At 60.7% G+C, this 113,598-nt stretch carries 107 protein-coding genes (1 of these 107 cut by a window edge); 72 read left to right on the forward strand and 35 right to left on the reverse strand.

Annotation, left to right across the window (positions count from 1 at the left end):
* Window positions 1-64 carry the end of an MBL fold metallo-hydrolase gene (locus FHT77_RS11285; RefSeq protein ID WP_183755136.1) on the forward strand. 941 nt of this gene lie to the left of the window's left edge, so only the last 64 of its 1,005 coding nucleotides appear in the window; its start codon lies off the left edge, out of view; it ends in the stop codon at window positions 62-64.
* On the opposite strand, the gene FHT77_RS11290 is transcribed toward FHT77_RS11285, so the two are convergent.
* Entirely contained in the window at window positions 65-2,023 is a 1,959-nt protein-coding gene (locus FHT77_RS11290) for an elongation factor G (protein WP_183755137.1), read from the reverse strand.
* A 205-nt stretch (window positions 2,024-2,228) separates the two neighbouring features.
* Here FHT77_RS11290 and dapF point away from each other — a divergent pair, with 205 nt between their 5' ends.
* The 5 genes from dapF (at window position 2,229) to FHT77_RS11315 (ending at window position 7,305) form a co-directional block, all read left to right on the forward strand.
* Complete coding sequence (gene dapF, locus FHT77_RS11295; RefSeq protein ID WP_183755138.1) at window positions 2,229-3,134, forward strand: diaminopimelate epimerase; 906 nt, start codon at window positions 2,229-2,231, stop codon at window positions 3,132-3,134.
* On the forward strand, window positions 3,131-4,405 hold the full coding sequence (gene mtaB / locus FHT77_RS11300) for a tRNA (N(6)-L-threonylcarbamoyladenosine(37)-C(2))-methylthiotransferase MtaB (RefSeq protein ID WP_183755139.1): 1,275 nt from the start codon (window positions 3,131-3,133) through the stop codon (window positions 4,403-4,405). The genes dapF and mtaB overlap by 4 nt, the downstream gene beginning before the upstream one ends.
* 15 nt (window positions 4,406-4,420) lie before the next feature.
* Window positions 4,421-6,013 carry a signal recognition particle-docking protein FtsY gene (gene ftsY, locus FHT77_RS11305; RefSeq protein WP_183755140.1) on the forward strand — a complete coding sequence of 531 codons (1,593 nt, stop codon included), beginning with the start codon at window positions 4,421-4,423 and terminating at the stop codon, window positions 6,011-6,013.
* Between the two features lie 63 nt (window positions 6,014-6,076).
* Entirely contained in the window at window positions 6,077-6,721 is a 645-nt protein-coding gene (locus FHT77_RS11310; protein ID WP_183755141.1) for a septation protein A, read from the forward strand.
* On the forward strand, window positions 6,718-7,305 hold the full coding sequence (locus FHT77_RS11315) for a DUF2585 domain-containing protein (protein ID WP_183755142.1): 588 nt from the start codon (window positions 6,718-6,720) through the stop codon (window positions 7,303-7,305). Before FHT77_RS11310 ends, FHT77_RS11315 begins: the two co-directional genes overlap by 4 nt.
* Here the strand turns inward: FHT77_RS11315 and FHT77_RS11320 are convergent, their stop codons facing one another.
* From FHT77_RS11320 to ccmA, 5 genes are read right to left on the reverse strand one after another with little or no spacing between them, the layout of a single operon-like run.
* Entirely contained in the window at window positions 7,306-7,911 is a 606-nt protein-coding gene (locus FHT77_RS11320; RefSeq protein ID WP_183755143.1) for a DsbE family thiol:disulfide interchange protein, read from the reverse strand.
* On the reverse strand, window positions 7,908-8,075 hold the full coding sequence (gene ccmD, locus FHT77_RS11325; protein WP_183755144.1) for a heme exporter protein CcmD: 168 nt from the start codon (window positions 8,073-8,075) through the stop codon (window positions 7,908-7,910). Before ccmD ends, FHT77_RS11320 begins: the two co-directional genes overlap by 4 nt.
* Before the next feature lie 2 nt (window positions 8,076-8,077).
* Window positions 8,078-8,839 carry a heme ABC transporter permease gene (locus FHT77_RS11330; RefSeq protein ID WP_183755145.1) on the reverse strand — a complete coding sequence of 254 codons (762 nt, stop codon included), beginning with the start codon at window positions 8,837-8,839 and terminating at the stop codon, window positions 8,078-8,080.
* 47 nt (window positions 8,840-8,886) lie between these two features.
* Window positions 8,887-9,546, reverse strand: coding sequence for a heme exporter protein CcmB (ccmB, locus tag FHT77_RS11335; RefSeq protein ID WP_183755146.1), 660 nt, complete (start codon window positions 9,544-9,546; stop codon window positions 8,887-8,889).
* Window positions 9,543-10,187: a heme ABC exporter ATP-binding protein CcmA gene (ccmA, locus tag FHT77_RS11340; RefSeq protein WP_183755147.1), complete on the reverse strand. Its 645-nt coding sequence runs from the start codon at window positions 10,185-10,187 to the stop codon at window positions 9,543-9,545. Before ccmA ends, ccmB begins: the two co-directional genes overlap by 4 nt.
* 258 nt (window positions 10,188-10,445) lie before the next feature.
* On the opposite strand from ccmA, the gene acnA reads away from it, so the two are divergent.
* The 3 genes from acnA (at window position 10,446) to FHT77_RS11355 (ending at window position 14,872) form a co-directional block, all read left to right on the forward strand.
* On the forward strand, window positions 10,446-13,136 hold the full coding sequence (gene acnA / locus FHT77_RS11345) for an aconitate hydratase AcnA (protein WP_183755148.1): 2,691 nt from the start codon (window positions 10,446-10,448) through the stop codon (window positions 13,134-13,136).
* A gap of 232 nt (window positions 13,137-13,368) precedes the next feature.
* Window positions 13,369-14,106 (forward strand): thioredoxin family protein, encoded by a 738-nt coding sequence (locus FHT77_RS11350; RefSeq protein ID WP_183755149.1) that lies wholly within the window; start codon window positions 13,369-13,371, stop codon window positions 14,104-14,106.
* Between the two features lie 364 nt (window positions 14,107-14,470).
* Window positions 14,471-14,872 (forward strand): DUF2794 domain-containing protein, encoded by a 402-nt coding sequence (locus FHT77_RS11355; RefSeq protein ID WP_183755150.1) that lies wholly within the window; start codon window positions 14,471-14,473, stop codon window positions 14,870-14,872.
* A 5-nt stretch (window positions 14,873-14,877) separates the two neighbouring features.
* Here FHT77_RS11355 and FHT77_RS11360 read toward each other — a convergent pair whose 3' ends face one another.
* From FHT77_RS11360 to FHT77_RS11375, 4 genes are all read right to left on the reverse strand, one after another.
* Window positions 14,878-15,432, reverse strand: a complete 555-nt coding sequence (locus tag FHT77_RS11360; protein ID WP_183755151.1) for a GNAT family N-acetyltransferase — start codon at window positions 15,430-15,432, stop codon at window positions 14,878-14,880.
* Between the two features lie 108 nt (window positions 15,433-15,540).
* Window positions 15,541-16,269 (reverse strand): Bax inhibitor-1/YccA family protein, encoded by a 729-nt coding sequence (locus FHT77_RS11365; RefSeq protein ID WP_016556638.1) that lies wholly within the window; start codon window positions 16,267-16,269, stop codon window positions 15,541-15,543.
* A 179-nt stretch (window positions 16,270-16,448) separates the two neighbouring features.
* Complete coding sequence (locus FHT77_RS11370; RefSeq protein WP_183755152.1) at window positions 16,449-18,992, reverse strand: ABC transporter permease; 2,544 nt, start codon at window positions 18,990-18,992, stop codon at window positions 16,449-16,451.
* Window positions 18,989-19,696, reverse strand: a complete 708-nt coding sequence (locus FHT77_RS11375; protein ID WP_028827974.1) for an ABC transporter ATP-binding protein — start codon at window positions 19,694-19,696, stop codon at window positions 18,989-18,991. Before FHT77_RS11375 ends, FHT77_RS11370 begins: the two co-directional genes overlap by 4 nt.
* A gap of 53 nt (window positions 19,697-19,749) precedes the next feature.
* On the opposite strand from FHT77_RS11375, the gene FHT77_RS11380 reads away from it, so the two are divergent.
* Both FHT77_RS11380 and thpR read left to right on the forward strand, forming a co-directional pair.
* A complete protein-coding gene (locus tag FHT77_RS11380) occupies window positions 19,750-20,394 on the forward strand; it encodes an arylesterase (RefSeq protein WP_183755153.1) in 645 nt (214 codons plus the stop codon).
* 68 nt (window positions 20,395-20,462) lie between these two features.
* Entirely contained in the window at window positions 20,463-21,056 is a 594-nt protein-coding gene (gene thpR / locus FHT77_RS11385; RefSeq protein ID WP_016556634.1) for an RNA 2',3'-cyclic phosphodiesterase, read from the forward strand.
* Here the strand turns inward: thpR and FHT77_RS11390 are convergent.
* On the reverse strand, window positions 20,963-21,463 hold the full coding sequence (locus FHT77_RS11390) for a low molecular weight protein-tyrosine-phosphatase (protein WP_183755154.1): 501 nt from the start codon (window positions 21,461-21,463) through the stop codon (window positions 20,963-20,965). The two genes, thpR and FHT77_RS11390, sit on opposite strands and share 94 nt — an antisense overlap.
* Before the next feature lie 36 nt (window positions 21,464-21,499).
* Between FHT77_RS11390 and FHT77_RS11395 the strand changes: the two genes are divergently transcribed.
* On the forward strand, window positions 21,500-21,805 hold the full coding sequence (locus FHT77_RS11395; RefSeq protein WP_114714047.1) for a 4a-hydroxytetrahydrobiopterin dehydratase: 306 nt from the start codon (window positions 21,500-21,502) through the stop codon (window positions 21,803-21,805).
* Between the two features lie 52 nt (window positions 21,806-21,857).
* Complete coding sequence (locus tag FHT77_RS11400) at window positions 21,858-22,247, forward strand: YkvA family protein (protein WP_016556630.1); 390 nt, start codon at window positions 21,858-21,860, stop codon at window positions 22,245-22,247.
* Between the two features lie 13 nt (window positions 22,248-22,260).
* Here FHT77_RS11400 and FHT77_RS11405 read toward each other — a convergent pair whose 3' ends face one another.
* Window positions 22,261-22,821 (reverse strand): sigma-70 family RNA polymerase sigma factor, encoded by a 561-nt coding sequence (locus FHT77_RS11405; RefSeq protein ID WP_183755155.1) that lies wholly within the window; start codon window positions 22,819-22,821, stop codon window positions 22,261-22,263.
* 333 nt (window positions 22,822-23,154) lie between these two features.
* On the opposite strand from FHT77_RS11405, the gene FHT77_RS11410 reads away from it, so the two are divergent.
* The 5 genes from FHT77_RS11410 to FHT77_RS11430 all read left to right on the forward strand — a co-directional run bounded on the left by FHT77_RS11410 (window position 23,155) and on the right by FHT77_RS11430 (window position 28,021).
* Window positions 23,155-23,718 (forward strand): invasion associated locus B family protein, encoded by a 564-nt coding sequence (locus FHT77_RS11410; RefSeq protein ID WP_028827970.1) that lies wholly within the window; start codon window positions 23,155-23,157, stop codon window positions 23,716-23,718.
* A gap of 227 nt (window positions 23,719-23,945) precedes the next feature.
* The gene (gene rlmN, locus FHT77_RS11415; protein WP_183755156.1) at window positions 23,946-25,178 is read left to right on the forward strand and encodes a 23S rRNA (adenine(2503)-C(2))-methyltransferase RlmN; all 1,233 of its coding nucleotides are present in this window, start codon (window positions 23,946-23,948) and stop codon (window positions 25,176-25,178) included.
* Between the two features lie 94 nt (window positions 25,179-25,272).
* The gene (locus tag FHT77_RS11420; protein WP_028827968.1) at window positions 25,273-26,226 is read left to right on the forward strand and encodes an ABC transporter substrate-binding protein; all 954 of its coding nucleotides are present in this window, start codon (window positions 25,273-25,275) and stop codon (window positions 26,224-26,226) included.
* Window positions 26,227-26,348: 122 nt separating this feature from the next.
* On the forward strand, window positions 26,349-27,230 hold the full coding sequence (locus FHT77_RS11425; RefSeq protein WP_028827967.1) for an ABC transporter permease: 882 nt from the start codon (window positions 26,349-26,351) through the stop codon (window positions 27,228-27,230).
* The gene (locus tag FHT77_RS11430) at window positions 27,227-28,021 is read left to right on the forward strand and encodes an ABC transporter ATP-binding protein (protein ID WP_016556624.1); all 795 of its coding nucleotides are present in this window, start codon (window positions 27,227-27,229) and stop codon (window positions 28,019-28,021) included. Before FHT77_RS11425 ends, FHT77_RS11430 begins: the two co-directional genes overlap by 4 nt.
* Window positions 28,022-28,063: 42 nt before the next feature.
* Here the strand turns inward: FHT77_RS11430 and FHT77_RS11435 are convergent, their stop codons facing one another.
* Window positions 28,064-28,705, reverse strand: a complete 642-nt coding sequence (locus FHT77_RS11435; RefSeq protein ID WP_183755157.1) for a LysE family translocator — start codon at window positions 28,703-28,705, stop codon at window positions 28,064-28,066.
* Window positions 28,706-28,787: 82 nt separating this feature from the next.
* Complete coding sequence (locus FHT77_RS11440; RefSeq protein WP_183755158.1) at window positions 28,788-29,642, reverse strand: SDR family NAD(P)-dependent oxidoreductase; 855 nt, start codon at window positions 29,640-29,642, stop codon at window positions 28,788-28,790.
* A 187-nt stretch (window positions 29,643-29,829) separates the two neighbouring features.
* Between FHT77_RS11440 and FHT77_RS11445 the strand changes: the two genes are divergently transcribed.
* Entirely contained in the window at window positions 29,830-31,053 is a 1,224-nt protein-coding gene (locus FHT77_RS11445; RefSeq protein WP_183755159.1) for an argininosuccinate synthase, read from the forward strand.
* A gap of 49 nt (window positions 31,054-31,102) precedes the next feature.
* Here the strand turns inward: FHT77_RS11445 and FHT77_RS11450 are convergent, their stop codons facing one another.
* Window positions 31,103-32,287, reverse strand: coding sequence for a multidrug effflux MFS transporter (locus FHT77_RS11450; protein ID WP_246719782.1), 1,185 nt, complete (start codon window positions 32,285-32,287; stop codon window positions 31,103-31,105).
* Window positions 32,288-32,489: 202 nt separating this feature from the next.
* Between FHT77_RS11450 and FHT77_RS11455 the strand changes: the two genes are divergently transcribed.
* Complete coding sequence (locus tag FHT77_RS11455; RefSeq protein ID WP_183755160.1) at window positions 32,490-33,131, forward strand: LysE family translocator; 642 nt, start codon at window positions 32,490-32,492, stop codon at window positions 33,129-33,131.
* Between the two features lie 2 nt (window positions 33,132-33,133).
* Here FHT77_RS11455 and FHT77_RS11460 read toward each other — a convergent pair whose 3' ends face one another.
* Window positions 33,134-33,565 (reverse strand): hypothetical protein, encoded by a 432-nt coding sequence (locus tag FHT77_RS11460; RefSeq protein WP_183755161.1) that lies wholly within the window; start codon window positions 33,563-33,565, stop codon window positions 33,134-33,136.
* Window positions 33,566-33,777: 212 nt separating this feature from the next.
* Here FHT77_RS11460 and FHT77_RS11465 point away from each other — a divergent pair, with 212 nt between their 5' ends.
* The 9 genes from FHT77_RS11465 to ppa all read left to right on the forward strand — a co-directional run bounded on the left by FHT77_RS11465 (window position 33,778) and on the right by ppa (window position 47,526).
* Window positions 33,778-35,865, forward strand: coding sequence for a M3 family metallopeptidase (locus tag FHT77_RS11465; RefSeq protein WP_183755162.1), 2,088 nt, complete (start codon window positions 33,778-33,780; stop codon window positions 35,863-35,865).
* A gap of 136 nt (window positions 35,866-36,001) precedes the next feature.
* The gene (locus FHT77_RS11470) at window positions 36,002-37,117 is read left to right on the forward strand and encodes an ABC transporter ATP-binding protein (RefSeq protein ID WP_183755163.1); all 1,116 of its coding nucleotides are present in this window, start codon (window positions 36,002-36,004) and stop codon (window positions 37,115-37,117) included.
* A complete protein-coding gene (locus FHT77_RS11475) occupies window positions 37,110-38,069 on the forward strand; it encodes an ABC transporter substrate-binding protein (RefSeq protein WP_183755164.1) in 960 nt (319 codons plus the stop codon). Before FHT77_RS11470 ends, FHT77_RS11475 begins: the two co-directional genes overlap by 8 nt.
* A 10-nt stretch (window positions 38,070-38,079) precedes the next feature.
* Entirely contained in the window at window positions 38,080-39,759 is a 1,680-nt protein-coding gene (locus FHT77_RS11480) for an iron ABC transporter permease (protein WP_183755165.1), read from the forward strand.
* Between the two features lie 130 nt (window positions 39,760-39,889).
* Entirely contained in the window at window positions 39,890-41,467 is a 1,578-nt protein-coding gene (locus tag FHT77_RS11485) for an alkaline phosphatase (RefSeq protein WP_183755166.1), read from the forward strand.
* Window positions 41,468-41,592: 125 nt separating this feature from the next.
* Window positions 41,593-43,410: a translational GTPase TypA gene (typA, locus tag FHT77_RS11490; protein ID WP_037132079.1), complete on the forward strand. Its 1,818-nt coding sequence runs from the start codon at window positions 41,593-41,595 to the stop codon at window positions 43,408-43,410.
* 202 nt (window positions 43,411-43,612) lie between these two features.
* Window positions 43,613-44,119: a GNAT family N-acetyltransferase gene (locus FHT77_RS11495; RefSeq protein ID WP_114714034.1), complete on the forward strand. Its 507-nt coding sequence runs from the start codon at window positions 43,613-43,615 to the stop codon at window positions 44,117-44,119.
* A 125-nt stretch (window positions 44,120-44,244) separates the two neighbouring features.
* Window positions 44,245-46,890 carry an AMP-binding protein gene (locus FHT77_RS11500; protein WP_183755167.1) on the forward strand — a complete coding sequence of 882 codons (2,646 nt, stop codon included), beginning with the start codon at window positions 44,245-44,247 and terminating at the stop codon, window positions 46,888-46,890.
* Between the two features lie 99 nt (window positions 46,891-46,989).
* Window positions 46,990-47,526, forward strand: a complete 537-nt coding sequence (ppa, locus tag FHT77_RS11505) for an inorganic diphosphatase (RefSeq protein WP_016556608.1) — start codon at window positions 46,990-46,992, stop codon at window positions 47,524-47,526.
* Here ppa and FHT77_RS11510 read toward each other — a convergent pair whose 3' ends face one another.
* Window positions 47,527-47,841, reverse strand: coding sequence for a DUF167 domain-containing protein (locus FHT77_RS11510; RefSeq protein WP_183755168.1), 315 nt, complete (start codon window positions 47,839-47,841; stop codon window positions 47,527-47,529).
* A complete protein-coding gene (locus tag FHT77_RS11515) occupies window positions 47,838-48,128 on the reverse strand; it encodes a YggT family protein (RefSeq protein ID WP_016556606.1) in 291 nt (96 codons plus the stop codon). The genes FHT77_RS11510 and FHT77_RS11515 overlap by 4 nt, the downstream gene beginning before the upstream one ends.
* A 139-nt stretch (window positions 48,129-48,267) precedes the next feature.
* Between FHT77_RS11515 and FHT77_RS11520 the strand changes: the two genes are divergently transcribed.
* Window positions 48,268-49,515: an MFS transporter gene (locus FHT77_RS11520; protein WP_183755169.1), complete on the forward strand. Its 1,248-nt coding sequence runs from the start codon at window positions 48,268-48,270 to the stop codon at window positions 49,513-49,515.
* A gap of 6 nt (window positions 49,516-49,521) precedes the next feature.
* On the opposite strand, the gene FHT77_RS11525 is transcribed toward FHT77_RS11520, so the two are convergent.
* The 7 genes from FHT77_RS11525 to hemC form a co-directional block, all read right to left on the reverse strand.
* Window positions 49,522-50,007, reverse strand: a complete 486-nt coding sequence (locus FHT77_RS11525) for a RidA family protein (RefSeq protein WP_016556604.1) — start codon at window positions 50,005-50,007, stop codon at window positions 49,522-49,524.
* Between the two features lie 144 nt (window positions 50,008-50,151).
* Window positions 50,152-50,904 (reverse strand): glutamine amidotransferase, encoded by a 753-nt coding sequence (locus FHT77_RS11530; RefSeq protein WP_183755170.1) that lies wholly within the window; start codon window positions 50,902-50,904, stop codon window positions 50,152-50,154.
* The gene (locus tag FHT77_RS11535) at window positions 50,894-51,379 is read right to left on the reverse strand and encodes a TerB family tellurite resistance protein (RefSeq protein ID WP_183755171.1); all 486 of its coding nucleotides are present in this window, start codon (window positions 51,377-51,379) and stop codon (window positions 50,894-50,896) included. Before FHT77_RS11535 ends, FHT77_RS11530 begins: the two co-directional genes overlap by 11 nt.
* A 15-nt stretch (window positions 51,380-51,394) precedes the next feature.
* On the reverse strand, window positions 51,395-52,987 hold the full coding sequence (locus tag FHT77_RS11540) for a heme biosynthesis protein HemY (protein ID WP_183755172.1): 1,593 nt from the start codon (window positions 52,985-52,987) through the stop codon (window positions 51,395-51,397).
* 3 nt (window positions 52,988-52,990) lie between these two features.
* A complete protein-coding gene (locus tag FHT77_RS11545) occupies window positions 52,991-54,229 on the reverse strand; it encodes a COG4223 family protein (protein WP_183755173.1) in 1,239 nt (412 codons plus the stop codon).
* A gap of 88 nt (window positions 54,230-54,317) precedes the next feature.
* Complete coding sequence (locus FHT77_RS11550; RefSeq protein ID WP_183755174.1) at window positions 54,318-55,025, reverse strand: uroporphyrinogen-III synthase; 708 nt, start codon at window positions 55,023-55,025, stop codon at window positions 54,318-54,320.
* A 7-nt stretch (window positions 55,026-55,032) separates the two neighbouring features.
* On the reverse strand, window positions 55,033-55,962 hold the full coding sequence (gene hemC, locus FHT77_RS11555; RefSeq protein WP_183755175.1) for a hydroxymethylbilane synthase: 930 nt from the start codon (window positions 55,960-55,962) through the stop codon (window positions 55,033-55,035).
* Between the two features lie 73 nt (window positions 55,963-56,035).
* On the opposite strand from hemC, the gene tsaD reads away from it, so the two are divergent.
* From tsaD to FHT77_RS11580, 5 genes are read left to right on the forward strand one after another with little or no spacing between them, the layout of a single operon-like run.
* Window positions 56,036-57,133 (forward strand): tRNA (adenosine(37)-N6)-threonylcarbamoyltransferase complex transferase subunit TsaD, encoded by a 1,098-nt coding sequence (tsaD, locus tag FHT77_RS11560; RefSeq protein WP_183755176.1) that lies wholly within the window; start codon window positions 56,036-56,038, stop codon window positions 57,131-57,133.
* Entirely contained in the window at window positions 57,130-58,113 is a 984-nt protein-coding gene (locus FHT77_RS11565) for an NAD(P)H-dependent glycerol-3-phosphate dehydrogenase (protein ID WP_183755177.1), read from the forward strand. The genes tsaD and FHT77_RS11565 overlap by 4 nt, the downstream gene beginning before the upstream one ends.
* A gap of 10 nt (window positions 58,114-58,123) precedes the next feature.
* A complete protein-coding gene (locus tag FHT77_RS11570; RefSeq protein ID WP_114714021.1) occupies window positions 58,124-58,417 on the forward strand; it encodes a YciI-like protein in 294 nt (97 codons plus the stop codon).
* Between the two features lie 2 nt (window positions 58,418-58,419).
* A complete protein-coding gene (locus tag FHT77_RS11575; protein WP_183755178.1) occupies window positions 58,420-58,851 on the forward strand; it encodes an EVE domain-containing protein in 432 nt (143 codons plus the stop codon).
* Window positions 58,852-58,858: 7 nt separating this feature from the next.
* A complete protein-coding gene (locus FHT77_RS11580) occupies window positions 58,859-59,506 on the forward strand; it encodes a methyltransferase (RefSeq protein ID WP_183755179.1) in 648 nt (215 codons plus the stop codon).
* Here the strand turns inward: FHT77_RS11580 and FHT77_RS11585 are convergent.
* The gene (locus FHT77_RS11585) at window positions 59,496-60,023 is read right to left on the reverse strand and encodes a hypothetical protein (protein WP_183755180.1); all 528 of its coding nucleotides are present in this window, start codon (window positions 60,021-60,023) and stop codon (window positions 59,496-59,498) included. The two genes, FHT77_RS11580 and FHT77_RS11585, sit on opposite strands and share 11 nt — an antisense overlap.
* Before the next feature lie 312 nt (window positions 60,024-60,335).
* Here FHT77_RS11585 and sdhC point away from each other — a divergent pair, with 312 nt between their 5' ends.
* From sdhC to FHT77_RS11670, 17 genes are all read left to right on the forward strand, one after another.
* Window positions 60,336-60,731: a succinate dehydrogenase, cytochrome b556 subunit gene (sdhC, locus tag FHT77_RS11590; RefSeq protein ID WP_183755181.1), complete on the forward strand. Its 396-nt coding sequence runs from the start codon at window positions 60,336-60,338 to the stop codon at window positions 60,729-60,731.
* Between the two features lie 11 nt (window positions 60,732-60,742).
* On the forward strand, window positions 60,743-61,123 hold the full coding sequence (gene sdhD, locus FHT77_RS11595; RefSeq protein WP_183755182.1) for a succinate dehydrogenase, hydrophobic membrane anchor protein: 381 nt from the start codon (window positions 60,743-60,745) through the stop codon (window positions 61,121-61,123).
* Window positions 61,124-61,130: 7 nt separating this feature from the next.
* The gene (sdhA, locus tag FHT77_RS11600) at window positions 61,131-62,972 is read left to right on the forward strand and encodes a succinate dehydrogenase flavoprotein subunit (protein ID WP_183755183.1); all 1,842 of its coding nucleotides are present in this window, start codon (window positions 61,131-61,133) and stop codon (window positions 62,970-62,972) included.
* Window positions 62,973-62,984: 12 nt separating this feature from the next.
* Window positions 62,985-63,764, forward strand: coding sequence for a succinate dehydrogenase iron-sulfur subunit (locus FHT77_RS11605; RefSeq protein WP_016556589.1), 780 nt, complete (start codon window positions 62,985-62,987; stop codon window positions 63,762-63,764).
* Between the two features lie 220 nt (window positions 63,765-63,984).
* Complete coding sequence (locus FHT77_RS11610) at window positions 63,985-64,494, forward strand: protease inhibitor Inh/omp19 family protein (RefSeq protein WP_183755184.1); 510 nt, start codon at window positions 63,985-63,987, stop codon at window positions 64,492-64,494.
* 45 nt (window positions 64,495-64,539) lie between these two features.
* On the forward strand, window positions 64,540-65,703 hold the full coding sequence (zapE, locus tag FHT77_RS11615; RefSeq protein WP_183755185.1) for a cell division protein ZapE: 1,164 nt from the start codon (window positions 64,540-64,542) through the stop codon (window positions 65,701-65,703).
* Between the two features lie 180 nt (window positions 65,704-65,883).
* Window positions 65,884-66,846, forward strand: coding sequence for a malate dehydrogenase (gene mdh / locus FHT77_RS11620; protein WP_037116323.1), 963 nt, complete (start codon window positions 65,884-65,886; stop codon window positions 66,844-66,846).
* A 39-nt stretch (window positions 66,847-66,885) separates the two neighbouring features.
* On the forward strand, window positions 66,886-68,079 hold the full coding sequence (sucC, locus tag FHT77_RS11625) for an ADP-forming succinate--CoA ligase subunit beta (RefSeq protein WP_183755186.1): 1,194 nt from the start codon (window positions 66,886-66,888) through the stop codon (window positions 68,077-68,079).
* 18 nt (window positions 68,080-68,097) lie between these two features.
* On the forward strand, window positions 68,098-69,003 hold the full coding sequence (gene sucD, locus FHT77_RS11630) for a succinate--CoA ligase subunit alpha (RefSeq protein ID WP_183755187.1): 906 nt from the start codon (window positions 68,098-68,100) through the stop codon (window positions 69,001-69,003).
* Between the two features lie 155 nt (window positions 69,004-69,158).
* A complete protein-coding gene (locus FHT77_RS11635) occupies window positions 69,159-72,143 on the forward strand; it encodes a 2-oxoglutarate dehydrogenase E1 component (protein WP_183755188.1) in 2,985 nt (994 codons plus the stop codon).
* A 12-nt stretch (window positions 72,144-72,155) separates the two neighbouring features.
* Window positions 72,156-72,473, forward strand: a complete 318-nt coding sequence (locus FHT77_RS11640; protein WP_183755189.1) for a YciI family protein — start codon at window positions 72,156-72,158, stop codon at window positions 72,471-72,473.
* A 29-nt stretch (window positions 72,474-72,502) separates the two neighbouring features.
* On the forward strand, window positions 72,503-73,744 hold the full coding sequence (gene odhB / locus FHT77_RS11645) for a 2-oxoglutarate dehydrogenase complex dihydrolipoyllysine-residue succinyltransferase (RefSeq protein ID WP_183755190.1): 1,242 nt from the start codon (window positions 72,503-72,505) through the stop codon (window positions 73,742-73,744).
* A gap of 78 nt (window positions 73,745-73,822) precedes the next feature.
* Window positions 73,823-74,347: a hypothetical protein gene (locus FHT77_RS11650; protein WP_409527448.1), complete on the forward strand. Its 525-nt coding sequence runs from the start codon at window positions 73,823-73,825 to the stop codon at window positions 74,345-74,347.
* A complete protein-coding gene (locus FHT77_RS11655) occupies window positions 74,344-75,096 on the forward strand; it encodes an SDR family oxidoreductase (RefSeq protein ID WP_183755192.1) in 753 nt (250 codons plus the stop codon). The genes FHT77_RS11650 and FHT77_RS11655 overlap by 4 nt, the downstream gene beginning before the upstream one ends.
* A gap of 20 nt (window positions 75,097-75,116) precedes the next feature.
* Complete coding sequence (locus FHT77_RS11660) at window positions 75,117-75,755, forward strand: LysE family translocator (RefSeq protein ID WP_183755193.1); 639 nt, start codon at window positions 75,117-75,119, stop codon at window positions 75,753-75,755.
* A 26-nt stretch (window positions 75,756-75,781) separates the two neighbouring features.
* Entirely contained in the window at window positions 75,782-77,188 is a 1,407-nt protein-coding gene (gene lpdA, locus FHT77_RS11665) for a dihydrolipoyl dehydrogenase (RefSeq protein ID WP_183755194.1), read from the forward strand.
* Between the two features lie 95 nt (window positions 77,189-77,283).
* A complete protein-coding gene (locus FHT77_RS11670; protein ID WP_183755195.1) occupies window positions 77,284-77,787 on the forward strand; it encodes a cytochrome b in 504 nt (167 codons plus the stop codon).
* Here FHT77_RS11670 and FHT77_RS11675 read toward each other — a convergent pair.
* Entirely contained in the window at window positions 77,784-78,863 is a 1,080-nt protein-coding gene (locus tag FHT77_RS11675; protein ID WP_183755196.1) for a TraB/GumN family protein, read from the reverse strand. The two genes, FHT77_RS11670 and FHT77_RS11675, sit on opposite strands and share 4 nt — an antisense overlap.
* Window positions 78,864-78,943: 80 nt before the next feature.
* Window positions 78,944-79,879, reverse strand: coding sequence for a tyrosine recombinase XerC (locus FHT77_RS11680; RefSeq protein ID WP_183755197.1), 936 nt, complete (start codon window positions 79,877-79,879; stop codon window positions 78,944-78,946).
* 141 nt (window positions 79,880-80,020) lie between these two features.
* Between FHT77_RS11680 and FHT77_RS11685 the strand changes: the two genes are divergently transcribed.
* From FHT77_RS11685 to FHT77_RS11775, 19 genes are all read left to right on the forward strand, one after another.
* On the forward strand, window positions 80,021-80,968 hold the full coding sequence (locus FHT77_RS11685) for a GNAT family N-acetyltransferase (RefSeq protein WP_183755198.1): 948 nt from the start codon (window positions 80,021-80,023) through the stop codon (window positions 80,966-80,968).
* A gap of 21 nt (window positions 80,969-80,989) precedes the next feature.
* Complete coding sequence (locus tag FHT77_RS11690; protein ID WP_183755199.1) at window positions 80,990-82,126, forward strand: AAA family ATPase; 1,137 nt, start codon at window positions 80,990-80,992, stop codon at window positions 82,124-82,126.
* Between the two features lie 60 nt (window positions 82,127-82,186).
* Complete coding sequence (locus FHT77_RS11695) at window positions 82,187-84,403, forward strand: primosomal protein N' (RefSeq protein WP_183755200.1); 2,217 nt, start codon at window positions 82,187-82,189, stop codon at window positions 84,401-84,403.
* A 77-nt stretch (window positions 84,404-84,480) separates the two neighbouring features.
* Window positions 84,481-84,870, forward strand: a complete 390-nt coding sequence (locus FHT77_RS11700) for a DUF4345 domain-containing protein (protein ID WP_183755201.1) — start codon at window positions 84,481-84,483, stop codon at window positions 84,868-84,870.
* A gap of 260 nt (window positions 84,871-85,130) precedes the next feature.
* Window positions 85,131-85,691, forward strand: a complete 561-nt coding sequence (locus tag FHT77_RS11705) for a F0F1 ATP synthase subunit delta (protein ID WP_183755202.1) — start codon at window positions 85,131-85,133, stop codon at window positions 85,689-85,691.
* Window positions 85,691-87,220 carry a F0F1 ATP synthase subunit alpha gene (gene atpA / locus FHT77_RS11710; protein WP_016556568.1) on the forward strand — a complete coding sequence of 510 codons (1,530 nt, stop codon included), beginning with the start codon at window positions 85,691-85,693 and terminating at the stop codon, window positions 87,218-87,220. Before FHT77_RS11705 ends, atpA begins: the two co-directional genes overlap by 1 nt.
* A 24-nt stretch (window positions 87,221-87,244) precedes the next feature.
* The gene (locus FHT77_RS11715) at window positions 87,245-88,129 is read left to right on the forward strand and encodes a F0F1 ATP synthase subunit gamma (RefSeq protein WP_016556567.1); all 885 of its coding nucleotides are present in this window, start codon (window positions 87,245-87,247) and stop codon (window positions 88,127-88,129) included.
* Window positions 88,130-88,152: 23 nt separating this feature from the next.
* The gene (gene atpD / locus FHT77_RS11720) at window positions 88,153-89,601 is read left to right on the forward strand and encodes a F0F1 ATP synthase subunit beta (RefSeq protein WP_016556566.1); all 1,449 of its coding nucleotides are present in this window, start codon (window positions 88,153-88,155) and stop codon (window positions 89,599-89,601) included.
* Window positions 89,601-89,837, forward strand: coding sequence for a hypothetical protein (locus FHT77_RS11725; RefSeq protein ID WP_183755203.1), 237 nt, complete (start codon window positions 89,601-89,603; stop codon window positions 89,835-89,837). Before atpD ends, FHT77_RS11725 begins: the two co-directional genes overlap by 1 nt.
* Window positions 89,837-90,244, forward strand: coding sequence for a F0F1 ATP synthase subunit epsilon (locus tag FHT77_RS11730; RefSeq protein ID WP_016556564.1), 408 nt, complete (start codon window positions 89,837-89,839; stop codon window positions 90,242-90,244). The genes FHT77_RS11725 and FHT77_RS11730 overlap by 1 nt, the downstream gene beginning before the upstream one ends.
* Before the next feature lie 144 nt (window positions 90,245-90,388).
* Entirely contained in the window at window positions 90,389-90,856 is a 468-nt protein-coding gene (soxR, locus tag FHT77_RS11735; RefSeq protein ID WP_183755204.1) for a redox-sensitive transcriptional activator SoxR, read from the forward strand.
* Between the two features lie 64 nt (window positions 90,857-90,920).
* Entirely contained in the window at window positions 90,921-91,691 is a 771-nt protein-coding gene (locus FHT77_RS11740) for an SDR family NAD(P)-dependent oxidoreductase (protein ID WP_183755205.1), read from the forward strand.
* 106 nt (window positions 91,692-91,797) lie between these two features.
* Entirely contained in the window at window positions 91,798-92,139 is a 342-nt protein-coding gene (locus FHT77_RS11745) for an ArsR/SmtB family transcription factor (protein ID WP_183755206.1), read from the forward strand.
* A 70-nt stretch (window positions 92,140-92,209) separates the two neighbouring features.
* Window positions 92,210-93,103: a LysR family transcriptional regulator gene (locus FHT77_RS11750; protein WP_183755207.1), complete on the forward strand. Its 894-nt coding sequence runs from the start codon at window positions 92,210-92,212 to the stop codon at window positions 93,101-93,103.
* A 169-nt stretch (window positions 93,104-93,272) separates the two neighbouring features.
* On the forward strand, window positions 93,273-93,752 hold the full coding sequence (locus FHT77_RS11755) for a formate dehydrogenase subunit gamma (protein WP_183755208.1): 480 nt from the start codon (window positions 93,273-93,275) through the stop codon (window positions 93,750-93,752).
* The gene (locus FHT77_RS11760) at window positions 93,749-95,305 is read left to right on the forward strand and encodes an NADH-quinone oxidoreductase subunit NuoF (protein ID WP_183755209.1); all 1,557 of its coding nucleotides are present in this window, start codon (window positions 93,749-93,751) and stop codon (window positions 95,303-95,305) included. Before FHT77_RS11755 ends, FHT77_RS11760 begins: the two co-directional genes overlap by 4 nt.
* Window positions 95,306-95,309: 4 nt before the next feature.
* Window positions 95,310-98,189 (forward strand): formate dehydrogenase subunit alpha, encoded by a 2,880-nt coding sequence (gene fdhF / locus FHT77_RS11765; RefSeq protein WP_183755210.1) that lies wholly within the window; start codon window positions 95,310-95,312, stop codon window positions 98,187-98,189.
* Between the two features lie 26 nt (window positions 98,190-98,215).
* Window positions 98,216-99,016: a formate dehydrogenase accessory sulfurtransferase FdhD gene (gene fdhD / locus FHT77_RS11770; RefSeq protein ID WP_409527449.1), complete on the forward strand. Its 801-nt coding sequence runs from the start codon at window positions 98,216-98,218 to the stop codon at window positions 99,014-99,016.
* Window positions 99,006-99,251 (forward strand): formate dehydrogenase subunit delta, encoded by a 246-nt coding sequence (locus FHT77_RS11775; protein ID WP_016556555.1) that lies wholly within the window; start codon window positions 99,006-99,008, stop codon window positions 99,249-99,251. Before fdhD ends, FHT77_RS11775 begins: the two co-directional genes overlap by 11 nt.
* A gap of 75 nt (window positions 99,252-99,326) precedes the next feature.
* Here the strand turns inward: FHT77_RS11775 and FHT77_RS11780 are convergent, their stop codons facing one another.
* The 4 genes from FHT77_RS11780 to rocF all read right to left on the reverse strand — a co-directional run bounded on the left by FHT77_RS11780 (window position 99,327) and on the right by rocF (window position 104,275).
* Window positions 99,327-101,078, reverse strand: a complete 1,752-nt coding sequence (locus FHT77_RS11780; protein ID WP_183755211.1) for a methyl-accepting chemotaxis protein — start codon at window positions 101,076-101,078, stop codon at window positions 99,327-99,329.
* A 307-nt stretch (window positions 101,079-101,385) separates the two neighbouring features.
* On the reverse strand, window positions 101,386-101,862 hold the full coding sequence (locus FHT77_RS11785) for a chemotaxis protein CheW (protein ID WP_183755212.1): 477 nt from the start codon (window positions 101,860-101,862) through the stop codon (window positions 101,386-101,388).
* Window positions 101,863-102,127: 265 nt separating this feature from the next.
* Window positions 102,128-103,327 carry an ornithine--oxo-acid transaminase gene (gene rocD, locus FHT77_RS11790; protein ID WP_183755213.1) on the reverse strand — a complete coding sequence of 400 codons (1,200 nt, stop codon included), beginning with the start codon at window positions 103,325-103,327 and terminating at the stop codon, window positions 102,128-102,130.
* Between the two features lie 12 nt (window positions 103,328-103,339).
* A complete protein-coding gene (rocF, locus tag FHT77_RS11795; RefSeq protein WP_183755214.1) occupies window positions 103,340-104,275 on the reverse strand; it encodes an arginase in 936 nt (311 codons plus the stop codon).
* A gap of 128 nt (window positions 104,276-104,403) precedes the next feature.
* On the opposite strand from rocF, the gene FHT77_RS11800 reads away from it, so the two are divergent.
* Window positions 104,404-104,832, forward strand: coding sequence for an Lrp/AsnC family transcriptional regulator (locus FHT77_RS11800; RefSeq protein WP_183755215.1), 429 nt, complete (start codon window positions 104,404-104,406; stop codon window positions 104,830-104,832).
* Here FHT77_RS11800 and FHT77_RS11805 read toward each other — a convergent pair.
* The 3 genes from FHT77_RS11805 to FHT77_RS11815 all read right to left on the reverse strand — a co-directional run bounded on the left by FHT77_RS11805 (window position 104,829) and on the right by FHT77_RS11815 (window position 113,372).
* Window positions 104,829-110,951 carry a translocation/assembly module TamB domain-containing protein gene (locus FHT77_RS11805; RefSeq protein ID WP_246719785.1) on the reverse strand — a complete coding sequence of 2,041 codons (6,123 nt, stop codon included), beginning with the start codon at window positions 110,949-110,951 and terminating at the stop codon, window positions 104,829-104,831. The genes FHT77_RS11800 and FHT77_RS11805 overlap by 4 nt on opposite strands.
* Window positions 110,952-111,007: 56 nt before the next feature.
* Complete coding sequence (locus tag FHT77_RS11810) at window positions 111,008-112,939, reverse strand: autotransporter assembly complex family protein (protein ID WP_183755216.1); 1,932 nt, start codon at window positions 112,937-112,939, stop codon at window positions 111,008-111,010.
* Window positions 112,940-113,108: 169 nt separating this feature from the next.
* Window positions 113,109-113,372, reverse strand: coding sequence for a YMGG-like glycine zipper-containing protein (locus tag FHT77_RS11815; RefSeq protein ID WP_183755331.1), 264 nt, complete (start codon window positions 113,370-113,372; stop codon window positions 113,109-113,111).
* Window positions 113,373-113,598: the final 226 nt, after the last annotated feature.

Here is a 113,598-nt window from a genome sequence, read left to right on the forward strand (position 1 = left end):
CATATCCCCGGATCGGTTCCGGCCGCTCCGGGCAGGCGAGGTCTTCGACGTGCCGCCGGCATGATCAGTGCGCCTGGGCGCCTGAACCATGCGCATTGATGATGCTGTCGGCTTCCTTGCCGTAGAGCTCTTCGAAATGATCGAAGGTCTTGGAGAAATGGCCGATGCCCTGCGTTGCGGACTTGAGCGACCGGGCGAGATCGTCAAGCACGCCACCCGGTACCAGCGCTCGAAAGATGTCCCAGCCCTTGGCGTTCTCGTCGCGGTCGAAGCCGAGCACCTGTCCCTTGAGCGAGGAAACGAGTGTCACCATGCCGCCTGAGTAGACCGAGGGGATGTGGATTTCCACCCTGACTACGGGCTGCATGAGGACGGCTGACGCCTGCGACAGCGCCTGCTTGACCCCCATCTTTCCGGCGGTCCGAAAAGCGAAGTCGGAGCTGTCGACCGAGTGATACTGGCCATCCGTCAAGGTGACATCGACGTCAATGACCTGGAAGCCGAGCGGCCCCTTTTCCATCGCTTCGCGGGCGCCGGCCTCGACGGCCGGGATGTAGTTTCGCGGCACGGTGCCGCCCTTGACGTTTTCCGCAAACGTAAACCCGTGGCCGCGCTCGTTCGGCCTGACGCTGAGTTGCACATCCGCGAACTGCCCGGCGCCGCCTGTCTGCTTGCGGTGTCGATAATGGACGTCCGAGGGCTTGGAGATCGTCTCCCGGTAAACCGGGTTGGGTGCGCGTTCCGAAACCTCGACCCGGAAAACCTCGGAAAGCGTCTTGCGGAGATCGCGCAGGTGAACGGGCCCTTGGGCGCAGATTAATGCCGCGCCGGTTCCTTCTTCCTGCATGACCTTCAGGCCGCGATCGGTTTCCGCCAACTTTGCAAGCGTCGCCGAGAGCTTGGTCTCGTCGCGCTCACTGCCGGGAATGAGGATCCTCTCCAGCATCGGTGTCGGCGGTGTTGTCCAGTCGGGGGGCTCGAGGCTTCCGGCTTGCGTCAGCAATGCGGGCACGGGCAGATGGTCCGATTTCAGAGCGGCAAAGATACTGCCGGCCTGCACAGGGCCGCTGATCGGTTTTCCGTTGCCGGCTTCCTGCAGGGGACCCAGCGTAGGACCGCCAAGGGAGGCGCCCTGTTTCAGGCCATCGACGAGTGCCCGCACAAGGACCGTCTTGCCAACATTGGCCTTGTGGTAAGCGTGGAAACTCACGGCTGAAAGTGTCGCTTCGTCCGCAGCGGAAGAGGCGGCAAGCCGAGTTCGAAGCGCTGTTGCCGGCGGCGCCTCGTGGCGGAGCGCCTTCATCAGACGCATGATGCCGTTGCTATGTGAGGCGGAGCCGAACAATACGGGGATGATCCGATTTTCCTTGAGGATGCGCGACGAAATCGCAAACAGCGTGTCGCTTGCCGGCTCTCTATCCTCGATGAGTTCCTCGAGAAGCCAATCGTCGAATTCCGAGAGCTGCTCCAGCATCTCCGTTCGCGCCTCGTGCTCGCGCTCGGCAACGTCCTTGGGCAGTTCGATCAGCGCGGAAGGCTGACCTTCGCGATAGCGCCAGGCGCGTTCGGAAATCAGGTCGCAACTGCCGACGACCGTGTCGCCTTCGCGGATCGGCACCTGCCGCAGAACGAGGGGGTGGTTTGAGTAGGCCTGGAGTGCGCCGATGACGTCACGCAATCGACCGCGCGGCTCGTCCATGCGATTGATGAAAACCAAACAGGGCGTGCCGGACGCCTCGATGGCCCGGAGATAGGGTGCCACCAGAACCGCTTCGTCGGGTGTTGGTGATATGCAGAGAATACAGGCGTCGCTAGCGAGCAGGGCATCCTGCGCCAAGGCCAGCGCCTCGTTTGCTCCGGGTGTGTCGATCGCACACCACGCTTCGTCCTTGAAATCGAACTCCGTCAGGCTTGATCCATATGGAGAGGCTGACTTTCTGGGCGTTCCCTCGAGCGAGGCCAGCTTTGCGACGAGTGTCGTCTTTCCCGTCTGCGAGGGCCCAAGTACCGTGAAGCAGCGCATCGGCGATCCTCCCTGCCAAAAGCACCATCCGAGAGCAAGAATGCCTCGAAGCGGCGAAAAGCGCTAGATATTTGCAGTCATTCTTAAATATGAAGTCTGGCTATCTCCTTCTGCCAATGTGTAGCTGAAGCCACGCCAGTCAACCCACTGGTAATTCCCATGCATTTCCGCCATATACAGCCCAAACAGAGACGGACATGACACTATGAGCGCAACGGTCGAATTCGCGAAGATGAACGGGCTTGGCAACAAGATCCTCGTCGTTGACATGCGCGGTCGTGCCGACAAGGTGACGCCGGCCGCGGCGATCGCGCTGAATGCCGCACCCGACACGCAGTTCGACCAGATCATGGCGATCCACGATCCGAAAGCAGCGGGCACGGATGCCTGGATTGATATCCTGAACTCGGACGGCTCGAAGGCACAGGCCTGCGGCAACGGCACGCGCTGCGTCGTACAGGCGCTTGCTTCGGAAACAGGCAAGAAGGTTTTCACGTTCCAGACGGTTGCCGGCATTCTCAATGCTGTCGAGCATGATGATGGGACGATCTCCGTCGATATGGGCAAGCCGGTCTTCGAGTGGGATAAGATTCCGCTTGCCGAAGAATTTCATGATACCAGCCGCATCGAGCTGCAGATCGGGCCGATCGACAACCCGGTCCTGCATTCGCCTTCCGTCGCGTCGATGGGCAATCCACATGCGATCTTCTGGATCGACCGCGATCCGATGTCGTTCGATCTCGGCCGCTTTGGACCGCTGCTTGAAAACCATCCGATGTTCCCGGAGCGCGCCAATATCACGCTGGCGCAGGTGACCTCTCCCAGTTCGATTACGACGCGCACCTGGGAGCGGGGAGCGGGACTGACGCTTGCCTGTGGTTCTGCGGCCTGTGCGACGGCTGTTTCCGCCGCTCGCACCGGACGGACCGGACGCGAAGTGGCGGTGAAGGTCGCAAGCAGCCCAAATCAGGGCATACTCAACATTGAATGGCGCGAACGCGATGGCCACGTGATCATGACGGGCCCCGCCGAATGGGAATGGTCCGGCACGCTCGATCCGGCGACGGGTTCGTGGTCGCGCGATGCGGCGCCGGGAGCGGAAGCGCGGTGAGCGGCGTCGAAGTCATCACCTTCGGCTGTCGTCTGAATACCTACGAATCCGAAGTGATGCGGGCGGAGGCCGAGAAGGTCGGGCTCAACAATGCCATCCTCGTCAATACCTGTGCCGTCACCGGAGAGGCGGTTCGTCAGGCTCGCCAGGCAATCCGACGTGCCCGGCGCGACAATCCGCATGCTCGCATCATCGTGACCGGTTGTGCGGCCCAGACGGAGAAGGAAACCTTCGCCGACATGGCAGAGGTCGATGCCGTCCTTGGCAACGAGGAAAAACTGAAGAGCGCGTCCTATCGCGCTCTGCCGGATTTTGGTGTTTCGGCGGAAGAGAAGCTACGCGTCAACGACATCATGAGCGTGCGCCAGACAGCGCCGCAGATGGTCAAGCACATCGATGGTCACGTGCGGGCTTTCATCCAGGTCCAGAACGGCTGCGACCACCGCTGCACCTTCTGCATCATTCCCTATGGTCGGGGCAATTCGCGTTCGGTGCCGATGGGAGCGGTCGTCGACCAGGCGCGCAAGCTCGTCGAAAGCGGCTACCGCGAGATCGTTCTGACCGGGGTCGATGCGACCAGTTACGGCGCTGACCTACCCGGCGAACCGACGCTCGGGTTGCTTGCTAAGACGCTTCTGAAGCAGGTGCCCGATATTCGCCGCCTGCGGCTTTCGTCGATCGACAGCATCGAGGCGGACAAGCATCTGCTGGACCTGATCGCCGAGGAAGCGCGGTTCATGCCACATCTTCACCTTTCCCTGCAGCATGGTGACGACATGATCCTGAAGCGGATGAAGCGCCGCCATTCCAGCGCGGATGCCTTGGCCTTCGTCAACGACGTGCGCCGCCTGCGGCCTGAGATGAGCTTCGGCGCAGATATGATCGCCGGGTTCCCGACCGAAAGCGAAGAGATGTTCGCGAATGCCGAGCGGCTCGCGGAAAGGGCCGGTATCGCCCACCTTCACGTATTCCCGTACAGCCCACGGCCAGGGACGCCCGCCGCGCGGATGCCGCAGCTCGATCGCGCGCTGGTCAAGGAGCGGGCAGCGCGGCTTCGCGCCACTGGACATCGCCTGCATCAGTCCCATCTCGACGGAATGGTCGGAACGCGGCAATGGCTGCTGGTGGAAAACAACGGTTTGGCGCATACCGAGAACTTCACGCTTGTCGCAGCGGCGGGACTGGCGCCCCGAAGTTTCGTGCAGGCTGTGATCACCGGGCACAACGGCAAACACCTCGACATGCAATTGACGGCCGCCGACGCGGCCTGAGTTTACGGAATCCTCATGGCGTTCAATTTCATCAAAAAGGTCTTCACCTTCGGCCCGAAGCCTGAGGAAGAGAAGTCGCCGGAGGTGGTCGAGACGAAGGTGCTCGACGCCGAGCTGGAGCCGCATTCGCGTGAGGAGAACCTTCCTGTTGCGGCCGATCCGGTCCTGGCCGAGGAGATGGATACGGCCGGTGGGCCGGCCGATGACATAGGCGAGGACGCTCCGATCGAGGACGTTGCCGAACAAGCCGAAACACTTGCGCCCGTCGAGGAGGACGTTTCCGAGGTCTTGCCGCCGGAGATACAGGCGAGCGAGATCGGCATTGTGCCACTTTCGTTGATCGAGGCCGAAGCGGAAGTTGAGACACCCGCTGAAAGCACGCCGGAAGAGACCGTTCCTGTCGCTGCTTCCCTGGAGCCGGAGACCGGCGAGCAGGCGGAAGAGGAAGATCTTACGCAGGCGGTATCTGCTCCCGAGGTGGAAGAGGCATCGGTCACCGAACTTGAAGCGGAAGCCGGTGCGGAACAGCAGCCGAGCGTGGGCAAGGCCATTTCCGCCGAGCAGGAGATATTCGTTCCGGTGGAAGATGAGGACGTGTCTGTTGAATCGTCCGCGGCTCCCGTTCTGCCGAAGGGATTTGCTACCGGCCCCGCATTTTCGGAGCCAGCGCCTCTCATTCCTGCGCCCAAACTTTCCTGGTTCCAGCGCCTGCGTGCCGGCCTTGCCCGCACCTCGTCGCAGCTCACCGGCCAGATCGCCGCCCTCTTTACCAAGCGCAAGCTCGATGATGAGACGCTGCAGGATCTCGAGGATCTGCTGATCCAGGCCGATCTTGGCGTTGAGACGGCAATGCGCGTCACCGATACGCTCGCCTCCGAGCGTTACGGCAAGGACGTGACCGGCGAGGACGTCAGCCGCATCATGGCAAGCGAAATTGCCAAGGTGCTGAAGCCTGTCGCAAAGCCGCTGCAGCTCGATCTCAGCCACAAGCCGCACGTCATCCTCGTCGTCGGTGTCAACGGAACAGGCAAGACGACGACGATCGGCAAGCTGGCGTCGAAGCTCTCGGGCGCCGGCCTCAAGGTCATGGTGGCTGCCGGTGATACGTTCCGCGCCGCTGCGATCGAACAGCTGAAGATCTGGGCTGATCGTACGAAATCAGAATTCATCGGGACCAAGCTCGGCGCGGATGCTGCCGGTCTTGCCTATGATGCCTTCGAGCAGGCCAAGGCGAAGAAGTGCGACGTGCTGATCATCGATACGGCCGGCCGGTTGCAGAACAAGGCGGAACTGATGGCAGAGCTCGAGAAGATCGTTCGCGTTCTCGGCAAGCTCGATCCGGACGCGCCGCATACGGTGCTGCAGACGCTCGACGCGACAACGGGCCAGAATGCCCTGTCGCAGGTCGAAATCTTCCGCAACGTCGCCGGCGTCAACGGTCTGATCATGACGAAGCTCGACGGCACGGCGCGGGGCGGCATTCTCGTGGCGATCTCCGCCAAGCACAAGCTGCCGGTCTATTTCATCGGCGTCGGCGAAGGCGTCGATGATCTCGAACCGTTCGAGGCTGAGGATTTCGCGCACGCCATTGCCGGGCTCGGCCAATAATGCCACAGATATGCCGACAAACACGGACAAGCGTCTCGTATGAACAACCGGATTTGAGATAGAATGACGACAGAAAGCGATATCACCCCAAGCGCGGCCGACCGGCATCACCCGATGCTGAAGCTGGCGCTGGAGCTTGGCCCGCTGCTGATCTTCTTCTTCGCCAACCTGCGCGGTGCGTGGCTTGTCGAGCGGTTTCCTGTTCTCTCGGAGCTTGGCGGACCACTTTTCGTGGCAACGGGCCTCTTCATGGGCGCGACCGTGGTATCGCTGATCGTTTCGAAGGTCGTGCTCGGGCACCTGCCGATCATGCCGTTCGTGTCGGGAATCGTGGTTATTATCTTCGGATCGCTGTCGATCTACCTGCAGAACGAAACCTTCATCAAGATGAAGCCGACCATCGTCAACGCGCTCTTCGGCGTGTCGCTGCTTGGGGGGCTCGCTTTCGGCAAGTCGTTGCTCGGCTATGTCTTCAATGCGGCCTTCCAGCTCGATGCCGAGGGATGGCGCAAGCTGACGGTTCGCTGGGGCATCTTCTTCCTCTTCCTCGCAGTGCTGAACGAAGTCATCTGGCGGAATTTCTCCGATGATTTCTGGATCGCCTTCAAGGTTTGGGGAACGATGCCGATCACCATCATCTTCACGATGGCGCAGATGCCACTGATCATGAAGCACACGGTAACTCCGGTTGGAGAGGCCGAAAAGTGACGGTTGCAGAGGCGCAGACAAGGGTTCGCCATCAGACGTTCTGGTTCGCAGCCTGCCTGCTGGTTCTGCTGGCGCAGGTGGTTGCCGAGTATCTGATGGGCCGCACGCCGATCTGCACCTGCGGCTATGTCAAGCTGTGGGAAGGTGTGGTCAATTCCAGTGGCAATTCCCAGCACCTGTCTGACTGGTACACGCCGTCGCATATCATCCACGGGTTCATCTTCTACGGCGTGGCGCATCTCGTCCTGCGCGGAAAGCCGTTTGCGGCACGCCTGCTGTTGGCGTTGGTCATCGAGTCCGGCTGGGAGCTGCTGGAGAACTCGCCCATCATCATCGATCGCTACCGCTCGGCGACGATCTCGCTCGACTATTACGGCGACAGCATCATCAATTCAGCGATGGACACCGTGTTCATGGTTGTCGGCTTCATCTTCGCATCGCGCGCGCCGGTGGCGCTGACGGTGGGGATAGCGATCTTCTTCGAGCTTTTGACCGGCTACCTGATCCGCGACAACCTGACGCTCAACGTCTTGATGCTGGTCTGGCCCGTCGAGGCGGTCAAGACCTGGCAAAGCGCGATCTGATCAGGAAGCGGGCGTGCCAAGGGCCTTTGCCATAGCGGGCAACAGGCCTTCCTTCAGGCTGATGTCGTCGAACGGGCCGACGCGCTTGTATAGGATTGTGCCGTCAGGGGCGACGAGATAGCTTTCCGGAATGCCGTAGACACCCCAATCGATCGCCGCCTGCCCCTTGGGGTCGATGCCGATAGCGGCAAAGGGATTGCCGAGTTCGCCGAGGAAGCGAAGCGCGTTGTCGTTCTTGTCCTTGTAATTGATAGCAACCACGTTGAGGCGGCTGTCCTTCGCGAGTTCCCTCAGGATCGGATGCTCTTCACGACAGGGGATGCACCAGGAGGCGAAGACGTTGACGAGCGTCAGCTTGCCCTTGATCGCACCGTCGGTGAGGGCGGGCAGGTTGGCGCCTTCGAGCGGCGGCAGGCTCAGCGTCGGCGCCTTCGTGCCGATAAGGGCCGAGGGGATTTCCGAGATATCCTTGCCATGGACATCCTGATCGTAAAGCATCTTGGCCGCAGTGCCGGCAATGACGGCAAAGACCGCCAACGGGATCAAGGCGACGGCATAGCGTCCGAAACCGCGCTTGGCGGGGTTCGTTTCAGGCGTGGGGCTCATTCGCTATCCTTTGCGGGCGCCGAGCGGCGGCGAATACCGGAAGCCTCAAGGGCTGCAAGATCCTTGCGGCGAGCGCGACCGTCGGCCCAGGTCCAAAGGGTTACCGCTACCGTCACAAGCGCAGCAAAGCCGTAGGAGCCGTAGACATAGAAAGCGTGTGTCATGGCTATCCCTCGCGGCTCGCGAGCCGGGCTGCCATACGGCGTTGGGCGGCGACACGGCGACGCCAGATTTCGTTGCGCATGGCCATGATGTGCAGGGTGAAAAAGAGCGCGGTGAAAGCCACGGCCATCACCAGCAGCGGCCGGAGGAATTCCGGATCGATGGCCGGGCCGTCGAGACGCAGGACGCTTGCGGACTGATGCAATGTGTTCCACCAGTCGACGGAGAACTTGATGATCGGGATGTTGACGAAGCCGACGAGGATCAGCACTGCGCTGACGCGGGCGGCCTTGGACGGTTCGTCGATTGCGCGATTGAGCGCGATAAGCCCGAGATACATCAGGAACAGAATGAAGACGGACGTTAGCCTTGCGTCCCACACCCACCACGTACCCCACATCGGCTTGCCCCAGAGAGAGCCGGTGACGAGGGCAATCAGCGTGAAGGCGGCGCCCAGCGGGGCTGCGGCCTTGGCCGATACGTCCGCCAACGGGTGGCGCCAGACGAGCGTGCCGATCGCCGAGAGGCTCATGATCGTATAGCCCATCATGGAAAGCCAGGCGGCCGGGACGTGGATATACATGATGCGAACCGTCTCGCCCTGCTGGTAGTCACCTTCGGTCGTGAAGCTGAGATACAGCCCCACGATGAAACAGAGGGCCGTGAAAGCGGCCATCCAGGGAAGGATGCGTGCAGCCAGCGCCAGAAACCGCGTCGGGTTGGCGAGATCGCTGAATTTCGTGATGGCAAGGCTCGTTTCACTCATGCCGTTTCCTTACCGCGATATGCCTTCTGTCGCAATCGAGCGCTCCATCAATCCGACGTGTTGCGCAGCGCCAATGCCGCCGCGGCCGGGCCGATGACGGCGAAGAACAGCGTTAGTGCGATCAGGATGAGAAAGGGCGGCAGGAAGGGCGACGGTCCCTCGACCGCCGAATAAGTGGCGCTGACGCCGAAGATCAATACCGGAATGGTCAGTGGCAGGACCAGGATCGAGACCAACAGTCCGCCGCGCGGCAAGGCAACGGCGACGGCCGCGCCAACCGCGCCGATGAAGGTAATCGCCGGTGAACCGACCAGCAGCGTCAGCATCGTCGCGCCGATCGCCGTCTCGCTCATGTTCATGAAGAGGCCAAGCAGCGGCGAGGCAATGACGAGCGGCAGACTGGTGGCGATCCAGTGTGCCAGGCACTTGACCAACACCGTCAGGACGAGCGGGGTCTCCTGCATCAGCATGAGGTCGAGCGAGCCGTCGTCGCGTTCGGCCTGGAATAGCCGGTCGAGGCCGAGAAGTGCCGCAAGCAGAGCTCCGATCCAGACGATGGCCGGGCCGATGCGGGACAGCAATGCCAGATCGGGTCCGACACCAAAGGGAATGACCGCAACGACGGTCAGGAAGAAGAGGACGCCGACCAGCGCACCGCCGCCGGCGCGGATGGAGATCTTGAGGTCGCGCAGCAGAAGTGCGGTCATGCCCACACTCCTGATCCGGGATGAGCAAACCCCGTCATCCGCAGTTCCTGCACGCCTTCTAGACCAAGGGGCTGGTGGGTCGCAGCAAGCACGATGCCGCCATTGCGCCGATGCGCTTCGATGAGCTCGGCAAAGAGGCGGTCGCCGCTTGTGTCGAGCGCCGCCGTCGGTTCATCGAGGATCCACACCGGCCGATAGGCGATCAGCAGCTTGGCGAAGGCAAAGCGCCTTTGCTGGCCAGCCGAGAGATAGCCGAAAGGAAGGTGGGTGATCCCTTCGAGCCCGACTGCGGCTGCGGCCTCATCGATGGAAACGGAGGGGCCGTGCATCTGTCCCAGAAAGCGGCGCCAGAACTCGAGGTTTTCAGCAACGGTCAGTTCGCTTTTCATCGCATTGCGGTGGCCGAGATAGTGACTGATTTCTCCAACGCGCTTGTGTGTGTCGCCATGCGAATCGGTAAAGCTCACCGTACCCCTTTCCTGACGGAGGAGACCGGCGACGACGCGCAGCAAAGTTGACTTTCCCGATCCATTTTTGCCAGTCAAAACCAGCGCTTGGCCTGCTTCCAGGCCGAATGAAAGCCCCTCAAAAATCAGCTCTTCGCCCCGGCGCGCAGCCAGATTGGCAGCCTCAAGATGCATGACTTTTCCGTGGTTTAATTTTTCAGTCATCGCAATGCAAAAAAATCCGAAATGGGTCACGCACTCTCTGGCACCTTTCATAGAAATTATCTATAAGACCCGCAACCACGCCAGCGGTCGGCGTGAATTTCATCCTTGCGCCGAACATGGGCTTCGCTCCACGTGCGGACAGCGGAAATGGCCGTACCCGCATCCTGATGTGCATTACGTGCATAGGCGTCCGCACGATTGTGTTCGCTATCAGAAACGGGGTCTCTCGTGTCTAAATCTCTTGACAGCTTTAATTGTCGTTCCACGCTCACCGTGAACGGTAAGGACTACGTCTACTACAGCCTGCCCAAGGCTGAGGCGAATGGCCTTCCGGGCGTTTCGAAGCTTCCCTATTCGATGAAGGTTCTGCTCGAGAACCTGCTTCGCTTCGAAGACGGTCAGTCGGTGACGAAGGAACACATCCTTGCTGTGGCCGAATGGCTGAACAACAAGGGCGCTGTCGAAAACGAAATCGCCTATCGTCCAGCGCGCGTGCTGATGCAGGACTTCACGGGCGTTCCCGCCGTCGTCGACCTCGCCGCGATGCGCGACGCGATGGTGTCGCTCGGTGGCGACCCAGAGAAGATCAACCCGCTGGTTCCCGTCGACCTCGTCATCGACCACTCGGTTATCGTCGACGAATTCGGTACGCCGCAGGCATTTGCCAAGAATGTCGAGCTGGAATACCAGCGCAACGGCGAGCGCTACCGCTTCCTGAAGTGGGGCCAGCAGGCGTTCAAGAACTTCCGCGTCGTTCCTCCGGGCACCGGCATCTGTCACCAGGTCAACCTCGAATATCTCGGCCAGACCGTCTGGACCAAGGAAGAGGACGGCGAGACGATTGCTTATCCGGATACCTGCGTAGGTACTGACTCGCACACGACGATGATCAACGGTCTCGGCGTTCTCGGCTGGGGCGTCGGCGGCATCGAAGCGGAAGCTGCCATGCTCGGCCAGCCGGTCTCGATGCTTCTGCCTGAAGTCATCGGCTTCAAACTCACCGGCAAGCTCAAGGAAGGCGTCACCGCGACCGATCTCGTGCTGATGGTCGTGCAGATGCTGCGCAAGAAGGGCGTTGTCTCGAAGTTTGTTGAATTCTTCGGCCCTGGCATGGACAACATGCCGCTCGCCGACCGCGCGACGATCGGCAACATGGGTCCGGAATACGGCGCGACCTGCGGCTTCTTCCCGGTTGACGGCGAAACCATCAACTACCTCAACATGTCCGGCCGCAGTAAGGACCGTATCGCTCTCGTCGAAGCCTACTCAAAGGCACAGGGCATGTGGCGCGAAGGCGATGGTTCGGACCTCGTCTTCACAGATACGCTGGAACTCGACCTCGGCGACGTTGTGCCTGCCATGGCCGGCCCGAAGCGTCCTGAAGGCCGTATCCCGCTCGAAAACATCGCTTCCGGTTTCGCCGGCTCGATGGACACCGATTACAAGAAGCCCGGTCAGCTCTCCAACCGCTACGCGGTCGAAGGCACCGACTTCGATCTCGGCCATGGCGACGTGGCGATTGCCGCCATCACCTCCTGCACCAACACCTCCAACCCGTCGGTTCTCATCGCTGCCGGCCTTCTCGCCCGCAACGCCGTTGCCAAGGGCCTGAAGACGAAGCCGTGGGTCAAGACCTCGCTGGCGCCTGGATCGCAGGTTGTCGGCGAATATCTGGCGAAGTCCGGCCTGCAGGCTGATCTCGACAAGCTCGGCTTCAACCTCGTCGGCTTCGGCTGCACGACCTGCATCGGTAACTCCGGTCCGTTGCCCGCGCCGATCTCGAAGACGATCAACGACAAGGGCCTGATCGTTTCAGGTGTTCTGTCGGGCAACCGTAACTTCGAAGGCCGTATTTCGCCCGACGTTCAGGCGAACTACCTGGCATCCCCGCCGCTCGTCGTCGCCTACGCGCTCGCAGGCTCAGTCCAGAAGGATCTGACCAAGGAGCCGATCGGCGAAGACCAGAACGGCAACCCTGTCTATCTCAAGGACATCTGGCCGACCTCGCACGAAGTGCAGGAGTTCATCCAGAAGTACGTCACCCGCGAACTTTACGAAACGAAGTACGCCGACGTCTTCAAGGGTGATGAAAACTGGCAGGCCGTCAACGTTCCGGCCGGACAGACCTACGCCTGGGATGACAAGTCGACCTACGTGCAGAACCCGCCCTATTTCGTGGGCATGGGCAAGACCGGCACCGGCATCTCCGATATCAAGGGTGCTCGCGTTCTCGGCCTTTTCGGCGACAAGATCACCACCGACCACATTTCCCCGGCCGGCTCGATCAAGGCTGCGTCGCCGGCCGGTGCTTACCTGCTTGAGAACCATGTCGGCGTCGCTGACTTCAACCAGTACGGCACGCGTCGCGGCAACCATGAAGTCATGATGCGTGGCACGTTCGCCAATATCCGTATCCGCAACCACATGCTCGGCCCGAACGGCAAGGAAGGTGGCTACACCATCCACTATCCGTCGAAGGAAGAGGAATCGATCTATGACGCGGCTATGCAGTATAAGGCCGAGGGCGTTCCGCTCGTCATCTTTGCTGGCGTCGAGTACGGCAACGGCTCGTCCCGCGACTGGGCAGCGAAGGGCACCAACCTGCTTGGCGTGAAGGCGGTCATTGCACAGTCCTTCGAGCGTATTCACCGCTCGAACCTGGTCGGAATGGGCGTCATCCCATTCGTCTTCGAAGAGGGCACGACCTGGGCAAGCCTCGGCCTGAAGGGCGACGAAATCGTCAGCATCGAGGGCCTTGAGAACATCAAGCCGCGCGAAAAGAAGATTGCCAAGATTACCTACGGGGACGGCACCGTGAAGGAAGTTCCGCTGTTGTCGCGCGTCGATACGCTCGACGAAGTGATCTACCTCAACAACGGCGGCATCCTGCAGACGGTTCTGCGCGATCTCGCTGCCTGATTGTTAACAGACTTCTATGACAATGACCGCCGGAAAGAGATTTCCGGCGGTTTTCGTTTGAACGCGAGGCGTAAATTCGCGGTCACGACGATGTGTTTCAGCTTGGCTTCCTCGAAGCCTGTCTCACCCGTTCGTGACTTTCCGTTTCGATCGAGAACCACTATCTCTACGCTCAGATATCGGAACCTGCGGCGAAATTCGGCGGCAGGTACTGAAGAAAAAGGTGCAGTGAATGTCCGCGAGGTTTTTGATTTCTGTGGTTGCAGGTGTGGCGCTTGCCGGCCCGCTTTTTGCCCAGGATGCGCCGAAAGGTGTGGTCGAACTCTTCACCTCGCAGGGATGCTCTTCGTGTCCTCCAGCTGATGCGGTTTTCCGTAAGATTGTTGAGGCTGGCGGGGTTATTGCGCTCGCCTATCACGTCGATTACTGGAATTATATGGGCTGGGCCGACACGCTGAGCTCGAAGGAAAACACGGAGCGGCAGTATGGGTACGCGCAGACGATGGGTCGCGCCAATGTCTATACACCGCAGGTCATCATCAACGGCCGTGACCACGTGGCCGGCGCCGACCTTGGCGCGATCAACAAGAAGATCGATGGCTATGCAGCCGAAGGAATGGGTCTTTCCGTGCCGGTGAAGGCCGAGATGCGCGGCGACCAACTCGAGATCAAGATCGGGGCAGGGCAAGGCAAGGCAAATGTCGTGATGGTCTATTTCAACCGTGAGAAGACCATCGACGTCGAGAAGGGCGAGAACAGCGGCCAGAAGATTGCCTACCTGAATAGCGTTGCCGATGTGGAGACGGTCGGTATGTGGGAAGGCAAGGAAACAAGCTTGACGCTGCCGGCAAGCGTGATGCAGAAGCCGGACCTCGAGGGCTGCGCGATTCTACTTCAATCCTCCACCGCCGATGGCAATCCATCCGCGATTCTCGGAGCGACGGTCGTCATGGCCGGGAAGAACATCTAGCCGTTTCATCTGCTTCTGTGGATGGAAAACGGGGCGGCCCGGCTGATCGTATTCGGGGCTGGGGTTAAGGTCGATACGGTCAGCCGGGCCCTTTGGCGCGCTGGCGCCAAACTCACGCACGACCTTTTATGCCTATAAAATCAGGCAAAGATCATGCACGAATCGGGTGCGACGTAGGTCCGAACGGGCCCGCGGCGCAGTCGTGAGGGAATTTCCCTTGCAAATGAGGCGCTGTTTTGACTGAATTGCGGCGCTTGGGAGATTGCACAGAGTATGATTAATGTGACTGATCGCCTGCTTGCAATTTGTAAACGCTAAGGCAAACTGTCATTTACCTGTCACGAGTGGAGGCACCGGGAGACTGATGACAGATCAGCCGGATTTGCGGCGCGGCGAAAGCCGGTCAGCCGAGAGCAGTTCCTCAGTCGTCGTGGATCTCAAGGAATACAAGCAGAGCAAGGATCCCGCTCCGGTCACATTCCACCGGCGCGAACTCGATGCGATTCTCTGGATCTATGGCCGCATGGTCGGCGAGGGAGAGTGGCGGGACTATGCGATCGATCATCTGAAAGACCGCGCGGTCTTCTCGGTTTTCAAGCGATCGGGCGAAATGCCGCTCTTTCGCATTGAGAAGAATCCGAAGCTTGCAGCCAAGCAGGGCGTCTACTCCGTTACCAACATCCACGGCGTCATCCTGAAGCGCGGGCACGAGTTACAGCAGGTCTTGAAGGTCTTCAATAAGGCTTTGAAGCTGGTCGAGAAGTAAGCGACTCAGGCTTTGAAGAGGGTGCCGGGATAGGTCGAAGCATCCGGGTCCGAGGCTGCGCCCTCGCCCAGGGCACGTTGCATGATCATCGTGTCGAGCCAGCGTCCGTGTTTGTAGCCTGTCGCTTTCAGGCGACCCGTATCCTCAAAACCCAACGCGCGATGCAGGGCAATTGATGCCGGATGTGCGCCACCGATGACGGCGGCCATCTGACGAAAGCCGAGATCGCTGCAGCGTTGAATAAGTTCGGTAAGCAGCAGTCTTCCGATTCCCCGGCCGCGTGCCTCAGGCCCAAGATAGATGGAATCCTCCACCATCCAACGATAGGCCGGTCGTGTACGGAAAGCCGAGGCATAGGCATAACCAAGCAGGCCACCCTCGTCGATCGCGGCGATGTACGGATAGCCCTGGCCCGTGATGGCGGAAAATCGCGCCGCCATCTCGTCCTGTTCGGGCGGGACGAGCTCATAGCTTGCGACACCATTCAGAACGGATTCTCGATAGATCGTCGTAATAGCCGGGAGGTCGGATGGGAAAGCGTCACGGAGTGAGATGGGCATGCGGTCAGCCGGCGGATTTGACTAAGGAAGCTTCCAGAAATCATTCTCAGGATGATCTAGCAACAAAAAAGGCGGCCGAAGCCGCCTTTTCGATAGTGTCCTTGTTCCTTATTTGCGGTTGCCCATGAACTGCAGGAGGAACATGAAGAGGTTGATGAAGTCGAGATACAGGGTCAGTGCGCCCATGATCGCCTTGCGGCCGGCAACATCTGCGCCGTCTGCTTCATAGTACATTTCCTTGATACGCTGCGTGTCGTAGGCGGTGAGGCCCGCAAAAATCAGCACACCGATCACGGAGATCGCGAACTGCATGGCAGACGACGCCAGGAAAAGATTCACGAGCGACGCGATGATCAGGCCGAAGAGACCCATCATCAGGAACGAGCCCATTGCAGAGAGATCACGCTTGGTCGTGTAACCATAGAGCGAAAGTGCACCGAAGGAAGCGGCCGTTACGAAGAACGTCTGCGTGATGCTCGACTGTGTGTAGACCAGGAAGATCGACGAAAGCGACAGGCCCACCAGCGCGGCGTAGACCCAGAAGGTCGTCTGCGCAGCGGCAACACTCATCCGGTTAATCCTGAAGCTCAGGAAGAACACGGCGGCCAGCGGTGCAAGAATGACCACCCAGCGCAACGGCGATTGGAAAAGCAATACGCCAAACTGCGTCAGTTGGCCGTTCTGGACGGCGAAATTGAAGCCCAGATAGGCGGCTACACCCGTGATCGCCAGACCCAGCGCCATCAGGTTGTAGACCTTGAGCATATAGCTGCGTAGGCCCTGGTCGATCATCTCGCCAGTCTGTACGCGGCCTTGGTAATTACGAAGGTCAGCCATAGTTTCCTCTTACAAGCTCCGGTGTGGACACGGTGTCGGGCGCAAAAACCCGGGCGCCGCTGCGGAGCCCAGCATGCCTGCACTCAATATGAGCCTTTCGGCTTTCGCAAACAAGGCCCTTGCAACCCGAGATCGGGTTAAATCGCCGTAAGGTGAAGGGAATTTCTCCGTTCGGTCAATCAGAGTTCGCGCAAAACGGGTGCTGCCTTCTGCCCCAAGATGCGCCATGTGCCGACGAGCCCTATGCCCACGGTGAGCACCAGGGCAGTGACGAGCGTCAGCCCGGCAACGTCAGGCAGGAAGTGGGATGGGATACGCATGATCCGGGCGGTGATGAACCATGCCGCGACGCCGCCGGCGAAGAGAGCGAATACCGCAGTCGCGGCGCCAAGGATGAGGTACTCGTAGCAGAATGCGCGGATCAGCATTCGCCGCGTCGCGCCAAGTGTCTTGAGGACGACCGCGTCATGGGTACGAGCGCGGTTGCCGGCGGCAAGTGCGCCTGCGAGCACGAGGACCGATGCGATGAGGGCAACGGAGGCGGCGGCGCGGATCGCTGTGGCCAGTTGCCCCACCAACGCATTGACGATGTCGATTGCGTCCTTGACCCGGACGCTGGTGATCGTCGGATAGGTGTTCGTTACCGATTTCAGGATCGCAGCCTCCGCGGCGGAGGTTGCCGTCGGGTCGGTTAGCGTCGCCAGCCACGCATGCGGGGCGCCGCGGAAGGTATTCGGCGAGAAGATCATCACGAAGTTGATGGAAAGCGATTCCCATTCGACCTTGCGGAGATTGGCGATCTTGGCGGTGATGTTGCGGCCAAGCACGTTGACGGTGACGGTGTCGCCGATCTTCAAGCCGAGTTCCTTGGCTTCCTCGGCGGAAAAGGAGACCAGCGGCTCGCCGCTGTATTCCTTCGGCCACCATGAACCCTCGGTCAATGATGCATTTTCCGGCAGGGCTTCCGAATATGTGATGCCGCGGTCGCCGCGCAGTACCCACTGGCCGCCAGGCGGGACCTTTCGCTTCGTCACATCCTCACCGTTGAAGGCAAGGATGCGGCCGCGCAGCATCGGCACTTCGACCAATTTGCCGTCCGGCGAGCCGGCTTTGACAACGCTCCGGAATTTCTCGAGTTCGGATCCCTGAATGTCGACGAAGAAGAAGTTCGGCGCGCCGGTGGCCATGCGTCCGGTCAACTGCTGCCGCATGTTGCCGTCGATCAGGGTGAGGGTGACGAGCAGCGCGAGCCCAAGACCGAGCGACAGCACGACGGAGGGCGTCAGCGCGCCGGGGCGATGGATGTTTCCGATCGCGAGGCGGAGGGCCGGCGAGTTGACACGCGGACTGCGGCGCGCGAGCCAGGCAATACCGGCCGCGACCAGCCTCAGAATAACGAAAGCGAAGGCGATTGCCCCGACAAAGACAATGGCAATAAAGCGATCGTAGGCGGTGGCGATGGCGAGACCGGCAAGCGCAAGGAGAAAGGCTGCGGCAAGGAGGATGTAGGGCCAGGAGGGAAGGCCGCGCGCTTCAAAACCTTGCTCGCGGAACAGCGCTGTTGCCGGAACCTCGCGGGAATGTCCGAGCGGCATTATGGCAAACGCCAGCGTTGTCAAAATACCGAACAGGACCGCGAGGGCCAAGGCTCCGGGGTAGAATGTGAGGTCGGTGGAAACGGGCAGGAATTGCGCCAGAAATTGCGATGCGACGATCGGCGCCAGCGCACCGATGACCAAGCCGACGACAATGCCGCCGAGAGCAATGATTGCAATCTGAAAAAGGTAAATCAGAACCACCGTCGCCGCCGGTGCGCCGAGGCATTTGAACGTTGCGATCGTCGTGCGCTTGGAATCCAGGAAGGCGCGAACCGCATTCGCGACGCCGACACCGCCGACGATCAGCGCCGTCAGTCCGACCAATGTCAGGAACTGCGAGAAACGCTCGATGTTCTCCGTCAGCGACGGTGCTGCCCGGTCGCTCGTGCGAATCGACCAGCCGGCCGACGGAAATTCCTTCGCGGCCCGATCGCGGATTGTGGATCTCTCGGTGGGATCGTCCATGCGGATCTTGTAAACGTGTTCGACCAAGCTGCCCGTCTGGATGAGGCCCGATGCCTTGAGAGCGTCCCTGCTCACCAGCAGGCGCGGGGCGAAGCCGAAGCCTTCCGAAACTGCGTCCGGCTCGGTCTTGATCGTCCCGGTAATGTTCAGAATGGCATTGCCGAGCAGGATTTCATCGCCAATGGAAAGACCGAGGCGCTCCAGAAGCAGCGGCGCCGCCACCGCGCCGAACGTGCCGCTCTGTCCGGATAGAAGCGTGTGCAATGGGTAATTCGGGGCGGCTTCGAAAGTGCCGTAGAGCGGATAGGCGCTGTCGACCGCCTTGACCTCGACCAAGGCCTGATCCGAGCCGTCGGGCTTGCGCGCCATCGAACGCAGGCCAGTCGAGACTGACACGTTTCCGAAGCCGCGCAGGAAGCCCATTTCTGCTTCCGTCGCCTCGCGATTATTGAGCTCGAAGCGCACGTCGCCGGCGAGGATCTCCTGGCCCTGCGTGGCGATCGTGTCGGTAATCGACTGCGAAACGGAGTTAACCGCCGCAATGGCGCCGGTGCCGAGAGCAATACAGGCGAGAAAGATGTAGAAGCCACCAAGCCCACCGCGCAGCTCCCGAAGCGCGAGACGAAGGGCCAGGGAGACGCGCGGGCTCACCAGTGTCATGCAATCGCCGCCTCAGGCTGCACTGGCGCGCTATCGCCCTCGATCTGGCCGGACCGAACCCGAATCTGCCTGGAGCAGCGTTTGGCAAGTGCCGCGTCGTGGGTGACGAGCAGCAGGGTCATGCCGCGCTCAGCCTGCTTCGAAAACAGCAGATCGGCAATCTGGCGGCCGGTGTCGGTGTCGAGGTTGCCGGTTGGTTCGTCGGCGATCAGCAGTGCAGGCGAGGGTGCGAGCGCGCGTGCAATGGCTACACGTTGCTGCTCGCCCCCGGAAAGCTGGCCGGGATAGTGGTTCAATCGATCGCCGAGCCCCACGGATTTAAGCTCACGACGGGCGATCTCGAAGGGATTGGGAAGGTTGGCGAGTTCGAGCGGCACGGCGACGTTTTCCAGCGCCGTCATGTTGGCAATCAGATGAAAGGACTGGAAGACGATACCGATGTTGCGCCCACGGAAGTCGGCCACCTGGTCTTCACTTAACGCATGCAATGGCGTGCCACTGACGTTGATCTCGCCACTATCAAGCTTCTCAAGTCCGGCAAGCACCATCAGCAATGTCGATTTGCCGGACCCCGATGGCCCCACGATACCGACCGACTCGCCGGCGGCAATCGTCAAGTCGATGCCTTTCAGGACATGGACGGAGGCGGCGGCACTGCCAAGCGTCAAATCGGCGCGCTTCAACTCGATGATGGTTTTTGCCAACAGTATTCGCCCTATATAAGTGCCGATCGTGCTGCCAATCTAGGGAAAGCGGAATGAGATTTAAAGTTGCCGGCCTTCACATCGCCGTCATTGTTGCTTCGCTGACCTTTGCGGTCGCCGCCAGTGCACGGACAATCAGCCTAGTTGGCCTTGGCGACAGCCTGATGGCGGGCTATCAACTCCCGCCCGGCGACGGCTTTCTAGAGAAGTTGCAGGCAGTCCTGAAGGCCAAGGGAGTGGATATCTCAATCGCCAATGCAGGCGTGTCTGGGGACACGACGACCGGCGGTCTCGCACGCATAGACTGGTCTATCCCCGACGGCACCGATGGCGTTATCCTCGAGCTCGGCGCCAATGATGCGCTGCGCGGCATCCCTCCACAAGAGAGTGAAAAGAATCTCGATCAGATGATTGCCCGGCTAAAGGAACGAGGTATCGCGGTCCTTCTGGTGGGCATGCTGGCGCCGCCGAACATGGGCGGAGACTATGCGGCACAGTTCAACTCCATCTACCAGAAACTTGCGCAAAAACATGGCGTTGCGCTTTATCCTTTCTTCTTGGACGGGGTTGCTCTCGATGCCAGTCTGAAGCTTGATGATGGCATGCATCCGAACAGCAGAGGCATCGATGTGATGGTCGAAAAGATGGAGCCGGCTATCACGCAATTCTTGGGAACGATTTCTACTGTGAAGAATTAGGGACTTGCGCAGGTGTTCAATGCGTGATTCCGTGTGAGCACCTGCAAAAGATTCGGGGAGTGCTCGTTATGCCGAGACTGTTTACCGCCCTCGAAATTCCGCGCAATGCCGCAATGAGCCTCTCATTGCTGCGCGGTGGTCTCCCTGGTGCAAGATGGATCGATGTGGAAAACTACCACATCACTTTGCGGTTTATCGGCGATGTCGATGGGCGTACGGCAGACGAAATTGTCGACCGGCTCGACCGCATCGACCGGCCCGAATTCCAGATCCGCCTTGATGGTATCGGCGCCTTCGGATCCAAGAAGCCGCATTCCGTTTGGGCCGGTGTTTCGCCTTCGCCTGAGATGCATGCTCTGCAGGCGGAAATCGAACGGATTTGCCAGCGCATCGGATTGCCGCCGGATCCCCGTAAGTTCACGCCGCACGTCACGCTCGCGCGGCTGAAATCATCTCGCGTCGACGACGTGGTGCACTATCTGGCGGGCCGCGGCAACTTCCAGACTTCGGCCTTCACTGTTCCGCGTTTCGTGCTGCTATCGTCACGGGAATCGGTTGGTGGCGGTCCCTATCTGACGGAAGAGATTTTCCCTCTCCATGAGGCATTGTCTGTTCCCAGCCCTTCCAGCAGCTTCCTGCAGCCGGTGAAGAGCCTGGCATAGACAAGTTCGAAGTCGTCCGCGCCGCCGTAGTAGGGGTCGGGAATGTCCTCGCCGGTTTCGAGCGCAATGTCGCCGAACAAGTGGACATTCATGGCTTCAGGATGCCTGCGACGAAGTTCGGATAGATTTTCCTGATCCATCGCGAGGATCAGGTCGAAATGGCCGAAATCCTCTATCGTGATCTGGCGAGCGCGTTGCCGAGAAATGTCTATCCCGTGTCCTCTGGCCGTTGTGATCGAGCGCCGATCGGGATGATCACCTTGATGCCAGCTGCCCGTGCCGGCAGAATCGATCTCGAAACGACCAGCAAAGCCCGTCTCCTCGACAAGATGCGAGAAGATACCCTCGGCCAGAGGCGAACGGCAGATATTGCCCATGCAAACAAACAGGATGCTAATGCGTTTCATCTGTGGTCCATATTGCAAAAGAGGAGGGACGATCGCATGAAACGGGAAAAACTGGAACGCCAAGCCATCGCTGCCGAACTTTCCAAGCTTGACGGCTGGTCGCTCGATGAAGGCGGCACAGCGATATCGCGAAGCTTCAAGTTCCGCAATTTCGTCGAGGCTTTCGGCTTCATGACGGAAGCCGCACTCGCGGCGGAACGGCTCAATCATCATCCGGAGTGGTTCAATGTCTATTCGCGCGTCGACATCAAGCTGAATACGCACGATGCAGGCGGCCTGACCGAGCTGGACTTCAGGCTTGCCGCGGAAATGGAGAAAGCGGCGGCACGCCGGCTTGATTGAATCTGCTGCCATCATCACCATATGTGCGCGTGAACAAGAGGACCAATCTGGAATGGACGACGTCAAATTCGGTGAGATCCTGCTGCCGGGGGACGAGGATACGCAAAGCCGGCGAGAGCAGACTGTGCGCAAGAAATTCTGGCCAACCTTCAAGAAGGCCGTGCGGCAGATTCCATTTACACGCGATGTCGTCGCAGCATTCTATTGCGCGATGGATCCACAGACGCCCACGCGGGTGCGCGGCGTGCTTCTTGCCGCCCTTGCCTACTTTGTCATGCCGATCGACATGATCCCGGATGTGTTCGCCGTGATAGGTTTTTCGGACGACGTTGCGGTTCTTTCCGCAGCCTTTGCAATGGTCAGCAGGCATTTGCAGCCAAGGCACTATGAAGCTGCTGATCGCGCGCTCGCCGACAAGCCCGAGGGGATGAAGACGATCTAGTTGTGCCGGCGCGTCAGGTACCCTCGGCCTCAAGTATCTTCCTGAGCTTTCCAAAGGCCAGCCGGATACGGGACTTGACCGTTCCGAGTGGCAGGCCCGTCGCCTCGGCGATCTGTGAATGCGATTGACCGAGAAAGAAGGCGGCGCGCAGCATTTCCCGTTGCTCTTCCGGCAATTGACGAACAGCGGCCCGCACGTTGGCGTCACGGTCGTCGTTCGCGACGATTTCGTCTGCGCCGGCTTCCGCAACCGGCCGCAAAGCCGGATCTGCATGATCGAGGACACGCGCATTGGCCCGGCGCTGCAGATCGATTCGGCGATTGCGGGCAATGCGAAAAAGCCAGGTCGACAGCGACGATCGGCTCGCATCGTAGAGCCCGGCCTTGTGCCAGAGTACGATCATCACTTCCTGGACGAGTTCCTCGGCCTCGCTGCTCGCCATTCTTTGGCGTAACAGCCAGGATTTTAGCCGCGGCGCAAAGTAGTCGAACAGCACGGCGAATGCCTCTTGGTCGCGGCGTTCCGCAACGGCCCTGACGAGGGCGGCGAAGCGCTGTTTCTCCTCGGCATTCATGTCCCGTGCAAAGTCCCCTGCCGCCGCGAATTCTCCAACGGATTTCCAACGCTTATTGACCTACAACGGTTTCTGAAAAGGTCAAACTCTTGCCTGAATCTTTATGTCTTAAATCATTCGTGACGATGATCTGCGTGCGCACACAGTACTACGCCACCACGGGCGAGGCGCCAGCGCCCGACGTTGACGCTTGGGTGAGAATGGCACAGGCAGGGACTTCTCGCAGTCCCTGTTGACGCTTTGGTAACCTGAATTAAGTCAAAATAAAGCAGATCGTGATTATGCGCCGCCCGTTCGCTTCGGGCTCGAATCGCAAGAACCGGCAGGATATCCATGTTTCGTAAAACTACCGCAATCGCCATTTCCCTCGTTCTCGCCGGCGCCGGCATTGCATCCGCTCAGACCAAGAAGACGCAGCCCGCGGCACCGGCGGCGCAGCAGCAGGCTGCTCCGGCTTCGACAGCGCCGACGCGGATACAGCAGTTCCAGGCCTGGGGTGCCTATTCGTACAAGTCCGGCGCGAGCACCGTTTGCTATGTGTTGTCCGTACCGACGGAAAAGAAACCGGCCAACATCGATCACGGTGACAACTTCTTCATCGTCTCGCAGCGCCCCGGCCAGAACATTTCCTACGAGCCGCAGGCAATGATGGGCTACATCGTCAAGGAAAACTCGAAGATCGATGTCGTTATCGACAACAAGACCTTCGTGATGTTCACCAAGGACAAGGCCGGCTGGGTCGAGAATGCGGCTCAGGAGCCGGCGCTCGTCGCGGCCATGAAGAGCGGCCACTCGATGACCGTCAATGCGACATCGCGCAAGGGAACATCGACGTCGTACAGCTACTCGCTGTCAGGTATCTCCGCCGCGCTCAAGCAGGTTGAAGGCTGCAAGTAAGCTTGCTGTCGCGGTAGCGAAATTTCAGGAGGCCGGCCTTGCGCCGGCCTTCGTCGTTTCCATCTATAGTGACGCGCGGTGAAAATGATGCTAAAGGCCCGCGCAACAGCGGATAGATGGCGGCTTTGCCGCCGGTTCCGCATTCAATTTCTGCCATCATGCCTGTCGTGCCCGCAAGTCATCTGGCTTACCGGGGCGATCGCATGTTGAATTCGGGATTAGAGACTATGTCCGTCATGGATGCGATGACTGTTGCCAAGCCTGCCGGAGTGCTGCCGCAGCTCGACGCCGGCCAGAAGCCCTCGCTGATCGGCCTCAGCCGTGAAGAGATGGGCGCTGCGCTGCGCGAAAAGGGCGTGCCGGACAAGCAGATCAAGATGCGCGTTGCCCAACTCTGGAACTGGATCTACGTGCGCGGCGTCTCCGATTTCGATCACATGACGAACGTCGCCAAGGACATGCGCGAGATGCTGAAGCGGCATTTCACCATCGCGCGTCCCGAGATCGTCGAAGAACAGGTTTCCAATGACGGTACGCGGAAGTGGCTGCTGCGTTTCCCTCCGCGCGGAGCCGGGCGTCCGGTCGAGATCGAGGCGGTCTACATCCCGGAAGAGGGCCGCGGCACGCTTTGCATCTCGAGCCAGGTCGGCTGCACGCTGACCTGTTCGTTCTGTCATACCGGCACGCAGCGGCTGGTGCGCAACTTGACGGCCGAGGAGATCCTTTCACAGCTTCTCCTGGCCCGTGATCGGCTCGGCGATTTCCCGGACCGCGAAGCGCCGCAAGGCACGATCATGCCGGCGGAAGGCCGCAAGGTCAGCAATATCGTCATGATGGGCATGGGCGAGCCGCTTTACAATTTCGATGCCGTCAAGCAGGCGCTGCTGATCGCCACGGATGGCGATGGCCTGTCGCTCTCGAAGCGCCGTGTGACGTTGTCGACCTCGGGTGTCGTGCCTGAAATCTTCCGGACCGGCGACGAAATCGGCGTGATGCTGGCGATCTCGCTGCATGCCGTGCGCGACGATCTGCGCGATATCCTCGTGCCGATCAACAAGAAGTACCCGCTGAAGGAACTGATCGAGGCCTGCCGGAAGTATCCGGGCCTGTCGAACGCCCGCCGCATCACCTTCGAATATGTGATGCTGAAGGACGTCAACGACAGTCTTGAGGATGCTAAGGGTCTCGTTCAGCTGCTGAAAGGCGTGCCGGCGAAGATCAACCTCATTCCGTTCAACCCGTGGCCGGGCACCAACTACCAGTGTTCCGACTGGGCGCAGATCGAGAAGTTCGCCGATTTCATCAACTCGGCCGGCTATGCCTCGCCGATCCGGACGCCACGCGGCCGCGACATCCTCGCCGCATGCGGTCAGCTGAAGTCGGAGTCGGAGCGCATGCGCAAGACCGAACGGCTGGCCTTCGAGGCGATGATGATCGCCAACCATGGCGCGGACGACTGATCAGCAAGTTTGATCCTTCAAACACCTCCTGACGATTGATTTCATGGCCTGCTTTTCCTAGAAGCAGGCCAAAATCATATCTGGAGGATACCCAATGCGTTCAATTCTGCTTGCTGTCGCGGCCACGCTGGCCCTGACCCTGCCTGCCAAGGCAGAAGATGTCACCGTCGCTGTTACGGCGATCGTCGAGCATCCTGCTCTCGATGCAGCGCGCAAGGGCGTCCTCGATGTACTGACGGCTGCCGGCTACAAGGAAGGCGAGAACCTGAAGTTCATGTTCGAGTCGGCCCAGGGCAACCCGGCAACGGCTGCGCAGATCGCTCGCCAGTTCGCAGGCGAGGGCCCGAACGTTATCGTGCCGATCTCCACGCCATCCGCTCAGGCGGTCGTTTCCGCAACACGCGACATTCCGGTTGTCTTCACCGCCGTATCCGATCCGCTCGGCGCGCAGCTCGTAAAGGATATGGACAAGCCGGGCGGCAATGTCACCGGTCTTTCCGACATGTCTCCGGTTGCCGAGCATCTTGCGCTTATCAAGGAAATCCTGCCGAACGTCAAAACGATCGGCTATCTCTACAACTCCGGTGAAGCCAACTCCGTATCGTTGCTTGCTGTCCTGAAGGCGGAGGCTGAGAAAGCTGGGCTGAAGGTTGTCGAGTCGGCCGCCACCAAGTCCGCTGAAGTGCAGGGTGCTGCCCGTGCACTCGTCGGCCGCGCAGACGCCATCTATATCCCGACTGACAACACGATCATCTCTGCACTCGAAGGCGCCGTCGCTGTTGCTGAAGAAAGCAAGCTGCCGCTCTTCACCGCTGACACGGACTCCGTTTCGCGCGGTGCCATCGCAGCCCTCGGCTTCAACTACTACGATGTCGGCAAGCAGACCGGCGAAATCGTCGTTCGCATCCTCAAGGGTGAAAACCCGGGCGACATTCCGGTGAAGGTTGCTGCCGGCAGCGATCTCGTCATCAACAAGGGCGCAGCGACCAAGATGGGCGTCACCCTGCCGGAAAGTGTCGTGAAGCGCGCAACGAAGACGATCGACTGATCGCCGCATAGTTTTGAAAAACTGGTCATCCAGCCGCTCCCGTTTTGCGCGGGGGCGGCTGATGGTATTAAAAGCTTGAGCCCGGCAACACACCGGACAAGTCAGAAGAAAGGGCAGGAGCCTTGAGTCAGATCGCATTCTGGGGAGCCGTGGAACTGGGGCTGGTCTATGCCTTCGTTGCGCTCGGGGTTTACCTCGCATTTCGTGTGCTGGATTTTCCGGATCTGACGGTTGACGGCTCTTTCCCACTCGGTGCCGCGGTAACGGCGGTGTTGATCATCGCTGGCGTCAATGCCTGGCTTGCTGCGCTTATTGCGATGGTTGCGGGCGCTGCGGCCGGTCTGGTTACGGCGATGCTCAATGTGCGCTTCAAGATTCTGAACCTGCTTGCATCGATTCTGACGATGATCGCGCTCTTCTCGGTCAACCTGCGCGTCATGGGTAAACCGAACGTCGCTCTGATCAATGCGGATACGATGATCAGTCCGTTTTTTGGCCATGGCCTGCGTGAGTTTTATGTTCGGCCGCTGTTTGTCGGCGTCCTTGTCGTCGTTGCCGTGATCGTCGTTTGGCGTTTTCTTGAAAGCGACTCGGGTCTGGCGATGCGCGCGACGGGTGCGAATGCTCGCATGGCCCGCGCGCAGGGCGTCGACACAAGCCGCCAGATCTATCTCGGCATGGCGATCTCGAATGCGTTGGTTGCCTTCGGTGGCGCGCTCTTCGCGCAAACCAACGGTTTTGCGGACGTTACTTCGGGCGTTGGAACGATCGTCGTCGGTCTGGCGGCCGTCATCATCGGCGAAACGCTGCTCGGTCGTCGTGGCCTGCTGATCGCGCTGGTCGGCTGTGTGCTCGGCTCCATCCTCTACCGTATCGCCATCCAGCTGGCACTCTCGACCGATGTCATCGGGCTGCAGGCATCGGACCTTAATTTCGTGACGGCCGTTCTGGTTACAATAGCGCTCATTCTTCCCCGTCTTCGCCGCGGAGGTGCCGCATCGTGATCACGCTCAAGGATATCAAAGTCGTGTTCGGCAAAGGTACGCCGCTGCAGAAGCAGGCGCTGAACGGCGTCAGCCTGACAATCGAGGAAGGCTCGTTCGTCACGGTTATCGGCTCGAACGGGGCGGGCAAGTCGACGCTGCTCGGCGTCCTTGCCGGCGATGTGCTCGCCAGCGAAGGCCAGGTTCTCATCGGCAAGACCGATGTCACGCGCAAATCAACGGCCGCGCGTGCGGGCCTCGTTGCCCGTGTCTTTCAGGATCCACTGACGGGAAGCTGCGGCTCGCTCTCGATCGAGGAAAACCTTGCCCTTGCCGCGCGTCGCGGTGAAAGGCGGGGACTCGTCTCGGCGCTGGGTCCGAAGCGGCGCGAGCATTTTCGCGAGCGGATCGCCGAACTTAATCTCGGTCTTGAGAATCGGATGCGGGACCGCATGGACCTGCTATCCGGCGGTCAGCGTCAGGCGGTTTCGCTTGTCATGGCGACGCTCGCCGGCTCGGAAGTGCTGTTGCTCGACGAGCATACGGCGGCGCTCGATCCTGGCATGGCCGAGTTCGTCATGGGGCTCACGCAGAAGATCGTCTCGGAGCGCAAGCTGACAACGCTGATGGTCACCCACTCCATGCGACAGGCGCTCGACTATGGCCACCGCACGATCATGCTGCATGGTGGCGAGATTGTTCTCGACGTCAGCGGCGACAGCCGCAAGACGTTGCAGGTCGAAGACCTGATCGCGATGTTCCGCAAGATGCGCGGACAGACGCTTGACGACGATGCGTTGCTGATCGGCTGACGACAGACAGTTTTCCGGGAAGTCAGACTTCCCGGAGATCGCTTAGCGCGCCTGCGTCAGCAGGATTTTTGCCGCGAAGACGGAGAAGACGCCGGCAAAGGTAAAGTCCATGCCGCGCAAAACCTTCTTGTTGTTCTGTAGCCAGCTGGCCAGCCAGTCGGCCGCAAAAACCACAGCAGCGTTGACCGGCATGCCGATCACAATGAAGCAGAAGCCGAGAAACAGCAGCTTCTGCGTCACCGTCGGATCGCCGGCGCTGACGAACTGCGGCAGGAAGGTCATGAAGAAGATGATCACCTTCGGGTTCAAAAGGTTGACCCAGAAGCCCGAGGAAATGTTGGCAAGCGGCGTTCCTGTCGCTGTTTCCACCTTATTGACCGAAAACTTCGAGCCGTAGCGGATCGCCTGGACCGCAAGCCAAAGCAGATAGGCGGCACCGCCGGTCTTCAGCACCAGGAAGGCGGTCGGCGAGGCGGTGATCAGGGCCGAGACACCGAATGCGACCAGCATCGTGTGGACGACGATGCCGAGACTGGTGCCGAGCACGACGAACAGCGCCGCCTTCTTGCCCTGCGCCAGAGCGCGGCTGATCGACAGCGTCATGTCTGGGCCGGGCGTTGCCGCAAGCAGCAAAGTCGCAGCAGCAAAGGCGAGGAGCGTGGCAAAGCTGGGTAGAAATTCCATGATACACTCTGAGAGCCGGAAAAAACGTTGCCTGCTTTTACCCGGCTCCTAGAAAATGTCTAATCAAACCTTCTAATACAACCTATTCCTTCCGCTCGAGATAGGCCTTGAACTTGTCGGAGTAATCCTTGTGCCACCGCGAGAGCGGCGGGCGGTTCTCGATGATGTCCCCCATTGCCCAGGCCATGCGGCGTTCGTCCACGGCGCGGGCGACGTCGTTGTCGGGGCAGAGGATGTAGAAGTCGCCGCGTTCCAGACTTTCAATCATGAAGTCGACGGTCTGTTCCGCGGTCCATGCGGCGGCTGGCTTTTCCGCGCGGTCGCCCTTGGTGAGGCCGGTAAAAACGAAGCCGGGGATTAGTAGGTGAGCGGAGATCTTCGAGCCTTCGGTGTTGCGCAATTCATGCTCGAGCGCTTCGGTGAACACCTTCACGCCGGCCTTCGAGACGTTATAGGCCGGATTGCCGGGCGGCGTAGTGATGCCCTGCTTGGAACCGGTGTTGATGATCAGGCCGGGTTCGCCATGCGAGAGCATGTGCTGGCCGAAGGTCCGCGTTCCGTTGATGACTCCGAGCAGGTTGACGCCAAGGATGCTGTCCCAATCGGCTTGGGCGCCGAAAATCGAGGTCGCCGGGCCGATCCCGGCGTTGTTCATGAGGATATGAACGCGGCCGAAGCGCTGGATCACGGTTCTCTCGAGCGCCTCTAGCGAGTCCTTCTGCGCGACGTCGGTCTCAACGGCGAGCACATGCTCCTCTCCCGATATCGACTTCAGCTCGGCTGCCGCCGCTGCCAACCGGTCGCCGCCGAGATCGGCGATGGCAACGCTCATGCCCGCACGGGCAAAGTGCTTTGCCGCCGCAAGCCCGATGCCCGAAGCACCGCCGGTGATGACGGCGACATTGGATTTCTTGATGATGTCTTGGATTTTCGTCACGGCCAGCCTCTCCTCAGCATTGTGCGGACGCTGGCAGATATGGGTTGCGCTTTCTGCCTGTCAAACATTATCCGAGCCGCGTAGGGCCGCCGTTGCCCTTGCGTCCTGCGCCGATCTCGCTAAAAGTGCCCAGCCATACCGGGCTTGGCGGGCTTGCCGCCGCCCTTTTGCAACGGACCTCATCATCATGGCATCGCACAAAGACGTAAAGAAAGTCGTCCTCGCCTATTCCGGCGGTCTCGACACCTCGATCATCCTGAAGTGGCTGCAGACCGAACTCGGCGCAGAAGTCGTGACGTTCACCGCCGACCTCGGCCAGGGTGAAGAGCTGGAGCCTGCACGCAAGAAGGCCGAAATGCTCGGCATCAAGGAGATCTACATCGAGGATGTCCGCGAAGAGTTCGTGAAGGACTTCGTGTTCCCGATGTTCCGCGCCAATGCCGTCTATGAGGGCGTTTACCTGCTCGGCACCTCGATCGCCCGTCCGCTGATCTCCAAGCACCTGATCGACATTGCTCGCAAGACCGGCGCCGATGCGATCGCGCATGGCGCAACGGGCAAGGGCAACGACCAGGTCCGCTTCGAGCTCTCCGCCTATGCCCTGAACCCCGACATCAAGATCATTGCGCCATGGCGCGACTGGTCGTTCAAGAGCCGTACCGATCTGCTGGCCTTTGCCGAAGCCCACCAGATCCCGGTTGCCAAGGACAAGAAGGGCGAGGCGCCGTTCTCCGTTGACGCCAACCTTCTGCACTCCTCCTCAGAGGGCAAGGTTCTCGAAGATCCGGCGCAGGAAGCCCCTGAATATGTGCACATGCGCACGATCTCTCCGGAAGCCGCCCCCGACAAGGCAACTGTCATCAAGGTCGACTTCGAGAAGGGTGACGCGGTTTCGATCAACGGCGTACGCATGAGCCCGGCAACGCTGTTGGCCGCGCTCAACAATTACGGTCGCGACAACGGCATCGGCCGTCTAGACCTCGTCGAAAACCGCTTCGTCGGCATGAAGTCGCGCGGCGTCTATGAGACGCCCGGCGGGACGATCCTGCTTGCCGCGCACCGTGCGATTGAATCCATCACGCTCGACCGCGGTGCCGCGCACCTCAAGGACGAGATCATGCCGCGCTACGCCGAGCTGATCTACTATGGCTTCTGGTTCTCGCCGGAGCGCGAAATGCTGCAGGCGCTGATCGACAAGAGCCAGGAGCATGTCGAAGGCGAAGTGACGCTGAAGCTCTACAAGGGCAATGTCATGGTTACCGGTCGCGAGAGCCCGAAGTCGCTCTACTCCGACAAGCTGGTTACCTTCGAAGACGACCAGGGCGCCTACGACCAGAAGGACGCCGCCGGCTTCATCAAGCTCAACGCGCTGCGCCTGCGCACGCTCGCCAAGCGCAACCTCTCGAAGTAATCGAGAGCAGTCTGCCGGATATCGAAGGCCCGCCTCGTGCGGGCCTTTCTTATTCGCCTGTCGGGGCGTGGGGGATCTCTGCTGCGTGTCGTGAGGCGCGCACGAACCAGAGATAGCTCGTGACCGAAATCAGCGCCATGATCGGGATCACCGTTCCGAAGGCGAGCAGCGGCATGCCGATCAACGAACCCGCTACGCCACCGGCAAAGCCGCCACCCATCTGAATGAAGCCCATCATCGCGGATGCCGAGCCGGCGATATGCGGGAAAGGGTATAGGCCCGATGTCGTCATATGCGGCGTCAGGAAAGCCAATCCAAACGCCAGGAATGCGATAGGCCCCATGATCGAGAGATAGGAGGGCGTGACGAAGTGGACTGATAGCGCGATCATGATGCCGGCAAAGCCCAGCAGGCCAAGCCCGACGCGCACGGAGCCGTCGCCGCCCAGGCGCGGCGCCGCATAGCGAAGGCAGACGGAGCCGAGGAAATAGGACCCCGATTGCATCAGCATGCCAAGGCCGAAGGCTGTTGGCGAGAGGCCGACGACCTTGATGAGGATGAAGGGGAGAAGCGTCGCCTGCGCGTAGAGTGCGCCGATCGAGCCGCCGAGGACGAGCGAGGCGGAGACGAAGCGGCTTTCGCGGGCAAGCTCCAAATAGGCGCGAAGCAGCGGAAGCGGGAGCGCACGGCGCGGATCCGGAGCGCTCGTTTCGCGCATGAAGACGATCACCCCGAAACAGATCAGCAGTCCGAAGCCGATCAGGAGGAAGAAGACCGACTGCCAGCCAAACGCCGCCAGTGCCAAGCCACCCACGGTTGGTGCGGCGGCCGGTCCGATGGCGATCATGATGCCGATCAGGTTCATGATGCGGGAGGCTTCGGTGCCGGTGAACTGGTCGCGGACGATGGCGCGCGCCACCGTAATCCCGACAGAAGCACCAATGCCCTGAATCAGCCGGCCGGCAAGCAGCCATTCGATGCCGGGCGCAAAGGCGGCAAGCAGGCTGCCGATCACATAGATGCCGATGAAAAGGAGCGTTGCCGCACGGCGGCCGAACGCATCCGAAAGCGGACCAGCAAGCAGTTGCGCAACCGAGAAGCCGGCGAAATAGACGGACAGCGTCATCTTGATCGCCGAGTCTGATGTCTGGAACGCATGGACGAGCTCCGGCATCGCCGGCGTGTAGATCGACATCGAGATCGGGCCGATGGTTGCGAGAAGCGCGCCGAGCATGCTCGTTCGCCGTTCGCTCATCCGGAATGGGGGCATAGGGGTACTCGGTTCTAGTGACATGCGCGGCCAGCGCGAAGGCTGCGGCTTTTCTTCTGTCGCAAGCTGTGTGATCCGGCAATTCAAAAATCTCATGGATCGCCATGACAGCTTGACGCCTTTCGATTGGCGCATAAGCTGCAGCTGACCTTTCCGGAGTTTCTCGATGACGCAGTCCTTGCTCGCGGGCGCCTTTCTGGCAGCCCTTCTCTACGTGCTCATTCCAGGGCCTGCCTTCCTTGCGCTGTTGGGCATCGGCGCCGGGCAGGGCCGCCGAGCAGGCGCAATGTTCGTCAGCGGCCATCTGGTCGGCGATCTGCTGTGGGCATCGCTGGCGCTGATCGCGATCATTGGGGCGAAGACGATCGGGACCTTCGTGTTCGACGCGCTTGGTCTCCTCTGTGGCTTCTACCTTGCCTGGATCGGCTGGAATGCGGTTCGGGCAAAGCCGAAGGGTGAGGGACAGGCGCTGATGGTGGTGGAGCGGCCGTTTCGTCGCGGCCTGATCTTCGGGGTGACCAATCCGAAGGGATATCCGGTGGCACTGGCGACATTCACTGCTCTCGTTGCTGGCTCCGCGAGCGCGCTGCAGTTCCACACGCTGCCCGTCCTGCTGGCGGTTTCGTTCCTGGGTTTCATCGTGGCCGACATGATCCTGATCACGATCATCGGCGCAGGAACGGTTCGGCGGTTCTATCGCGCGCATGAGCGGCTGATCGTGCGCTGCTCCGGTGTGCTCTTCATGGGCTTTGCGGTACAGGCGCTCTGGCATGCGACGCCCGGCCTTCTCGGCTGGCGGAAGGCCTGAGATCAGACGTCGAGAAAGCTGACGACCGAATTCAGCCGTTCTACGGTCTGCGGGTCACCGATCGATGTCGCGATCTGCAGCTGGTCCTTGTAATAGTCCCGAAAATTGAAGCTCGTCGCGTCGGTGACATCCGACAGGTCGAGGATGTTGCCCGACGGGTCGATTGTTCGCATCGGCAGCGGTTCGGAGATCGCGGCATAGGTATCTTGATCGATCGCGCCGGCATCGAAGCTCTGCCTTGCATACAGGCGCAGTTCGCTGGGGCTGATCGCGGAAAAATCCGGCGCGTCCGCGTTCGTTTCATCGATTTGAAACGACGCTGAGGCCTTTGTCTTTGTGCCGAGCTGCTCTTCTAATTCACTGTAATAATTGGAATTATCTTGGTTTCTTTTGAAAAGGAAACTCGGCGAAGACCGCACAGAAAGGATTTCCATGGCGCGTATCCACTTGCAAAAAGATGATGAGTGAAACTACCGCGCGTGGCGAACGTACGTCAATCGATAACGATTAGTTAATTCTTATGCATCATTTCTTGCCATGAAGTTTTCGCAGTCAAGGCTAGTGATGTGCGTCTGATCGCCAATACCAATTGCGGATGCGCATCCCTATATTGCCTGTTCAGTTGCCTGCCACAAAGGATCTCCGCATGCCTTCCACACCAGAATTCAACCCGGCACTTGTCGAATGGAACGGTCTCCACGGCCTGCCGCGTTTCGATGCTCTCAATGATGGCGACTTTGCTCCTGCTTTTGACGCGGCGCTCGCCGTGCACGAGAAAGAGATCGATGCGATCGCCGGTAATCCGGAGGCCCCGACATTCGAGAACACGGTCGTTGCGCTCGAGATCGCGGGTGATGAACTGTCGCGCGTGTCGGCACTGTTCTGGAATCGGGCAGGCGCCCATACCAACGATACGATCCAGGCGCTGGAGCGGGATATCTCGCCGAAGATGTCGCGCCACTATTCCAAGATCGGCATGAATGCTGCGCTGTTTGCGCGTATCGATGCCTTGTGGGAAGCGCGCGAAAGCCTCGGTCTGACGCTGGAGCAGACGCGCGTGCTGGAGCGCCACTGGAAGGGCTTCGTCAAATCGGGCGCGAAGCTGCCGAAGGCGGAGCAGGAAAAGCTCGCGGGGATCAACGAGAAGCTTGCGGGCCTCGGTACCCAGTTCGGCCAGAACGTGCTCGCCGATGAGAAGAGCTGGGCGCTCATCCTTTCCGACGGCGCGGATCTCGATGGTATTCCCGACTTCCTGAAGGATGCGATGGAGGCGGCTGCGCGCGAGCGTGGCGAAGAAGGCAAGTTTGCCGTCACCTTGTCGCGCTCGATCATCGAGCCCTTCCTCACCTTCTCCGAGCGGCGGGACCTGCGGGAGCAGGCTTTCAAGGCCTGGGTAGCGCGTGGCGAGAACGATGGCGCCACTGACAATCGCGGCATTATCAGGGATACGCTTGCGCTCCGTGACGAGGTGGCAAAGCTCCTCGGTTATGGCAACTTCGCGGAACTGAAGCTCGACAACACGATGGCGAAGACGCCCGAAGCCGTGAACCACCTGCTTCGGGAGGTATGGGCCAAGGCGGTCAAGCGTGCCGGCGAGGAAGAAGCCGATATCGCCAAGCTGATCGCTGATGAAGGCAAGAACCACGACGTCATGCCCTGGGACTGGCGGCACTATGCCGAAAAGATCCGGGCGCAGCGGTACAATTTCTCCGAGGCCGAGCTGAAGCCCTACCTGCAGCTCGAAAAAATCATCGACGCCTGCTTCGATGTCGCCGGACGGCTGTTCGGCATTCGCGCCGTCGAGAAAAAGGGCGTTCCGGCCTACCATCCCGATGTCCGTGTCTTCGAGATCCGCGATCGCGAAGACAAGCTGGTCGCGCTGTTCCTCGGTGACTATTTCGCCCGCAGTTCGAAGCGTTCCGGCGCCTGGATGAGCTCATTCCAGTCGCAGCACAAGCTGCCGCTGAAGGATGGTCGCAGCGGTGAACTGCCGATCATCTACAATGTTTGCAACTTCGCCAAGCCCGCCGAAGGCAAGCCGGCGCTGCTGTCACTCGATGACGCGCGCACACTGTTCCACGAGTTCGGCCATGCGCTGCACGGGATGCTGTCAAACGTCACCTACCCCTCTGTTTCGGGCACGGGCGTTTCGCGCGACTTCGTTGAGCTGCCGTCGCAGCTTTACGAGCATTGGCTGACGGTGCCCGCGATCCTGAAGCAATATGCTGTGCATTTCGAAACCGGTGAGCCGATGCCGCAGGCTCTGCTCGACAAGGTTTTGGCAGCGCGTACCTTCAATTCCGGCTTCAATACGGTCGAATTCACCTCGTCCGCGCTTGTCGATATGGCGTTCCATACCCGCGACAAGGTCGAGGATCCGATGGCGGTGCAGAAAGAGGTGCTGTCGGAGCTCGGCATGCCGAAGTCGATCGTCATGCGGCACGCCTCGCCGCACTTCCAGCACATCTTCTCCGGCGGCTATTCAGCCGGCTACTATTCGTACATGTGGTCCGAAGTTCTCGATGCGGATGCCTTTGCTGCCTTCGAGGAAACGGGCGATGCCTTCAATCGCGAGATGGCGGCCAAGCTCAAGGACAACATCTATTCCGTCGGTGGCGCGATCGACCCTGAGGATGCCTACAAGGCGTTCCGTGGCAAGTTGCCGAGCCCGGATGCCATGCTGGTCAAGAAGGGTCTGGCGACCTTCGAAGAACTGTCCGGCAGCGACGCCTGAGGCAGCAGGTCGCGCACAATCGATGCGCGACGGCTAAAGTATTGATGGAAGACGGCTTCTTGCCGCTTCGTCACATGACTGTCATTGAAGGTTAATAAGCAACCGGCATCGATTTTCAACCGATGCCGGTTTTTTCATGACCCCTCAACCTTCAGAGACCAATGCGGCCGTTTCGACGGCCAGCGTGGAATTGCACTATGGGTCGACGCCCGTTCTGAAGGGCATTGATATCTCGCTTTCCAAGGGCAAGACGCTGGCGCTGCTCGGCCCGTCCGGCTGCGGAAAGACCACTCTTCTGCGGCTCGTCGCCGGATTGCTCGCGCCGACGAAGGGCTCGATCGCGATTGCCGGGCGTACCGTTGCCGATGCCGCAAACGGCGCCTTCTCGCCGCCGGAAAAGCGCAATCTCGGCATGGTGTTTCAGGACTATGCGCTCTGGCCGCACATGACCGTCGGCGGCAACGTCTCCTTTCCCCTCGAAATGCGCGGTATCGGCAAATCCGAGCGGGAATCCCGGACAATGCGGGCGTTGGAACGCGTCGGTCTCGGCGCTTATGCCGATCGTCGGCCGAGCGATCTCTCCGGTGGTCAGCAGCAGCGTGTCGCGATCGCGAGGGCGATCGTTGCCGAGCCGCAGCTCATTCTCTTCGACGAACCGCTGTCCAATCTCGATCGTGAGCTGCGCGAGAATATGGTCGGCGAACTGGCCGAGCTGATCGCGACACTCGGCCTGACGGCAATCTATGTCACCCACGATCATAGCGAGGCGCTGACGCTGGCCGACGACGTCGCCGTGATGCGTGGCGGCGTGATCGAGCAGTTGGCATCGCCAGACGAGCTGATCGAGAAGCCGGCAACGCCTGAGGTCGCCGACTTCCTGCGCCTCGGCGGCGTTGCTGAGCTCGAGTATCGTGATGAACACTGGTTCTTCAAAGGCAGCAGCCTCGCGCTGCTACGCGATGCCGATGGCGTCGATTGCGCCGTTCGCGTCCTCATTCCTACCGGATCGATCACCGCGGGAGAGATCCTGCCGGGCACGCTTACCGCAACAGTGCTGCGCTCGCAGTTCCGCGGCGATGGCCATCTGGCGACCGTCTCTCTGGTCGGCGCCGAGACAATCGAATTGCAGGTTTTGAGCCGCGCCAAGCTGCGACCTGGCGAGGGCATCGGTCTGTCGATCGATCCCAGCCAGATCCGCTGGTTCGGCAAACAGGTTTATTCGTCCAAAGAGGAGAATTTGGAGTATGTTTAAGTCGTTGAAGAGCATCACTTTCGGCGTTCTCGCCGCAACGCTGATGGCGGGCGTCGCCCATGCCGACATCACGGTCTACACCGCTGGTCCGCAAGGGCTGATCGACAAGCTGTCGGCCGGCTTCACCAAGCAGACGGGCGTCAAGGTCAACGTCTTCCAGGCAACGACCGGCAAGGTCATGGCCCGTATCGAAGCGGAAGCCTCGAACCCGGTTGTCGACGTCCTCATTTCGGCTTCCTGGGATACGGCGACCGACTTCGCCAAGCGCGGCTGGCTCGTGTCCTACACCAGCCCGAACGCCGCTAAGGTTCCTGATTTCCTGAAGACCGACACGGCCGTTGCCCAGGGGATCTCGGCGCTCGGCATCGCCTGGAACACCAAGAGCGGCACGCCAAAGCCCGCTGAATGGGCCGACTTGACGAAGCCAGAATACAAGGACCTCGTCAACATTCCGGACCCGGCGCAATCCGGCTCGTCCTTCGAGCTGACGGCGGCGCTTGCCGGTCAGGATGACTTCAAGCTCTTCAAGGACCTGAAGGACAATGGCGCGATCATCGCGGGCGCCAATGCCGAGGCTCTGAACCCGGTTCTGCAGGGTGCGAAGGCTGCCGTCTTCGGCGCCGTCGATTACATCACCCTCAATGCCAAGGAAAAGGGCGAGAACATCGATGTGATCTTCCCGGAATCCGGCACTGTCATCGCGCCGCGTCCTGCCATGATCCTCAACTGGTCGAAGAACCAGGATGAGGCGAAGAAGTTCATCGACTACATGCTCTCCGACGAAGGCCAGAAGCTCGTTGCCGACCAGATGCTGATGCCGGCCCGTAGCGACATTCCGGCAAACCGTCCGCTGATCAGCGATCTGAAGCTGCTGAAGTACGACACCGTTGCTGTTTACGGCAAGCGGAAGGAAACGCTGAAGCAGGTCACCGACACGTTCGGCGGCAAGTAAGGGCAGGGCGATGAGGACGAACGATAGTAGCGGCGCTGCGCCGGCCGCCTGGCTGGCGATCGCGGGGTTGACCATTATCGTCGGCGTTCCATTCATCGCCGTGGTGCTTCAGGGCATCTTCCCCAACATCGGACAGGGCTCGTTCGCGGGCCCTTTCTCCTCGCTTGTTGCGACGCTTTTCGATAGCGCGCTTGTTGGCATGGCCGGGAACACCATTCTGCTCGGCAGTTGCGTGGTGCTGGCCTCGGCGCTGGTGGCGGTGCCGCTCGGCGTGTTTCGAGCACTCTACCGCATTCCGCTTGCGCCGCTGTGGGATGTGCTGCTGCTCGTTCCGTTCATGATCCCGCCTTACATCGCTACACTCGGCTGGATCATGACGCTGCAACCGCGCGGCTATCTTCAGCAGATCGCGGGATTCAACCTCGCACCCTTTCTCTTCTCACTGTTCGGCATGACCATGGTCATGGCCTTCAACACTTTTCCGGTGGTCTATTTCGCCGTATCGCGCACGGTCGAGGCTGTTGGTGCGCGTTATGCGGACGTCGGTCGCGTCTTCGGCGCATCGCCGGCGCGGGCCTTCTTTCGGATCACGCTGCCGCTGTCGGCGCCCGGTCTCGTTGCCAGCCTGATGCTGGTCTTTGCCGCAGCGATCGAGGAATACGGCACGCCGGCAGCGTTGGGTCGCCGCGCCGGCTTCCAGGTGCTGGTGACCGGCATCGACCTGCGGATCTCGGATTGGCCGATCGATCTGCCGGGAGCGGCGATCCTGTCGATCCTGCTTGTCGTCATGTCTCTGCTGACATTCCTGCTGCAGCGATGGATCCTCGCCCGGCGCTCCTACCAGACGGTGGGCGGCAAACCAGCTGCCAAGGACAAGCGGCCGCTGGGGGCGATGAAGGTTCCCGTGATGATCGCCTTTGCCGTCGTCGCGTTCCTGGCGACGGGCGTGCCGTTGCTCTCGATCCTGTTGACGGCGCTGTCGCGGACGATCTCCGGTGGTCTGGCGCTCGACAATATCAGTGCCGAGAACTTCCTGTCCGTCTTCAACAATAGCGCCGGTGCGCTGGGGGCGCTTCTCAACAGCTTCTCGCTCGGCATCGGTACGGCGTTGATTACCGGCCTCATCGGCGTGCTGGCCGCCTATACGGTGGTCAAGACGAAGATCCGCGGACGCGTGGCGATCGACACGATGACGATCCTGCCGAATGCGCTGCCTGGCATCGTCGTTGCCGTCGGCCTGATCCTTGCCTGGAACATGCCCTGGCTGCCAGCGACCCCCTACAACACGGCATTTATCCTGCTTCTCGCCTATTGCTGCATCCTGCTGCCGCAGCCCGTGCGTTACACGACGGCGGCATTCCAGCAGATCGGAGACAGCCTGGAAGCCGCGGCTCGGGTCTTTGGTGCAAGCGGAGTGACTGCGTTCCGCCGCATCCTCCTGCCGCTCGTCTTTCCGAGCCTCGCTTCCGCAATGCTGTTGGTCTTTGCGCTTGCGTCGCGCGAACTGGTGGCCTCGGTCGTCGTCGCACCTGTCGGCATGCAGACGATCGCCACCTTCATCTGGCGGCAGTTCGAGCAGGGGTCGATTGGCCTCGGCATGGCGATGGCCTTCATCGCCATCCTCATCACGACGCTGTTGCCACTTCTGCTGCTGACGCTGTTTCGCCGCAGCGGTTTGGTGGCGGAATAGCGCCTTGCCAGCGGCGCTCCCGTAACAAAACTGTCGCTGAAGTTTCGAAAAACCGTCATGTCGCCTTCAAGCGAATGACATGACAGCCGCCATAGGTTCGGCCCTACCGTTTAGCCGGATAGACCTTGGCATGACATTGACTGAAACGACCCGCCGCCGCTTCCTCTCATCCATGGGCGCCGTTGGTGGATTTACACTGGCGGGGCTGGCGATGCCCTATTACGCGCGCGGCTCGTCCAGTCGCCCGGTCTTTACCTCAGGCGTGCAATCCGGCGATGTCGATGCGAATTCGGGTATGGTCTGGGCGCAGGTGAACCGGCCGGCACGGCTGCATGTCGAATATTCGACGAGCGACCGGTTCGCTAATGCGGTGCGCGTCGCGCCGATAGACGTGACGCCAGATACGAATCTTGCCGGAAAGCTGCTGCTCCAGGATCTCCCACCCGATCAAGAGATCTTCTATCGCTTCCGGGCGGCCGACCTGCAGGACATCAACGATCTGTCGGAGCCCATTCATGGGCAGTTTCGCACGGCACCGACAGCTAAGCGCAGCATCCGTTTCGCGTGGTCTGGCGATACAGCCGGTCAGGGTTGGGGCATCGATGACGAGGGGATGCGAACCTATTCGACGATCGCCTACCATCGGCCGGATTTCATGATCCACTCCGGCGACACGATTTATGCCGACAATCCTGTTGCCGATGAGGTCAGGCTGCGAGACGGTAGTGTCTGGAAGAACCGTGTAGTCACCGAGGCAAAGCGCGACATTGCGCAGACGCTCGACCAGTTTCGTGGCCAGTGGGCCTATAATCTGCTCGACGACCACGTGAAGGCGTTTAACGCGGTCTGTCCTGTCTTCTATCAATGGGACGATCACGAGGTGCTGAACAACTGGTCGCCCTCGACCGATCTTCGCGACGACGATCGCTACAAGGAAAAGTCGATCGCCATGCTTGCGGCCCGCGCCAGCCGTGCCTTTCACGAGATGACGCCGATCCGCTACGTGGCCGACGAGCCCGGACGCATCTATCGCAAGGTGTCTTACGGCCCGCTGCTCGAAGTCTTCTTCATCGATTTACGGTCCTATCGTGGCCCGAACAGTCATGGGCTCGATGCCGAACCCGCGTCGGAGTCGCGGCTTCTGGGCGAGCGGCAGGTGGCGTGGCTGAAGCGTGAACTGGTGCGCTCGACGGCGACCTGGAAGGTGATCGCCTGCGATCTGCCGATCGGGCTGGTAATCTGGGACGATTACGGCCATCGAACGGGCAGCGAGTCGATCTCCAACGGTGATAATGGCGCCCCTGTTGGACGCGAGCTGGAGTTCGCCGATCTCCTGCGCTTCATCCGCGACGCAGGCATAACGAACATGATCTGGCTGACGGCCGATGTGCATTACACGGCTGCGCACTACTACGATCCCGGCAAGGCCAAGTTCCGCGAGTTCCTGCCGTTCTGGGAGTTCGTGGCGGGTCCTTTGCATTCCGGAACCTATGGTCCGCAGGAGCTCGACATGACCTTCGGGCCGCAGGTGAAGTTCATGAAGGCCGCACCCGGTGGTGCTGAGCAGAACCTGCCGCCGTCAGCAGGCATGCAGTTCTTCGGGCTTGTCGACATCGACGGACAGACCGAGCAACTGACTGTGCGGCTAATGGATCGGAACGATACCGAGCTGTGGCGGACGACGCTCGATCCGCAGATATCGAGTTGACGTCCGTGCATGGCAGGCAATCCGGCCTCCCCCCTTTCGCAAACGCGAAAAACACTGTATGAGCCGCCCAAATGAAATTGGCGCCTTCTCCCAGCGCGGCGCCCCAGCTTCAGAGATATAGACATATGGCACTTCGCAACATCGCGATTATCGCGCACGTTGACCATGGCAAGACGACACTGGTTGACGAACTCCTGAAACAGTCCGGCTCGTTCCGCGAGAACCAGCGCGTTGCAGAACGTGTCATGGACTCGAACGACCTGGAAAAAGAGCGCGGCATCACGATCCTTGCCAAGGCGACCTCGGTCGAGTGGAAGGGCGTTCGCATCAACATCGTCGACACCCCCGGCCACGCCGACTTCGGTGGTGAAGTCGAACGTATCCTGTCGATGGTGGATGGCGCGATCGTTCTAGTCGACTCGTCGGAAGGCCCGATGCCGCAGACGAAGTTCGTCGTCTCCAAGGCGCTGAAGGTTGGTCTCCGTCCGATCGTTGCGATCAATAAGATCGACCGTCCCGATGGCCGCCACGAGGAAGTCATCAACGAAGTGTTCGACCTCTTCGCCAGCCTCGACGCGACTGATGAGCAGCTCGACTTTCCGATCCTCTACGGTTCCGGTCGCGATGGCTGGATGAACGTCAACCCTGAGGGCCCGAAGGACCAGGGTCTCGCGCCGTTGCTCGACCTCGTGCTCAAGCACGTTCCGGAGCCGAAGGTCGCCGAAGGCCCGTTCACGATGATCGGGACCATCCTGGAAGCCAACAACTTCCTCGGCCGTATCATCACCGGCCGTATCAATTCCGGTTCGATCAAGCCGAACCAGGCCGTCAAGGTTCTCGCCCAGGACGGAAAGACGATCGAAACCGGTCGTATCTCCAAGATCCTCGCTTTCCGCGGTATCGAGCGCACCTCGATCGAAGAAGCGCATGCAGGCGACATCGTCGCAATCGCCGGCCTCTCCAAGGGCACGGTTGCCGATACCTTCTGTGATCCTGCCATCACCGAGGCGCTGACCGCGCAGCCGATCGATCCGCCGACCGTTACCATGTCCTTCATCGTCAACGACAGTCCGCTGGCCGGCACCGAAGGTGACAAGGTCACCTCGCGCGTCATCCGCGACCGCCTGTTCAAGGAAGCCGAAGGCAACGTCGCGCTGAAGATCGAAGAAGCCGAAGGCAAGGATTCGTTCTATGTCTCCGGCCGCGGCGAATTGCAACTGGCCGTTCTGATCGAAACCATGCGCCGCGAAGGCTTCGAGCTCGCCGTGTCGCGTCCGCGCGTCGTCATGCACAAGGATGACAGCGGCAACACGATGGAGCCGATCGAAGAAGTCGTCATCGACGTCGATGAGGAGCATTCAGGCGTCGTCGTGCAGAAGATGTCCGAGCGCAAGGCCGAAATGACCGAGCTGCGTCCTTCGGGCGGCAACCGTGTTCGCCTGGTGTTCAACGCCCCGACCCGCGGCCTGATCGGCTACCAGTCGGAACTCCTGACGGATACGCGCGGGACCGCGGTGATGAACCGCCTGTTCAAGGACTACCAGCCCTACAAGGGTGAAATTGGCGGCCGTACCAACGGCGTTCTCCTGGCCAACGCCCCGGGTGAAGCCGTTGCCTACGCCATGTTCAACCTGGAAGATCGCGGCCCGATGATGATCGAGCCCGGCGAAAAGGTCTACATGGGCATGATCATCGGCATCCACTCGCGCGATAACGACCTCGAGGTCAACGTCCTCAAGGGCAAGCAGCTGACCAACATCCGCGCCGCCGGCAAGGACGAAGCCGTCAAGCTGACGCCGCCGATCCGCATGACGCTCGACCGCGCTCTCTCCTGGATCCAGGACGACGAGCTGATGGAAGTGACGCCGAAGTCGATCCGTCTGCGCAAGATGTATCTGGATGCGAACGATCGCAAGCGCTTCGCCAAGGCGAAGACGGCCTGAGTCATCCAGGCATTCTAAACACCAAAACCCCGGCCACCGTGCCGGGGTTTTTTATTGTGTGCCGCGTCGAATCCGGCTTGTCGCAATAGTTAAAGAAGCGTTAAATTTCAGTTGTCGTCCACATGTTAAGTCTGTGGGCAAGCGACCTGAATGCGCCGTGCGCGTATGGTTAATTGCCGACAATCGGACCAGAGTACGCGTTATGAAGACGTTGTCGATCGATGTTCGGCGGGCCGAGCCGCACGATTCCCGAGCCATCTCGGAAGTGCATCGGCTTGCGTGGCAGCACACCTATGCCGGCATCATTCCGCATCGTGCGTTGCGGCAGATGATCGAGCGTCGTGGTGAGAATTGGTGGCGCAAGGCCACCCGAGGGCCGGCAACGCTTCTCGTTCTCGACGTGGCCGGCACGGTCGCGGGCTATGCGACTCTCGGACTCAATCGCGCGCGTGCGCTGCCGCAAGAGGGCGAGATTTACGAACTCTATCTTCGCCCGGAATATCAGGGCATTGGTCTCGGGCATATGCTCTTCGGCGAAGCGAGACGCCTTCTGAAGTCATTGGGCTGCAAGGGGCTGGTTGTGTGGTGCCTTGAGGAGAACGAGAACGGGGCGCACTTCTATCGCAGCCACGGTGGTATCGACTATTGCGAAGGCATGGAAACCTTCGACCAGAAGCAGCTAAAAAAAATCGGCTTCATCTGGGGTTGAGGATCGTCCTTTCCCTGTCGTTTTTTCCAGCGAAATTGACAGTTGCCGTCGTCACGAAAACTTGCAAATAACATTCAACTTATATAAGTCGCGGCTCACGCTCTTGGCGCGTGAGGGGGACAAGCATGTTGGATGGCTTTTGGACGCGTCTCGACCGCGGGGGTGACCGGCCCGCGTTGCTGCTGCCCTCCCGACCCGCCATTACTTACAGCGAGCTTGCCGATCGCGTCGCAACACTCAGCCGCGCTCTGGGCCCAAGCAAAAAGCTGATGGCCATCGAAGCTGCGCATTCGGAGCATTCAATTATTGCCTATCTCGCAGCTCTTGCCGGCGGGCACACGGTTGCATTGCTGCCGTCTGAGGACCGCGTCGCCTGGTCGTCCTTCCTTGAGCGGTTTGCACCCGAGATCGTCTACCGCCGTGAGGGTCGGCGCTGGCGGCTCACTGAAACAAACCTCAATTCCGGTGATGTGGCGGTGCATCCTGATCTTGCCCTGATGCTTGTGACATCGGGTAGTACGGGCAGTGGAAAGGCCGTGAGGTTGTCGAAGACAGCGGTGGCCGCCAACGCAGAGCAGATTGCCGACTATCTTGAACTGCTGGAAAGCGATGTTGGTGCGCTGGTCCTGCCACTTCACTATTCATACGGTTTGTCCGTTCTCAATTCCCACCTTGCCGTCGGTGCCGCGATCTGGGTGCCAGGTACATCTGTCCTTGAACCGACATTCCTCGATGATTTCAGTGCGGCCCGATGCACCAACTTCGCGGGTGTTCCGCATTCCTACGAGCTCCTCGAGCAACGCGGGTTTCGCAAGCAGCACTATCCCGATCTTCGCTTCATGACGGTTGCCGGCGGACGTATGGAGTCGGAGGCGGTGCGGCGCTACCACGGGTGGCTGCAATACGAGGGGCAGCGCTTCTGCGTGATGTATGGACAGACAGAAGCGACCGCACGAATTGCTTACGTCCCTCCTGAGCATCTGCCTGGGAGTGCAGATCGGATCGGGACCGCGGTGCCGGGCGGTGAGCTGTGGCTGGTCGACGAGAAGGGTGCAATAATCACGGACACCGACGTTGCCGGCGAACTGGTCTATCGTGGGCCCAACGTCATGCTCGGCTACGCCGACACCCGTCAAGATCTGGCGCGCGGTGCTGATATTGAGGAGCTTCGGACCGGTGATCTGGCCGCGCGCGACGCGGATGGACTGTTTCGGATCACGGGCCGTTTGCGGCGGATGTCCAAGATCGGCGGTGTCCGTCTCGGCCACGATGCGCTTGAAGCAGCGCTGGCTGCGAAAGGCATCACAGCCTCGGTCGTGGGCAACGACCAGCAGCTGCTTGCGGCCTTTGCAGGGTCGCAACGCGAGGAGGATGTTCGTGAGGCGCTGGCGGTGATTGCAGGCATCGGCTTGCCACAGGTGCGTGCGATCGGCTTTGAGGAGCTGCCGCGGCTTGCCAACGGTAAGATTGACTACGAACACCTCCGCCTACGCATGGAATCCCCGACGGCGTGCGAGCAAGCCACGGTCTTGAGCCTGTTTCGCGAAGTGTTTTTTCCTCGACGCATCTCGCCCAACGACAGCTTTGCAGAGCTTGGCGGGGATTCGTTGCGTTATCTCGAGCTTACAGTCGGTCTCGAGCGGCTGCTTGGTAGGGTGCCGGATGGTTGGGAAAAGACAACTGTCGGTGTGCTGGCGGGTCTGTCGCATTCGACGAGCCCCCAACGAACGATCGCCAGTGACATTCTCCTGAAATCCATTGCAATCCTGCTGGTGGTGCTCCATCACGCCACGCCGTGGCCCATTCCTGGCGGTGCGGGCACAATGTTGGTGCTGTGCGGATACGGGCTGGCGCGCTTCCAGTCCGGTGCGCTTTTCGCCGGGGACCTGAGGCGTTTTCTGCTGCCACTTAGCCTAGTTCTCTGGCCCTACTACCTTGTCGTCCTGGGTTTCAGTATTGCCTGGGGTGCAATACCGTGGGCCTCGGTCTTCCTGGTCGGCAACCTTGGCTTCGCTGAGCCTGATCGACATGAAATGCTGCCTTATCTCTACTGGTTCGTGGAGGCTTTCGCGCAGCTTCTGGTGCTTTGGGGAGGCTTGTTTGCTGTGCCGAGCATTCGCCGTTCTGCGGCAAGGGATCCTTTCCGTTTCGGCATGCTGTTTTTGGCGTTTGCCGTCCTCGCGCATTTCGCGGTCCCGGCGCTCTCGCCAGTTGGGCAGCGGCAGATATTCACCCTTGCCTGGGTGTTGCACCTTGCGGTTTTCGGATGGTGCGCGGCTTTTGCAAATTCGAGGAGTCGACGACTTGCGGTAATCGCCGCCGGATGCGCGGTCATGCCGCTTATGGCCTATACCGGCGGAAACTGGGCAGGGTCCTGGGTCCTCTATGGTATGCAGTTGCCGGTACTTACCGTCCTTCTCTACGTGCCTCGGGTCAAGCTGCCCGCGACGCTTGCCGCCGTGCTGGTTGCGATCGCTGCCGCGAGCTATCACATTTACCTGCTACACCGGATTCTGCCGGAGGCCCTGTTTGATAGCGCCGATCCCGCGACCTTTAACGCGCCGCTACCGGTCGCAGTATCGGTCGTGTCCGGTCTATTGAGCGGCATACTTGCCCATCAGCTCCAGCGTCGCATCATGCTTGGCCAACGCTTGTGGGCAGGGTTGAGCTGGCTCGGCGATTGCCTGCGCCAGTCAGGCCGACAGGGGATGTCGTTCGGATCCGGTCGGCCCCTTGTAAGGGAACAACAGAGAAGTCGCGTGTCGCCTTGACGACCTCTTAGACGGGCCCAATTCCACATTGGCGTGTTGCGTTGCGGGATGATTCCCAGTATCTCGCAACCATCGACTTAACCTTTAGAGGGAAGCTCTATGCGCATCGACGCCGTTTCCATTGGCAAGAACCCGCCGGAAGATGTCAACGTCATCGTTGAGGTGCCCGTCGGCGGCCACCCGATCAAGTACGAAATGGACAAGGAAGCCGGTACGCTGGTTGTCGATCGCTTCCTCTATACGCCGATGACTTATCCGGGCAACTACGGCTTCGTGCCGCATACGCTCTCCGAAGACGGCGACCCGATCGACGTCCTCATCGCCAGCACCCGTCCGCTCGTTCCGGGCTGTGTTATCAACGTGCGCCCAATCGGCGTTCTGAAGATGGAAGACAATTCCGGCAAGGACGAGAAGATCATCGCCGTACCCTCGCCGAAGCTCACGCTGCGCTACGAGAAGGTGAAGGACTACACCGACCTTCCGGATATCACGTTGAAGCAGATCGAGCACTTCTTCGAGCATTACAAGGATCTTGAGCCCGGCAAGTGGGTGAAGATTTTTGGTTGGGGCGATTCCAAGGAAGCTGGCGCACTGATCCTCGAGGCGATCGAACGCGCCAAGAAGGAAAAAGCGTAATCAGCTTTCGAGACGAGCACTCAATTTCCTGATCAAATCCTCCGGGTCGCCATCGATCCGGAGGATTTTTTTACGCGATGTGTCGCCGGAGGCGATACTGACGGATGATTTCGCGACCGCAAGCGACCTCGCTATGAGCGCGATCAAGGCTTTGTTCGCCTTACCCTTCTCGGGAGCCACAGCCACCCTGGCTTTGAGGTGAGACTTGTCCTCGGCGTCTACTTCAATGCCGTCAATGGCATCGCGCCCGCCGTTGGGCGTCAAGCGAACTGCCAGAGATATGTGGTCGGTGAAAGCAGCCCAGGGCCGGTTCATGCCACCAGCGGGAAGATCGAATTCCACATCAGCGAGCGCACGAAGAAGATGATCAGCAGCAGGATGATTGGCGAAATGTCGATACCGCCAAGGTTCGGCAGCACGCGACGGATCGGCCGTAGCAGCGGTTCGGTGACGTTGTAGAGGAACATGCCGACCGAATTGACGAACTGATTGCTGGAGTTGATTACGTTGAACGCATAAAGCCAGGAGAAGATGGCGCTGGCGATCAGCACCCAAGTATAGAGATTCAAAGCCAAATCAATGGTTTGAAAAAGCGCAAGCATTGCAATCTCCAGTTCGTTGTTGACAGACATGTAGACATTGGCGACTAAACGAGCAAGTGCTGTCTCGAAACGCATTGTAAATCATGTTTAACAGCGGCGTCGTGCGTTGGCGTCTGGCCTGTTGTCCTGGAAAGCCCTCATGTCCTTTTCGCCAACCGGAGACCGTTTTGCCGCGTTCCGGCATCCTTCATATACTCGGTTCTTCTTCGCACGATTTCTCCTGTCCTTTTCGCAACAGATCGTCAGCGTGGCAGTTGGCTGGCAGATGTACGATCAGACCGGCAGCGCCATCTATCTCGGCCTGATTGGCCTTGTGCAATTTCTGCCGTCCTTGGTGCTGATCCTTGTCACGGGGTCGGTCGCCGACCGGCATAACCGGCGTGCGATCGCTGCCCTTTGCTCGCTCGTCAGCGCGCTGTGCACGCTCGCACTGTTGTTGATGACGATTACGGGCACGTTCTCGCCACTACCGGTATTTGCTGTGCTGCTGGTGTTTGGCATCGAACGCGCCTTCATGTCGCCGGCCGTTCAGTCGCTCGCACCAAACCTTGTGCCAGCACAAGACTTGTCGAATGCCATCGCCTGGAATTCGTCCTCATGGCAACTAGCGGCGATTACAGGACCGGTTCTCGGCGGTCTCTTGTATGGCATCAGTCCTCACACGGCCTACACGGTCGCCGTTGTCTTCGCCGCGCTCGGCGCCGCACTGCTCTACATGATCCCCAAACCGCCGCAGAAAACGACCGGCGAAGCCAAGAGCTGGGATATGATCCTCGGTGGCTTCCGCTTCATCCGTGCCGAGAAAGTCGTGCTTGGCGCCATATCGCTCGACCTCTTTGCGGTGCTGCTCGGCGGCGCGACGGCACTGATGCCGATCTTTGCGCGGGATATCCTGACCCTCGGCCCATGGGGGCTTGGTCTTCTGCGATCGGCACCCGGGGTCGGCGCCATTGCAATGGCGATTTTTCTCGCTGCCTATCCACTCAGGCATAGTGCGGGCGTTGCCATGTTCATCGGCGTTGCCCTGTTCGGTATTGGCACCATCGCGTTCGGATTCTCGACCAGCACGGAACTATCGATCGCAGCGCTGGCCATCATGGGGGCGGCCGACATGATTTCCGTCTATGTGCGGGAAAGCCTGATCGCCCTCTGGACGCCGGACGAATTGCGCGGCCGAGTCAATGCCGTCAACATGGTCTTTGTCGGCGCCTCCAATGAACTCGGAGAGTTTCGCGCCGGCACCATGGCGTCCATTTTTGGCGCCGTCCCTGCGGTTGTCATTGGCGGCATTGGGACACTTGCCGTAGCGGCAATTTGGGCAACGAGCTTTCCTAAGCTGCGCAAGATCGACAGCCTTGATGCGCCCGAGCGGCTTGGACAGGCTTGACGGTCTTCAGGTCGAGATAATGACCTCTGCTTCGATTTCGACGGGAAAGTTCAGCGGTAGGCCGGCAACGCCAATCGCTGATCGGGAGTGGCTACCGACTTCCGGTCCGAACACTTCGATGATCAGCTCGGTGAAACCGTTGATGACGGCCGGCGAATTGGCAAAGCGCGGCGCGCAATTCACCATACCGAAAACGCGGCACCAGCCAGTAATGCGATCAAGGCTGCCTAGTTCCCGCTTCAGACTGCCCAACATGGAAAGCGCTACTTTCCGAGCGGATGCCTTGGCCTCCTCAATGGAGATGTTCTCACCAACCGCTCCGAACGGGCCTGCAGGCGTACCATCGGTATTCTGTGGGCCGTGACCCGAGACGAATGCGCGATTACCGCGCACGTTCACCCACGGAAATGGCAGGACCATATTGGAAGGCAGTTTCAATGGCTGCGGTAGAACCAATCCCAACGCGGCAAGTCTCTGCTCGTAATTGGCCATGGAATTCCTCCGGAAAGCTTTGCTCGTCATTGCTCGGGTACGGAAATCCGAAGATCTGATCTTGGATCGGAACATTCTTACTGGCGGGTATCGCCAAAGTGGTCGTAGGCGATCCTAGCACGCCGCGGTGCAGGGCGCACGCCGCTAAGCGGAAAGGACGGCTTTGGACGTTGCGACGGATTTCTTGCCCTCGAAAACAATATCGAGGAACTCACTCAGCCATGTCTTCAGCGGCGCGTCGAAGAGCATGCGTCCTTCCAGGTGTTCACGGCCCTGTTGCGCATTCGGAAGTATGAAGCGATGAGCGCCGTGGACCACCCAGCGGTGCATCATCGCGCGTGTCAGCTCGGCATGGAACTGGAGCCCCCAGGCATGGACATCATAACGAAAGGCCTGATTGGGATAGGTGTCGCCTTCAGCCAGCAATTCCGCTCCGTGTGGCAGGTCAAAGCCTTCGCGGTGAAAGTGATAGACCATCCTCGGCCAATGCATCAGCAGGCGGCCTTTCTCGGTCGGATGTAGCGGATACCAGCCGATTTCGGTGGAGCCGTCGGCATTTGCCTGAACCTTGCCGCCGAGTTGTCGGACAAGCATCTGCGCGCCAAGGCAGATGCCGAGCAGTGGACGCTTTTCTCTGAGCGGCACATCGAGCCAATTGATTTCGGTCTTGACGAAGTCATCTGTATCGTTGGCGCTCATCGGACCACCGAAGACGACGGCACCCGCATGTTCGGCAAGCGTCGAGGGAAGCCTGTCGCCGAGAACCGGGCGTCGGATATCGAGCCGGTATCCCTTCTCGACCAGTAGCTGACCGACCCGTCCGGGGCTCGAACGCTCCTGATGGAGGACGATCAAGACGGGACGTTTGTCGTCCTCCGGTAAACGGTCAGTCGGCATCGTCCTGCACCACCTCGGCATCCGTGACCCGTCGCGCTGCCTCCTGCCGCTTCTGGATACGCTCGCGGGCGGAGACACCGAGAAGTTCGGCAATGCGCCAGATCGCATCATCCTCCATCTCGCTACGCTCTCCATCGGCATAGACGATGTCCCAGAGAACCCCGATCAGCTCGAGCCGCTGTTCGGTGTTTAGGTGACGCTTGAGATCCGAGGTGAAGCGGTAGTAGTCGACGGCATCGCTTTCCGCCTCCTGGCCGGCGGCGATCAGCGCGTCGAGTTGCTTGCGATCGAGCCCGTACTGATCCTTCAGCAGCTTGCGAAGTCGCTTCGTTTCGCTGTCCTTGACCTGCCCATCGGCCTCCATGACCTGCATGCAGAGCGCGGCCACAGCGATGCGCGGATCGTCGGGCGCAAAGCCCTTCTTTGTGTTGTCGGAAGTCAGATTCTGAAAGAATTCCTGGAAGCGTTCGAACATTTAGGTCCTGTTTAATTAGAAAAGGCGGAGCCGTGTCTTGGGTTCTGGTTCCGCTGCTGGATTGCGAACGCCGGGATCGTCCGGCAGGCCGCCAAAGAAGGGGCGCGGTTCGGGTGAAGGTGCTGCGTCAGTCGGCTGTTTGCTTGTTCCCGGCTGCTTCGGAGACGGTCGCGCCGCCTCGGCGATCGTTGCAGCCCGCTCGAGTTCGATGATGCGATGATCGCTTGCCAGGTTTTCAGAACGGGCTTCGCGCACGGGGGGGAGCGTTTTCAGAGCGCTGTCGATCGAGATCGTTGTGCTTTCGTCAACTGCCTTGTCCACGTGGTCGAACGGCGCTTTCCAGACAAAAGCGTCCAATCGACCGCTGACTGGCGAGAGCGGCAACCATTTGTCGGAAACGAAACCGTCCGCCACCCATGCCGGATCGCGCGGAGCCTTCAGGGCTTGGGCAAGCCAGTGGCGAATACGACCTTGATCGCCGGTTTCGGCCTCCTCGATGTCGGCAAGCAGCAGGAAAACGGCTTCGCGTGGCTCGATGCGGGCGGCGGCCTCCGCCTTGGCGCGGGCCTTGGCAAAATCCTGAGTGTCGAGAGCGGCCTGAGCGACCAGGAGCAGCGATTCGACGTTGTTTGGCCGCATTGATTCCAGGCGCTCGGCGCGCTTGAGGCGGTCGGCAGCAGAATCGCCGCTGCGCGCACGCACATAGGTGCCGCCGATGTCCGGATGCGGGTTCGACTTCCATGCCTGTTCGAGGATGGAGGCCGCCTTGCGCAGCTTGTCTTCACGGAACAGGGCTTTCGCGGCGATAATTGCGGCAGGCTCGAAGTCGGCTGAAAGCTTGAGGGCATGGGTAGCGTCGTCGCGCGCGCCCGCCGGATCGTTCTCGAGTTTCTCGGTGGCGCGAGCGGTCAACAGAACGGCGCGAAGCCTGTCAGCCTCGGCCTTTTCGATGACGCGACCTGCCTTTTGCTGCTCCAGCAACCGCATCGCATCATCCCAGCGCCTGGCCTGGCTGCGATACTCGAGCGTTGCCTGGGCGGCCCATGGCAGATAGGGCGCGTTGTCGGCAGCCTTTTCTGCATACTGCCGGGCCGCTTCGTTGGCGCCGAGGCGCTTGGCTTCGAGATACAGCCCACGCAACCCGAGTTCGCGAGTCTCGGGATCGTTTGTCATCTCCTCGAACTTGGCACGCGCTTCGTCGTGGCGGCCCTCGATCAACGCGGCCTGCGCCTCGAGAAGTGCGATCAGCGGCTCCTGATCGGCGCGGATCAAACCGCGGGAGCGGGCGGCCATTTTGCGAGCCATCAGCGCGTTGCCCGCGCCTGCTGCAATCAGGCCAGTCGACAGCGCCTGATAGCCGCGATCGCGCTTGCGGGCGCGAAAATAGCGGGTGACGGAATAGGGCGACGTCCAGATTGTTCGCAGCAGCCACCATACGATCATCACGACCGCAATGAGCGCGATCAGGGCGCTCGCAGCGACGATGAGCCGGGTCTGGTAGAGCTGGCCTTCCCAAATCAGCGAAAGATCGCCCGGGCGATCGGCCAGCCACGAAAATCCATAGCCAAGCGCGAGGACGAGGAGGGCGAATATGACGAGCCTGATCATGCCTCAGCCCTCCTTGCCAGCGTTGGAAACAGCCTTGGACACTGCGCTGCCCACGAGATCCTCGACGCGGATGCGGGCTTCCAGGGATTGCTGGAATGCGGCGGAGGCCTGTTTGGCCTCAGCCGGCAGGGCGGCCCATTCCGATGCGGCGCCCTGCAGGTCGCCGTTTTTCACCTTGTCTTCCATGCGTGCGGCGATCGCTTCGACGCTTTCGCCATCGACGTTGCCGACAGGCCGGACCTTTACAAGCGACTTGGCGCCCGCCATCAACCGGTCGGACCAACTCTGGTTGGCATCGGTCTGATTGACGGAATCAACGATTGCTGTTGCGACATCCGGCACCTGGCGGATCAACTCGGCACGCGAGGGAACGCCCGTCTCCGCAAATTTGCGCAGATCCGCGGTCGCCGGATCATCGGGGGAAACCCCTGCAAAGGTGTCGAGTTCGGCGACGAACGGACCGCCGCGATCAATTGCCGCCTTCAGCGCGGCGGCGGCGATCGCCCGGGCGACGGCGACATCCTGCCGTGGCTCATTGAGCTTCTTTTCCGCCTCGGCAAGGCGTTGCTCAATATCCGCGCTGTCGGAGGATTTCTGCTCCGAGGCTTGAGTGACGGCGCCACGCAGTTGATCGATCTGGCCGGTCAAATCTGCAATCTTCTGATTGAGAGCATCGACCGCAGTCGTGTCGGCCGCAGCGGGCGGGTTCTTGGTCGTCGCCTCCAATGCCGCGATACGTTGTTCCAGCGCACCGGTGTCGGAGGTGGGCGGAGCGGCGGCGAGATTGGCGACCGACTGCTTAAGGCCGTCGATCTCGGCGGAGAAGTTGGCGACGTCAGCCGATGGTGTCGCAGGCGCCGATGAGCTTGGCAGGTAGCCGGCATACTGAATGGCGCCTGCGCCAACAAGCGCAATCAGGCCGCCGACGATCCCGGCTGCGATCAGGCCCGACGTACCGCTGTGCGGTGGGGCGGCGGGCGGTGCTGGCGGAACGGGATTGCTTGGCTCGCGCGGCTCTGGTGCGGGTTCGGCAGATGCCAGCGGCGTTTCGTCGGACAACCGCTCGCTGGTCAGGTCGGGCTGTGCTGGAGGCTCGTCCGCAGCGTTCGTATCGGGCGCTTCGGACGGCTTATCGGCTTTCGTTTCGGCATCCTTGGCAGAAGCAAATTCCTGCGCGTCCAGATCGATGGTGACCGGCTCTTCGGTGTTCTTCGAGTGGCGAGGCGGATTTCCTGGTGCCATGAGATCCTCTTACTGATGCATTGCAACGAAACTAGTCAGTGATGCTATTCAAGGAAAGAGGTTTGATAAAATTTGGGCGCGCTTGCGTTCAAAGGAGCGACAAAAGGCTGCGCTCTTCCGGCATCTCCGCAATGCTGACCGCACTCTGCAGCGGCGCGGGGATCACCTCCGCGACGGACTTGCTGAGGCAAAGAAAGCGCATTCCATCCGTGCTGCCGTCCTGCATCTGCGCCGCCGCCGCATGGAAGAAATTTTCAGCCGTTTGGCGTGAATAAAGGAGCACCGCGTCGGGCCGTTGATCGATGAGGATCGTTTCCAACGTTTGAGGTGAGGGCTCGATCGGTTCCATCCGGTAACATTCCACAACGACGATCTGCAGACCCATTTCCTGCGCACGCTTCTCGAAGGTCGCTGCTCTTGGCGAGCCGGCGAGATAGACGACAGCGCCGCCTGCCTGTTTCGCGATTATCTCGGCAAGCTCGGCGCCGCTGCCGCCTGATGCGGTGATGGAGGTAAAGCCGATCGTCCGCGCTTCTTCGGCAGTTGCATCGCCAACCGCAAAGACGGGGCGCGCGCGATGGATGGTAAGTTCGGTTGCATGCGATGTAAGCGCCCTGATCGCTTCGGCACTGGTGATCGCTATGCTGCCGTTGGTCGTGGCTAAGCCGCGCAGCGCCGCACTGGCGTCGTGAACCGGTCGCGACAGTGGCAGCAGTATGGGCTCGTGCCCCAACTCGCGAAGACGCTTGGCGGTGCGCTCGCCCGAATGCTGAGGACGGGTCACGAGCACGCGCATCGAAGCGTCAACTCCAGTCGTCGAAGAAGCTGCTGCCGGCGCGTGCGCGGATTTCTTGCCCGGCACGGGTGCCCAGGGCTGCGGCATCGCGCCTGTGGCCGTCAACGCTGACGGCATGGTGATTGCGACCGTCAGGTGTGATGATCAGGCCGGAAAAGCGAACCTGGTCGCCTTCGCAAATGGCATAGCCGCCGATTGGTGTGCGGCAGGAGCCATCCAAAGCGGCGAGAAAAGCCCTTTCACAGGAAACCGCGTCGAAGGTCGCGGCATCATTGATGGGTACGAGCAGGTCGTCGACGCGGGCATCGCTAATGCGGCTTTCGATGCAGATCGCCCCCTGTGCCGGCGCGGGCGGAAAGGTCTCCGCCGAAAGAATATCGGTTATCACGTCGACCTTGCCGAGACGCTTCAAGCCGGCGAGCGCAAGTAGCGTGGCGTCGACCTGGCCTTCCTGCAACTTTCTCAGTCGCGTATCGACAAGGCCGCGAAAGGTAATGACGTTGATGTCGGGCCGCATTCTGCGGATCAGCGCCTGGCGGCGGAGCGACGAAGAGCCAACGGTTGCGCCATGCGGCAGATCGATCAGCTTCGGCGCCGTGCGCCCGATCACCGCGTCGCGGACATCCTCGCGTGGCAGGTAGGCGGAAAGACAGAGCCCCTCCGGAAGTCGTGTCGGCATGTCCTTGGCGGAATGCACGGCAATGTCGAGATCGCCGCTTGCAAGCTGCTGTTCCAGTTCTTCGGTGAAAAGTCCCTTGCCGCCGATCTCGGCCAGCGAGCGGTCGGTGATGCGATCGCCTTTGGTGCTGAGCACGACGATCTCGAACATCTCTGCAGGAAGCCCATGCGCTGCCATCAGCCTGTCACGCGCTTCGTGAGCCTGGGCGAGCGCCAATGGGCTGCCTCGGGTGCCGATCCGGAAAGGTTTTGTTTGCATCCGCATTGATCCGTTGTTACCGGAGTTCGTCGTAAACGGGTTTAAGACCCATCGCAATCAACGATCAGGTTTCATGGCACCCTTTCTACGCATCCTCGGCATCGAAACAAGCTGCGACGAAACTGCCGCTGCAGTGGTCGAGCGTGCTGCCGACGGTCAGCCGACGGTGCGCTCGGACGTTGTCTTGAGCCAGCTCGAAGAGCATAGCGCTTACGGCGGCGTGGTGCCCGAGATCGCCGCGCGCGCCCATGTCGAGGCACTCGATACGCTGATCGACGAGGCCTTGAAACGCGCCAATGTGTCACTCTCCGATATCGATGCCATCGCGGCAACCTCGGGGCCTGGGCTGATCGGTGGTCTGCTCGTCGGGCTCATGACCGGCAAAGCGATCGCCAAGGCGTCCGGGAAACCGCTCTATGCGGTCAATCATCTCGAAGGGCATGCATTGACGGCGCGGCTGACGGACGGGCTTGCATTTCCCTATCTGATGCTGCTCGTGTCCGGCGGCCACACGCAGCTTATTCTCGTGCGCGGCGTCGGACAATATGAACGCTGGGGTACGACGATCGACGACGCGCTTGGCGAGGCCTTCGACAAGACGGCGAAGTTGCTGAGTCTGCCCTATCCCGGCGGACCCGCGGTCGAGCGCGCCGCCAAGAGCGGTAACCCCGATCGGTTCAACTTTCCGCGACCGCTGGTCGGAGAGGCAAAGCTCAATTTCTCGTTCTCCGGCCTGAAGACGGCTGTGCGTCAGGCGGCGAGCGAAATCGCGCCGTTGACGGAGCAGGATGTCGCGGATATCTGCGCCTCGTTCCAGAAGGCAATCTCGGGCACGCTGAAGGATCGCATTGGCCGTGGGCTCGAGCGCTTCAAGGCCGAATTCCCAAACGTCGAAGGTCGACCGGCTCTTGTGGTTGCCGGTGGGGTTGCGGCCAATCTGGAGGTTCGCAGTACCTTGCAGTCGCTTTGCGACAAGCATGGCTTTCGTTTCGTCGCGCCGCCGCTGCATTTGTGCACGGATAACGCTGTGATGATTGCCTGGGCAGGTCTGGAGCGCATGGCAACGGGCGTCGAGCCGGATGATCTCGATGTGCAGCCGCGCTCGCGCTGGCCGCTGGATTCCAACGCCGAGACATTGCTTGGCTTCGGCAAGCGTGGAGCGAAAGCATGAGCGAGAAGATTGCCGTCATCGGAGCTGGCGCCTTCGGAACGGCGCTTGCCGCCGTGATTGCCCTGACGGAGCGCAATGCAGTCACGCTGGTCGGCCGCGATCCTGAGTTGATCGCCGACCTGAAGGCCGAGCACCGGCATGACGCGGCCTTGCCGGGCATTGCCTTGCCGGAGTCGCTCGGCTTTTCCGCCGAACCGGATGCAATTTCTGATGCGGAGATCGTGCTCTTCGCGATGCCGTCGCAGGCACAGGCGGATGCGGCGAGGCAGTACCGACCCTATCTTGCAAGCAATGCCATCGTGGTGACCTGCGCGAAGGGCATCGAGAGGGCGACAGGCAACCTCTTGACCGACATGCTGGAGCGCGAAATTCCGGGTCACCCCGTGGCCGTGCTGTCGGGGCCCGGCTTTGCTGCCGACATTGCCAAGGGACTGCCAACGGCGATGGCGATCGCTGCAGCGGATATGGATGTTGCCGAAAGGCTGGCCCACGCCATTTCCGGGCGGACGTTCCGGCTCTATGCCTCGTCTGATCGGATCGGCGTCCAGCTTGGCGGCGCACTGAAGAATGTCCTGGCGATCGCCTGCGGGATCGTGGAGGGCGCGGGGATCGGCGACTCTGCGCGCGCGGCGCTAATTGCTCGCGGGCTTGCCGAGATGTCGCGGTTTGTCGTCGCCAAAGGCGGGCAGGCGGATACTGTGCCTGGCCTCTCCGGCCTTGGTGATCTGGTCTTGACGGCGACCAGCCATCAGTCGCGCAACCTGCGCTTCGGGATCGCGCTCGGTCGCGGCGAGACGGTCGACCCCTCCCATGGCGAACTTGTCGAGGGTGCGTTTGCCGCCGCCGTGGCATCGCGCCTGGCACAGTCTCTTGGTGTCAGCATGCCAATTACCGATGCCGTGTCCGCCATCATCGAAGGCAAGCTGGGCATTGCCGAGGCCATCGATCAGCTGATGACGCGTCCGATAACGACTGAATAGGAGTTCCGATATGCTTTTTGCTCTCCTCTGCAAGGATAAACCCGATCATCTCAACGTTCGCATGGAGGCGAGACCCGCCCACGTGGAGCACCTCAACAAGCTCAATGCCGAGGGTGTGCTGAAGATGGCCGGCCCGTTTCTGGATGCCGAAGGCAAGCCCTGCGGCAGCCTCGTGATCATTCATGCCGATACGATCGAAGCAGCTAAGGCGCTGGCCGACAGCGATCCCTACACCAAGGCCGGTCTCTTTGAGAGCGTCGATATCAAGCCCTTCAACTGGGTCTTCAACAATCCGGAGGCATGAGCGTGGCGCATTGGCTTTACAAATCCGAACCCGCTTCCTGGTCGTGGGAGCAGCAAAAGGCTGCCGGCGAGAAGGGCACCGAATGGACCGGTGTCCGGAACTATCTCGCGCGCAACAACATGCGGGCGATGCAGTTGGGGGACAAGGGCTTCTTCTATCACTCCAACGAGGGCCTCGAGATCGTCGGTATCGTCGAGGTCTGCGCACTGTCTCACCCTGACTCGACTGCCAAAGGCGATGACCGCTGGGACTGCGTTGATATTCGCGCCGTCTGCGACATCCCCAAGCCGCTCTCGCTGAAGGACATCAAGGCCAACGAGAAGTTCGCCAAGATGTCGCTCGTCACCTCCATGCGACTTTCGGTGCAGCCGGTCACGGACGAGGAGTATCTGGAGATCTGCCGCTTGGGCGGACTCGACACTCCGCCGCGTTGAGCGACCATTGAAGACCGATCCCGAAATCTTCATCCGCGCCAATACCGGCGTGATGGCGCCGCCGCATGTGCCGGAGATTCGGCTGCATCTGGCAGACGAAGCACATGACTTGTGGCTGAAGACGGAACAGGAACTCGCGGAGATCGGTCTGCCGCCGCCGTTCTGGGCGTTCGCCTGGGCGGGCGGTCAGGGACTGGCGCGGTACATACTCGACCATCCTGATACTGTTGCCGGCAAGCGCGTTGTCGATTTCGCCACGGGCTCCGGCCTTGTCGCGATCGCGGCAAAAATGGCCGGAGCGGCCAAAGTCGTTGCCGCCGACATCGATCCCTGGACGAAAACCGCTGTGCGGCTCAACACCGGGCTGAACAAGGTCGAGGTCGATTTCAGCGACGCCGATCTGATTGGCAGCCACGTCGAAGCAGATATTCTGCTTGCTGGCGATGTCTTCTACGACAGCGATTTTGCCACGGCGATCGTTCCGTGGTTCGAGACGCTCAGTCGCCAGGGCATCACGGTCTTCGTCGGCGATCCGGGCCGCGCCTACCTTCCCAGGGAGCGCCTGGAATTCTGCGCAGCCTATCAAGTCCCGGTTACGCGGGCACTTGAGGACAGCGAGGTGAAGAAAACAACTGTTTGGCGGTTCACGGCCTGATCACACAAACACCTGCCTCGTAGGAGCAAGCGCTGCTCTTTGCCGTCACGCTGATGACCTTGGCCATTGGCGCCAGACCGGTGGTTTGGACTGGCACCGGAAAGCCATAGTTGCTGCCGACCGCGTAAGTTCCGCCGTCGCTGTCGTAGACGTAGGACGATCCCGCATAGGTGCCGCCTACGCTTCCGCCGCTCTGTGGCGCAACGACGACGATTACATTGCGTCCACCATAACCGCCTCCAAAGCCGTTGTAGCCGCGATAAGGAAACGAGGCGCGCTTGATCAAAGGCGTGCGACCGTGGCCATAGCCGAACCGGCCGTATCCATCGGCGAAATGTGGGCGCCCATGGTTCAAGCCACGAAACGGCCGGCCGAGGATCATGGGAGTACGATGCCCAATGAAAACCTTGCCACCGTGGCGAGAGAACGAATTGTGGCCGAAGTCGCCGGCGGAGGTCGGCATTGCGATCAAAGCGGCAGCGGCAAGGGAAACGAGCACGGAGGCAAGCTTCAGCATCGCGCGGATCTCCAAAATGGAACTGTTAACAAAGCGTTAACCGCAAAATGCGCCAAAAGCAGCTAATTGTCCAGAAGACACCCCGACATGCCGCTTGCGTCGGGAACCAGGCCGGCCGTCAAGCGCAGTTCGCGCCACCCAGAGACGCAAATCGATTAAATTAAATTGGGGTTGCAATTATACTTGTCGTTAGGGGCTTACGTGATTAAACGTCGCCATTGATGCGACGCACACAAACAAATTTGTCCTTCGTGTGATCGCCTTGAATGCTTCCTGATGTCGGGAGCGCAGAGAAGACGCCGCGAGGTTCTGATGGCGAATGTGACAAATAACCGGCCCCTGTCGCCGCATTTGCAAATTTACAAACCAATCCCCACCATGGTCATGTCGATCGTTCACCGCATTACCGGTGGCGCTCTTTACGTCGGGACGCTGCTGGTCGCCTGGTGGCTGATCGCGGCTGCGACCGGTCAAGCCTACTATGACTGGGTCAACTGGATCCTCGGCAGCATCGTCGGCAAGCTCGTGTTGCTCGGCTATACCTGGGCTCTCTTGCACCATATGGTCGGCGGTTTCCGTCACTTCGTCTGGGATCTCGGTTACGGCTTCGACAAGGAAGTCTCGACCAGGATGGCCCAGGCCTCGATCGTCATATCGCTCTGTCTGACCGTACTGGTCTGGGTGATCGGCTTCCTTATTCGCTTCTGAAGGTTGTTCTCATGGATATGCGCACCCCCCTGGGTAAGGTTCGCGGCCTTGGCTCGGCCAAGGAAGGAACCGATCATTTCTGGCGCCAGCGCGTCACTGCGGTTGCCAATGTGCCCCTTTTTCTCTTCTTCATCATTTTCATGATCGTCCACGCGGGCGAGCCTTATTCCGACGTGGTTCACGCCCTGTCGAACCCGCTTGTCGCAGTCATCATGGGTTTGATGGTCGTGTCCGGCATCATTCACATGCGGCTCGGCATGCAGGTCATCATCGAGGACTACGTTCACGGCGAGTTTGCCAAGATCGGCCTACTGATGCTGAATACCTTCTTTTCGATCCTGATGGCGGGGCTCTGTCTCTTCGCCATTCTGAAAATTGCATTCGTAGGATAACCGTATCATGGCACCGACTTCACCCGCTCAGAATGGGAAGGCCTACAAATACGTCGATCACTCGTATGATGTGATCGTCGTCGGCGCCGGCGGCGCCGGTCTTCGCGCCACGCTTGGGATGGCCGAACAGGGTTTCCGCACGGCCTGCATCACCAAGGTATTCCCGACCCGCTCGCACACGGTCGCCGCGCAGGGCGGTATCGCCGCTTCTCTGCGCAACATGACGCCCGACAGCTGGCAATGGCACCTCTACGACACCGTCAAGGGTTCTGACTGGCTCGGCGACGTCGATGCCATGCAGTATCTGACCATGGAAGCGCCGAAGGCGGTCTATGAGCTCGAGCACTACGGCGTTCCCTTCTCCCGCAACGAAGAAGGTAAAATCTATCAGCGGCCGTTCGGCGGCCACATGCAGAACTACGGCGAAGGCCCGCCGGTACAGCGCACCTGCGCCGTGGCCGACCGTACCGGCCACGCCATCCTGCACACGCTCTATGGCCAGTCGCTGCGCAACAACGCCGAATTCTTCATCGAGTATTTCGCGCTCGACCTGATCATGTCGGATGACGGCAGCCGCTGCACCGGCGTCGTCGCCTGGTGCCTCGATGACGGCACAATCCATCGCTTCGCCGCCAAGATGGTGGTGCTGGCGACCGGCGGCTACGGCCGCGCCTACTTCTCGGCAACCTCGGCTCATACCTGCACCGGTGACGGCGGCGGCATGGTGGCACGTGCCGGTCTGCCTTTGCAGGACATGGAGTTCGTGCAGTTCCACCCGACCGGCATCTACGGTTCGGGCTGTCTGATCACCGAAGGAGCGCGCGGCGAAGGCGGTTACCTCGTCAACTCCGAGGGCGAGCGCTTCATGGAGCGCTATGCTCCTTCGGCCAAGGACCTTGCCTCGCGCGACGTCGTTTCGCGCTGCATGACGCTGGAAATCCGCGAAGGCCGTGGCGTCGGCAAGAACAAGGACCATATCTTCCTGCATCTCGACCATCTCGATCCGGCCGTTCTGCACGAGCGCCTGCCGGGCATTTCCGAAAGTGCCAAGATCTTCGCCGGTGTCGACGTGACGCGCGAGCCGATCCCGGTTCTGCCGACCGTTCACTACAACATGGGCGGTATTCCGACGAATTATTGGGGCGAAGTGCTCAACGCCGACAGTTCCAATCCTGAGCGGATCATTCCGGGCCTGATGGCGGTCGGCGAGGCCGGCTGCGCCTCGGTGCACGGCGCCAATCGCCTCGGTTCCAATTCGCTGATCGACCTGGTGGTCTTCGGCCGCGCCGCTGCGATCCGCGCCGGCGAGGTGATCGACCGTGCTGCACCGGTGCCGCATCTGAATGTCGCCGCCTGTAACAAGATCATGGATCGCTTCGACGGCTTGCGTAACGCGAGCGGCGGCACGCCGACGGCCGTGCTGCGCGAGAAAATGCAGCGCGCCATGCAGGAAGACGCTGCCGTGTTCCGTACGCAGGAATCGCTGGAGTCAGGCTGCAAGCGCATCTCCGCCATCTGGCAGGAAATGCGTGACATCAAGGTCACCGATCGCTCGATGATCTGGAACTCCGACCTTGTCGAAACACTCGAGCTGCAGAACCTGATGGCCAATGCCATCACCACGATCTACGGCGCCGAAGCACGCAAGGAGAGCCGCGGTTCTCACGCCCGCGAAGACTACACGGAAGGCGCATTCGCCGGCCGCGACGACGTCAACTGGCGCAAGCATACGCTCGCCTGGGTCAACGAGGCAGGCGACGTCAAGCTCGACTACCGCCCGGTTCACACCGAGCTTATCGCAGAGGGCATCGATCCCCAGAAGATCGCGCCCAAGGCTCGCGTGTACTAAGAGGTACTGGACATGGTTGAACTCGCTCTTCCCAAGAACTCCCAGATGCGCGAAGGCAAGGTGTGGCCGAAGCCGGCTGGCGCCAAGAATACCCGCGAATTCCGCGTCTACCGTTGGAGCCCCGACGATGGCCAGAACCCGTCGATCGACACCTTCTATATCGATGTCGATAATTGCGGCCCGATGGTGCTCGACGGTCTCCTCTACATCAAGAACAACATCGACCCGACGCTGACGTTGCGTCGCTCCTGTCGCGAGGGCATCTGCGGTTCCTGTGCGATGAACATCGACGGCACCAATACCCTTGCTTGTACGAAGGGCCTGGACGAGATCAAAGGCTCGGTGAAGATCTATCCGCTGCCTCACCTACCTGTCGTTAAGGATCTTGTCCCTGATCTCACCAACTTCTATGCCCAACATCGCTCGATCGAGCCGTGGCTGAAGACGGTTTCGCCGACGCCTGCCAAGGAATGGAAGCAAAGCCACGAAGATCGCCAGAAGCTCGATGGCCTCTACGAGTGCATACTCTGCGCCTGTTGCTCGACCTCCTGTCCGAGCTACTGGTGGAACGGCGATCGCTATCTCGGTCCAGCTGTCCTGCTGCAGGCCTATCGCTGGCTGATCGATTCCCGCGACGAGGCGACCGGCGAACGCCTGGACAACCTCGAGGATCCCTTCCGCCTCTATCGCTGCCACACGATCATGAATTGTGCGCAGACCTGCCCGAAGGGTCTTAACCCGGCGAAGGCGATCGCCGAAATCAAGAAGATGATGGTCGAGCGCCGCGTTTGATCAATTCAGCATTAGGGCCGCGATGCGGCCCTTTTCTCTCTGCGATCACGGAGCGTTGCTTTGTTCGATTGCGCCAAATTTGTCTCGGAGTTGCGGCGTTGCTCCCACATCGACACAATTTCTCCTCGCGCTGTCTTGATTCAATACAGCCTTTCAAGATAATTCCGCCGTGATTGCGCGGCAATTTCAGGACAATACTGGAAAAATCGGGAGTATCATGATGCAGTTCAGACATGTGGCGACAGGTCTCGTGGTTATTCTGTCGCTAGCTGGCTGCCAGCGCACCGCTTACAATGATGCGAGCTATTCCGCCCCGGCGCCACTGACGGCGCAGCCGGTTCCGTCGGTTCAGGGTGGGCAGCTTCCTCCGCCTTCCGGCTCTTCGCAGTTCCCTGCTGCTCCGACGACCTCGGCACCTGTCGCTGGCGGTCAGCCGGGCGCGATGGCGGCGAATGCAATGGATGTCACCAAGGAATCGATGGTCGGCAGCTGGCGCGTCAACGGCTCCTGCGACATGTTCCTGACGCTCACTAATCTCGGCAGCGGCTCGCGCGGCGGTACGCGCGGTTGCGTCGGCGAGCTGACGGCGATGGGTTCCTGGGAAGTCTCGGGCAAGCAGGTTCTCCTGAAGGACCGCAGCGGCAACCAGATCGGCAGCGTCTATAAGACCGCCGACAATGCCTTCAGCGGCCAGACCAATACCGGGCAGCCGATCAGCCTCAGCCGTTAAAAGATTGGGCGGCGAAGGCCGCCGATCCTGCATAGGCGGACCTTTATGCAACCCATGCCAGACTACAGCCTGAGCGTCAGCGAACAATTGAAGTCGCTGACGGCTTCGGGCGCGCTTCAAATCGATTCAGCCCAGATGCATGTGGCGAAATGCCTGGATCGAGTGCTGTCGGGATTGAAGCAGCGGCGGCCGGCGGCAAAGGGAAGCGCTCTCGGCTGGCTGTTCGCCAACAAGAAGAAGTCGTCGGAAGCGGTCAAGGGCCTCTACATTCACGGCAGCGTTGGCCGCGGCAAGACGATGCTGATGGATATGTTCTTCGCGATGGCACCCTGCGCGAAGAAGCGGCGCGCGCATTTCCATGAGTTCATGACCGATGTGCACAATCGCATCGCAGCGCACCGGCTGAAGCTCAAGCAAGGCGAGACCAAGCAGGCCGACCCCATCCCGGTCGTCGCGGCAGCTCTTTATGATGAGGCCGAATTGCTTTGCTTCGACGAGTTCACGGTGACGGATATTGCTGACGCGATGATCCTATCGCGGCTTTTTTCCGAACTCTTCCGGCGCGGGTGCCTGCTGGTCGCGACCTCGAATGTCGAGCCCGATAACCTCTACAAGGACGGCCTCAATCGAAGCCTGTTCCTGCCCTTCGTCGATCTTCTCAAGCAGAAGGTCGAAATCGTGACGTTGGACTCTCCGACCGACTACCGGATGGAGAAACTCGATAGCCAACCTGTCTACCTGACGCCAATCGATGACCGGACGGACATGGCGATGGATGCGTCCTGGATGCAGGCGCTTCATGGCCGCAAGGCGCAGCCATTGGAAATTCCCATGAAGGGACGATCGATCCACGTGCCACGTGCCGTCGACCGAATGGCGCGCTTCACCTTCGCCGATCTCTGCGAGAAGCCATTGGGCCCAGCCGATTTCCTGGCCATTGCCGAACGCTTCGACGCCATCTTCTTGGATCATGTGCCGCTGCTAGGTCCCGAGAAGCGCAACCAGACCAAACGCTTCATTATCCTGATCGATACGCTTTACGATCATGCCGTGCGGCTCTATGTGTCCGCAGCAGCGATGCCTGAAAATTTGTTGACACAAGCGCGTGGTACCGAGGGCTTCGAATTCGATCGTACCGTGTCGCGCCTTTTCGAAATGCGCAGCGCCGAGTATCTCGCATTGCACCACGAGCGGCGGGCCGCCGAGTAACGTTTTGGTGACAAATTGTATTACGTTTACGTAAGAATTTTATGATCTAAACGATTGAAATTCCTCGCTCAAAAATAATCGTTTGCCATTTTTTGGCTTTGGGGCTATGCGATTGCGGCATTGGGCGATGCCCCCTCCGCGCGTCGCCTGACGAATTTTGATCGCAAAGGAAACAGCGAAATGGCGCGTAACAAGATCGCACTCATTGGTTCTGGCATGATTGGTGGCACGCTGGCGCATCTCGCCGGCCTGAAGGAACTGGGTGACATCGTTCTCTTCGATATCGCCGATGGTATTCCTCAGGGTAAGGGCCTCGACATTGCTCAGTCCTCGCCGGTCGAAGGCTTTGACGCCAACCTCACCGGCGCCAGCGACTACTCCGCGATCGAAGGCGCCGACGTCTGCATCGTCACCGCCGGCGTCGCCCGCAAGCCGGGCATGAGCCGCGACGATCTGCTCGGCATCAACCTCAAGGTCATGGAACAGGTCGGCGCCGGCATCAAGAAGTATGCCCCGAACGCGTTCGTGATCTGCATCACCAACCCGCTCGACGCCATGGTCTGGGCGCTGCAGAAGTTCTCCGGCCTCCCGGCCAACAAGGTCGTCGGCATGGCCGGCGTTCTCGATAGCTCGCGCTTCCGCCTGTTCCTCTCCAAGGAATTCAACGTTTCAGTACAAGACGTCACCGCATTCGTTCTCGGCGGCCACGGCGACACGATGGTGCCGCTCGCTCGCTACTCCACCGTTGCCGGCATTCCGCTCACCGACCTCGTCACCATGGGTTGGGTCACCAAGGAGCGCCTCGAAGAGATCATCCAGCGCACCCGTGATGGCGGCGCCGAAATCGTCGGCCTGCTGAAGACCGGCTCTGCCTACTACGCGCCGGCCGCTTCGGCGATCGAGATGGCTGAATCCTACCTCAAGGACAAGAAGCGCGTTCTGCCCTGCGCAGCGCAGCTGACCGGCCAGTACGGTGTCAAGGACATGTATGTCGGTGTGCCCACCGTCATCGGTGCCGGTGGCGTCGAGCGCATCATCGAGATCGATCTCAATAAGGCCGAGAAGGAAGCGTTCGACAAGTCCGTCGGTGCTGTCGCCGGCCTGTGCGAAGCCTGCATCAACATCGCGCCTGCGCTGAAGTAGTCAGTTGCGCGCCGACGCAATCCAAACAGGAATAGATCCATGAACATTCATGAATACCAGGCCAAGGCTCTCTTGAAGGGCTATGGCGCGCCGGTCGCCAAGGGTGTGCCGATCCTCAAGGTCGAGGAAGCCGAAGCTGCTGCCAAGTCGCTGCCGGGTCCGCTCTATGTCGTCAAGAGCCAGATCCACGCCGGCGGCCGCGGCAAGGGCAAGTTCAAGGAACTTGGCCCCGACGCCAAGGGCGGCGTTCGTCTCGCCAAGTCGATCGATGAAGTCGTCGCTCACGCCAAGGAGATGCTCGGAAACACGCTGGTCACGGCGCAGACGGGCGAAGCCGGCAAGCAGGTCAATCGCCTCTACATCGAAGACGGTGCCGACATTGCTCGCGAACTGTACTGCTCGCTGCTGGTCGATCGCTCGGTTGGCCGCGTTGCCTTCGTCGTATCGACGGAAGGCGGCATGGACATCGAAGCCGTCGCTCACGATACGCCTGAGAAGATCCACACGATCGCCATCGACCCGGAAGCCGGTGTCACGGCTGCCGACGTTGCCGCGATCTCCAAGGCTCTCGAGTTGAGCGGCGCTGCTGCCGAAGATGCCAAGTCGCTGTTCCCGGCGCTTTACAAGGCCTTCGGCGAGAAGGACATGGCCCTCCTCGAAGTCAATCCGCTGATCGTCATGAAGGACGGCCACCTGCGCGTTCTCGACGCCAAGATGTCGTTTGACGGCAACGCGCTGTTCCGCCACGACGACGTCAAGGCGCTGCGCGACGAAACCGAGGAAGACGCCAAGGAAATCGAGGCCTCGAAGTGGGATCTCGCCTACGTGGCTCTGGACGGCAACATCGGCTGCATGGTCAACGGCGCAGGCCTTGCCATGGCGACGATGGACATCATCAAGCTCTACGGCAAGGAGCCGGCAAACTTCTGCGACGTCGGCGGTGGCGCCGGCAAGGAGAAGGTCGCGGCTGCCTTCAAGATCATCACCGCTGACCCGAAGGTCGAGGGCATCCTCGTCAACATCTTCGGCGGCATCATGCGTTGCGACGTCATCGCCGAAGGCGTTGTCGCAGCTGTGCAGGAAGTTGGTCTGAAGGTTCCGCTCGTCGTTCGCCTCGAAGGCACTAACGTCGAACTCGGCAAGAAAATCCTCAACGAGTCGGGTCTGGCGATTACGGCTGCCGACGATCTCGACGACGCGGCGAAGAAGATCGTCGCGGCGATCAAGGCCTAATCCGGAAGGACCGAAAGAATGTCTATTCTCGTCAACAAAGACACCAAGGTTCTCGTTCAGGGCCTGACCGGCAAGACCGGCACCTTCCACACCGAACAGGCGCTCGCTTATTACGGCACCAAGATGGTCGGCGGTATTCACCCGAAGAAGGGTGGCGAAACCTGGTCGTCGGGCGTCGACGGCACGGTGCTGCCGATCTTCGCAAGCGTTGCCGAAGCCAAGGAGCGGACGGGCGCCGATGCGACTGTGATCTACGTTCCGCCGGCAGGCGCTGCCGATGCGATCATCGAGGCGATCGAGGCCGAAGTTCCGTTCATCACCTGCATCACCGAGGGCATCCCGGTCATGGACATGGTGCGGGTGAAGGCCAAGCTCGACAAGTCGAAGTCGCGCCTGCTCGGGCCGAACTGCCCGGGCATCCTGACGCCGGAAGAGTGCAAGATCGGCATCATGCCGGGCTCGATCTTCCGCAAGGGTTCGGTCGGCATCGTGTCCCGCTCCGGCACGCTGACCTATGAAGCCGTGTTCCAGACCTCCAATGAAGGCCTCGGACAGACGACGGCTGTCGGCATCGGCGGCGACCCGGTCAAGGGCACCGAGTTCATCGACGTGCTGGAAATGTTCCTGGCCGACGAAGCCACGACGTCGATCATCATGATCGGCGAAATCGGCGGCTCGGCTGAAGAAGACGCAGCCCAGTTCCTGATCGACGAGGCCAAGAAGGGCCGCAAGAAGCCGATGGCCGGCTTCATCGCTGGCCGCACCGCGCCGAAGGGCCGCACGATGGGTCACGCCGGTGCCGTCGTGTCCGGTGGCAAGGGTGACGCGGAATCGAAGATCGCGGCCATGGAATCGGCTGGCATCCGCGTTTCGCCGTCGCCGGCTCGCCTCGGCAAGACGCTGGTTGAAGTCCTCAAGGGCTGATCCGATCTATATCCCGGGCAGCCTTAGCGTCTGCCCGGGCCTCGACTTCGAATGAATGAGCCGCGGACAGGCGGCTAACGACAGATGCGGCAAGCCGGTCGAGTATCCGGCGGAATCACAAGTCAGGAGGCGGACGAAAGCGTCCGCGTGTAACCATGGCACGGCAAGAAGCCAACGAGCAGTTTCAGATCACCTCGTTCCTGGATGGCGCCAATGCTGCGTATATCGAGCAGCTCTATGCGCGCTATGAAGAAGACCCGAGCTCGGTCAACGAGGAATGGCAGTCCTTTTTCAAGGCACTGGAAGACAATCCGGAAGATGTGAAGAAGGCGGCCAAGGGTGCGTCCTGGCGCAAGACGAACTGGCCCCTGCTGCCGAAGAGCGATCTTGTTTCTGCGCTCGATGGCGATTGGGGCACAGTCGAAAAGATCATCGAAACCAAGGTTAAGGGCAAGGCGGAAGCCGCCGGCAAGCCGACCGATGGTGCCGACATCCTGCAGGCGACGCGTGACTCCGTCCGCGCCATCATGATGATCCGCGCCTATCGCATGCGCGGCCACCTGCACGCCAAGCTCGATCCGCTGGGGATTGCGGCGCCGGTCGAAGACTATAAGGAACTGTCGCCCGAAGCTTACGGCTTCACCCCGGCTGACTATTCCCGCAAGATCTTCATCGACAACGTTCTCGGCCTCGAATACGCGACCCTTCCCGAGATGATCGAGATCCTCGAGCGCACCTACTGCTCGACCCTCGGCGTCGAGTTCATGCACATCTCCAACCCGGAAGAGAAGGCCTGGATACAGGAGCGCATCGAAGGTCCGGACAAGGGCGTCGCTTTCACCGCAGAAGGCAAGAAGGCGATCCTGTCCAAGATCATCGAAGCCGAAGGCTACGAGCAGTTCCTCGACGTGAAGTTCAAGGGCACCAAGCGTTTTGGTCTCGATGGCGGCGAATCGCTCGTCCCGGCGCTCGAGCAGATCCTGAAGCGCGGCGGCCATCTCGGCCTTCGCGAAGCCGTGTTCGGCATGGCCCACCGCGGTCGCCTTAACGTGCTCTCCCAGGTCATGGGCAAGCCGCACCGCGCCATTTTCCACGAGTTCAAGGGCGGCTCCTACGCGCCTGACGAAGTCGAAGGCTCGGGCGACGTCAAGTACCACCTCGGCGCGTCCTCTGACCGGGAATTTGATGGCAACAAGATCCACGTCTCGCTGACGGCCAACCCGTCGCACCTTGAAATCGTTGACCCTGTCGTCATGGGCAAGGCTCGCGCCAAGCAGGATATGGGCGCCACCGTCTGGGACGGGGATACCATTCCGCTGTCGGAGCGCGCCAAGGTTCTGCCGCTCTTGATCCACGGCGACGCGGCCTTTGCCGGCCAGGGCGTCATTGCCGAAATCCTCGGCCTGTCGGGCCTGCGTGGTCACCGCGTTGCCGGCACGATGCACGTCATCATCAACAACCAGATCGGCTTCACCACCAATCCGGCCTTCTCGCGTTCGTCGCCCTATCCGTCCGACGTCGCCAAGATGATCGAGGCGCCGATCTTCCACGTGAACGGTGACGATCCGGAGGCGGTCGTCTATGCTGCCAAGATCGCCATGGAATTTCGTATGAAGTTCCACAAGCCCGTCGTCATCGACATGTTCTGCTACCGCCGCTACGGCCACAACGAAGGCGATGAGCCGTCCTTCACGCAGCCGAAGATGTACAAGGTCATCCGCGCTCACAAGACGGTCCTGCAGATCTATGCGGATCGGCTTGTCGCCGAAGGCCTTCTGACCGACGGCGAAGTCGAGAAGATGAAGGCCGACTGGCGCGCGCATCTCGAGCAGGAATTCGACGCCGGCCAGAGCTACAAGCCGAACAAGGCCGACTGGCTGGACGGCGAGTGGTCGGGGCTGCGTACTGCCGACAATGCGGACGAACAGCGCCGCGGCAAGACCGCCGTGCCGATGAAGACGCTCAAGGACATCGGCCGCAAGCTTTCGGAGATTCCGGAAGGCTTCCGGGCGCATCGAACGATCCAGCGCTTCATGGAAAACCGCGCCAACATGATCCAGACGGGCGAGAACCTCGACTGGGCGATGGCGGAAGCACTTGCTTTCGGTTCGCTTGTTGTCGAAGGCCACAAGATCCGCCTCTCCGGCCAGGATTGCGAACGCGGCACCTTCTCGCAGCGTCATTCGGTTCTCTACGATCAGGAAACCGAAGAGCGCTACATTCCGCTGGCCAATCTGTCGCCCAACCAGGCTCGCTATGAAGTCATCAACTCGATGCTTTCGGAAGAAGCGGTCCTCGGCTTCGAGTATGGTTACTCGCTGGCTCGCCCGAATGCGCTGACGCTCTGGGAAGCCCAGTTCGGCGATTTCGCCAACGGTGCGCAGGTCGTGTTCGACCAGTTCGTCTCGTCCGGCGAACGCAAGTGGCTGCGCATGTCCGGTCTCGTCTGCCTGCTGCCGCATGGCTACGAAGGTCAGGGTCCGGAGCACTCCTCGGCCCGCCTCGAACGCTTCCTGCAGCTCTGCGCTGAGGACAACATGCAGGTCGCCAACGTTACGACGCCGGCGAACTACTTCCACATCCTGCGCCGGCAGTTGAAGCGCGACTTCCGCAAGCCGCTCGTCCTGATGACACCGAAGTCGCTTCTGCGTCACAAGCGGGCTGTGTCGACGCTCGCGGAACTGGCCGGAGAGTCCTCCTTCCATCGCCTGCTTTGGGACGATGCCGAGGTGATCAAGGACGGCCCGATCAAGCTGCAGAAGGATGCGAAGATCCGTCGTGTCGTCATGTGCACCGGCAAGGTCTATTACGACCTTCTGGAAGAGCGCGAAAAGCGCGGCATCGACGACATCTATCTGCTGCGCGTCGAACAGCTTTATCCGTTCCCGGCAAAGGCGCTCATCAACGAGCTTTCCCGCTTCCGGAACGCTGAGATGGTCTGGTGCCAGGAAGAGCCGAAGAACATGGGCGCATGGTCGTTCATCGACCCGTATCTGGAGTGGGTGCTCGCCCACATCGATGCGAAGTACCAGCGCGTCCGCTACACCGGCCGTCCGGCCGCCGCGTCGCCGGCAACGGGTCTGATGTCCAAGCATCTGTCGCAGCTCGCCGCATTCCTCGAGGATGCGTTGGGCGGCTAAGGGATCGGGGCAATGGCATATTTCTTCCTCAGACTTGTGCCGCCTCGCCCTCGTTTCCCGCATGACGCGACCGGGGAGGAAATGGCCGCGATGAAACGCCATGCCGCCTACTGGCACCAGAACGCAGAAGAGGGATCGGCGATCGCCGTCGGTCCCGTCTTCGAGGGTGAAGGAGGCTGGGGCATGGCAGTGGTCTCGGTGGAGGATCAGCAGGCAGCGCAGGCAATGGCCGACGCCGATCCGATCATCCAGTCCGGTTACGGGTTTCGCTTCGACATATTGCCAATGCCCTCGATCATTCTCCGGCCATTCGCTGCCGGAAACGAATAAACGAACACAAGCAAATCAGGATTTGAACAATGGCCACAGAAATCCGCGTTCCAACTCTCGGTGAATCCGTCAGCGAGGCAACCGTCGGTACCTGGTTCAAGAAGGTTGGCGACGCCATCAAGGCCGACGAGCCGATTCTCGAGCTTGAAACCGACAAGGTGACCATCGAAGTACCGGCTCCGGCTTCGGGCACGCTGTCCGAAATCGTTGCCCAGGCTGGCGAAACCGTCGGTCTCGGCGCACTGCTCGGCCAGATCGCCGCGGGCGCCGGCGCTGCCGCCGCCCAGGCTCCTGCTCCAGCCGCAACTCCGGCAAAGGTAGCCGAACCGGCTGTTGCAGCCGCCGCTGCTCCGGCAGCAGCTGCTTCTGCGATGCCGCCGGCCCCGGCTGCCGCCAAGATGCTCGCCGAGAACAACCTGTCGGCAGATCAGATCGATGGATCAGGCAAGCGCGGGCAGGTTCTGAAGGGTGATGTGATCGCCGCTGTTGCCAAGGGCATCTCCGCTCCGGCAGCCGTTGCAGCACCTGCCGTTCCGGCTGCCGCTCGTGGCCCGTCGACGGTCGAGGATGCGGCTCGCGAAGAGCGCGTGAAGATGACGCGCCTGCGCCAGACGATCGCCAAGCGCCTGAAGGACGCGCAGAACACCGCCGCCATGCTCACCACCTACAACGAGGTGGACATGAAGGCGGTCATGGACCTGCGCGCCAAGTACAAGGACGTCTTCGAAAAGAAGCACGGCGTGAAGCTCGGCTTCATGGGCTTCTTCACCAAGGCCATCACGCACGCGCTGAAGGAGCTGCCGGCCGTCAACGCCGAGATTGACGGCACCGACATCATCTACAAGAACTTCTGCCACATCGGCATGGCCGTCGGCACCGACAAGGGCCTCGTCGTGCCGGTCATCCGCGACGCCGACCAGATGTCGATCGCTGAGGTCGAAAAGGAACTGGCGCGTCTGGCAAAGGCTGCCCGCGACGGCTCGCTGTCGATGGCCGACATGCAGGGCGGCACCTTCACGATCACCAATGGCGGCGTCTACGGCTCGCTGATGTCCTCGCCGATCCTGAACGCGCCGCAGTCCGGTATCCTCGGCATGCACAAGATTCAGGACCGTCCGGTTGTCGTCGGCGGCCAGATCGTCATCCGTCCGATGATGTATCTCGCGCTCTCCTACGATCACCGCATCGTCGACGGCAAGGAAGCCGTGACCTTCCTCGTTCGAGTCAAGGAAAGCCTGGAAGATCCGGAGCGTCTGGTTCTCGATCTCTAAGCATTCGACTGGGCCGCGTGAGCGGCCCTTTCCACCTCAGCGGGGCGCGTAATGTCGCTGGCAATCTCCACAAGGCGTATGATCATGAAGCCTCCCCTTGCCAAAGGCGGGGTGGGAGCCTTGTTCGCGCTTTTGCTGCTGTCACCCGTGATGGCTGTGGCTGCTCCTGGCTGCCGGCAGGCGAGTGCCGTCTATGCCGACCGGGATGGCGCCTACGAGCTTCGCTTTACGCCAATTAATTCGGACGCGGCGGCTGCCAGCAATCGGTTCACGCTCGAGGTCCTCAAGACGTCGATCGAGCTGGACGGCTATGTCATGCCATTCAACGATCCGGAACGCGCCGTCGGTATCCTGATGTTCAAATGCCCCGGCGGTGACGTGACCGGCGCGGATCTGGACGCCTGTACGATCTGGCGGGGCGCGGTCTATAGCGTAAACGCCAAGGGCGAGATCGATAATTTGCAGCCCGAAGCCGCCGCCGCCGCTGAGAACGTCTTTCTGCCGGGTGTCGGCCCGGCGATCCGCCAATCGCAGATATGGGGCAACGGCAAGGCGACGGTTGCGCCGTGGGATGTCCTGGCATTCAAGGAGTGCGCGAAATGACAGAACGACCGGTTCTTCTCGTTACCGGTGGCAGCCGAGGCATCGGTGCGGCCGTCTGCCGCCTCGCTGCCCGCCAGGGCTGGAACGTCGCCGTCAACTACGCTGCGAACCGCGCTGCCGCCGACGCTATCGTCTCTGATGTCAAGGCAGAGGGTGGCGATGCCATCGCGATCAAGGGCGATGTCGGCAGCGCGCAGGATATCGTTTCGATGTTCCAGACTGTCGACAAGCACTTCGGGCGGCTGGATGGACTGGTCAACAATGCCGGCATCGTCGATGCCCAGCAGCGCGTCGACGAGATGAGCGTCGAGCGTCTTGAGCGGATGATGCGCGTCAACGTGACCGGCTCGATCCTCTGCGCTGCCGAAGCCGTCCGCCGCATGTCGTCGAGGCATGGCGGCAAGGGCGGGGCGATCGTCAACATCTCGTCGATGGCAGCAGTTCTGGGCTCGGCCTCGCAGTATGTCGACTACGCCGCATCGAAGGCCGCGATCGATACCTTCACCATCGGCCTGTCGCGAGAAGTGGCAAACGAGGGCGTGCGCGTGAACGCCATCCGCCCCGGCGTCATCGATACCGACATTCATGCATCCGGCGGCCTGCCGAACCGCGCACGAGATCTCGCGCCGAGCATTCCGATGCAGAGGCCCGGTACGGCAGAGGAGATCGCCGATGCGGCCCTCTACCTTCTCTCGCCGACGGCTTCCTATATAACGGGCGCCATACTCAACGTCAGCGGCGGCCGTTAGGACGCGGAGACCATATCGCCATGCAATACTTCTTCGAATTTCTCGGCCTCATGGCCGTCTTTTCGATCTTCATCGTCGTACCGGGCGCCGACTTTGCGGTCATCCTGCGCCAGAGCATCGTGCACGGCCGCCGTGCCGCCGTGATGACCGGCCTCGGCATGGGCTTTTCGCTGCTCTTTCACATCAGCTACACGATTCTCGGCCTCGGCCTGATCGTCTCCAAATCGCTGATTCTGTTTGCCATGATCAAGTGGGCCGGCGTCGCCTACCTGGTCTACCTCGGTATCAAGTCCTTCCGCGAGCCGGGCTTCAAGGTCAATGAGATTGAGGTGACGGAGGAAGACCGCAGGCCGATCTCGGCGCTCAAGTGCCTCGGCATGGGTTTCATCACCAACGCGCTCAATCCGAAGCCAGTCCTGTTTTTCCTGTCGCTGTTCTCGACGCTGGTGCATCACGATACCCCGGCACTGATCCAGTTCAGCTATGGCATCGGCATGGCCACCGCGCTCGTCGCCTGGTTCGCCGGCGTCTCCACCTTCTTCACCGTAAAGCCCATTCGCGACCGCTTCATCGCAAGCGGCAAATGGTTCAATCGCATCACCGGCGCCGCTCTGGTCGGCTTCGGTTTTCGCCTCGCGCTCGCCCGCGCGGCTGACTAAGCAAATAACGAAAAGGAAAAGAAACAATGTCCTACGATGTGATCGTTATCGGAACCGGCCCCGGCGGCTATGTTGCTGCCATCAAGGCAGCCCAGCTCGGCCTCAAGGTCGCTGTCGTCGAAAAGCGGGCAACCTTCGGCGGCACCTGCCTGAACGTCGGCTGCATCCCGTCCAAGGCGCTGCTGCATGCCTCCGAAATGTTCCATCAGGCCGGCCACGGCATGGATGCGCTCGGCATCGAGGTCGCCGCTCCAAAGCTGAACCTTGAAAAGATGCTGGCGCACAAGGATGCGACTGTGAAGGCCAATGTCGACGGCGTTGCCTTCCTCTTCAAGAAGAACAAGATCGATGCTTTCCAGGGCACCGGCAAGATCGTTTCGGCGGGCAAGGTTTCCGTGACCGCCGAAGACGGCAAGGTGCAGGAAATCGAAGGCAAGAACATCGTCATCGCCACCGGTTCCGACGTCGCCGGCATTCCCGGCGTCAAGGTCGATATCGACGAGAAGGTGATCATTTCCTCGACAGGCGCAATTGCGCTTGAGAAGGTGCCGGAAACGATGATCGTCGTCGGCGGTGGCGTCATCGGCCTTGAGCTCGGGTCGGTCTGGTCGCGCCTCGGCGCCAAGGTCACGGTTGTCGAATATCTCGACACGATTCTCGGCGGCATGGATGGCGAAGTTTCCAAGCAGTTCCAGCGGATGCTTGCCAAGCAGGGCGTCACCATCAACCTCAGCTCCAAGGTGACGGGCGTTGAGAAGGGTGGCAAGGGCGCCAAGGTGACCTTCGAGCCGGTCAAGGGCGGCGACGCGCAGACACTCGAAGCCGAGGTCGTTCTGATTGCGACCGGCCGCACGCCCTACACGACCGGCCTTGGCCTTGAAGAAGCCGGCGTCAAGCTCGATAATCGTGGCCGCGTCGAAATCGACGGTCATTTCCGCACCAACGTTGCCGGCATCTACGCGATCGGTGACGTGGTGAAGGGTCCGATGCTGGCTCACAAGGCGGAAGACGAAGGCGTCGCACTCGCCGAAATTCTCGCCGGCCAGCATGGCCATGTGAACTATGACGTCATCCCAAGTGTCGTCTACACTCAGCCTGAGGTCGCTTCCGTCGGCAAGACCGAGGAAGAGCTGAAGGCCGCTGGTATCGCCTATAAGGTCGGCAAGTTCCCGTTCACGGCAAACGGCCGCGCCCGCGCAATGCTCGCCACCGACGGTTTCGTGAAGATCCTGTCCGACAAGGAAACCGATCGCGTTCTCGGCGGCCACATCGTCGGCTTCGGCGCCGGCGAGATGATCCACGAGATCGCCGTTCTGATGGAGTTCGGTGGTTCCGCGGAAGATTTGGGCCGTACCTGCCATGCGCACCCGACCATGTCGGAAGCGGTCAAGGAAGCGGCGCTCGCCGCCTTCTTCAAGCCGATCCATATGTAATATTAAATTTCGGCAATGTGCGAACGGCTGCTTGTCTCCCGACAGGTGGCCGTTTTACTTTTGAATGATTCTAAAGTCGTTCGAAAGGAGAGCCGATGCAATCCGCACCCGTCGATGCATACAGCTTGCCGCAACGCCTGCTTCACTGGGGTATGGCACTGCTCATCTTCTTCAACCTGCTATTTCCTGACGGCATGAACGAGTGGCATCGCGCCATGCGTCGGACCGGCATTGCCACTGCCGACCAGGTCGCGGCGGCCAACATTCACGCCTATGTCGGTATTGCCATTCTGGCGCTCGCGATTATCCGGGTTTGCCTGCGTTTTTCCCAGGGTGCACCGATCGAAATCGCGGGCGAGCCTGCGATATTTCGCCTCGCGGCCAAGGTCGTGCACTTCGGCCTTTATGCCTTCATCTTCGTGATGCCGCTGACTGGAATTGCCGCCTATTATTTTGGAATGGATGCCGTCGGATCGCTTCACGCCGATGTGCTGAAGGTCGTCCTCTGGGTGTTTGTCGCGGCGCATGGCGCGGGCGCGCTCGTTCACCAGTTCTATTGGAAGACCAATGTTCTCAAGCGTATGACCGTCGGGCGCTAGTTAACGGCGGTGACGGTGAAGCCTTGATTGCGCAACAGTTCGATCACGCCGCCGTCGCCTGGTAGGTGCAGGGCGCCGACGGCCATGAAGACGTTGCCCTTGGCGAGGATCGCCGCGGCGCGCTCGGCCATCACCTTGTTGCGATCAAGGATGATGCGCTGCTCGAAGGCGGCGTAGTCGCTATCTTCGTCCTCGCCGTCGGGTGACACGGTCTTCAGCATGGGGATCGTCATGCCGATATCACCGGAAAGATAGAGATCGGTCATCGTCTCGACGACATCGTTCATCTTAGAACCGAGAGCCAGCGTTTCGATCAGCGATTTCAGGTGGAACTCGGTGGGCAGCTCAGCCATTGCCTGCAGTTGTTCGGCCAGCGTTTCGAGGCCCTTGACCTGCTTGCCCGCAGCGGCGGCATCCGTCGCGATTTTCTGGTCGAGGAATTGAACGCCTTTCGCCTTGCGAGCCATTTCGCAGCCGGGAAGGGCAACCACGCTCGAGATCATCCAAGGGCGCATGCGAGAAACCGCGGCAAGCGGGATGCCGCGCAGCTTCAGACCGGCTTCCAGCCGCGTGTAATCGTCGCGGGAAAGAAGCTTCTCGATGGTCGTGCCGTCGGTGAACATCGTCAGTTCCGGCCGTATCAGCAGCGCAGCCGCCGCCTTCTTTTCGTCGAGGATCTCGTCGGATTCAATGATGATGGTATCGGCAGCATCATGGGCAGCCTGCGCGCGCGGCGGCAGATTCAGCACGCGGGGATCGGTCACATGCATACTGCCGAGGAGCCAAGACGGCGCTATTCCCGCCTTCTCGATTTTCCAGAAAATGCCCTTGCCGTTCGGCACGGCATCGGCCTCGTTCACGACTTCGGCGTACCGGGCGGGATCACTCTGTTTGAGATCGGTCAGGATATTGTGGCCGGTACAGGCATCGTCGTTCGCGGCAGCCGCCGGCGATACCGAAAACAGCACAGCGATCAGGGTTGCCGCAAGCAGCATGTGAAACGCGGCGATCAGCCAGAGAAGGATATTGCCCGGCGATGCAATGTGCAGGCTGCGATGGCAGATGGAGATCGTCATGATGGTGTTCCGGTCACTATGATCGCCAAGCCTACGCCCAGCGTGCGGATATTCCTTTAAGAGAAGCCGTTAACAAAAGATTACGCCCGAGGATGGGCACGGTCGTAAACTTCAAGCAATCGTGAGGAATCCACACCTGTATAGACCTGGGTGGTGGAAAGGCTGGCGTGGCCGAGCAGTTCCTGGATCGTTCTGAGGTCACCGCCGCCGGCCAACAGGTGGGTCGCAAAGGAATGGCGCAGCGCATGCGGTGTCGCCGTTTCGGGAAGGCCGAAGGCGCTGCGCATCTTCTGCATGGTGCGCTGAATGATCGCAGCTTGCAGCTTGCCGCCGCGCGCGCCCCGAAAAAGGGGTTCTTCGCCTTCGAGATGATAGGGGCACAACGACCGGTATTTATCGACGGCGTCGAAGACAACGGTCAGTAGAGGCACGAGGCGGGTCTTGTTGCCTTTACCGGTGATGCGCAACGTGGCCGCGCCGCGATTGAAGTCGCCGGGCGTCAGGTCAAGGGCCTCGGAAATGCGCAGTCCACAGCCATAGAGCAGCGTGAAAACGGCTGCGTCGCGGGCGGCAATCCAAGGCTCTTCGTGCAACTGGGCCTCGTCGCTGACCACGGTGATGGCCTGCCGGTCGGATAATGGTTTCGGTAGTGATTTCGGTTGCTTCGGCGAGCGGACGGCGCTGACGCCAGCGGCATTCACCAGCCCCTTCTTTTCGAGGTAACGCAGGAGTGACCGCAGCCCGGCCAGATTGCGGCCAAGCGAACGGGCACCGGAGCCTTCCTTGCGCCGTGCGGCCAGGAACGCACGGAAGTCGGCAGGCCTGAGTGCGTGGATATCTTTCAGCGTTGCGGGCCCGCCGAGGTGCCCAGTCAGAAAGGTCAGGAACTGACGCGTATCACGCTCGTAGGCATCGAGCGTGTGCTCTGAAAGGCGTCGTTCGCGCGCGAGGCTATCGAGCCAAGCCGAGCGCTCGGCCATCAGGCGTGGGTCGGCGATGATCAGGAGTTCGTTCACGTATTCGGCCTTGAATTTGCCAATCCTGCCGCCAATTCTGAGGGAGCGATAGTTATGGAATTCCTAATGCCGGCCAAGTGCTTGTCATGCTCCCATCATATCATTCCACGTAACCGGTTTCCCAACGACGCAGGATCTTGAATGCCACGGCGCCAACCCACGACCGCTTTTGGACAGTTCGCGGAAGCGATCGCACTCGTCTCCCATGGCAAGCCGGGTCACATCGTCGATACGTTGATCGCCGAGCGCGGGCAGCGGATCGTGAAGCATCCGCTTTGGCCGATCATACGGCCGTTTCTCTATACGCTGCTCCGCTACAACCGGGCGGTCAGCTTTGCCAACGATGTCGCGAACATGCCGGGTTTCCAGTGCTTCGAGTATATGAGCAACCTGCTGAAGCTCGACATCAATGTCAGGCATGGCGACCGCATTCCCGAGACCGGCGGCTTCATTCTCGTCAGCAATCATCCGACCGGCATTGCCGATGGTGTCGCCGTCTTTGACCTCCTGAAGCATAAGCGACCGGACGTGATGGTGTTTGCGAACCGTGACGCCGTGCGCGTCAATCCGCGTTTTGCCGAGGTCATTATCCCCGTCGAGTGGCGAGAGGAGTACAAAAGCAAGCTCAAGACGCGTGAAACGCTGCAGATCACCAACCATGCGGTGAAGGAAGGCAAGGCAACAGTGCTCTTTCCCTCTGGCCGCATCGCCTACTGGGCGAACGGACGGCTGAATGAGCGCCCGTGGAAAACCTCAGCGGTCGGCCTTGCCCGCAAGTACAATCTGCCGATCCTTCCCGTTCATATGACGGCTCGGAACTCCGGCCTGTTCTACTGGTTTGCGAAGTGGTCGACCGAGCTTCGGGACATGACCGTCTTCCACGAGCTCCTCAACAAGCGTGGCGATCGCTTCGACTTCGTGGTCGGCAACCTGATCCCCGTGGAACACCTCGACGGCGACATCAACGAGGTAACCAAGGCGCTGGAAGACCACACCGTCCACGCGCTTGCCGCGGATGGCGGAGCACAATTCCTGCCGCTGGTCCCGCCCGCGGAACGGGAACTGGCCAGCGCCCATTCAATTCGCTGATTGGATAGGCTAAAGCGAGGCATGCTGCTCCGCTCGATGTTTGCACAGAATTACCGGTCCCTGCGATCGATCCGTATGGATCTTTCCGGGATTAACCTCTTCATCGGCGAGAACGGCGTCGGAAAATCCAACCTTTACCGCGCTCTCCAGCTCATCCAAGCGGCAACGCGAGGGCGCCTAGCGCATGAGATCGCCGCCGAGGGCGGGATGTTTTCGGCGCTGTGGTCGGGCCCGCGCCGGGATGCCGACGGACCCTTCCGGATTCGCTTGGAAGCCGAACTTGTCGACGAGGAACGAGCGATTACCTTCCGTTATCGCGTCGAGGCCGGGTTGCGGCCGCCGGCCGCTGCAGCGGGATTTCCCTTTGAGCCTCAGATCAAGGCTGAAGAGTTGTCGATCGAGACGGGAACGCGGCCGGTGACGATGATGAAGCGTGCCGGTCCGGCCATTTCGGTTCGTGGACCGAATGGGCGGATGCAGGATTATCCGGAGCAGGCGCTGACATCGGAAACCGCGATCGCGCTGCTCGGTGATGCCGGCCACTATCCCGAGGTCGGGACATTCCGCCGTGCAATCGACGGCTGGCGTTTCTTTCACGGCTTCCGGACTGATCGCCTGTCACCACTGCGTGCTCCTTGTCTTGCGGTCACCGCGCCGTTGCTCGATGAGGATGGCAGCAACATTGCTGCCGTCTTCGCGACGCTGGCGCATACGCGGGAGGATACGGTCGATCTCGATCGTGCCGTGGCCGCGGCCCTTGGCGGTGCGCGGCTCGTTATGCCGCTGCCCGAGGAGACGGCGTCTTTCGGCCTTTCCTTTTCCGAGTTTCCAAATCGGGTGTTCAAGCCGCGCGAGCTGTCGGACGGACAGATCCGCTTTCTGGGACTTGCGGCCGCACTGATGTCCTATCGGCTGCCGCCGCTGATTGCGCTCAACGAACCAGAGGCAAGCCTCCATCCCGACATGCTGCCCCCTCTGGCGGACATGATCGCGGAGGCCGCCCGCAGCAGCCAGATCTGGATCGTTACGCATTCCGAAGCGCTGGCGGCCGCCGTGCGCGAAAAATGCGGTGCCCGTGCTCGCCACGTGGTACGGCAGGACGGCGCAACGTGGATCGAGGGCATGCGGCTAACGGGCGTTATCGATGACGACGAGTAAACCGGTGGCACCAGTCTTGCAGGTTTTCTTTTCGTGTCGATCCGGGCATGGTCTCGCCCGATGAGCACAGATTCGTCCGATCTCTTTGGAGCGCTGTTTGAGGCGCCGCCGGCAAACCGTACGGTTCCGGTGCTCGTTCCCATGCCTGCGCCGAAGCCATATTCATATGCCGTGCCGGAAGGGATGGCGGTCGAACCCGGCTCGGTCGTACAGGTGCCGCTCGGTCCGAGGCAGGTGATCGGCGTCGTCTGGGACGGCGGCGAGGACGGCGTCGATCCGAAGAAGCTCAGGCCGATCAGCCATGTCTTCGATTGCCCGCCGCTGAGCAAGGAGATGCGCGACTTCATCGAGTGGGTCGCGAGCTACACGCTGTCGCCACCTGGGCTCGTGGCGCGGATGGCGCTGCGCGCCCCCAACGCTTTCGAGCCGGAGCCGATGGTGGAGGGGCTACGCTTCGTCGGCGGCGCCCCAGAGCGAATGACCCCAGCGCGCGCCCGGGTGCTGGATATTGCCGGGGATGGCTTATCCTGGACCAGAAGCGGGCTGGCCCACGCCGCCGGCGTGTCGACCAGCGTCGTTGATGGTTTGATCAGTCAGGGCATTTTCGAGACGGTGTTCCTGCCGCCCCCGCCAGTGGTCGCCAGACCGGATCCGGATTTTGTGGCCGCGCGGCTCGAAGGTCCCCAGAAGGAAGCGGCGAACGAGATCCTCTCCGAAGTCCGAAAGGGCGAGTTCGCAGTCTCGCTGATTGACGGAGTTACCGGTTCGGGCAAGACCGAAGTCTATTTCGAAGCGATCGCGGAAACGCTGAAGCGCGGCAAGCAGGTGTTGATTCTCCTTCCGGAGATTGCCTTGACGGCGAGCTTTCTGGAGCGATTCCAGGATCGCTTCGGCGCCAAGCCGGCGGAATGGCATTCCGATCTGGCGCCACGCATGCGCGAAAAGGTCTGGCGTCAGGCAGTCACGGGCGAGGTTCGCGTCGTCGCCGGCGCGCGCTCGGCGCTGTTCCTGCCGTTCGAGGACCTTGGGCTGATCATCGTCGATGAAGAACACGATCCCGCTTACAAGCAGGAAGATCGTGTCTATTACAATGCGCGCGACATGGCGGTCGTGCGCGCCCGTATTGGCGATTTCCCGGTGGTTCTGGTTTCGGCCACGCCGTCGGTCGAGAGCCAGGTCAATGGGCAGAGCGGGCGTTACAGCACCATTCACATGCCGACCCGCTTCGGTGACGCGGCGTTGCCGGATCTCCATCTCATCGACATGCGCCGTCATGCGCCCGAGCGCGGCGGCTTCCTCTCGCCAGTGCTGATTCGAGCGATCGGCAAGACGGTCGAGAAGCAGCAACAGGCGCTTCTTTTCCTGAACCGGCGGGGCTACGCGCCGCTGACGCTTTGCCGCGTTTGTGGTCACCGCTTCCAATGCCCGCAATGCTCCAGCTGGCTCGTCGAGCATCGATTCAAGAGGCAGCTGCAATGCCATCAGTGCGGTCATGCCGAGCGGACGCCGGAAGCCTGTCCCGAATGTGGCACACTTGATCACCTCGTTGCCTGCGGGCCGGGCGTCGAGCGTATCGCCGAAGAGGTGGAACGTCATTTTCCCGAGGCACGGACGATCGTGCTCTCGTCCGACATGATGGGCGGCGTCAAACGGTTGCGTCTTGAGCTCGAAGCCATCGCCAAGGGCGAGGCCGATATCGTCATCGGCACGCAGCTTGTCGCCAAGGGTCACAATTTCCCGCTGATGACGCTGGTTGGCATCGTCGATGCCGACCTCGGCCTTGCCAACGGCGATCCACGCGCTGCCGAGCGGACCTTCCAGCTCCTGTCGCAGGTGACGGGCCGCGCCGGGCGTACGGGCTTGAAGAGCCATGGCCTGCTGCAGACCTACCAGCCGCAGCATCCCGTTATGCAGGCGATCGTCTCCGGCGATGCGAGCGCATTCTACGAGCGCGAGATCGCCGAACGCGAGCGCGCCATTCTTCCCCCTTTCGGCCGGTTGGCCTCGATCATCGTCTCGGCGGAAACGCGTCACGATGCAGAAAACCATGCCCGCGGCATCAGGAGCGCCGCACCTCATGTTTCCGGTATCTCCGTCCTCGGGCCGGCGGAAGCGCCACTTGCCCTGGTGCGCGGCCGCTATCGCTTTCGGCTTCTCGTCCACGGGCGGCGGAACTCCGACATGCAGGCGTTTCTGAGGACTATGCTTGCGCAGGCGCCGAAGGAGCGTGGGTCGGTGCATGTACAGCTCGACGTCGACCCTCAAAGCTTCCTGTAGATCGCCGCCTTGCGGGCTTTTGCCCCGCACGGCAATCATGCCATAAGTGCGGCGAAGCAGGGGATTCGGGGTCGACTATGGATTTTTATTTTCCGACGGAGTTTGGCGAACAGCTCGCCTTCGGAGCGGCCGCTTTCACGGCGCTTGTGGGCTTTGTCATCATGTTTGCGCCGGGATACGCGATGCGGCTGTTCGGCATCATGCCTCGCGAGGGTCGGCGTGACGGCTATGCGGAGCAACGCTCCGTCGGCGGCTTCTATCTCGGCTTCGGCCTCTCGGCCATCATGCTGGCGCAGAACTGGATCTACATGGCGCTCGGCGGCGCCTTCGCCATGGCGGCGTTTGCACGCATCATTTCGCTCCTTTCAGATAAGGGGAGCACAATTCTCAACTATTTACTCCTGGTTGTGCAAATCATTCTGGCGGCGCTTCCTCTCGCCTATGTTTTCGGTTTCTTTTCCGCTTGAGTTGAGCGGATATCGCTCGCGCTAAGCTCTTCCCTGCCGGGGCTCGAGCATTTTTGCGTTAGAAATCGATAGGAAAGCAGTATTCGGGCGTTACGCGTGTTGCGAGTCCGAACATCCTATGTTAGACGGACCCCGAATTTCGGAAGAAGCAAGAGGCTTTTCTTGCGATTTCTGGGGGAAATCATAACGAATTCAAGATTATAGGTCAGGCGCCCGCCGAGGACCGGATTCTTGGGTTGAAATCAGGGAAATTTGGGCCAGTGGCAGACACATCCCAGCTTACTTCTGGTGTTGCAGAGCGCTATGCCTCGTCGTTGTTCGAGCTTGCGCTCGAGCAGGGCGCCGTTGAGGTCGTCACCAAGGACCTCGAACGGTTCCAGGCGATGCTCGACGAGAGCGAAGACCTGAAGCGTTTCGTTTCGAGCCCTGTTTTCTCGGCCGACGATCAGCTCAAGGCAATCATTGCCATCAGTGAGAAGGCTGGCATCAGCGGCTTCTTCGCGAATTTCCTGAAGGTCGTGGCGCGTAACCGTCGCCTCTTTGCCCTCCCGGGCATGATCAAGGCCTTCCGCATCATTGCTGCAAACCAGCGAGGCGAAATCACTGCCGACGTTACTGCGGCGCATGCGCTCACTGCAGCGCAGGAAACTGAATTGAAGGCGGCGCTCAAGGGCGTCACCGGCAAAGACGTGGCGATCAACGTCACGGTTGATCCGTCAATTCTTGGTGGTCTGATCGTGAAGGTCGGGTCCCGTCAGATTGATACGTCTCTTCGTACAAAACTCTCTACCCTTAAGCTTGCATTGAAAGAGGTCGGCTGATGGATATCCGCGCTGCGGAAATTTCCGCAATTCTCAAAGACCAGATCAAAAACTTCGGTAAAGAGGCAGAAGTCTCGGAAGTCGGTCAGGTTCTCTCCGTCGGTGACGGTATCGCTCGCGTTTACGGTCTGGACAATGTTCAGGCAGGCGAAATGGTCGAATTCCCCGGTGGCATCCGTGGTATGGCGCTGAACCTTGAATCTGACAACGTCGGTGTTGTTATTTTCGGTTCGGACCGTGACATCAAGGAAGGCGACACCGTCAAGCGGACCGGCGCCATCGTTGACGTTCCGGTTGGTCCGGAGCTGCTCGGCCGCGTTGTCGACGCTCTCGGCAACCCGATCGACGGCAAGGGCCCGATCAACGCGACCCGCCGTGCGCGCGTCGACGTCAAGGCTCCTGGTATCATTCCGCGTAAGTCGGTTCATGAGCCGATGTCGACCGGCCTCAAGGCCATCGACGCGCTCATCCCGGTCGGTCGTGGCCAGCGCGAGCTCGTCATCGGTGACCGCCAGACCGGCAAGACCGCGATCATTCTCGACACGATTCTGAACCAGAAGGCCATTCACGACAACGGCCCGGACGGCGACAAGCTGTTCTGCGTCTACGTCGCTATCGGCCAGAAGCGTTCGACCGTTGCCCAGTTCGTCAAGGTTCTCGAAGAACGCGGCGCAATGAAGTACTCGATCGTCGTTGCTGCAACGGCTTCCGATCCGGCTCCGATGCAGTACCTGGCGCCGTTCGCCGGTTGCACGATGGGCGAATTCTTCCGCGACAACGGTCAGCACGCGCTGATCGGCTACGACGACCTGTCCAAGCAGGCTGTTGCTTATCGCCAGATGTCGCTCCTGCTGCGCCGCCCGCCGGGCCGCGAAGCTTATCCGGGCGACGTTTTCTACCTGCACTCGCGTCTCCTCGAGCGCGCTGCAAAGCTCTCCGACGAGAAGGGCGCTGGCTCTCTGACGGCTCTGCCTGTCATCGAAACCCAGGGCAACGACGTTTCGGCGTTCATTCCGACCAACGTGATCTCGATCACCGACGGCCAGATCTTCCTCGAAACCGACCTGTTCTACCAGGGCATTCGTCCGGCCGTTAACGTCGGTCTGTCGGTTTCGCGCGTTGGTTCCGCCGCTCAGGTCAAGGCCATGAAGCAGGTCGCCGGCTCGATCAAGGGCGAACTCGCCCAGTATCGCGAAATGGCCGCCTTCGCCCAGTTCGGTTCGGACCTCGATGCTTCGACGCAGCGCCTGCTCAACCGCGGTGCGCGCCTGACCGAACTCCTGAAGCAGCCGCAGTTCTCGCCGCTGAAGACGGAAGAGCAGGTTGCGGTCATCTTCGCAGGTGTCAACGGCTACCTCGACAAGATCCCGGTCAACCAGGTCGGCAAGTTCGAACAGGGCCTGCTGTCGTACCTTCGCTCGGAAGGCTCGGCTATCCTCGACACGATCCGCACGGACAAGGCAATCAGCGACGATACGAAGGGCAAGCTCACGGCTGCCGTCGATAGCTTCGCGAAGTCCTTCGCCTAATCGGACCCAAAGGACGGATAACGGATGCCTTCACTTAAGGATCTGAAAAACCGGATCGCCTCCGTCAAGGCGACGCAGAAGATCACCAAGGCGATGAAAATGGTCGCCGCGGCGAAGCTTCGGCGTGCCCAGGAGGCGGCCGAGGCCGCCCGTCCGTACTCGCAGCGCATGGGTGCCGTTCTGGCAAACATCGCCGGTGCGATGACGGAAGCCGACGGTGCTCCTGCGCTGATGACCGGCACCGGCAAGGACCAGGTTCACTTGCTGGTCGTCTGCACTGCCGAACGCGGTCTGTGCGGCGGCTTTAACTCGCAGATCTCGCGTTTCGCGCGCGATCACGCTCGCAAGCTCATTGCTGAAGGCAAGACCGTCAAGTTCTTCACCGTCGGCAAGAAGGGTTACGACGTTCTGCGCCGTGAATTCGCCTCGCTCATCGCCGAGCGCAAGGAATTGCGCGACGTGAAGAAGGTCTCCTTCGAGAATGCGGATCAGATCGGCAAGCGCATCATCGAGATGTTCGAAGCCGGCGAGTTCGACGTCTGCACGTTGTTCTACTCCGAATTCAAGTCGGTCATTTCGCAGGTTCCGACGGCACAGCAGCTCATCCCGGCATCGGCCCCCACGGCAGTTGTCCAGGATGCGGAGCATGCCGGCGCAGTCTACGAATACGAGCCGGATCCGGCATCGATCCTCGAGGATCTGATCCCGCGCAACATCTCGGTCCAGATTTTCCGCGCGCTCCTTGAGAACGTCGCCGGTGAAATGGGTGCCAAGATGAGCGCCATGGACAATGCAACGCGCAACGCTGGTGAAATGATCAACAAGCTGACGCTTTCCTACAACCGTCAGCGCCAGGCTCAGATCACCAAGGAACTCATTGAAATCATTTCGGGCGCGGAAGCGCTCTGAGGTTAGGGAAAGAGGGTAAGAAGATGGCTAAGGCAGCTACCCCCAAGAAGGCCGCGGCAGGCTCCGCCGGCAAGGTTACGCAGGTTATCGGCGCCGTCGTGGACGTTGCTTTCGAAGGCGAACTGCCGGCGATCTTGAACGCGCTCGAAACCACGAACGGCGGCAACCGCCTCGTTCTCGAAGTGGCGCAGCATCTTGGTGAAAACGAAGTCCGCACGATCGCCATGGACTCGACCGAAGGTCTGGTTCGCGGTCAGCCGGTTTCCGACACCGGTGGTCCGATCACCGTTCCGGTTGGTCCTGAGACACTCGGCCGTATCATGAACGTCATCGGCGAGCCGGTTGACGAAGCTGGTCCGCTGGTAACCTCCGGCAAGCGCGCGATCCACCAGGACGCTCCTGCCTACGTCGACCAGTCGACCGAAGCACAGATCCTCGTCACCGGCATCAAGGTCGTCGACCTTCTCGCGCCTTACGCAAAGGGCGGCAAGATCGGCCTGTTCGGCGGCGCCGGCGTCGGCAAGACCGTTCTCATCATGGAACTGATCAACAACGTCGCCAAGGCGCACGGTGGTTACTCGGTGTTCGCAGGCGTGGGTGAACGTACCCGCGAAGGCAACGACCTTTACCACGAAATGATCGAATCGGGCGTCAACAAGCATGGCGGCGGCGAAGGCTCGAAGGCAGCCCTCGTTTACGGCCAGATGAACGAACCGCCGGGCGCCCGCGCTCGCGTCGCTCTGACCGGTCTGACGATCGCTGAAGACTTCCGCGACAAGGGCCAGGACGTTCTGTTCTTCGTCGACAACATCTTCCGCTTTACCCAGGCAGGTTCCGAAGTGTCGGCTCTGCTCGGCCGCATTCCTTCGGCCGTTGGTTACCAGCCGACGCTCGCCACGGACATGGGCCAGATGCAGGAACGCATCACGACCACGACGACCGGCTCGATCACCTCGGTTCAGGCCATTTACGTTCCGGCCGACGACTTGACCGACCCTGCTCCGGCAACCTCGTTCGCCCACTTGGACGCAACGACCGTTCTGTCGCGCTCGATCGCTGAAAAGGGCATCTACCCGGCCGTTGACCCGCTCGACTCCACGTCGCGCATGCTCGACCCGATCGTTGTCGGCGAAGAGCACTACGAAGTGGCTCGTAAGGTTCAGTCGACCTTGCAGCGCTACAAGGCTCTCCAGGACATCATCGCGATCCTGGGCATGGACGAACTGTCCGAAGAGGACAAGCTCGCCGTTGCCCGCGCCCGCAAGATCGAGCGCTTCCTGTCGCAGCCGTTCTTCGTCGCCGAAGTCTTCACCGGTTCGCCGGGCAAGCTCGTAGCGCTCGAAGACACGATCAAGGGCTTCAAGGGCCTGGTCAACGGCGAATACGACCACCTGCCGGAAGCTGCCTTCTACATGGTCGGCTCGATGGAAGAAGCTATCGAGAAGGCCAAGAAGCTGTCCGCAGCTGCCTGATGAGCGACGCTCTCAACGAGATCTTCTGCTGCGACGCCCTTCGGGAAGTCGCAGCAGAGCTTCCCGCCCCAGCTGCCCCGACGATGTACAGATCGGACGACGGCAAGATGATGATGGTGGTGGGATTGATCCAGACCGAAGAGGGTCTTGGGTATCTTGATCAGGCGATAGTGCACTGCCCGTTCTGCGGGACCAATTTGCAAGATACAGAAGCTGCCGAGAAGGTAAGTCACTGATGGCTGACAATTTCAATTTTGAACTCGTATCTCCCGAGCGCCTGCTCCTTTCGGAGATGGTGACCGAAGTTGTCATTCCGGCAACCGACGGCGAGATGACCGTTATGGCGAACCACGCCCCGACGATGACGACCATCAAGCCTGGTATTGTCAGCGTTCGCTCGGCTAACGGTTCGAAGCAGGATTACGTGGTTTTCGGCGGTTTCGCCGACATCCTGCCGACCGGCTGCACGCTGCTGGCCGAGTCTGCCGTCATTGTTCAGGATCTCTCCAAGGACGAACTGACGCTGCGCATTGAGGCGGCACAAAGAGAAATCGCAGATGCCGTTCATCACGAGCACAAGTCGCGCCTCGAACACTATATCATGGAACTGACGCACCTTCGGGGTGTGATCGACCAAGACTAACCCGTGCCCGTCACGGTGTCATGAGGCGGCCTTTTAGGGCCGCCTTTTTGTTTTCTGGGACCCCTTGGCTCCCGGTGTTCCGATGGCCTTTCGGTCACGCGAGCGTTCGGCTACAACACCTCAAGTTACATTGAGGTCGATGTCATGGAAGAAGGCTCCCCCAATCCGTTCCGAAAGCTGCTGACGGTTGGCGAAGTCGCGGAGCGCAGCGGTCTTGCCGTCTCTGCGCTGCATTTCTACGAAGCGAAGGGTCTCATCTCCAGTATTCGTTCGCGTGGCAACCAGCGCCGCTTCGGCCGTGATGTGCTTCGTCGCCTCGGGATCATCAAGGTCGCGCAGCGCGTAGGCATCCCCCTGGCGGAGATTCAGGCGGCTTTCGAAACATTGCCGCAGGGCCGCACGCCGACCGCTGGCGATTGGCAGCGCCTGTCTCTCCTATGGAAGCAAGAGCTCGATGTTCGCATTGATCGGCTCGTCGCCCTGCGCGATCGGTTGACGGATTGCATCGGCTGTGGTTGCCTCTCGGTTGAAAGCTGCCCACTGCGCAATCCGTATGACCGGCTGGCTAAAGATGGGCCGGGTCCGCGTCTGCTGGAAACCAACGACGTCTAAGCGACGTTCCCCTTGCGTATCAACACACTATGGAAGCCGTAGACGGCGCGTCCCGGAGGAATGAATGTTTCACCCCAAGCTGTTCGAAAACCGCAATGTGGTGGTCACCGGCGGCGGCAGGGGCATTGGCCTCGAAGTCGCGCGGCAATTTCTCGATTGCGGCGCCCGCGTGCTGGTGCACCTCGGGCGAAGCGCCGAGCGTGATTTGCCAGACTTCTTGCTGACGGCGGAGGAGGACCGCAGGGCGTTTCTCGTTACAGCCGATTTTTCGACGCCGGGCGGCACGACAGGATTCGCTGAAAAGGTGCGCGCCACTTTTGATCGCGTCCACGCATTGATCAACAATGCCGGCACCATGGTCGGGCGCTTTCCCGCCGATGCGTTGACCGACGAGCAATACGAGACGATCGTCCGGTTGAACCAGACCTCGGTGGTTGAGGTAACGCGAGCTCTTTTGCCGGCGCTACGTGCATCGCAGGAGGCGGCGATTGTCAACACGGTCTCGATTTCGGCGCTGACGGGCGGCAGCCCCGGTTCCGCGATCTACTCGGCGTCGAAGGCATTTGTAGCAACCTATTCGAAGGCGCTAGCAAGGGAGCTCGCGCCGGACGGCATCCGCGTCAACTGCGTTTCACCGGGAACGATCGAAACCGACTTCCACCAACGGTATTCGTCGGCAGAAAAGCTTGAGCAGACCCGCAAGACCATTCCGCTGCACCGATTGGGCACCTCGGAAGATTGCGCACCCGCCTATCTCTTCCTTTCGGCGCCTTCGCTTTCCGGTTACATCACGGGTCAAGTGCTTGAGATCAATGGTGGCCAGCTCATCTGCTGAGCTGGCGGGACTTTTTTTGGCATTTTGACAGATCCAAACAGCTGGTTGCTGCGAATATGTTATTGTCACGCTTCATACATATTGTTTATGCAACCAGAGATAAAGAATGCATTTGCCTACACCGGGATCGGGCATGGCCGATCGGGATCTGCAGAAGCTCTCTGCTAGAGCGCGGGAAGCGAGCGACTTTCTCAAGGCACTTTCCCATCATACGCGGCTGATCATTCTCTGCCTTCTGACGGAGGGAGAGAAGACTGTGGGCGAGCTCGAGGAGAGCCTTGGCATTCAGCAAGCAATGGTGTCGCAGCAGCTGGCGCGCTTACGTTTGGATGGTCTCGTCTCCAGCCGCCGGGACGGACGTCTCATCTATTACAGTGTTGCCCATCCCGATACGACGGCGTTGCTGCGTTTCCTGTTGGCGATGTTTCCGGGGAAGCAGGACAACTGACAACCGGCCTTGCGGACCGGTCCGCTGGACGTGAAGATGACGGTGTGCCGCAGTTCGGCGCGGAGGCCGGATGATCGACAAGCTGGAATTCTTTATCGCGCTCGCCAACGAGAAACATTTCGGCCGCGCAGCCGAGGAATGCGGTATTTCGCAGCCGACGTTGTCCGCCGCCATTCGTCAGCTCGAGGATCAGCTCGGCGTGATGCTGGTGCAACGCGGCTCGCGCTTCCAGGGGCTGACGCCTGAGGGCCAACGCGTGCTCGAATGGGCGCGGCGCATTGTCGGCGATGCCCGCACGATGCGCGAGGAGATGCGGGCGGCGCGCAAGGGGCTTTCAGGCCATATCAAGATCGCCGTCATCCCGACAGCGCTGGCGATGCTGCCGCGCATTACGACTCCATTTCAGGAGCGGCACCCCGATGTGACGTTTTCCATCGTCTCCCGCAATTCCCTGCAGGTGCTCAGCATGCTGGAAAATCTCGAGATTGATGCGGGGATCACCTATCTGGAGAACGAGCCCCTTGGGCGGGTGACGAGCGTGCCGCTCTATGCCGAGCAGTACAACCTGATTACCGCCGCCGGCAGCCCCTTGTCCGATCGCGATAGCGTTACCTGGAAGGAAGTGGGTAGTCTTCGGCTTTGCCTATTGACGGCGGACATGCAGAACCGTCGTATCATCAATCATCACCTGGCCGAAGCCGGTGTTACGGCACATCCGACGCTCGAGTCAAACTCGATGATCGTGCTCTTTTCCCATGTTCGAACTGGACGCTGGGCGAGCATCATGCCGCGCAATGTCGCGAAATCCTTTGGCTTTCCGGCAGAAATACGGATGATTCCAATCACCGAGCCGCGAGCGCATCACCTTGTCGGCCTGGTTGCGACGCATCGTGAGCCGTTCACGCCGTTGGTCTCGGCTCTGTTGCATGAGGCCCGAATTCTCGCCGAAGAACCGGAATTCTGATAGGAATCTTCTATCGTTTGACGGAACAGCATTATTGATCGCTTCGTCCATCCCTGAGAAAGTTCTATAATGAACACACGCGAGCGGTTCTGTCGGCCATAGGGTTCTGAGGAAAGCCCGCCTGCCCAGCGTCGCCACGTGCAATTTGCAGGCCGTGGGAGGGCTGCTGATGAACATCCACGTCGCCAAGGGCGATATCGCAACGCGCACGATTGCGATCATCGATCAACTCAAGCATCTCGAAGGGCCGTTGCTGCCGATCCTGCACGAGATTCAGGATGAGTTCGGCTATGTCCCGCAAGAGGCGCTGCCCGTTATCGCGAACGAGCTGAACCTTTCGCGCGCCGAGGTGCATGGTGTCGTCAGCTTCTATCATGATTATCGCGATCATCCCGCCGGCCGGCATGTGCTGAAGCTCTGTCGTGCAGAAGCCTGCCAATCGATGGGCGGCGACGCGCTGGCCGAGCGCGTGAAGGTTCTGCTTGGCGTCGACTGGCACGGCACGACGCCTGACGGAGCGATCACCCTCGAGCCCGTCTTCTGTCTTGGGCTCTGTTCGTGCTCGCCGTCCGCGATGATGGACGGCGAGGTACATGGCCGAGTAGACGCCGCCGATCTCGAGGCGCTGATTTCGGAGGCACGTCGATGACCGTCCGGATCTATGTTCCCTGTGACGCGGCGGCCCTGGCGCTGGGTGCAGAACGCGTCGCGAAAGCAATCGCCGAGCAGATTGCTACTCGTGGCCTCGACGCCAAGATCGTGCGCAATGGCTCGCGCGGCATGCACTGGTTGGAGCCGCTGGTCGAGGTGGAGGTCTCCGGCAAGCGTATCGGTTACGGTCCCGTCAAGGCGAAGGATGTCGTTTCGCTGTTCGATGCGGGCTTGGCCACGGGCGGGGATCATCCCCTCTGTCTTGGCGAAGTGGCCGAACTGCCGTTCCTCAAGCGCCAGACACGCCTGACCTTTGCCCGCTGCGGCATCACTGATCCGCTCTCGCTTGATGACTACGAGGCTCACGGTGGCCTCGCCGGCTTGCGTCGCGCGGTTTCGATGCTGCCGACTGATGTCGTCAAGGAAGTTACCGATTCCGGCCTGCGTGGCCGCGGTGGCGCGGGCTTCCCGACTGGTATCAAGTGGAAGACGGTGCTCGACGCGCCTGGTGAGCGCAAATACATCGTCTGCAATGCCGATGAAGGCGACAGCGGCACCTTCGCCGACCGGATGATCATGGAAGGCGATCCCTTCGTGCTGATCGAAGGGATGGCGATTGCCGGCCTTGCGACGGGCGCCACCAAGGGCTTCATCTACACGCGGTCGGAATATCCGCATGCGATCGCGGCGATGAGCCGGGCAATCGATATCGCGCGCAGTGCCGGCATCCTCGGTACGTCGGTTTTGGGCTCGGGCAAGACCTTCGATATGGAAGTCCGCACCGGCGCGGGCGCTTATGTCTGTGGCGAGGAGACGGCGCTCCTGAACAGCCTTGAAGGCAAGCGCGGCATCGTGCGCGCCAAGCCGCCGCTACCGGCCCACAAGGGCCTCTTCGACTGTCCAACCGTCATCAACAATGTCATTTCTCTCGCTTCCGTGCCCGTGATCATGGACAAGGGAGCAGCCTACTACCGCGACTTCGGCCTTGGCCGCTCACGCGGCACCATTCCGATCCAGATCGCCGGCAATGTGAAACATAGTGGTCTGTTCGAGACCGCATTCGGCATTTCGCTCGGCGAGCTGATCGATGACATTGCTGGCGGAACCGCATCCGGGCGGCTGGTGAAGGCAGTTCAGGTCGGCGGTCCGCTTGGCGCGTACTTCCCGCGCGCCCTGTTCGATACGCCATTTGACTACGAGTCTTTCGCGGCGAAGGATGGGTTGATCGGCCACGCCGGGATCGTCGTCTTCGACGAAAGTGCCGACATGCTGAAGCAGGCCCGCTTCGCGATGGAATTCTGCGCCGTCGAAAGCTGCGGCAAGTGCACGCCTTGCCGCATCGGCTCGACGCGTGGCGTCGAAACGGCGGACAAGATTGCCCGCGGCATCGAACCGGAAAAGAATCGCGAGCTGCTTGCCGATCTCTGCAACACCATGAAATTCGGGTCGCTCTGCGCGCTCGGGGGCTTCACGCCTTATCCGGTCATGAGCGCCATGACGCACTTCCCCGAAGATTTCGTTCCCACACCTCTCATCGAAGCGGCGGAGTAAGACCATGCCTCTCGTCCATGAAACCGATTACGGCACGCCGGCCTCGACCTCCGAAACGATGGTGACGCTCACCATCGACGGCAACCAGGTGACTGTGCCCGAGGGAACGTCCGTCATGCGCGCATCGATGGATGCGGGTATCGAAATTCCGAAGCTCTGCGCCACCGACATGATGGATGCTTTCGGCTCCTGCCGGCTCTGTCTGGTCGAGATCCAGGGGCGCGCGGGCCTTCCTGCGTCCTGCACGACGCCCGTTGCGCCGGGCATGGTGGTCTCGACGCAGACGAACCGGCTGAAGGACGTTCGCAAGGGCGTGATGGAGCTCTACATCTCCGACCATCCGCTCGACTGTCTGACCTGTGCTGCCAACGGCGATTGCGAGCTGCAGGACATGGCGGGAGCCGTCGGCCTGCGCGACGTGCGCTATGGCTATGATGGCGACAATCACGTCAAAGCGCGCAACAACGGCGACCTCAATCTCAAATGGGCGCCGAAGGACGAATCAAACCCCTATTTCACCTTCGATCCCGCGAAGTGTATCGTCTGCTCGCGCTGCGTGCGCGCCTGCGAGGAAGTCCAGGGTACATTCGCACTGACCATCGAGGGCCGCGGCTTCGATTCGCGCGTTTCGGCCGGCATGCATGAGGATTTCGTCTCGTCTGAATGCGTTTCCTGCGGCGCCTGCGTGCAGGCCTGCCCGACAGCGACGCTAATCGAAAAGTCGGTCATCGAGATCGGCCAGCCGGAGCATTCCGTCGTTACGACCTGCGCCTATTGCGGCGTCGGCTGCTCCTTCAAGGCGGAGATGCGCGGCGAAGAGCTGGTGCGCATGGTGCCTTGGAAGGACGGGCAGGCGAACCGCGGCCACTCCTGCGTCAAGGGGCGCTTCGCCTATGGCTATTCCAGCCACAAGGAGCGCATCCTCAATCCGATGATCCGCGAGAAGATCACCGATCCCTGGCGCGAAGTGAGCTGGGACGAGGCCTTCGCGCATGTCGCCTCCGAATTCCGCCGCATCCAGTATCAGTATGGCCGCGACTCGGTCGGCGGCATCACCTCGTCTCGCTGCACGAACGAGGAGACCTATCTGGTGCAGAAGCTGGTGCGTGCCGGCTTCCGCAACAACAACGTCGATACATGCGCTCGCGTCTGCCATTCGCCAACCGGATACGGCCTCGGCCAGGCTTTCGGCACGTCCGCCGGCACGCAGGACTTCGACAGCGTCGAGCAGAGCGACGTCGTCGTCATCATTGGCGCTAATCCGACCGACGGCCATCCGGTCTTTGCCTCGCGCCTGAAGAAGCGGCTGCGTCAGGGCGCCAAGCTTATCGTCATCGACCCGCGCCGCACCGATATCGTGCGTTCGCCCCATGTCGAGGCGTCCTATCATCTACCGTTGAAGCCCGGCACGAACGTCGCGATCCTGACGTCGCTGGCGCATGTCATCGTCACCGAGGGATTGTTCAACGAGGCCTTCATTCGCGAGCGTTGCGACTGGTCCGAATTCGAGGACTGGGCAAGTTTCGTCGCCGAACCGCATCACAGCCCTGAAGCATCGGAGAAATTCACGGGCGTCCCGGCCGATCTCGTGCGCGGCGCTGCGCGTCTCTACGCCAAGGGCGGCAATGGGGCGATCTATTATGGCCTCGGTGTAACCGAACACAGCCAGGGGTCTACGACCGTCATGGCGATCGCCAACCTTGCGATGGTGACCGGCAATATCGGTCGTCGCGGCGTCGGCGTGAATCCACTGCGCGGCCAGAACAATGTTCAGGGTTCGTGCGACATGGGCTCCTTCCCGCACGAACTGCCCGGCTATCGTCACATCTCCGACGACGCGACGCGCGACATCTTCGAGAAGCTCTGGGGCGTCAAGATCAGCAATGAGCCGGGGCTGCGCATTCCGAACATGCTGGATGCAGCGGTCGATGGGTCGTTCAAGGGCCTCTACGTCCAGGGTGAGGATATCCTGCAGTCAGACCCCGATACGAAGCACGTCGCGGCCGGCCTTGCCGCCATGGAGTGCGTCGTCGTTCACGACCTCTTCCTGAACGAGACGGCGAACTACGCGCATGTCTTCCTGCCGGGCTCCAGCTTCCTGGAGAAGGATGGGACGTTCACCAACGCCGAGCGCCGTATCAACCGCGTTCGCAAGGTCATGAGCCCCCGCAACGGCTATGCCGATTGGGAGGTCACGCAGAAGATGGCGCAGGCCATGGGTCTTGGTTGGAACTACACGCATCCTTCCGAGATCATGGACGAGATCGCCGCGACGACGCCGAGCTTTGCGCTCGTCTCCTACGACTATCTCGACAAGATGGGCTCTGTGCAATGGCCCTGCAACGAAGCGCATCCCGAGGGGTCGCCGATCATGCATGTCGATGGCTTCGTCCGCGGCAAGGGCAAGTTCATCCGCACCGAGTACGTTGCAACCGATGAGCGGACCGGGCCGCGCTTCCCGCTGCTGCTGACGACGGGTCGCATCCTCAGTCAGTACAATGTCGGCGCGCAGACGCGCCGCACAGAAAACGTCGTCTGGCATCCGGAGGACCGTCTGGAGATCCATGCACACGATGCCGAACAGCGTGGCATTCGCGATGGCGACTGGATCAAGCTGATGAGCCGCTCGGGCGACACGACGCTGCGCGCGCTGATCACCGATCGCGTGGCGCCCGGTGTCGTCTACACGACCTTCCACCATCCAGACACGCAGGCGAACGTCATCACGACGGATTTCTCCGACTGGGCCACCAACTGCCCGGAATACAAGGTCACGGCTGTGCAGGTTTCGCCCTCCAACGGCCCGACCGATTGGCAACGTGACTACGACGAGCAGGCACGGCAGAGCCGTCGGATCGTCAGCAAACTGGAGCCCGCAGAGTGACGATTGACCGGCCGAACCGCGTTGCCGTGAAGCGCACCGCCTGTAGCGGCGGTGTCGTCACGCCCGGCGAGCGGATCGTTCCGGAGGAGGTGCCGATCGCCTTTTCCTATGGTGGCAGCACGCATGCGGTGATGATGGGAACACCTGCGGACCTCGAGGATTTTGCGATTGGTTTCAGCCTCACCGAGGGGATCATTTCCGAAGTCGACCAGATCGCGGGAGTCGAGATTGTCGCGGGCGATAAGGGCATCGACGTTCAGATCACGCTGGTCGACGAGGTCGCTACGGCACTGACAGCACGGAGACGCAGCATGGCCGGACCGGTCGGCTGCGGCCTCTGCGGCATAGAGTCGATCGAACAGGCTGTTCGCAAGGTGCCCGATGTGGCGGCGGTCCCTCTTAAGATTACCCATCGAGACATCATCGAATCCGTTTCGCTGCTGAATGGCGCACAGCCGCTGCATCGCGAAACGCGCGCGGTACATGGCGCCGGCTTCTACGTGCCGGGCAAGGGACTATTTGCGGTGCGCGAAGATGTCGGTCGTCACAATGCACTCGACAAGCTTTGCGGCGCGGTGATTGCCCAACCGCAGTCGGGAGCTGAGGGCATCGTTGCGGTCACCAGCCGTCTGTCCGTCGAGATGGTGCAGAAGGCGGCCATCCTCGGCAGTCCGGTGCTCGTGGCTATCTCGGCACCGACCGCGCTTGCCATCCGAACGGCCGATGAGGCCGGCATGACCCTCGTCGCCTTGGTGCGCGGCGAGGATTTCGAAGTTTTCACGCATCCACAGCGCATCCAACCGGGAACCATCTCCGATGTCGCATGATACGCAGTCCAAACTGGTTTATATGGCCAATCAGATCGCGACGTTCTTCAAGAGCCAGCCGGAGAGCGAAGCCGCGGAGGGTGTGGCGACGCATATCAACAAATTCTGGGAGCCGCGCATGCGGCGGCAACTGTTCGAGATCATGGAACGGGAAAGCCATGGCCTCAATCCGCTCGTCGTGCAGGCCGCCCCTTTGATCAAACGCCCCGAGGCTGCGGCGACAGTATCGCACTAGAGTGCTTCGGTGGGTGCAGAACAGCCGGCAGCGAGTTTCGCTGCCGGCCGTTTTTAATCGAGCGTTTTGGGTGATCTAGAATTCTTCCCAGCTGCCGACGGCCGGAAGGGCCCCATGCGCCTTCGCAACGCGAGCGATCAGGTGACGTGCTGGAGAGGCCGGATGTTTCTGCACGGTCCTTGGACTATGCGCTTCGTCAAGGCGGAATTGAGCCAGCAGCCCGCGCAGTGCCTCCGCTTCGCCAGCCAGCTTGTGGCTTGCTGCCGTGCTCTCTTCGACCATGGCTGCATTCTTTTGTGTTGCTTGGTCCATGGAATTAACGGCCTGATTAATTTCCTTGAGGCCGGTCGCCTGCTCTTTGGAGCCTTCGACGATCGCTGCCACATTCACGTTGATATCGCCAACCTGCGCCACGATCGTCTCCAACGCCTTTCCGGTCTCGCCGACCAGGTTGACGCCGTTTCTCACCAGCTCACTTGACGTCGTGATCAGGGACTTGATCTCTTTTGCCGCACTTGCCGATCGTTGCGCGAGTTCGCGGACTTCCTGAGCGACGACGGCAAAGCCCTTGCCAGCCTCACCGGCGCGGGCTGCTTCGACGCCCGCGTTCAGCGCCAGGAGATTGGTCTGGAAGGCAATGTCGTCGATCACGCCGATGATATTGGTGATCTCACGTGAGGATTGCTCGATCTGGTCCATGGCAGAGACGGCATTGCGGACAACCAGGCCGGATTGTTCGGCACCCTGCTTCGTCTTGGCAACCAGTTTCCCAGCTTCGTCGGCGCGGTGGCTGGAGTCATTGACCGTGGTGGTGATCTCTTCGAGCGCCGCAGCGGTTTCCTCAATCGATGAGGCCTGCTGTTCCGTACGCTTTGAAAACGAATCGGCGGCGGAACCGATCTCACGGGAGCCGGCGGCAATCGCGTGGACGCTTTCGCCGATGGTCTTCACGGTCTCGGCGAGCTTGATGACAGTCGCGTTGAAGTCATGGCGAAGCTGTTCCATCGACGGCACGAAGGGCAAGTCGAGCGTTTTCGTCAGATCGCCTTCCGACAGGTGGCGCAGCGCTTCGCCGAGCTCGCTGATCGCGCTCATTCGTTGGGTCACGTCGGTTGCAAACTTCACGACCTTGTAGACCTTGCCGTTTGCGTCCTTGATTGGGTTATAGGCTGCCTGGATCCAGATTTCCTTGCCGCCCTTGCCGTAACGAACGAATTCATTGGAGATGAACTCACCCTGTGCGAGACGGCGCCAGAAGTTTGCGTATTCCTCCGTCCGGGTATACGCCGGGTCACAGAACATGCCGTGATGCTTGCCGGTGATCTCAGTGAGCGAGTAACCCATCGCACTGCAAAAGTTCTCGTTTGCCGTCAGGATTTCGCCGGTAGGGGTAAATTCGATGGCAGCCTGAGACCGCGAAATGGCATCCAGCTTGCCCGCATCGTCGATGGACTTCTTCTTCACGTCCGTGATATCAGCCGCGAACTTGACGACCTTGTAGGGCCTGCCGTGTTTGAAGACCGGGTTGTAGGAGGCTTGGATCCAGATTTCGCGGGCACCCTTCGCAAGCCGCTTGTAGGCGCCGGCATCATATTCGCCACGGCCGAGACGGGCCCAGAATTCGCGGTATTCCGCAGTGGCGGTGTAAGCTGGATCACAGAACATGCTGTGATGTTTGCCGACGATCTCCGGTAGGCTGTAGCCAAGCGCACCACAGAAATTCTCATTGGCCGCGAGCACGTTGCCCTTCAGGTCGAACTCGATGATGGCCTGTGACTTCGAAATGGCATCAAGAACATGCTTAGAATCAGGCGATAGACCGAACATTCCCCATCCCTCGTGATGCAGGCGCCGATTTCGGCGTCAGCCAGTGAAGAAGCTCGCGGGCACATTAACCTCAAGGGATACACAAGGGAGACCGATCCGTCCTGCGGCGCCTACTATAGAGGGAGAATAACCAGCGACTTCACAACCGATGATGAAGTGGGGGCGGTTAATGAGACGTGTATAAGAAATAGCGAATTTAATATTCGTTCTACAGTAGAACTTGTGATCGATTTCTTATAATGATTGTATCTGTCAACAAAAAGCCCCTCTCGAAGAGGGGCTTTTATCTTTGGGTCCAGTGATGGTGTCAGGCGGCGAGCTCGTCGGTTTCGCTTTCCTTGAACATCTTGGCGAGGTTGAGGAAGCAGATCATGCCATTTTCGGAGGCGATGATACCTTCGCAATAAGCCCGGTCAAAGGACGCTGTGACTTCCGGAACCGGCTGCACCTGGCCGGATGAAATCGTCAGGATGTCCGAGACGCGATCGACCAGCATGCCGATGACCATGTTGTGGACTTCGGCCACGACGATGGCGCTGCGCTCGTTCGCCACTGTGCTCTTCATGCCAAGTTTGAAGGCGAGGTCGATGATCGGGATTACCGAGCCGCGAAGGTTCATAACGCCGATGACGTCCGCCGGCGCATGCGGAATCGGTGTCGACGGTGCCCAGCCGCGGATTTCGCGAATTGTCGTCGTCTTAACGCAGAATTCCTGATCGTGCAGTCTGAAGGCAATGATCTCCAGCGTATCGCCGCTGAAGTTCGTGGAATTGATCGTAGCCATGAGTATTGTCCCAACCGTCAAAAGCCAGGGCAGAAGCAACCGCGCCACCATTGGCGCGGATGGACTTTGCCTTCAAACCGCGCGTGTCTCCCGAGGAAGGATTAACGATACGGTTACTCCAGACCTTAACGAAAGAGTGTTGCCCAAATCTAAACTGAGGCAGCTGATTTCTGGTCAGGCGCTCGGTTGGGTTGGATCTCGGAATGAGGAGAAGCTACGTGGAAACGGCGGGATGACCTTCCCGCCGCATTGTCCGTTCGCTGCCTCAGGCGAGGGTCTTCTCGATCTGCTCGACGGCCCAGTCGACCTGGCTCTTGGTGATGACCAGCGGCGGGGCGAGGCGGATCGTGTTCTCGTGGGTGTCCTTGGCGAGTAGGCCGCGATCCTTGAGGGTGTAGCAATACTGGCGGGCGCCGCCGGCTTCCGGCACGAGCTCGACCGCCATCATCAGTCCGCGACCGCGCACGTCCTTGACGATGTTGGAGCGGATGGAGCGCAGCCCTTCCAGGAAATAGTTGCCCATCTTTTCGGCGTTCTCGATCATGCCTTCTTCGGTCAGCACCTTGAGCGCGGCGCGCGCCACGGCGCAGGCAAGCGGGTTGCCGCCGAAGGTCGAGCCATGTTGCCCAGGCTTCAGAACACCAAGCACCTCGGAATTGGAAAGCACCGCCGAAACCGGATAGAAGCCGCCGGAGAGCGCCTTGCCGATCAGGGTGACGTCGGCCTCGATTCCCTCGTGCTCCTCGGCCAATAGCTTGCCGGTGCGTCCGAGGCCAGTCTGGATCTCGTCAAGGATCAGCGTCACCTTGTTTTCGGTGCAGAGTTCGCGCACGCGCTTGAAGTAACCTGACGGCGGGATGATGACGCCGGCTTCGCCCTGGATCGGCTCGATCAGGGCTGCGACCGTGTTTTCGTTGATGGCAGCGGCAAATGCGTCGGCGTCGCCGAAAGGAATTGTCCGGAAGCCGGGCGTGTAGGGGCCAAAGCCGGTACGGGCATCGGGGTCGGTCGAGAAGCTGATTATGCTTAGCGTGCGGCCATGGAAATTGTCGGCGCAAACGATGATCTCGGCTTTGCCTTCTGGCACGCCCTTCACTTCGTAACCCCACTTGCGCACTGCCTTGATGGCGGTTTCGACAGCCTCGGCGCCCGAGTTCATCGGCAGGATCTTATGCGAGCCTGTCAGCGCCGCGAGTTCCTCGTAGAGATGCGCGAGCTGGTCGTTGCGGAAGGCACGCGAGGTCAGCGTCAGCTTGCCGGCCTGCTCGACCATTGCCGCCAGGATCTTGGGGTGGCAATGCCCCTGGTTGACTGCGGAATAGGCCGACAGGCAATCAAGATACTGCTTGCCGTCCGTATCCCAGACATAGACACCTTCGCCGCGGGTCAGCACGACATCGAGCGGCTTGTAGTTGTGGGCGCCCAGGCGCTGTTCGGTATCGATCAGATTCTTGGAATTGCTCATGGTCGGTTCTCCTCAGGCAGCGCGGGTCGGACGGTCGAAGATGCGGCGGCCGAACAGACTTGCCGTCAGTTCCACCAGGATCCGCGCGCTCTTACCGCGATCGTCGAGGAAAGGGTTGAGTTCGACAAGATCGAGCGAGGAGACGAGGCCGCTGTCGCAGAGCATTTCCATGATCAGATGCGCCTCCCGGAAGGTTGCACCGCCAGGCACTGTTGTACCGACGCCGGGGGCGATCTCGGGATCGAGGAAATCGACATCAAGGCTCACATGCAGCAGACCGTTTACATCGGAGACCGCGCCGAGTACCTGACGGATCGCCGCGGCAACGCCCTGTTCGTCGAGCCAGCGCATGTCGAAGACGTTGACGCCGTGTTCCTTGATCAGATCGCGCTCCGGCGCATCCACCGATCGGATACCGACCTGGAAGACGTTCTGGGGATCGACGAACGGACGGTCCTTCGGCAGGATTTCCGCGAGTTCGGCCTTGCCGCAGAAATAAGCGACCGGCATGCCGTGAATGTTGCCGGAGGGCGACGTCGCAGGCGTATTGAAATCGGAATGGGCATCGAGCCACAGCACGAAGAGCGGCCTACCTTGCTCTGCCGCATAGCGAGCCATGCCGGATACGGTGCCCATGGACAGGCTATGATCGCCACCGAGAATCAGCGGAAAGCGCCCGACCGTCGCGGCCTCGTAGACGCCAGCTTCGAGCGCGCGGGTGAATGCGCCGACGACGCGCAGATTATGTGCTTTCGGATGGTTCGGCAGATCGCGTGCCGGAATGACATGCACGTCACCGGCATCGACGACATCATGACCAAGATCGATCAGCGTCTGGTCGACGCCTGCGATGCGAAGTGCGGCCGGACCCATCGCGGCGCCCCTGCGTCCCGAACCCTCTTCCAGCGGTGCTCCGATGAGCGTGACCGATCTTGCTTGTGGCTGCATGCGTCTTCTCCAGCTCGCGTTTCGGAAAGCATATTGAAATATCGGCACGGCGACAAAAAGATGAAAAAGTGCCGATAATGCGCTACGATTGATCAGTTTGATAAGTGCATTTTGACAAAGTGGCAGCCATGGACGATCTCGATCAGGAACTTCTCAGCGCTCTGCGGCACAATGCACGTACGCCAGTCTCTTCGCTAGCGGCAATGACGGGTGCATCTCGCGCGACAGTCGCAGCCCGCATCGATCGGTTGGTTGCCAATGGCACCATCACGGCATTCACCGTGCGCACCGGCCATGAAACCCGCGCGGCGGGCGTGCGCGCGATTGTCATGATCGAGGTACTCGGCAAGCTGGCGGACAAGGTCGCCGATCAGCTTCGCGGTTTGCCGCAAGTGCGTGCCCTGCACAGCACCAACGGCAAATGGGATTTCATCGCCGAACTCGAGGATCGCGATCTCGTCGCCTTCGACGAAACGCTGAGGCGCATCCGGCTGATCAATGGGATCAATACCACGGAAACCAATATCCTGCTGAAGACCAGCAAGACCAGCTTTTAATACTCGTGCTCGTAGACGACGCCCGCCTCTCCCTCGCAATCTCCACCTGCGCCGGCGCGCAACTTCACGCCGCGGCCGACATCGAAATTGATGATCGCCTTGGCGCCGCCCTTGCCGGTGGTCTGCTGCAGTTCGAAATAGGTTCGGTCGTTGAGATAGCGGCCAACGCTGACACTGGTGCGGCCTTTGGCATCGGTACTGACGTCGAAGTCATCGACGCCGAGCTGGTTGCGAAGGCCCTGGAACAACGATCCGGAACGGCCGCCGGCCAGCTGGCTGACTGCATCGGCGAGCTGGGCGATTTGAACCGGCGACAACCTGGACATCGACTGGCCGAAGATCAGCTGCGCCAGAACCTCGTCCTGCGGCAAGGCCGGCGACGACGAGAAGGTGATTGAGGGGTCCGTGGCCAGTCCCGCCACATTGACCGTCAGTGTCGTTGAGCCGGACGTCGAGCTGGCTTCCATATCGAGGGCGGGGGTGAGATCGCCGGCGAAGCTGATCCGGCTTCTGTTGGTGAAATCGAGGCGCCGGTTGAGAATCGTCATGCGCCCGCGCCGCATGGTGAAACCACCCGACACGATCGGCGCCGCCGCCGTTCCCCGAATCGTGACGCTACCACCGAGTTCAGCATCGATACCGCGGCCGCGCACGAAGATCTGCGAGGGTGCGTCCAACTGAAGATCGAGATTGATGGTGTTGGACTTCGCTCGGGCCCCTTGCTGGGTCTCGTCGCGCAGCTGGGCGAGAACACTTTTCGGGGCGTTTATGTGCCTGATGTCGATCTCACGCAGCGAGGTCGGCAGTCTCTCTGGGACGGTGATCGAGGCTCTTTCGAGCCGCAGCCTGCCATTCAGGGTGGGGTTTGCGAGTAGCGGACCGCGCAGGCCGATCGTGCCATCGACGGTCGCCACGACGAGCGTTCCATCGACATAGACGGCCCTATCGAGCCTGACGTCGATATTGGCGGGGAAATTGGAAGCGGGCTGTATCCCGACGCTGCCAGAAACCGAGATGCTGCCGCCGCTGGCGAGCTGACCGGTGAGCCGGGAGATCACGGCTTCGTTGCCGTTGAACCGGATGTCTGCCGCAAGATTGTTGATCGCAAGGTTGCGCCGGACATCGACGAACCTCGCGCCGCTGGTCGCCACGGTCCCGTTGATGGACGGGGCGGCGGCGGTTCCGGCGATCTGCAGATTAAGGTTGGCAGTGCCATCGGCGACGAAACCCTGGGCTGCGAGTTGTGAGCCGAGGACCGCGAATGGCAGACTGCCGGAAAAGCGCATGTCCAAGGCGCGATTGCCGGTAATGGTGACGCTGCCGCCGCCGCGCAGGGACAGGCCGCTGTCGCCGGCCACATTGGTGTCGATGGTCAGCCGGTTGTCCTGCAGTCTTCCGTTCGCAGCGATGCTAAGCGGCGAAAGCCCAGCACTTCTGGTCTGGCTAGTCGCTGCCCCTCTCCAGTCAAGGTTGAAGTCCACAGCAGGCACCGGCAGCCTGCCCGATGCCCTGACGGTGCCCGAAATATTGCCTTCGGCCGCAAGCCCCGGAACGAATGCGTTGGCAAGCCCGGCGGGAAGATTGGAGATGTCAGCATTGACCGTCAGCGATTGGGCGTTCTGCCCGGCGATGATGAAGTTGCCGCCGGCCTTCATCGACACGCCGGTGCCGCTGACGTTCGTCGTAAAATCGAGCCTACCGTTCGCAAGCTTTCCGCCTGCATTTACTGAAAGCGGCCGGATGCCGGATGCCCGTGTCTGCGTGGTTGCCGCGTCCTTCCAATCCAGGTTGAAGTCGATGATCGGATTGTTCGGAGTCCCAGACGTCTTGGCGGTGCCTGAGATGCTTCCCTCCGCGCCGAGGCCAGGGACAAAGCCGTTGGCGAGGCTCGCGGGAAGATTCGCGATGTCGGCATCGACCGATAGACCCTGGACGCTTGCTCCCTGCAGGTTTGCCGTTCCCTTTGCCCTCAGGAGGCTGCTGCGACTGCTGGTCAGTGTGGCATCGAAGGCGATCTTGTTATCCGCGACATTGCCGGACGCATTCAGCGTGAGGCCCGAAAGGCCGGCCGCCCTGGTCTGGCGGGTCCCTGCATTGTTCCAGTTGAGCTTGAAGTCGACGGCGGGAATCGGGAGGGAGCCGGACGCGGTCGCCGTGCCCGATATCGTTCCCTGGGCACCAAGATCGGGGGCAAAGTTGTTCACCAGCGCGGCGGGAAGGTTGCTCAGTGTCGCATCCGCCTGCAGGCTCTTCACGGTCGTACCCTCGAGGGTAAACTTGCCGTTCGCCGACAGAGCGGAACCTGCATCGCCAGTCAGATTTGTCTGGAAGTCGAGCACATTGTTGGCGAATGTGCCCTTGGCGCCGAGCACGAGGCTAGAGAGCCGAGCAGCCTTGGTTTGGGCAGTCGCGAGGTCCTTCCAAGTCAGGTCGAAGCTTGCCGTCGGCCGTTGCAGTGTACCTGACGCGGATGCCGTGCCCGAGACCGTGCCGCTGGCGCCGAGACCGGATACGAAGGCGTTTGCGAGGCTCGCTGGAACGTTGCGTATCGTTGCATCAGCAGTGAGGTTTTCGATTGTCGTTCCTGCCAGCGAGACATTGCCGGAGGCGTTCAGCGCCATACCGCCATTGGCCGTAAGGTCGACCTGGACGTTCAATTTTTCATCGGCGAAGTTGCCCTTCGCTGCCAAGCGCATGCCCGAAAGGCGCGCTGCCCTGGTTTGGCTGGTGGCGGCGTCTTTCCAGGTGAGATCGAAGGTTGCCGCTGGCTTCGGCAACTTGCCGGTGGCCGATATGGTTCCCGATATCATGCCTTCTGCGGCAAGATTCGGAACAAACCCGTTGGCGAGCGCGGCCGGAATGTTGGCGATCTGCCCATCGAGTTTCAGTGTTTGAGCCTCGGCGCCGGCGACGACGAAATTGCCGCTTGCCTGCAGTGACATGCCGCCGCTGCCACGTGCGTCGGCATCGAAGTTGAGAATGTTGTCCTTGAGATTGCCGCTCGCCGTCAGCCCAAGCGATGAGAGCTTCGCACTTCGGGTCTGGCTCGTTGCGGCATTCTTCCAATTCAGTTTGAAGTCCAGCGTCGGTGCTGGCAGCTTTCCGGCTGCGGTGACGTTGCCCGAGATCGAACCTTCGGCAGCCAGGTCCGGAACGAATGCGTTCGCCAAGCCCGCTGGGATGTTGATGATATCCGCATCGACCTTCAGCGATTGCGCATCCGGGCCGCCAGTGACGACACTGCCGGCGGCTTTCAGCGAGACTCCGCCTTTGCCGTTGGCGTTCGTTTCAAAGTCCAGCGTGTTGTTGGCAAACGTCCCGCTTGCATCGATCGCCAGGGGCGAAAGGCCGGCGCCCTTTGTCTGGCTCGTGGCCGCGTCCTTCCAATCCAGGTCGAAATTGGCGATGGGTGCCGCTGGCGTTCCGGTCACGGCAACCTTGCCCGAGATCGTGCCTGCGGCATCGAGCTTCGGAACGAAGCTATTGGCCAGGCTTGCGGGCAGGTTCCGGATGTCAGCCTTGATATCGAGAGTTTCGCCGACCGTGCCGCTGACGTGAACCGAGCCGTCGCCGGTCTTCAGTTCGACGGCACTCAGCGTCACCGTGCCGCCACTGATCGACACCTCTGACGGCGATGCAAGCTCTACCTGGATGTTGCGGGGTTTGGCCAAGAAGCGGTCCAGGCGAAGCAGCGTCGTGCCGGCGTTCACTTCGACGCTGCCGGATGCGACCAACGGATTGGCGTCATAGGTGGCGCCGAGATCGAAGTTTGTCCGGTTCTGCTGCTGCGTGAAATTGAGCGCCAGGCTCTCCGCCTTGTTAGGCCCGGAGGCAAGCTCCTGCGCGGTGATTGTGCCCGTCGCGGCAAAAGCCTTGAGGTCGGTAACGGCGACGTTGATGTCAGGGCCGACGATGGCAAAGGTATCGCGCTTCAGGCCGCTGCCGGATGCGACGACTTTGAGGGCGATCTTACCGCTGTCGTTGGCAATATCGACCGATCCCTTCAGGTCACCTTCCGCCTTCTGTCCGCCCAGTGCCGCGAGAAGGCCGATATCCGGAAAGTCAAACGTCGCCTGTCCGGTCGGCTCGAAAGCAGGTGACAGTTCGAGGTGGCCGGTCAGTCGGTTTTTGCCAACGTCGCCGGCAATCGACGGAAGCTGCACCTTCCCGTCAACGACCTGGACAGCCGTGGCAACGTTGATTGGCTGGTTGTCGATCGTGCCCCTAGCCATGATTTGCGCCTTTGGTGCCTTTGGATCGGCCGTTCCCGAAAGACTGAGCTCGAGTTGCTTGACCTGACGCCCGGCCATCACGAGTGACGGCCCCTTGATGTTAGCCGCTACCGCGAGAGCAGAGACATTCCCCTTTGCGCTCAGCTGATAGTTCAGCTCGCCCGATGCGGTTTCCAGCAGCGCCTGAACGTTGGGAATGCGACCGGAAAGGTTGGCGTCGAGGTTCTCCTCGTCGAGCACCACTTGGCCGGTCGCTTCGAGCGCGTTCGACTTGATGGAGAGGTTCGAGATGTTGAACTTCGAGGGAATCGTTCCCGCAACCTGACCCTCGATGACGATCGGAGCATTGAAACGGGTTGCGACCGCCGGCGGCAGTGCGGCCGGTTGAGCAGTCAGCTTGATGTTGCCCGTAATCGCGCTGGCGCTCAGCTTATAGGAGCCGTTGAGGTTTGCGTTCGCTGCCGCGCTTTCGATCGTGGCACCGTTGAAGCCGAGCGCGTCCGGGGAGATCTGCAATGGCAGCGTGATCGTGACCGGGCCTTTGATGGCACGATCGATGTCGGGATTGACGAATGACGTGTCACCTGCGGCAAGCGTAATCTGAACGCTTCCCGTGCGACCGGCGAGATTGAAGTTGTCGCTCTTGGCGGTCAGCTTCACGTTGCCCATCGTCGCCTGTGGCAAGGCGGCCGAATCGAGCGAGGCGCTGGCATTAAGGCGGGAAGCCTTCGCGTCGCCCGTCAACGAAAGATTGATACCCGCTACCAGGAGACGGGCTTCACCGTCAGCCAGAGGCCAACGGAAATCAACTGGCCCGGACGTTCCCAACAGATTGGCGTTAAGACTGTTGTTGCCTTTTGGATCGAGCGTGCCTGATGCCGCGATGACAACGGCGCCGGTCGCCAGATTGCCGGTCTGGATGTCGATCTTGCCTCTATTGTCGAAGTTCGCGGCGACGTCGATGTTCGTCTGTCCCGCAAAGAGCGGACGGAAGGCGGCCGGCAGCAGCGAGCTGAGGTCGCCACCGCCCTTCAGGTCAAGGTGATGAAGGTTCTCCGGCGTCAGGGTGTGATGCGCCTCGATCGAGGCGCGCTGCTGTCCATCGAGAGCGGCTTGCAGCTGTCCCCGCCAATCCGAGAGGGGGCCGTCTCCCGTCAAGCCAATCTCCACCGCCGGGTTGCCAGGCAGCCCCAGCAGGCCAGCGAGCAGCCCACCCTTCGGTTCCGTCAGCTTTGCTTTGAGCCGCAACTGATTGCGGTCCGGCAGGAAGGCGGCATCTGCGATCAGCTTGGCATCCGGGGCATCGTGCCGATGCACGTTGATCGACGCATTGCCCCCGTCATTGTCGGCCCGCATGCTGCCGTCCGCGGCAAGCGAGAAAGCCCGTCCGATCAGAGGTTGAGCAAGGTTGATTTCCGGCAGGGCGATCTTGTCGATGTCGATCTTGACGGGCAACGAAAAGCCGGTGTCGGCTTCGCCTGTTGCGGCCGGGCGCGACGGTAGCGTGCGCACCGGCTGCCGCAGCACGTGAATAGCCGTAGCTTCAATGCTTCTTGCATGGAACCTGCCGGTAAGGAGCGCGAGCGGATTCCAGCTTATGGCAAGGCCATCGACCTGAGCGAAGACGCCCTTGGTGTCGGAGAGCACAATCTGGCTCGCCCGCAGCCCACCCGTCAGCAGTCCCTCCGGCTCCTGAACCTTGATGGTCATGTCCCGGTTGGAGATGATGGAGGCGACCCTGTCGGTGATGATGCGCGCGCCAAAGGATGTGAAGCCGAAAACACCGATGGCGATGGCAAGCAGGATGAGGAGGGTGCCGACGGAATAGCCGAGCAGCCGCACAATCCAGTTCAAGATTTTCGCCAGTGTCTGCATGGGCGCGGACATTACTCCGTTTCTGTGGCGGCTCAAGGCACATGAAGGCGCCGCGGGTTGCCAGTATGTTAGAATGCCTGGCCGATGCCGGCGTAGATACCGTAATCCGTGCCATCCTCGTACTTGTTGAGTGGCACGGCAAAATCAAGCCGCAATGGACCAAACGGCGTCGCATAGCGAATGCCGATGCCCGCACCCGCCCGAATGTCGGAAAAATCGGGCGCGATGTCGGCTGAAACCGTCCCCACATCGATGAACGGCACTATGCCGATCGTATCGGTGATCTTTACGCGGGTCTCGAACGATGCGGTGACATAGGATGTTCCGCCGGTCTCTTCGTTGTCCGCGTTCCGGGGCGAGATCTCCTGGTAGCTAAAGCCGCGAACCGAGCCGCCGCCGCCAGCGAAGAATCGGCGTGTAGCAGGAATGTTCTGGAGGTCGTCTGCCCCTACGAGAAAGCCTGCGGAAAGCTTGCCGGCAAGAACGATGCGGTCCTCCGCTCCCAATGCGTGATATCCGGTGATCAAGCCCTCGACGCTCGAGAAGAAGGTGCCGTTGTAGGTCTCGTAGCTTGGCGTCGCCTTGAGCATTCCCCGATAGCCTTCGGTCGGGTCGAACTTGTTGTCGCGTGCGTCGCGGTCGTACTGCAAGGGCAGTGAGAAGGTCAGGTAGCTGTTGTTGCCAAAGGCATCGTCATCACGTTCCCAGCTCACCTCGCCGGCGCCGGTTATCGTATCCAGGTCGGACAGTTCGTAGGAAAGGCCGAGGGACGCAGTGACGAGCTTTGCGGTGTAGGCATCGGGGTTCTCGGTTTTGGCAAGGATGCTGGCCCGGAGGGTCGCGGCCGGAACGAACGCGCCGGGCTTGGTAAAAGTGACACCTGCTGAATAGTCGAGATCGCCAACGTTGGTCGTTTCGCCCAGGCGGCCCACCGACCCTTCGATGCGCAGTGCTTCCGCTTCTCCGAAGAGATTGCGGTGACCCCAATAGCCGTTGATCCCGAAGCCGTCCGTGGTCGAATACTGGGCGCCGATACCGAGATAGCGTTGCTTTCCCTCCGATACCTCGATCGTCATCGGCAACGTGCCATCCGGTGCCAGAGCGTCTGCCTCGTGAATGGTCACGCTGGAGAAGACCCCCAATGCGCGCAGTCGCTCTCCGGCTTTCTTCAATGCTTCGGGCGAATATTGCTCGCCCCTGTTCAGCCGCGAGTAGCGCTGGATGAAGCCCGGTCTTACGGCCTTTGCGCCCGTGACGTCGACGTCGCCGACCGGCGCTACCGGACCGCCTTCGGCGGCGAGAACGATGTCGACGGTGTTTGTCCTGTGGTCAGCGACGACTTTGCGAGTCGTCAGCTTCGCCAGCGGGCGGCCTTCGCTTTTCAACTGTTCGACAATCGTGTCGCCGGCCTTGATGATGGTCAACGAGCCAGCCGTCTCGCCGGGAGCAAGATCGTAGTCTGCGGGGTTGCGGCGGGCGGCGTCGCCGCCGAACTGAACCTCATGAACTTTGAAGACAGGACCCGCAGCAACGTTGATCGTAACCGGGACAGGACGTGAGCGATTGAAGGTCGGATTGGGCGGAAGAGCGTCGATATCCCTGCCATCGACTCTGATTGTCACCACGCCGCCGTAGCGCGCCTTCTCATAAAGGGCGGCGATCAGCCGTTCGCGATCGTCTCTGGCCTTGACGACGACGCCGAGGTCGCCCGACACGGGTCGATCCTTGTCGCCCACCAGACGTGAACTGTTTTCCAGTGCTTCCTTGAGATCCGGATCGCTGCTGTCGGTCGTGAGCGTGACATCGTAGCGGACAGGATCAGGCACCTGGTCGGCCGCGGAGTCGTCATCCTTGCCCCACAATGTGATGCCGAAAAGCTTGAAGGCGAAAGCCTCCGAGATCAAAGCCGGCGAAAACGCGAATGCCGCCGCGACCACCAGTATGGTGCCTGCGCGCCGATACGCTATACCCGGTTTCGGTGCCTGCCCTCTAATCTGCATCCGCCGCTTTTGGTTACACTAGAATTGCTTCGCGCCCCCCGGCCGGCGGCAACCTTAGCGGCAAATTTCCTCGGCGTGTACCGTTTTAAATCGCCTGGCCGCTGAAATGGTGGAAAAAACGAGAAATCCCGGGCTTCACGCCCGGGATTTCGAGACAGTTTTGCGCCGCTCAATAGCCGCCGCGGCAATCGTCGATGTACCGGCGACCGTACTGGTCGCGGTAATAACACTGTCCCGGCTGCTCGGCGACACGGCCGATCAGGGCGCCAGATACACCGCCGATCGCCGCGCCAACCGCAGCGCCACGAACATTGCCTGTTACTGCACCCCCGATAATTGCGCCGGAGGCAGCGCCGATACCGGCGCCCTGCTGGGTCGGCGTGCAGCTTGCAATCGAAAATCCAATCAAAGCGAATGCAACAATCTTCTTAATCAAATTCTTCTCCTAGGTTGGTCGCCCTCGAAAGAGCGGTGGCCGTCCCTGATTCTTGTTTTTGTCATGCTAGTCGTCAAACTGTGGCGCAAAAAGAGCAGCCTGCCTTCGATGCTCACCTTTCGCACAATGGAGCTGCAACTTTCGTCCAAATTCGACGCAACCGGACACGGCGAATTTAACTAACCTCCCGAAAGTAGTGGTTGATCCTAAAGCGAAAACGTCA

Origin of the sequence: Rhizobium sp. BK181 (genome assembly GCF_014193305.1) — a bacterium.
Taxonomy (GTDB): Bacteria; Pseudomonadota; Alphaproteobacteria; order Rhizobiales; family Rhizobiaceae; genus Rhizobium.

Coding starts and splice junctions, on each gene's coding strand:
- FHT77_RS11290 (WP_183755137.1), bottom strand. CDS start 2,023: ATGCGCTGCTTCACGGTACTTGGGCCCTCGCAGACGGGAAAGACGACA.
- dapF (WP_183755138.1), top strand. CDS start 2,229: ATGAGCGCAACGGTCGAATTCGCGAAGATGAACGGGCTTGGCAACAAG.
- ftsY (WP_183755140.1), top strand. CDS start 4,421: ATGGCGTTCAATTTCATCAAAAAGGTCTTCACCTTCGGCCCGAAGCCT.
- FHT77_RS11310 (WP_183755141.1), top strand. CDS start 6,077: ATGACGACAGAAAGCGATATCACCCCAAGCGCGGCCGACCGGCATCAC.
- FHT77_RS11320 (WP_183755143.1), bottom strand. CDS start 7,911: ATGAGCCCCACGCCTGAAACGAACCCCGCCAAGCGCGGTTTCGGACGC.
- ccmD (WP_183755144.1), bottom strand. CDS start 8,075: ATGACACACGCTTTCTATGTCTACGGCTCCTACGGCTTTGCTGCGCTT.
- FHT77_RS11330 (WP_183755145.1), bottom strand. CDS start 8,839: ATGAGTGAAACGAGCCTTGCCATCACGAAATTCAGCGATCTCGCCAAC.
- ccmB (WP_183755146.1), bottom strand. CDS start 9,546: ATGACCGCACTTCTGCTGCGCGACCTCAAGATCTCCATCCGCGCCGGC.
- ccmA (WP_183755147.1), bottom strand. CDS start 10,187: ATGCATCTTGAGGCTGCCAATCTGGCTGCGCGCCGGGGCGAAGAGCTG.
- FHT77_RS11350 (WP_183755149.1), top strand. CDS start 13,369: ATGTCCGCGAGGTTTTTGATTTCTGTGGTTGCAGGTGTGGCGCTTGCC.
- FHT77_RS11355 (WP_183755150.1), top strand. CDS start 14,471: ATGACAGATCAGCCGGATTTGCGGCGCGGCGAAAGCCGGTCAGCCGAG.
- FHT77_RS11360 (WP_183755151.1), bottom strand. CDS start 15,432: ATGCCCATCTCACTCCGTGACGCTTTCCCATCCGACCTCCCGGCTATT.
- FHT77_RS11365 (WP_016556638.1), bottom strand. CDS start 16,269: ATGGCTGACCTTCGTAATTACCAAGGCCGCGTACAGACTGGCGAGATG.
- FHT77_RS11370 (WP_183755152.1), bottom strand. CDS start 18,992: ATGACACTGGTGAGCCCGCGCGTCTCCCTGGCCCTTCGTCTCGCGCTT.
- FHT77_RS11380 (WP_183755153.1), top strand. CDS start 19,750: ATGAGATTTAAAGTTGCCGGCCTTCACATCGCCGTCATTGTTGCTTCG.
- thpR (WP_016556634.1), top strand. CDS start 20,463: ATGCCGAGACTGTTTACCGCCCTCGAAATTCCGCGCAATGCCGCAATG.
- FHT77_RS11390 (WP_183755154.1), bottom strand. CDS start 21,463: ATGAAACGCATTAGCATCCTGTTTGTTTGCATGGGCAATATCTGCCGT.
- FHT77_RS11395 (WP_114714047.1), top strand. CDS start 21,500: ATGAAACGGGAAAAACTGGAACGCCAAGCCATCGCTGCCGAACTTTCC.
- FHT77_RS11400 (WP_016556630.1), top strand. CDS start 21,858: ATGGACGACGTCAAATTCGGTGAGATCCTGCTGCCGGGGGACGAGGAT.
- FHT77_RS11405 (WP_183755155.1), bottom strand. CDS start 22,821: ATGAATGCCGAGGAGAAACAGCGCTTCGCCGCCCTCGTCAGGGCCGTT.
- FHT77_RS11410 (WP_028827970.1), top strand. CDS start 23,155: ATGTTTCGTAAAACTACCGCAATCGCCATTTCCCTCGTTCTCGCCGGC.
- rlmN (WP_183755156.1), top strand. CDS start 23,946: ATGTCCGTCATGGATGCGATGACTGTTGCCAAGCCTGCCGGAGTGCTG.
- FHT77_RS11420 (WP_028827968.1), top strand. CDS start 25,273: ATGCGTTCAATTCTGCTTGCTGTCGCGGCCACGCTGGCCCTGACCCTG.
- FHT77_RS11435 (WP_183755157.1), bottom strand. CDS start 28,705: ATGGAATTTCTACCCAGCTTTGCCACGCTCCTCGCCTTTGCTGCTGCG.
- FHT77_RS11445 (WP_183755159.1), top strand. CDS start 29,830: ATGGCATCGCACAAAGACGTAAAGAAAGTCGTCCTCGCCTATTCCGGC.
- FHT77_RS11450 (WP_246719782.1), bottom strand. CDS start 32,287: ATGCTCGGCGCGCTTCTCGCAACCATCGGCCCGATCTCGATGTCGATC.
- FHT77_RS11455 (WP_183755160.1), top strand. CDS start 32,490: ATGACGCAGTCCTTGCTCGCGGGCGCCTTTCTGGCAGCCCTTCTCTAC.
- FHT77_RS11460 (WP_183755161.1), bottom strand. CDS start 33,565: ATGGAAATCCTTTCTGTGCGGTCTTCGCCGAGTTTCCTTTTCAAAAGA.
- FHT77_RS11465 (WP_183755162.1), top strand. CDS start 33,778: ATGCCTTCCACACCAGAATTCAACCCGGCACTTGTCGAATGGAACGGT.
- FHT77_RS11470 (WP_183755163.1), top strand. CDS start 36,002: ATGACCCCTCAACCTTCAGAGACCAATGCGGCCGTTTCGACGGCCAGC.
- FHT77_RS11475 (WP_183755164.1), top strand. CDS start 37,110: ATGTTTAAGTCGTTGAAGAGCATCACTTTCGGCGTTCTCGCCGCAACG.
- FHT77_RS11480 (WP_183755165.1), top strand. CDS start 38,080: ATGAGGACGAACGATAGTAGCGGCGCTGCGCCGGCCGCCTGGCTGGCG.
- FHT77_RS11485 (WP_183755166.1), top strand. CDS start 39,890: ATGACATTGACTGAAACGACCCGCCGCCGCTTCCTCTCATCCATGGGC.
- typA (WP_037132079.1), top strand. CDS start 41,593: ATGGCACTTCGCAACATCGCGATTATCGCGCACGTTGACCATGGCAAG.
- FHT77_RS11495 (WP_114714034.1), top strand. CDS start 43,613: ATGAAGACGTTGTCGATCGATGTTCGGCGGGCCGAGCCGCACGATTCC.
- FHT77_RS11500 (WP_183755167.1), top strand. CDS start 44,245: ATGTTGGATGGCTTTTGGACGCGTCTCGACCGCGGGGGTGACCGGCCC.
- ppa (WP_016556608.1), top strand. CDS start 46,990: ATGCGCATCGACGCCGTTTCCATTGGCAAGAACCCGCCGGAAGATGTC.
- FHT77_RS11510 (WP_183755168.1), bottom strand. CDS start 47,841: ATGAACCGGCCCTGGGCTGCTTTCACCGACCACATATCTCTGGCAGTT.
- FHT77_RS11515 (WP_016556606.1), bottom strand. CDS start 48,128: ATGCTTGCGCTTTTTCAAACCATTGATTTGGCTTTGAATCTCTATACT.
- FHT77_RS11520 (WP_183755169.1), top strand. CDS start 48,268: ATGTCCTTTTCGCCAACCGGAGACCGTTTTGCCGCGTTCCGGCATCCT.
- FHT77_RS11525 (WP_016556604.1), bottom strand. CDS start 50,007: ATGGCCAATTACGAGCAGAGACTTGCCGCGTTGGGATTGGTTCTACCG.
- FHT77_RS11530 (WP_183755170.1), bottom strand. CDS start 50,904: ATGCCGACTGACCGTTTACCGGAGGACGACAAACGTCCCGTCTTGATC.
- FHT77_RS11535 (WP_183755171.1), bottom strand. CDS start 51,379: ATGTTCGAACGCTTCCAGGAATTCTTTCAGAATCTGACTTCCGACAAC.
- FHT77_RS11540 (WP_183755172.1), bottom strand. CDS start 52,987: ATGATCAGGCTCGTCATATTCGCCCTCCTCGTCCTCGCGCTTGGCTAT.
- FHT77_RS11545 (WP_183755173.1), bottom strand. CDS start 54,229: ATGGCACCAGGAAATCCGCCTCGCCACTCGAAGAACACCGAAGAGCCG.
- FHT77_RS11550 (WP_183755174.1), bottom strand. CDS start 55,025: ATGCGCGTGCTCGTGACCCGTCCTCAGCATTCGGGCGAGCGCACCGCC.
- hemC (WP_183755175.1), bottom strand. CDS start 55,962: ATGCAAACAAAACCTTTCCGGATCGGCACCCGAGGCAGCCCATTGGCG.
- tsaD (WP_183755176.1), top strand. CDS start 56,036: ATGGCACCCTTTCTACGCATCCTCGGCATCGAAACAAGCTGCGACGAA.
- FHT77_RS11565 (WP_183755177.1), top strand. CDS start 57,130: ATGAGCGAGAAGATTGCCGTCATCGGAGCTGGCGCCTTCGGAACGGCG.
- FHT77_RS11570 (WP_114714021.1), top strand. CDS start 58,124: ATGCTTTTTGCTCTCCTCTGCAAGGATAAACCCGATCATCTCAACGTT.
- FHT77_RS11585 (WP_183755180.1), bottom strand. CDS start 60,023: ATGCTGAAGCTTGCCTCCGTGCTCGTTTCCCTTGCCGCTGCCGCTTTG.
- sdhC (WP_183755181.1), top strand. CDS start 60,336: ATGGCGAATGTGACAAATAACCGGCCCCTGTCGCCGCATTTGCAAATT.
- sdhD (WP_183755182.1), top strand. CDS start 60,743: ATGGATATGCGCACCCCCCTGGGTAAGGTTCGCGGCCTTGGCTCGGCC.
- sdhA (WP_183755183.1), top strand. CDS start 61,131: ATGGCACCGACTTCACCCGCTCAGAATGGGAAGGCCTACAAATACGTC.
- FHT77_RS11605 (WP_016556589.1), top strand. CDS start 62,985: ATGGTTGAACTCGCTCTTCCCAAGAACTCCCAGATGCGCGAAGGCAAG.
- FHT77_RS11610 (WP_183755184.1), top strand. CDS start 63,985: ATGCAGTTCAGACATGTGGCGACAGGTCTCGTGGTTATTCTGTCGCTA.
- zapE (WP_183755185.1), top strand. CDS start 64,540: ATGCAACCCATGCCAGACTACAGCCTGAGCGTCAGCGAACAATTGAAG.
- mdh (WP_037116323.1), top strand. CDS start 65,884: ATGGCGCGTAACAAGATCGCACTCATTGGTTCTGGCATGATTGGTGGC.
- sucC (WP_183755186.1), top strand. CDS start 66,886: ATGAACATTCATGAATACCAGGCCAAGGCTCTCTTGAAGGGCTATGGC.
- sucD (WP_183755187.1), top strand. CDS start 68,098: ATGTCTATTCTCGTCAACAAAGACACCAAGGTTCTCGTTCAGGGCCTG.
- FHT77_RS11635 (WP_183755188.1), top strand. CDS start 69,159: ATGGCACGGCAAGAAGCCAACGAGCAGTTTCAGATCACCTCGTTCCTG.
- FHT77_RS11640 (WP_183755189.1), top strand. CDS start 72,156: ATGGCATATTTCTTCCTCAGACTTGTGCCGCCTCGCCCTCGTTTCCCG.
- odhB (WP_183755190.1), top strand. CDS start 72,503: ATGGCCACAGAAATCCGCGTTCCAACTCTCGGTGAATCCGTCAGCGAG.
- FHT77_RS11650 (WP_409527448.1), top strand. CDS start 73,823: ATGATCATGAAGCCTCCCCTTGCCAAAGGCGGGGTGGGAGCCTTGTTC.
- FHT77_RS11655 (WP_183755192.1), top strand. CDS start 74,344: ATGACAGAACGACCGGTTCTTCTCGTTACCGGTGGCAGCCGAGGCATC.
- FHT77_RS11660 (WP_183755193.1), top strand. CDS start 75,117: ATGCAATACTTCTTCGAATTTCTCGGCCTCATGGCCGTCTTTTCGATC.
- lpdA (WP_183755194.1), top strand. CDS start 75,782: ATGTCCTACGATGTGATCGTTATCGGAACCGGCCCCGGCGGCTATGTT.
- FHT77_RS11670 (WP_183755195.1), top strand. CDS start 77,284: ATGCAATCCGCACCCGTCGATGCATACAGCTTGCCGCAACGCCTGCTT.
- FHT77_RS11675 (WP_183755196.1), bottom strand. CDS start 78,863: ATGACGATCTCCATCTGCCATCGCAGCCTGCACATTGCATCGCCGGGC.
- FHT77_RS11685 (WP_183755198.1), top strand. CDS start 80,021: ATGCCACGGCGCCAACCCACGACCGCTTTTGGACAGTTCGCGGAAGCG.
- FHT77_RS11690 (WP_183755199.1), top strand. CDS start 80,990: ATGCTGCTCCGCTCGATGTTTGCACAGAATTACCGGTCCCTGCGATCG.
- FHT77_RS11695 (WP_183755200.1), top strand. CDS start 82,187: ATGAGCACAGATTCGTCCGATCTCTTTGGAGCGCTGTTTGAGGCGCCG.
- FHT77_RS11700 (WP_183755201.1), top strand. CDS start 84,481: ATGGATTTTTATTTTCCGACGGAGTTTGGCGAACAGCTCGCCTTCGGA.
- atpA (WP_016556568.1), top strand. CDS start 85,691: ATGGATATCCGCGCTGCGGAAATTTCCGCAATTCTCAAAGACCAGATC.
- FHT77_RS11715 (WP_016556567.1), top strand. CDS start 87,245: ATGCCTTCACTTAAGGATCTGAAAAACCGGATCGCCTCCGTCAAGGCG.
- atpD (WP_016556566.1), top strand. CDS start 88,153: ATGGCTAAGGCAGCTACCCCCAAGAAGGCCGCGGCAGGCTCCGCCGGC.
- FHT77_RS11725 (WP_183755203.1), top strand. CDS start 89,601: ATGAGCGACGCTCTCAACGAGATCTTCTGCTGCGACGCCCTTCGGGAA.
- FHT77_RS11730 (WP_016556564.1), top strand. CDS start 89,837: ATGGCTGACAATTTCAATTTTGAACTCGTATCTCCCGAGCGCCTGCTC.
- soxR (WP_183755204.1), top strand. CDS start 90,389: ATGGAAGAAGGCTCCCCCAATCCGTTCCGAAAGCTGCTGACGGTTGGC.
- FHT77_RS11740 (WP_183755205.1), top strand. CDS start 90,921: ATGTTTCACCCCAAGCTGTTCGAAAACCGCAATGTGGTGGTCACCGGC.
- FHT77_RS11745 (WP_183755206.1), top strand. CDS start 91,798: ATGCATTTGCCTACACCGGGATCGGGCATGGCCGATCGGGATCTGCAG.
- FHT77_RS11750 (WP_183755207.1), top strand. CDS start 92,210: ATGATCGACAAGCTGGAATTCTTTATCGCGCTCGCCAACGAGAAACAT.
- FHT77_RS11755 (WP_183755208.1), top strand. CDS start 93,273: ATGAACATCCACGTCGCCAAGGGCGATATCGCAACGCGCACGATTGCG.
- FHT77_RS11760 (WP_183755209.1), top strand. CDS start 93,749: ATGACCGTCCGGATCTATGTTCCCTGTGACGCGGCGGCCCTGGCGCTG.
- fdhF (WP_183755210.1), top strand. CDS start 95,310: ATGCCTCTCGTCCATGAAACCGATTACGGCACGCCGGCCTCGACCTCC.
- FHT77_RS11775 (WP_016556555.1), top strand. CDS start 99,006: ATGTCGCATGATACGCAGTCCAAACTGGTTTATATGGCCAATCAGATC.
- FHT77_RS11780 (WP_183755211.1), bottom strand. CDS start 101,078: ATGTTCGGTCTATCGCCTGATTCTAAGCATGTTCTTGATGCCATTTCG.
- FHT77_RS11785 (WP_183755212.1), bottom strand. CDS start 101,862: ATGGCTACGATCAATTCCACGAACTTCAGCGGCGATACGCTGGAGATC.
- rocD (WP_183755213.1), bottom strand. CDS start 103,327: ATGAGCAATTCCAAGAATCTGATCGATACCGAACAGCGCCTGGGCGCC.
- rocF (WP_183755214.1), bottom strand. CDS start 104,275: ATGCAGCCACAAGCAAGATCGGTCACGCTCATCGGAGCACCGCTGGAA.
- FHT77_RS11800 (WP_183755215.1), top strand. CDS start 104,404: ATGGACGATCTCGATCAGGAACTTCTCAGCGCTCTGCGGCACAATGCA.
- FHT77_RS11805 (WP_246719785.1), bottom strand. CDS start 110,951: ATGTCCGCGCCCATGCAGACACTGGCGAAAATCTTGAACTGGATTGTG.
- FHT77_RS11810 (WP_183755216.1), bottom strand. CDS start 112,939: ATGCAGATTAGAGGGCAGGCACCGAAACCGGGTATAGCGTATCGGCGC.